The sequence below is a fragment of the Rhodobacteraceae bacterium Araon29 genome (genome assembly GCA_039640505.1).
Taxonomy (GTDB): domain Bacteria; phylum Pseudomonadota; class Alphaproteobacteria; order Rhodobacterales; family Rhodobacteraceae; genus CABZJG01.
The window spans coordinates 3,262,142-3,377,484 of the sequence record CP046865.1; the positions used below are offsets into that span (position 1 = coordinate 3,262,142).

Genomic DNA, 115,343 nt, shown 5'->3' on the forward strand with positions numbered 1-115,343 from the left:
AATAATTGGAATAGTTATATTTACAACTTTACAAACACCTGATCGCACAACCTTGTTTGCGTCCTTGAGCGAAAGTGAAAAGTCGCGTGTTTTTGATGCTTTGAAAAATAGTGGAATGGACGTTCAAATCGACCCTGCAACTGGGGAATTGACAGTTCCGGTCGATGATTATCACACCGCTAAGCTCAATCTGGCAGCCCAAGGAATTCCAATGCAAGCGGCAGATGGATATGGCTCTTTGGATAATATGCCAATGGGTACAAGTCGATCTGTAGAAAACCTTAAAATCAAGCAATCATTAGAGTATGAACTAGCCCGCTCTATTGGGGAAATCGAGACAGTTTCAAATGCCAGAGTACATTTAGCAATTCCGGAAAGATCTGCTTTTGCAAGAAATGCACAGGAGCCAAGCGCCTCAGTGTTTGTTGAATTGGGAGTGGGTCGTTCGTTAAACTCACAACAAGTTGAGGCTATAGTAAACCTTGTGTCTTCCTCTGTCCCAAATTTGGGGAAAAACAAAGTTTCTATAGTTGACCAGTCCGGCCGTTTATTATCAAATTCCATAGAGGATCCGGCTTCAACCGCATCGGAGCTTCAATTTCAATACCGCATGCGTATCGAAAACATTTATCGTTCCAGAGTAGAACGGCTTCTGACACCAATTGTCGGACCAGGGAATATTTCATCTCAGGTCAATATTGAAATTGATTTCACTACATTAGAAGTTACTGAAGACCGCGTTCTCCCAAATGATACTGTTTTGTTAAGCCAACAAACAAGCCGTGACGAAGAAGTAATGGGCAAATCTGGGGGCATTCCAGGAGCTATTAGTAACCAACCGCCCAGCGCAACTACTTTCAAAACGGTTGATCAAGTCGCAGAAAAAACTGACGTCAACGGCAATCAAACTACTATTACTGATCCCGCCGCATCGGAAGAAGCCAACATAGACAAAACAGTTGGCACATATGCACCGGGCAAGTCAGGTTCATCCCCACTACAGTCTCAAGAAATTAGCGAAACCAAACTTCGCTCAAGCAGTGAAGTTCAGAATTTTGAGGTGAGTAGACAGATATCAACCAAAAAAATGCCTTCAGCGACAATTCAAAAAATAACCGTTGCTGTATTGCTGCGCGAACAGACGACTGTTGACGCTAATGGAGAAGTTCAGACAATTAAAATCAGCCCAGCTGAGAAGTCCGAAATTCAAGATTTAGTTGCTAGCGCACTTGGGCTTACACCAGAGCGCGGTGATAAAGTGATCATCACCACCCGACCTTTTGTTACAAAAATAATCGATGGTATTGAAACCAAATGGTATCAAGAAACATGGCTTAAAGACTTAGCGAACAGGTCTTTGATGCTTTTGATTATTACGGTTGTGTCGCTGGCCGTTATTCGCCCGCTGCTATCGCGTCTGCTGACACCTTCGCAAGACTCTCTTAAAGCTTCTTTCGCAGAAGCAAGTTTAGAAGACTTGGAAAACATGGAACTCGAAGAAGGCCAATCCCTAGAGGATCTCAAAGCTAAGCTCAAACCCAAAAAAGCAACTATTTCAGCTGAGATGTTGGATACTGCAAACTCATACGATGATAAAGTGGCTTTGATACGGATGATGGTAACAGATGAAGCAGGCAGGGTTTCAAACGTCTTCAAAGCAATGATGCAAGACGACCTTGATGTGATATAGTAAAGGTAAGTACAGATGGCAGAAGCAGCAATGGAAGACGCAGAACCGATTGAACTGACAGGCACTCAGAAGTCTGCCATTCTAATGATGTTGCTTGGTGAGGAAGAAGCAGCAGAGGTTTTAAAAAACCTTTCCCCTCGTGAGGTTCAGCACCTCGGGACTGCGATGTATTCGGTGCAAACTGCCGATCAAGAAACCGTAAACTCCGTATTAGACGAGTTTTTGGAAATCATAAAAAAACAAACAAGCATTGGCATGGGTGCTGGAAATTATATTAGAAATGTACTCAATAAAGCCCTAGGAGATGACAAAGCACAATCAGTTCTCAGTCGTATCACGCCTGCAAGTAGTGAAAGACCCATTGAAATTCTGGATTGGATGGATGCACGTTCAATTGCCGAGTTGGTGCAAGATGAACATCCTCAAATCGTTGCATTGATAGTTTCATATCTTGATTATGGTTTGGCATCTGACGTGCTTGGCCTTTTGGATATTAATTTACAGTCCGAAGTAATTACGCGGATTGCGACATTGGAAATGGTTGATCCAGAAGCGCTAAAAGAACTTGAAAAGGTTATGCAGCGTAAATTCAAAGCCAACACGAGTTTACGATCTTCACAAGTCGGTGGTGTTAAGGCCGCCGCGAAAATAATGAACTTTACAAAAGAGGCTATGGAAAAACGTATCCTAAATGATGTGAAGAAAGTTGATAAAGACTTGATGCAGGCAATTCAGGACAATATGTTCACCTTTGAAAACCTTGGTATGTCAGATGATCGTTCGCTGCAAACCCTCTTGCGGAGCGTCGAAACAGAAGACCTCATTCTCTCGCTTAAGGGTGCGGACGAAGTATTGCGCGAAAAGCTGTTTGGATGCATGTCGACCCGCGCTGCTGCCAATATACAAGATGAAATGGAAGCATTGGGACCAATTCGCCTCACTGAAGTTCAAAATGCGCAAAAACGCATCATTGCAGTTGCACGCAAAATGTCTGACGAAGGAACAATCGTTCTGGCAGGTCGTGGCGGCGATGAAATGGTATAGTTATGAGCCAGGCGCACAGTGAATTTTCAACCTTAGATGCCGAAAAACACACCCGTGTGGCGGATGCAATAAAGTCTGCCATATCGGCAGGCTTTGTATCCGAAAAAAAGACAACTCCAGATAACGAAGCATTTGTTCGCAAGTCGATAACCCACTTTGTTAGGGAAAAAATTAGCCTAGAAGATTTAAGTGGTGAGAGATTTTCGGCCTCTGGTTCTGATCAAGAAGACGTTAGTAATACTCCCGAAAGCGACGCTGAACTCGTTGAAATTGAAGCGTCCCAAAACCAAGAAAGCAAGCTTGAAGACGATGCAGAGGAAATATCAAATTTACTAGAAGAAGCCGCAGAAAAAGACGAAGATCGACCCGAAACTGACGAACCCGACCAAAATACAGAAGCTTATGAAGAAGGCTTTGCTGCTGGCCGCGCAGCCGCGTTAAGTGAATTAGAGGAGCAGCGCTTAGAGCATCTTAATGTACTCAAATCAATTTCTGAACGGCTTCAAAATGAGTCCTGTTTCGATTTTGATGACATTTCCTCTAAAGTTCTGGATACAGTCTATGCTCTTGCAAGTGAGCGCTGCGGCTTGGCAATTGAAAGCAATGCCGAGAGTTTTTTAAGACATGTAGAAAAACACCTTGATCAAATTAAGTCTCTCTCAAACGAGAGAAGAGTATCTTTTAACCCTGAGGATTTAAAGACGCTGCAGTCCTTTGGCGAATTTGAAGAGCTTTTTCACGGAGTAGATATCAAAGGGGATGAAACTCTCAACCGAGGCGACGTCATTGTGAAAGTCGGTGGTGTTGAAATCCGTGACACCCCATTTTCTGATCATTAAAATAGGTGAGGAATGTCTGACTTTACCAGTGAAATTTTGCGTGATTTGGATCGAAAACTGGATCCTTCAAAACGCTCGACAATGTCGGGAAAAGTTCTGAAATTTGATGGCTTAACTGCCCATTGTGATGGTTTTCCAGCGCGTGTTGGCTCAATCTGCAAAATTGAAACTGGGGCAAATACAGAGACATTTGCGGAAGTCATCAGCTTTAGGGATGGCTTAAACCAACTCGTGGTTTTCGACTTGGCTGCGGGGATACGCGCAGGTGACCGGGTTACCTTGATTGAAGAAGGCCAGTCCATAGAGGTGGGTGACAACCTATTGGGACGTGTTTTTGATGCCATGGGATCGCCTTTAGATGGACGCCACCAACCGCATGCGCCGCATGAATGGCCTTTGCATGGAACACTAATTAATCCTTTAGAGCGGCGCCATATTTCTTCGGCTTTGGATGTAGGAGTCAAATCCATTAACGGGCTATTGTCGATTGCAAAAGGTCAACGCGTTGGAATTATTGCAGGGTCTGGAGTTGGCAAATCTGTATTGCTCAGTATGATAACCAAACATAGTGAGGCAGATGTCATTGTGGTTGGACTAATTGGTGAGCGATCACGAGAAGTGTTAGAATTTATCGACACGGTCTTTGATAAGAAAACGCGTGAAAAGCTCTGCGCTGTTGCAGTACCGGCCGACCGATCCCCACTTTTGCGGATAAGAGGCGCAAATCGCGCAACGGCAATAGCCGAATATTTTCGTGATCAAGGGAAAAATGTACTGCTAATTATGGATTCCTTAACACGAGTAGCACACGCGCGTCGGGAAATAGGCCTCGCTTTGGGGGAAATACCAACGTCAAAAGGATATCCAGCTTCAGTAAATGCGCTTATTTCTGGTCTCATAGAACGCGCCGGTATGGGAACCGAGAAATGCAAAGGATCGATAACTGGCATTTACACTGTTTTAGCGGATGGTGATGATACAAATGATCCAGTTGTTGACACGGCTAGAGCTATTCTAGATGGGCATGTGGTGTTGAATAGAGAATACGCCAATTTAGGTGTGTATCCCGCAATAGATATATCGCAATCCATCAGTCGTGTTATGGTAAATGTTGCAAGTGCAGAACAGATCGAGCTGGCAAATAAGCTTAAAAAGTTGATCAGCGTCTATAATGAAAATAAAGATTTGATTTTAATGGGAGGCTATGCACCTGGCCAAGATAAAGATCTTGATATTGCCTATAAAAAATGGCCTGAAATTGTAGAATTTCTCAAACAAAAACCAACTGAAATTGTTTCATTTGAAGCCGCTGTTTCAGCTATGAGAAGCCTTCTAAAGGAGGTTTAAGTGCACCCAGGGCGAAAAAAGTCAGTTCTTGAAAAAATTTCTCGTAAGAACATGGCTTCATCTATTAAGCTGAGAAACGAGCTAATTAGCCAAAAGGACCAACTCACTGAGTTGGAAGACATGGTTGAACGAGTTAGAGAATTGCAAGAAAATTCTGTTGAATGTTTATACGATACGCCTTCTCAATTGCGCGCGGACCGCTGGTATTCATCTAAACTTGCAGATCAAATGAAAATTCTGAAGGCTCGGGTCGAATTTATTCAAAAAGAAATTGAAAACTTATACTCAATCACTAGGCAAGATGAACTGAAACGAAAAAAAATCGAACGTTTGATTTCTGAAGCAAATACACTTTTGCAAAGAGACACTGACAGAGAGTTGGAAAAAAAAGGAAGCTTTCAAAAACCAAAGCAACCATGAAAGCAATTATTTGATCTGAATAATAAGGGTGCCAATACACCCTAATTATCTAAATCCCCTCAAAAGATGGCATATAACTTGCAGTCATTATTTGTGAGCTGTTGAAGGCAACATCAAAATGAGTCTGGCAAACATACCTTTGATTGAACTGAATAAATCAGTTTCTGCTTCATTGAGCGGAACTCATTCGCATGCAGATTCGGGGCTTGGTAACAATTTTTCAAGCCTCTTAAAGGGGCCCATTGGCTTAAAAAGTAAAACGTGGCAGGAGGCTGCTTCCCCTGATGCAGAAGATTCTCAAAAGACTGCAAAAATTACCAACCTCATCGCAAAATTAAATAGCGCTGATGTACTGGAACAGAGCGATTTACTTCTCGAAGGCTCAAAGGATTTTGGAGGCTTAGAGAACTTAATTTCTGAATTGGAGGCGCATGCTGGAGAAAATAAATATCTATTGGCAACTCATGAAAATTCCACCGTTGCCAATAACAAAGAGTTTTATGCCTTTTTGTCTCTTCTGGCAGATTTTAGGAAGCAAATTGAAAAAACTGATGATAATGAAGTCCATTTAGGCTCTACTTCAAGGAAAGGAGAATTTGATCTAAAGAATACAATTGAAGTAAATCCTCTTAATATGCCCGAACATTCGAGAACACCTGATGCAGCTTATCCAAATGAAAAATCGCAGCTGATTTCTTCAATAATCAACGTTCCAATAGAACTTCGAGCTGAACTTAAGGGTGCTGCAAATCTTGGAGCGCTGGCCCCTTCAGAACTTGGTGCGGACTTAGAATCTGGCTCTGATTTAACTACCAGCCCTACAAAATTTCAAACACCAACATTGTCACATTCTGGCCTGGACCTAGAAGCGAGTCCTAATTTATCCGCTAAGCCTATAAAATTTCAGACACCCATCTCTTCAGAACACGGTCATGGCTTAAAAGGCAACCCATCGGAAATAGTCAATGCCTTAGCTCCTGAGGAGGAACTTGGACAAAACGCTCATATTTCTGAAGCATTAAGAGCGAAGCAAGTTAAAGAAGGTTTGATACAGAAAAGCACAGCGCATGAAGGCGATCCTGATGAACTTGGACAAAACGCTCATATTTCTGAAACATTACGAGCGAAGCAAGTTAAAGAAGATTTGATACAAAAAAGCACAGCGCATGAAGGCAATCCTAAAGAGAAGATAGTTCCGCCTCAAACGATTACTAAGACTGAGACTAAATACCCTCTGGTTGATCGAAATGACCTTCAAGGTAAACAACAAGCTTCCTTTCCTAATCAGGAAAGCAAAACCCTGAAAACAGCAAAGCCAGGAAATGAGCCCGCCATACAAAAAGGTGAACGTCTGGGAAAGACCACAGAACAAGCCACTAAGAGAATATCTATTGGGAATGAAAATAAATCTAAAATTGAGATAGATATCAAAAATGGACCGGATATTAAGGGCTCGGTAATTGCAAATAAAGGTCCAAGTCCCGAAGATCGCCAACCCAGCCTAAACGCCACTCCTGATCAAAACAAGTATCAAGCCTTTTCCGACAACGCTTTTCGCCTGCGTTCCTCAGAAGTGAGCAATCAGAAGAACTCTCTTAAAAGTCGTAGTGGAACAAACTTTGCAGTCGACAAGGTGGCCACCTCATTTGCAAAGGCAATAGACGCTCTAAATAGACCACAAGCGTCAAAAAATACCCTAAGCAAAGATAAATTTGGAGAGGCTTTGGTCGAAACCTACGCGCCGCGTCCGCTGTCAGTGCAAGTAAGTAACTCAACATCGAACATATCAAATTCCCCTTCACTCGAAATGCTAGAGAAATGGGTAGATAGTCAGCTTGATTTAAACTCACGTGGTTGGGTTTCAAACTTATCAAAAAGCATGTTATCCGCACTGTCGCGGGGCCAGCAGAAATTAACGATAACATTATCCCCAGAGTCTTTGGGGAAGTTAAACGTTACGTTTGCGAATGGGGCGAAAGGTTTAGATATACGGATAAGCGCAGAGCGCCAGGCTACAGCCGCTCTTATTGGTGATGCAGAAGCTAAACTTGTCTCCAATATTGAAGCATCTGGTCAACGGGTTGCTTCTGTGACATGCAGTTCTTCAAATTCGTTCGAAAATGCCTATAACTCTAGTCAAAATTCAAGCTCGAACGGAAACAATGAAAATTCTGATGAAAATCGAAAATCTCAAACTAGAGAGCCAGAGCAAAATGTTGAAAAGGCAGATAGTGATGAGACAGTTGGAAAATCAAACGACGATGATACAATCGTCAACATAACGATATAGTTGAGGACAAAGCTATGGCAGATGAAGAAGAACCAAAGAAAAAATCTGGTTTAATTACCATTTTGATTTTTGTTGTAGCCGGTTTCGTTTTGGTCGCTGTCGGCTTAGGCGTTGGTTACCTTATTTTTGGCGGATCGAATGACACACCTCAAGACATAGCCAATGAAATCGTCACCAAGCAAAATGGTGAAGATGGTTCCGGTTCAGAAGATGAGGACTGTGAGAAAGATGAGGAAGGAAAGTGTATCGAAGAGACTGATCCCGAAAAGATCTCAAAAGAAACTCCAAAAGCTGAAGTCTTTCAAACTCTTTACTACGAAATACCTGGTAGTTTGACGACCAACCTCAAAGGTTCAAGACGTTTTTTGCAGATATCAGTGGGCGTCTCAACCAAATATGACCAGAAAATTCTGGACAATGTCGAGTCTCACCTACCCTCTTTAAAGGCTGTAATCCTTGCTGCACTTAGCGACTATACAGAGGAGCAAGTTACTGGTCGGGAAGCGCGTAAATTACTAGCGGACGATATAAGGGATGTGATGAACGTTAAACTAGAAGAACTCGAAGGTTTTGGTGGTGTCGAAGAGGTTCTACTCACTTCCTACGTAATGCAGTGAGATAAGTCTATGTCAACAACATCCAAGTTGTCGAAAACCGAAGTCGATGCTCTGATCGCTGGACTTGATGGGGCTGAAACGCTTGACGGCAACGTAGACGGTTTATCTTCTGACAAAAAAGTCCGAGACTTCAAGTTTGGCTCGGACGATTTGTCTCTTTTGGGTGACTATTATGCGCTTCGTGTAATCAACGAGCGTTTTGCACGATTTGCCAGAACGGTTTTTCAGCCCATGCTAAGAGTTCAACCACGCATAACCGCTATGAACCCAACTGTTAAAACTTTCGAGGAATATAGCTTTTCATCGGAAGCTTTCATGAGCTTAACGCTGGCACGTATAGAAATATTGCGTGGAAATCTAATGATGGTGATTTCGCCTGACTTAATTTCAAAACTTACAAATGCCTATTACGGCGGTAATCTAGCAATCTCAAAATCAGCAAGACGAACAGAATTCACTTCTACGGAAGATCGAATTATTGAAATTATAACGGATGGTTTGATTGAGGCATTGGATATAGCTTGGAGCGATCTGATAAAGCTTGAATTTTCCGACATTAGCCGTGAAGAGAATTTACAGTTTGCATCCTTTGTAGAAGATACAGAACAAGTGATTTGTTGTGCCTTTGAGATCCAGTTACCCGGATCAGAACCCGCTTCATTTGATGTCATCTACCCTTTACAAACCCTAAAACCAATTGCTGCACAATTGCGGTCAAGGATGCAGACAGACAGCGTTGATAGTCTATCCTGGACAGATCGCCTTCAACAGGCAGTGTTTAATATACCGCTGACATGCACGGCGCGTTTGACCACTGTCGATAGCAAAATGTCAGATGTATTACAGTACAAGAACAATGACATAGTACCAATTCAAATAACTGGACCGCTTGATCTGGTTGTTGAAAACCGTGAATTTTTCGAAGCAGAACTTGGTGATTTAGGTGGGACAATCGCAATCAGCTTGCTCCAACCAAATCGTGAAACAGAGAAAACCTAAGGGAAAAGCTATGAGCGAAACAGAGATAAATCCCGACGAAGTCAATGATCTTCATGAAGCGGCCAAACCCAGCAACGCAAAGGGCGGCACCAGCCAGATTAGCGGCGAAAAAATGAAAATTCTTGAAAATATTGAAGTTACACTTTCAATAGAAGTTGGCCGGACGGAAATGACTATACGCGACCTTTTAAGGTTAAATGAGGGGTCAGTGATCGAATTAGACCGACTAGCCGGAGAGCCATTGGACCTATTTGTGAATGGTGCGATAATTGCGAAGGGTGAAGTCGTAATGGTTGGGGAAAGATATGGAATCCGACTGACAGACATAGTAGATCCAGAAGAAAGAGCAGAGTCAGTTTAATCATGGCATGATTTTTGCCTTCCTCTAATTAGGAGGCAAGCCAATGAACGCTTTTGATGACATAAATCAAAAAATAATAATAGTCGTCGCGTTCACGGCAGTATTTTTGCTGCTTTGGTTATTTGTAAAGAATAGGTTTTCAGAAAAGATACAAACCGGCAATCAATCGAGAGTTACTCATATTGAGAGCCGCCGTTTGGCGCATTCAAATATTGTGTCACTTTTTGAAGTCAACCAAAAAACGATTTTAATCCTTCAAGGTAAACATGGTGCAACTGCTTTAGACATTACAAATAAAGTAACTGAAGAGGATGAAAATGATGCTATCCTCTAAAGTGTTTGACCAAGAAAAATGGTATAAAGTTGGAATTTGTCTCTTCTTGGCAGCGATACTTACATTTTTAAACGCTAACTTTGTTTCAGCTCAACAAGCCCCAGTAGTTGGCCTGCCAGCATTATCTGTCGCCGAAGATCAGGACGGAACCCAACAATATTCGCTGTCTTTGCAATTGCTTGCCTTAATGTCAGCAATAACACTGCTACCCAGCCTGCTTCTTGGCGCTACAGCATTTACCAGGATCATCATTGTTTTATCTATCTTAAGACAGGCTATGGGTACTCAGCAAACACCTCCTAACCAAGTTTTGGTTTCTATTGCCCTGTTTTTGACAATTTTCATAATGTACCCAACCTTGGATAATATCTATATTGTATCAGTATCGCCCTATCTGGACGGACAAGTTGGAATATTAACTGCAATCAACTCAGCGGCTGAGATTCTCAAAGAATTTCTGGTTCTCAATACGCGCGAAGCAGAATTGGCTATGTTTGCGGAACTTGCAGGTGACCAACCCTATGCTTCCAATCAAGACGTGCCATTTAGAGTTTTGATGCCTGCCTTTATCACATCAGAGCTTAAAACCGCATTCCAAATCGGGTTTTTATTATTTTTGCCCTTTTTGGTTATCGATATGGTCATTGCCTCAATCCTTATGTCTTTGGGCATGATGATGCTGAGCCCAATGCTGATCTCACTACCATTTAAATTATTGCTTTTCGTGCTTGTCGATGGCTGGGCAATGACAATTGGTTCAATTTCTTCAACGTATCTAAACTGAGGGTTTCAATGGAATTTGATGCAAATATTGAACACATAAGGCTCGCTTTTTGGAATGTCGTAATGGCGGCCGGACCTATTTTGGGAATTGCTTTAGCGATTGGTTTGGTGATTGGGATTATCCAAGCTGCAACCTCAATTAATGAAATGACGCTCAGTTTCGTACCAAAACTGGTATTTGTTCTAGGCGGTTTTGCCTTGCTATCTGGCTTCATGATGACACGTCTTGCTGATTACTTTTCATTTATTTTCGACACAATAAGTGGCATGGGGTGACATGGGTAACCTCCTGCTCGATCAAGCTAGCGGAATTCCGGGGCTCAGCCTGCAAAATCTGGTTGAGCAACTTTCGATTTTCTTTCTCAGCTCGATTAGAATTGGTGCATTTTTAATCTCCTCGCCATTTTTCGGGGCACAATCAATTCCTCTTCAAGTTAGGATTATCACAAGTATACTTTTGGGCTTTGCCTTCCATAGCCAGTTTGCATCCATACAAATTTCTAATTTCGACAATCTGGACTTAGTTCGGGTTATTTTTGCAGAAATCCTGATTGGATTAGTGGTAGGTTTGTTTGTTAGTATTCTATTTGCTTCTGTTGCTCTGGCTGGAGAGAAAATAGCAACCTCAGGTGGATTAGGATTTGCGGCTCAAATAGATCCAAATTCAGGTGGCCAGACACCCGTAATAAGCAATATTCTTACACTTTTTTTGATTGTAATCTTTTTGTCTATTGATGGTCACCTGGCACTCATCCGCGCAATTCACTTCAGTTATGAAATTTTGCCTATGGGGATTTCATTAGACTTGCGAAATGCAAGTAAATTTGGCGTAGACGCAGCCGGGGCAATGTTTGAAATCGCAACCGTAATTATGTTGCCAATCGTTATTTTACTGTTGATGACTAATTTTACAGTCGGGGTTGTGACGAGATCCGCCCCACAATTAAACTTATTTTCATTTGGCTTCCCAATTACACTTCTTGTTGTGTTTTTAGGGCTCTATGCATCTGCAACACCTCTTGGCTACGCTATGGAAGAACTGGTGGAGTTTTCACTTTCATTCGTCGATCAATTTTTTGAAAGCATCAGCAATGGCCAGTGAAAATAGCGCTCAGGAAAAAACAGAAGACCCCACACCAAAACGGCTGGAAAAGGCATTTGAAGACGGCCAGGTTTTAAGCTCTAAAGAACTCTTTGTCTTTTCAACTCTCTTTACAGGTCTAATATTATACTTTTTCTCAGTCGAATCTGCAGGCCAAATACTCGGAGAATGGGGCGGATTTTTTACCTTTAACATGAGTGAATTTGAAGGTGAATTAACCCGGCTCAGCTATCAGGCTGTAAGATATATTTTATTTTATGGCTTATTGTTTGGAGTTCCGCTCTTTGTCATAGTCCTGTTCACTCAAGGGGCGCTGGCAGGACGCATAAATTTTGCACCTAAAGCTTTAGAATTCAAAGGTTCTCGGATAGATCCGTTGAAGGGACTTAAGCGCATGTTTTCTCTTAAGTCGCTGGTGGAGCTTGTGAAAAGTATTCTAAAGGTCATCTTCTTGATCGGTTCAGCTGCATTTATTATTAACAGCCAAATATCAACACTTCTGACCGCATCCGATAGCAATATAATTCACGGGGTATCGCGAGCGCACAGTCTCTTTATTAGCTTGTTTATCGCATTGCTCATTGTTCTCGTATTGATTGCCCTCATCGATGTTATTTGGCAACGATATCAACATATTGAACAGTTAAAAATGAGCCTTCAGGATGTAAAAGACGAAAATAAACAAACCGAAGGCTCACCCGAAGTAAAAGCCAAAATACGCCGCTTACAAATGGCATCTGCCGCTCAAGCCGCGCGGCAAAGGTCTGCACTCGAAGATGTTCCACAAGCAACAGCAATCATTACCAACCCCACTCACTTTGCTGTGGCTTTAAAATATGATGTGGGTGAACGCGGCGCACCGGTAATCCTTGCAATGGGCCGGGGGAAATTAGCTGAAGACATAATTGAAATTGGATCAAGAGAGAATATCGCAATATTCCAAAGCCCGTTTCTTGCTCGTGCTTTGTTTTTTACTGGCGATATTGGTCAGGAAATTAGCGAAGAATTATTTAATGCTGTTGCGGCAGTTTTGGCCTTTATCTTTAGATTGGCCAATGGAGAAGACGTGGCTGCACCAGAAATTGAAATTCCGGAAAACCTAAAGTTCACTGAGACAGGAGCCCTTCACAATGCCTAGGATCACGTATAAAAAGTCAATCAGCATGGGAGAAGCCATAAGTTCTTTATGCTTCTTTTTTGTTGGAGTTATTTGGCTTTCCCACGGAGTAGACTTTTTTGAAACTGGAAATTTATGGCGAGCGTTTGGTTTATTTTTGTGTGCAATCATCAGTTTTGCTGCATGCCTGCGCTTTGTTATACAAAACTTCGTGTTCAACTTAATGGTTACGATTGATGCCAAAAGACAAAAAAATCAACGTAACGTGCAATGAGTGCAAATTTTTCTACATTACCCATGAAACACGAAATCCGTGGGGGTGTAGGCATTTTGGATTTAAATCTGCAATAATACCAGCTCAGGCCGTTTTCCGAACAAGTGGCACGAATTGTGCTTATAAAATACCAAAGAGTACGGCAAAAAACAAAAGAGGACTTTAGCTGATGACAGGTGATCGTTCTGCGACAACGGCTGATGTTGAAAAGAGCATTCAAATCGCTTTGGATGCAGCCGATGCGGCCATGGATGTTACGTCGGAATACGCTAAGGTTGCGCAACAAATTAAAAAATCCACACTTAAACTTTCAGGAATAGAAAAGCTTGGCAGAACCAGTATGATTATAGGGTTTGTCGCCAGTTTAGGTGCTGTCGCGCTTTCAATAGTAATATTCATGCAAGCTTCATCGCAATTGAAGCTTTTAACTGCGACAAACACAGAGCTTTTGACTGTCTTTGTGGAAAATGTGGATAATCTAAACGTTAGTATTAACAAGTTAGAGCCTGCATTGACAGAGCTTTCTCAATTAAGAAATTCTGTAGAAACCTCTAACGCGGCCCTGGTTTCTATAAGCGAAAAGTCCGATGTCCTATCTGTCGAAATCGCCACAGCAATTGCTGAAATGAACACTTTAAAACCAATGTTAGATGCAAGCATTTTGGACATGTATGAGAAGACATCCATCATGAACTCTGAATTGACCCTTTCATTTGCAGAGATGACAAATGAAGAATTCAAGGCGCAGAATATGATCATGGGGAACTTCACAAAGTCTGTTATTTCCGCGCTCCAAACCATTTCCGATACTTCTTCTGATATCAAAGATCAGCGCGAAGCACTTCAATCCCTTCAGGATGTCAATGCAGAACTTTCCGCTCGGATTTCTAATCTTGATAAGAGTTTAGCTGCAGCGAAGCGTAGCGCTGCTCAGGCAAAAGCCAGAGCGAATGCGAATGCAAAAGCTGCTCAAGATAAATCAGAAGATGTTATCAAGTTTCCATAGCCCTGAATTTCTAGAGAAGCGTGAAGTGTAATGGATGTACTAGACCAAGAACCCTCTAGCCCTAAAGCTCTTAGTTTAAAGAGTTTTAGAGGGGGATATGCTAAAAACCTAGGATTGCAACTCGGAGACCGCATCGTTGGATTGGATGGAGATGAATTTTTTGGTTCTGCATCGGATATAAATGAACGGTTTGATGTTGATGAAGAAGAATACGCCCGCGCTACGATCCAAGCGGTTTTAACGGTCAGCAGAGAAGGTCGTATTTTCAATGTGATCATCGATCAACCACTTTTGGTTACCTTTGAAGAAAAAGATGCGGTAGAAGTGATTAATCCAACTAGGTTTGAAGAGCTTTTGCAAAACGCCAAAAGTGATGGCCTGTATCAATATATGATCTTCTACGATATTAAGAAGAATGCTGAATTGGTTCTTAGAACTAAATCCCTACTCGCAATGATAATGCCGCCGTTTTGGTTTTTGAACCAACGGGTCTGGGAAGCCGCGATCGCAAGCCTTCTTGCCTTAGTAGCGACCCTCGCAGTCCATTGGCTATTAGCAATGATTTATTTTGTAGTTTTGTGCCTATATGTTGGTAGAGAGCATATGAACTTGGCAATCAGTTTTATGAGTTATCGTCGTTTTATATATCTACAGACAATTGCAGCTGAAACAGAATTGCAAGCGCAGAGAGTAGCTCTGAGCATAGATGAAGAGCTGTTTTTTCAAAGGCCTGTTCAAGGCTTAGAACAAATTAGACCTAAAAAAAGAAAGAAAAACCAATCAAAGGCGTGAGACTTTGCTGAGGTTTATAGTTAATAAACAAACTGGCTTAAATTCAACACAACCAACAACTGAACCACAGATTAATGTTCCATTAATTCGCTGAGTTTATGGGCTCGCTTGCGTTGCGACGTCGATTTTATGTTTTCTAATTCTCTGTATTTAGCTACTGTACGCCTTGCGACTTGGTAACCTTCATCGCTTAAGGCACTGGATATTTTTGCATCGCTGGTTGGCTTCAATGGGTTTTCGCGAGCAATTATATCTTTTATTTTGGTTCTAATCGCACGTGCAGAGACACCTTCATCGTTCTCTTTCGCTTGCAGCCCACTGCTAAAAAACATTTTAAGAGGAAATGTCCCACGCGGTGTTTGAATTAATACCGAAGCTGTAGAGCGGCTTACTGTGCTTTCATGTATTCCTAAAGCTTCTGCGACAATACGTAGTTGAAGTGGGCGCAAGCCCTCAACACCTTGATCAAAGAAATTTATTTGATGCTTTAGAATATAGGAAGCCACCGTTTGCAACGTTTGGTTTCTTTGCGCTATTGCTCTTTTCAACCAATGACCTGTTGCAACTGAATTCTTCACAAATTCTACGGATTTATTTTCGTTTGAAGGCTTTTTCCCAACCTCTTCTGCATAGTCCAAATTGATACGAACACTCGGCAAAGAAGCTCTGTTTAACGAGATTTCAATCTCGTTCGCTTTACGCTTCACAATTAAGTCAGGTTCTCGAGTGGTCCCGACTGTATCATGACTAAAACTCGCACCAGGCTTTGGGTTGTATTGGCGGATTCTGATGGCTCTTTGCTTCATGTCTTCAACAGAGCACTGTGCAGTTGTGCAAAGTTCTTTGAGCTCACCTTTTGCTAAAAGTTCAAGATTTTCTAACAAGATTTGCATAATGTCATCATATTCCCTGCGATCTTTGGCCTGAAGTGCCAAGCATTCAGAAAGTGAACGTGAAAAAATTCCAGTTGGCTCTAGGGATTGCAAACTCTCAATGACAGCCTCGATCGCGTCTATTGAGACTGATAATTGTTCGCTGACTTGATCGGTATCGCACTGTAGATATCCTGCAGGGGTAAGATCAACCAACAACCGATACGCGATAGATTGATCTGTCTCGCTGAGTTTTTTCAACCTAATTTGCTTGCAGATATGCTCAATGAGCGTTTCTGGCCTTTCGCCCAACAAAGTATCAAGGAAAGCTCCTGAGATCCCCGAGCTGTTTGAACTCTGAGGGAAATCTAAATCAATCTTGCGCTTGTTTTCCGAATTTGCCGATTTCACCTCTATAAATGGATTACTTTCTGCTAATTCTTCCAGATGCTTTTCCAGCTCTAAGTTGTTCATTTGAAGAATACTTATAGCATGCTGAAGCTGTGGCGTTATTACCAAGCTCTGCTTTTGAACCTGTTGGGTCCCGATATTCAGACTAAGCATCGACATATATATAAGAAAGCAATTTTCGTGCCACTTTTGAAGTTTAACGGGGGCTTTGATAACTATATATTAAAAAGTACTCTCAGACAAAAGAAAAAAGTTTACAACTTATTGATTATCATTAGTTAATTCGGAAATAATCAAGTGTTAGCTTTAGAATAGAAAAAAATCCAAATATGGCTATAAACGCGATCGCGATTGCTTCAATACTGAATTTACCCATAAAACTCAAAAGATCTTGATTAATTATAGCCATTAATGCAATTGCCAAAACAGCCATCAGAAATAATCTAAGTGACATGCAAACTCGGCATGGAGGTTTTTTTTCCTGATTTAGCATCGCGCCTTCCACTTCCCTTCAACTATTTAAATAATCATAAATTCCAGATTTATTGATTAGTATTCTAATTCAATTTCAATTCGGCGATTTTGCTCACGGCCTTGATTAGATGAATTGGACGCAATCGGCTTTGTTTCACCATAGCTCACAGCTTGCAAACGACCAGGGGCTACTCGCCCAGATTGCTCAACCGCTTGGACAACGCTCGCTGCCCGTGCAGCTGCAAGGTCCCAATTATCTCTATAAAGGGCACCAAATGTAATTGGAACATCATCCGTATGACCAGAAACGGTAATGGAATTATCTGCTCCATCACTCACTTGTGCAATTTTATCAATAATTCCTTGAGCTTGAGCTGTAAGGTTCGCAGACCCAGATGGAAATGCGCCCCCGGTCCCAACAGTTACAAACACTTTATTGTCGCGCGTCTCGACGTTTACAGCCCCCATGTCAATCTGTTCTTGAAGCTTAACTTTAAGCTCATCAGATGCGCTTTGTGCCTTTTGCTTAGCTTGTGCCGTTTCGGTAAAGCCAGTTTCTTTGTCTCGGCCGCCAAGTTTTTTCAATTCGTTTTCTAATTCAGAAACAAATTCAATGAGCTCATTCAATTGTTGGTCTAAACCTCCGTACAATATTTCTTGCTCTGACTTGCCCGTCGCTAAACCAGCTAACTGAACTGCTTGGCCTACCTTTTTGAACTTTTCTTTCATCTCTTGCGGAGATGCATTTTCTGCTTTTAGGTCAACAACGACTTTATCTTCCAAAGTAGAGACAGCTATGTCTACCGCGTTTGAGATCTGCTCAATTGCTTCAGCTAGTTTTTCCGCATCAGACTTAGCGTCACCGTCACCTTTACCATCTTTGTTTTCACCTCCAAGACCTTCTTGTAGCTTTTCGCCTTCTCCTAATTGGTCTGACCCCTCACTATCATCATTGTCACTTGGAATTTTGACATCAGGCTGCTCAAGCTCAGTTGTTTGTTGGGTCATATCCTCTGTGACTGAGGGGGCTGGTGATGGGCTAAAGTTCATCTCGAGAACAGTCGTCCCTTCTGGCTGCTCAACAACGGGGATTAGGCGTTGCACACCAAAAGAATCTTTTAAAGAGCCAGAAATTTGTTTGAATTTTGGAACATTCATTTCCGCAAATGACAAAATCATAACAAAGAACGCCATCAAAAGCGTTGCCATATCTGCAAATGTGGCCATCCATGCCGGCGCGCCAGCCGGCGGGCATTTCGGACACTCTTCTTCCTGTTCTTCTTCTTCGATGATGTCTTCTGCCATTAGATCAAGCCGCTGCTAGAGTTTCTTGTTGCTTAGCTGGCAAATTAGAGGCCAGGACGTCTTGGATATTGCGCGGTGATTCACCGCGAGCGATATTGCGCAGACCTTCTACAACCAAGTTACGATAGTTAATTTCATAGGATGTATAGCCTTCCAACTTGGTTTTGATTGGGCCAAAGAAAACATTCGCAAAAAATGCGCCGTATAAAGTGGTCAACAAGGCAACAGCCATTGCCGGACCAATGGCTTTAGGGTCGCTCATATTTCCAAGCATCACAACCAAACCAATAAGTGTACCAATCATTCCCATAGCGGGCGCAATATCTACCCAAGCGCCTAATACCCCATGGATTTGCTCGTGGCGAATTTTCATTGCTGCAATTTCCGCATTAAGTTGTTTCACTAGCTTCGGCTCATCAGCCCCATCAACAAGTAGTTGGAGGCCTTTTTCAAAGAACTTATCAGTGCATTCTTGACCCTCAAGCGCCATCATACCGTCTTTACGTGCGATTGCTGAAAGCTCGACCATCCGCATAATCATCACATCTAGTTTTTTAACGGGAGGAAGGAAACATTTTGCGATGGCGCCAAACTGGCTAAGAAAAACTGGAAGTGGTGCGGTCCACATAACAGCGAAAAATGTACCACCTATAACGATGAGAGTTGATGGAACATCAATAAAAGGTCCAAGACTTCCTGCTGAGGAAATCATTGTGCCTGCGATCATGCCCAACGCGCCGAGCATGCCAATCAAAGAAGCTAAATCCATTGTTTGCACTCTACTTGTTTTTCCAAAAGGGTTGCAAAAGTAGTGCCATATTGAAAAGATTGGCAAACAAGCGAACAAAAATAATGAGATTAGCTGAATAATGAAGTTAAATTTCTTGGTAATTCTAATATTTCTGGTGCTTCAATCTACAACTGTGAGCGCTGACGCTTTAAGGCTGCAACGTGATGGCCCTATTGCAAGAGATTACATGAATAAACTTGAATGGATGCGATGTAGCATTGGGCAAGTTTGGGAAGATGAAACATGCATCGGTGAAGTTAAGATGCTATCTGTGGCCGAAGCAGAAGAAGTCATAAAAAGAATTGAGGGTCAAATGGGTGGTGGCTGGAGATTACCCACGACCAAAGAACTTCGCAGTTTAATCGCAGATGTAGAGATTCCTCCCAAAATTGATAGCAAAACCTTTCCTTTAACCTACGCAGGATCATACTGGTCAGGTGAACAGAGCTTTTATTCTACACAATATCAATGGACTGTAAATTTTTATACAGGCTATTTGTACAACCGGTTTTTTCTTTACCAAAAGAACGCGGTGCGCTTGGTGCGGGAATATACAAAGAAGTAGAAAATTATTTTGCCGCAAACATAAAAGTTGGCTAAATACGTCAGCTGAGCCTGTAAAATTTGCAGACAGCCAATCCTAATGGGTATAGTTTTCCCAAATGGGGCCGCCACATACCCCACCGAACTACTGAACGAAACCTTTAAATCCGATACTTTGAAACGAATATCGAGGGTATCTTGTCGTTAGAACGAGAACTCCGAGGCTTAAAAAGGTGGGTTTACAGAGGTCTACGATGTCTTTTGTGGATAATTTATCACGCTTGATTGTTGGCGGTTCTGAGCCTATGGTCGCGCTAAAAAAGTCGGTAATTGATGTTGCCGAACATAATATTCCAGTGCTTATCACAGGGCCAAGCGGTTCAGGAAAAGAAGTAGTCGCGCAAGCTCTTGCGGAATTTTCCGGGCGTTCAGGACGGCTAATATCCGTCAATTGCGCTTCAATTCCACATAGCCTTTTGGAAGCCGAGTTATTTGGCTACGAAAAAGGAGCCTTTACCGGAGCGGTGAAATCTCACAAGGGCAAATTTGAACAAGCGCACAATGGCACTCTTTTTCTCGACGAAATAGGTGATATGCCTCTCGACTTACAGTCAAAGTTATTGCGAGCTTTGGAAACCAAATGCTTTACGCCGGTCGGCTCATCTAGGGAAGTTGCAGTAGATTTCCGTTTGGTATGCGCCACACACAAAAATCTTTACAGGCAGGTTGTTCTTAAAAATTTCCGATCTGATCTTTTCTTTCGCATAAGTGCCTTTCCAATACGGGTGCCAGCACTTAAAGATCGCTCTGAAGATATTGAAAAGCTAGCGCACCATCTTGCACAGCAATTAACTTCTATACATGTCGAGACGGCGGACTTTGAGATAGAAACGGAAGCGCTGTGGCTGTTAAAGACCTTTTCTTGGCCAGGCAATGTTAGACAATTGAGAAATGTCCTTGAGTGTTTGATTATCCGTTCCGCTGGCAAAAAAATAACTGCTCCGGAAGTTCATCAAGTTCTCAGAGAGCAAAACCGTCAAAACATGCACAATGGTGATGACGGCCTTCAAAAGGCAGAAGTTTTTTTAGAAGATAAATTGAATTCTCCGGTTGATACGATAAACGACTATAGAGCATTTTTTGTATCCAATGGAAAATTGATGATCGCAGAACACCTTAAGTCCGTTGAGCGTGAGGTGGTGACTGCTGCTCTTGTAGCAGCAGAAGATGATATTGATATCGCAGCTAGAATGTTGCACCTATCAGTTGCCGAGTTGGTTGAAAAAAAGCAAGACTTGGGTATTCGAACTAAGCCGTCTTGAATCCAAAAATTCTAATCAAACCATTCCTTGGCTCGGTCAAGTTTTATCAATTGAGGAAATAGAGTGTTGAACTTCATTTAGGGATTGCATAGTACGTCAGCTATTAGACACCCAACTAAAATTAGGTTTTTAGCTTTCTTCATCATTCAAAAATTCAAAAGAAAGAAGTCAAAGTGACAGAAAACAAATTGCGTTCTGATGATGAAATAGACCTGCTGGAACTTTTTATGGCTCTTTGGAGAGGCAAGTGGTTAATCTCTACCTTCGTCACAATCTGCTTTGTTATTGCACTTGGGTATACTCAACTATCACCGAGAGAGTATAGTATTAAGGCGCCTTACTCAGTACATTATGAATTTGACAAAGGAATGGTTGAGCGAATTCTATTTTCGTCTCTGGGTTCAGATTGGGTCAAAGAGAGCAACGTGGAACTCGGGGAGTATGTTACCTTTAAAACCGCAAGTAGAAACCCTTTGGATATAGAAGTGTATGAACAAATATTTGATACAATAGGGAAAAGTTTAAATGAGGTAATTCTGGCACAACATAAGTTAGATTTTGAAATAATTCAGGAGTTTGACGAACCTCTTCTAAATACCAATAGCTCTGCAGAGAAACTCTTGGAGGCCCGTCGAATAATTTTCCAAATTGAAAATGCCGGTACGCTTGCAGTTTCTTTTAAAAACCCGAACCTTTATTTGGTACGACCACAGACAAAACTTATCCTTGCCTTATCTATAGTTCTTGGCGGATTTCTTGGAGCGGCAACTGTTCTGGCACGTAACGCTGTTAAATCTCGTAAACCACTTGGAATATAATTGGAAAAAGAGCAAAAAGAGCTGCTGCAAGTAAGCACAGGCAGGAGTGGAAAGTTCTTCTATCAGCGCTTGAGTTGAATACTAACAGAAAAAGTCTGAACAGAGCTTGAGCTTCCTATAGATGAAAACCGGTTTTTCATACCAACCAAAAAGCGCGTACATTCATCTTCGTAAATTGCAGATGCCTCGAATGTATCTCGCTGACCATCCAAATAACCCTGTTTACCAGAAATTTTCCAATCCCCTATTGCAGTGGAAAGGCTAAATTCACTTGAGACTTGATGATCACTCAGGCGGTCATAATTTGTGCCGGCACTTGCCAACCAATTTTCCCCAAAAGAAAAATTAAATCCAAGGTTCGATTGCGCGTTCACCATTTCGCCTTTTGATGTAAATAGACCTTTCGAGCTAAAACTCATCAGTTCTGGTGTGGAAAACTCTCCACCTAAAACATACGCGATACTCGCATCTTGAAAACCACTATCGGACGCCAATCTTTCTACTGGATTCGTCACAATCGGCGCGCCAGCAGATAATTTTATGGTATAGCCGTTTTTCCAATATGCTGCATAATTTAGACCTAGGCTTGCTCCAAACCCCTCCCAGTCTTCGGAGAACCCACTTAAGGTTGAGGGCTTATGCAGTTCACCAATATTCACTGTGCTATTAGAGCGAAACGGTTCAAACGCTTCATCCGTTGTTTGATTGCCATAGCTCAATGCGAGTATCGGTTCGAAGGTTTGTGACAGATGGGCTCGTGAACTGGTAAAAGGCAATTTAGCAAATAGGCCCACCTTGTTCCTAATTTGAGATTGTGGATTGTCAGATCTTTCATTGTCAGGGTCAAGTGAAGCGCTGATTTTAGTTTCGGCTAGGGTTGAAATTTGCAACCTTTTACCGATCTGCTGAGCATAATTATGGCTCAATTTTGCCGTGACTTCAGTTGTGAAGGGCGTTACTTGCTCGTCCCTGCTTTTCGAAGAACCTGTCGTGAAACCTATGAACCCCAAAACTTGTCCGGGCAAAAGCTTTTGATCAATGGATCTAGAGTAATCAACAGATATAGTAACGTCTGTTTCCATAGTATTATCAAAAAAATCATTACGTACCAATTCGGCAGATTGTTTTAAATTTCCCTTACCATCAGATTCTTCTTTCTTCAGTTTGATGCGTGTTTCAAATTTGTCCTCCGAGAAATATCCATAGTCACCCAAGTAGCCATCATCCGAAACCTTACCCGACTGAAAATTGAAATGATATCCACTAGCCGAAACAAACGAACCAGCAGCTTTTATGAAATAGCGTAGCTTATTTGGCCGAATTGTATCTTTTGAAAAAGAGCCGCTTACCGTTAGGTTTCCATTTTCAAAAGCCTGCCGGTAACGATACTCCAGTGTATTCGTCTCAGTCGACAAAAGAGGCGTAAACAAAAGGTCTTTATCGTCTCCAATAGGAACAAAATATGGTATCCGCACACCTGTACCAAGTTTTGATGAAGCCTCAAGAGATGGCATTAAAAAACCTCTTGCTCGGCTTATTCTTGGGTCGGGCAATCGCAGATATGGGGTAAAGGCAACTGGCACGCCTTTCACCTTTAAAACGACATTTTTATACATTATTTCACTACGATCAGCGTTACGTTCTGCGCTACGTGCAGAAAAATGCCAAACAGGTTGCTTGCCCTCGCATTCTTTGCATGTTGTCACCCGCCAGATATTATTAGCTCGGTCTACTTCGCCGCCGTCCATAAATACTTCGTTTGCAGAGATTTTTAACTTTTCATCAACCAGAATATTTGCGGCCTGAATAAGTCCAGCACGCATTTCAAGACCAAGTTGCCCTTGGTCACCTAAAATCTTAGTGTTTTGACCCTCAAGGAAAATAGTTACATTTTCAACAAAGATTTCCTCTGTCTTATCATCAAAAATTAGTTTGCTGGCCTTTAATAGTTGGTTGCCCCGCTGGGCTTCGACATTGCCTTCGGCAATCAAGATACTATCCTCGGTCAAGGTTATCTTGTCAGCAAGCAAGGTCAATGAATTATCTATAGCCACCGATTGAGACGATGCAGCATTCGCTAGAACCACAAGAAATATAAAGAGATGATGTAGTTTAGGCATTAAGTTGGATGCCCTTGGTTGGACTTCGATTAGCCAGAAGACTATAGGCATCTAAAGCTCAGTTTTGCAATGAGTTAAGGCATGAATTCTTATCCAAAACGTCAAACGAATTATACTTTACTTTGAAACTTTTTAATTAGCGATAACTATATCTATAATTCGACTAGGTCTTTCAATCGCCTAGCTATTTCATTGTCCCCTTCAACCAGTAGGTGGCAGTCAACCTTATGGCCTGGTTTCAAAGTTCCAAGGCTCGGCTCTTTTTGTAGGCATCTGTTTTCGACCAATGGGCACCGGTTCGCGAATCGTCACCCAACCGACCTAGATGGAGGGTCTGGTGGATTTCCTGGGATCAAAATACAATGCGTTTTTTACGCCTTTTTTTTCAACCGTGGGAACGGCGGACAGAAAACCATGTAAGGATATTGCGGATTGGTAAATAAGCTATTTTGGTCAGCATATTCAACAATTTCCCCATGTACATTACGGCAATTCGATCGCACTTACGCTGGACCACACCAAGATCATGGCTGATAAACAAAAAGGTCAATCCAAACTCGGTTTGAAGACTGTGCAACAAGTGCAAAATTTGGGCTGGGACGGCGATGTCTAAGGCGGAAACAGGCTCGTCGCATATGATCGAGTTCGGTTGTGTCGATAGTGCACAGAATATCCAAAAGCTGTCTATGTCTGGCGCAAAACTAGGCCGGACATAGCCTTGAATTTTCTTTCACATGCCATATTGGTTGCTCTGTGAGCTATTCTTAGACTAATAACCACTGTCAGTCGTGAGAATGAAATGCCCTTCTGAGATTTCTTCATAGACCGAAGGTTCTGCCTCGTAGTCTAGGCCGTGTATAGGTGATGCCAAGGGCTTGAAATTTAGCTCTTTTTCTGATTTACGCTGTCGTGGATCAGCAATGGGGACGGCTTTTAGCAAAGCTTTAGTATAGGCATGTTGCGGGTTTTCAAATATCTTTGAACGTGGGCCAAATTCAACAATACGGCCTAAATACATTACGCCTACATCATGACTTACGCGCTCAACTACGGCCATATCATGACTTATAAACAAAAAAGACAACCCAAGTTCAGATTGCAGTTCTAGCATCAGATTAAGCACTTGAGCTTGAACAGAAACATCTAGGGCGCTAACCGCTTCATCTGCTATAATCAGCTTGGGGTTAAGTGCTAGAGCACGGGCAATAGCGACACGTTGTCTTTGCCCACCTGACAATTCATGTGGATACCGGCGTAGAAAACTGCGCGGCAATTCAACCCTATCAAACAGCATTTCAACACGCCTATCAAGTGCATCACCCGAATGCGTGTTATAATTGCGCATTGGGTCGGCCACTTGATCTTTTAACACCATTTGAGGATTAAGCGAGGCAAATGGATCTTGAAAAACCATTTGCATGTTTAATCTGGCTTCTCGCAATTGAGGTGGAGACATAGCGACAATATCTTGACCATCGATAGTCACATGGCCTGATAGCGGTTCGACCAGTCTTAGCAAAGAGCGTCCAACTGTAGATTTACCACAACCAGATTCACCAACCAAAGACAAAGTCTTGCCCTTCATTAATTTAAACGAAACATCTTCTACAGCATGTACATTTGCGACAGTGCGTCTAAGAAACCCACTCTTTACTGCAAATCGCGTCGTGAGATTTTTGACCAAAAGCAATGGTTCGTTACTGCCTGTAAGTGGCTTAAATTTGGTATTTTCATCACCCATCAAACGCATTGGCTCAGGCAAAAGTTTACCTTTCATTTCTCCAAGCTTGGGAACCGCCGCCAAAAGGGATTTCGTATAGTCATGCTTTGGGTTTTCAAATATCTCTTCGACTGTCCCTTCTTCGACCTTTTTACCCTGATGCATTACAACAACCCTATCGGCCATTTGTGCTACAACGGACATGTCATGGGTGATAAACATAACAGCAGTGCCTGTTTCTCGCTTTAGACGGTCAATCAATGCCAGAATTTCTGCCTGTATTGTGACATCCAAGGCTGTTGTGGGTTCATCGGCGATAAGCAACCTAGGTTCACAAGCCAAAGCCATTGCGATAACAACACGCTGTCTCATCCCACCTGAAAGTTCATGAGGGTATTGATTCAGTCTGCGTTCAGGTTCCGGAATGCGTACTAGATAAAGTAATTCAAGCGCCCGCTTAGTAGCTTCTGCTTTGCCAAGTGCTTTGTGGGTACGTAGGCCCTCAGTCAATTGTTGTGCGACGGTAAAAAGCGGGTTCAATGCTGTCATCGGCTCTTGAAAGATCATTCCGATTTCATTGCCTCGGATCGTGCGCATTAGGGATTGATCAGATTTGGTTATATCCAATGTTTCCCCTGATTTGCGTGTAAATTTTAAGGTGCCATCTGTTAATTTCCCACCTCCAAACTCCACAAGTCGCATCATTGATAAAGAAGAGACCGATTTACCAGATCCGGATTCTCCTACTATGCAAACGGTTTCTCTTGGCATTATCTCAAAAGAAACATCTTCAACCCCAACCACAGTGCCGGTTTTGGTTTGAAATTCGACACGCAGGTTTTCAAAGCTCGCAATAGGCTTAGTCATATCTTCTTGCAATTTTTGCATCCTCATTAACCACTCTCATATTAATTGAGATGCAGCGACCTTGCATGGTCATGGTCCGAGAAGAGTTTTCTAACATAGGCAATCTTAATCCCTCATCTCTGCCGCAATTTAGGGTTCAACGCATCGTTTAGTCCATCTCCTACCAGCGAGATACATAAAACAGTTACGAAGATTGCAATACCTGGAATTGTGACGGTGTAGCTGGCATCTAGGATATATTGTCGATTGGATCCTATCACTTGTCCCCAGCTTACAACATTCGGGTCTGTTAAGCCTAAAAAGCTAAGCCCTGCCTCGAAGAGGATAGCCGAACCTACCATTAATGCAGCTTGCACGATGATAGGCGGTAACGCGTTCGGCAGAATCACTTTGAAAATAAGCTTGGCGTCAGTTGATCCAGAGGCGCGGCTTGCCATGACATATTCTAATTCGCGTATGCGTAGATATTCCGAACGGGTTATTCTGGCAACTGCGGTCCAACTTACAACTCCGATTGAAAACGTTATCATCATGAGGGACGACCCAAAGAGGGCGACAATAACCATAGAAAAGAGTAATGTAGGGAGAACCTGAAAAAACTCGGTTATTCGCATCAAGACTTCTTCAACCCAGCCCCGATAAAATCCGGCAACTGCCCCGATAGAGACACCGATGAAGACCGAAACAAAAGCAGCCGAAAGGCCAATTAAAATTGATACACGGGCACCATGTATTATTGCTGCTAAAAGGTCTCGGCCCAAGTAATCCGTACCAAGAATAAAACCATCCACCCCCGGTGGAGAAAAAGGAGACCACACCATTTCGAAGGGATCTATAGGATATAACATTGGTCCGAAAATAGCGCCAAGAACAATTAAAGACAGAAGAACAAGCGCCGTCATTGCAGCATGATTTTGGCGAAACATCTGCCAAGCTTCGATGAATGGGTGCCTTGCTGCGATCATATCTTGTGTGATCTGTTGGTTTGCATCACTCATCACTTTGCTCCAATCCGAGGATCTATTAGGCGCAAAATCAAATCAGTGAGAAGGTTCCCCACGATAACAACAAGTGCTGAAAAGAAAAGAATACCCAAAATTGTTGGGGTATCTCTAGCGATAATAGATTGGAAAGCGAGGGTGCCGAGCCCTGGCCAGCTAAAAACAGCCTCTACTAGGACAGCGCCTGAAATAACGGCCGAAAACTGAAGTCCAGCCAGAGTTATCACGGGTGAAAGCGAGTTCTTGAGAGCATGTTTGTAAACGACATCGCGATCATACAGGCCCTTTGCTTTCGCCGTTCTAATGTAATCTGAACCAAGTACTTCGAGCATTGTTGCACGACACAATCGCGAGTAAAGGGCCAGAAAAATGGAACCCAGCGTGATTACTGGCAACACAAGATGGCGCGCCACATCAACGAAATGAACCCAAAAATTGCCTGATATGGTTACATCCCTCATTCCAGCAACTGGAAACCATTGCACATTTAAGGAAAACCCGATCAAGAGCAATATACCCGTCCAAAAAACGGGGGCCGAATAACCAAACAAGGCTAGTAGCGTCACAAAGTGACTGGTTAGTCCATTGGGACGTCTTGCAGAGATAACTCCAAGCAACACACCTACAATAAGAGCAAGAGCTTGAGCCGTAAAAACTAATAAAAGCGTTGCAGGTAGCCTTTGTAAAATAAGCTCTGTTACAGGCTTGTTGTAAAAATATGAAAATCCAAGATCAAAGGTTAAAACATTCCCGATGTAACTTCCAAGCTGGACTAAAAACGGTCGATCAAGTCCGTAGTCGGCTCGAATTTGATCCAGAATTTCTTTGTCCGCACCACCCATGGATTGGCTTATAGTGTCGGCGACATCCCCAGGTGCCATATGCATCATAGAAAAATTCAACACCAAAACAGCAGCTAGTAAGATGACCCCGTAAAAAACGCGCACCAACATATTTTGCAAAATCATCATGAATTGACTTCTTTAGGAATGGGTTGCGAGGCAGGTTCGCTGCCTCGCAAATTCGCATTAGTCTTTGAGATAGGTCATATCAATTGGTGTCGATGTGCCCCAAATTCCCAAAGGCGGGTTGCCGACTTTGTCATTATAGACAGTGTGATATGGCAAGGTATTGGTATGATAAACAGGTAGTTCTTCAGCAATGATTTGCTGGAACTCCGCATAGAGAGCTTTGCGTTTTGCTCCGTCTTTCTCCACTGCTGCCATGGCCAGAAGTTCATCTACCCTTGCATTGGAATACCCTTGAGTGTTCGACCACACGCCTTTGCCAATATTGTCAGAGACATAGGTGCGATGCACCCCAATGACAGGGTCCCCCCAGTTAAAGACTGTATCCCATGACAGGTCAAAGTCCATTTCACCCATCCGCTTGGCCCATGTTGGGAAATCAGCAGAGGCGCGAACCTGAACATCAATGCCAACCTTCTTCAAAGCGGCTTTGACGTATTCAACTTGCGGTTTGACACCGGGCCAGCCAAAATCAATGGTTAAGCTAAAGCGCGAAGCGCCATTCATTGGATATCCGGCTTCGTCTAAAAGCGCATTGGCTTTGTCGATATCTAGATCATAGTTCGCAACATCACCGTCGTAAAACGGGCTATCGGGGTGTATACCCGTCCGCGAATCGTTTGCTGTGCCCTGCATCAGCGCTTTGTGGATGAAGTTTTTGTCCACAGCATGGGCAATGGCTTTGCGCACACGCACGTCGGCCAAAGGTCCGCGCTGGGTGTTCATGGCCAACCAGTCAAGCGGTCCGATTGCACCATAGCCCTCTGGCGTTACCGTCAGACTATCAACGCCTTTCAACCGGTTGATGATCCTTGGCAGAGACTCAAATGCGCCCATATGCAATTCGCCGTTTTCATAGGCAATCGCCCGCGCCGCAGGATCTGTGATGATGCGCATAACAATCTTATCAAGGTAGGGCCGTCCCTCTATAAAGAAGTCGTCAAAACGCTCGAGGATCACATGCTCGCCGTTTTTGAACTCAGAAAGTTTAAATGGACCAGAACCAACCACATTTTCATTATTGCGGGCATGGGTTTTGACCGATGTGATTTCACCATCTCCGTAAATGTGTTTTGGGATGATCGACATCAACTGTCCTGACATGGCCAACATCAAGGCAGGGTGCGGTCTGCCAAGGTTCAAAACAGCAGTATGCGCATCTGGTGTGGACACGCTGTCCACCGGCGCAAACATGGACTTAAAGGGATGGTTTGCTTTGATCACTTCGACCGAAAATGCGACATCTTCTGACGTGATCGGCGTGCCATCGTGGAACTTGGCGTTTTTCACAAGGTTCAACGTCACCGTTAAACCATCATCCGAAACATTCCAGCTTTCTGCCAAGTAGGGCTGAGGGTCCCAATTTTCGTCATACCGCAATGGAGACGCAAAAAGCTGGGCACCGGGAAATCCGGTAACGATGCCTGATTGCACAGCTGAATTTAGGTTTCTGACATTGGAACCCAAAACAGTGATAAGTGTTCCGCCTTTTTTAGGCTCATCGGCCACTGCACCTGTTGCAAGCATTGAAGCTAGTGCCGTCGCCGTAACTAAGCCCTTGAATATGTAATTCACAGTATGTTCCCCCTAGTTGTTGTTTGAAGTTTTTAATACCTATGAAGAAGGCTAGACCACGAGATTTCCATTACAAAACAGTTTTAATATGATTGATTGAAACATTTTTTAGTGGAAACGCCTTAGTTCGAAATAACTAAGTCGGCAAAAATGCCATTATTTTGCAGTTCAAGGCATTTTTCTATAAAAGCTTTGACCATTCGTGGTTGCCGTACGCCAGACAATGTTGCAATGCCAAAATTAGGCACCGTCAAAGCATCGCGAATTGGCATCACGCGAAAAAGTGTATCATCTTTTTGATAGTCAGGCGGGCATATATTTAGGATAGAAAATCCATATCCCCCAGCCACCAAAGCTCGGATGATTTCGGCAGACCGGCTGGAATGAACTAGGTTTGGTTCAAGACCTCTTTGATAAAAAAGCTTGGTAAAATAATCTTTGGTATAGGGTAGATCAAGCATGATCATAGGGCGTGTGCTTAAATCCGCTAGACTAACAGAAGTCTCTGCTGCCAAAGGGTCGTCTGCTGGCAAGAGGGCGTAAGGTGGTGCGTCAAATAAACTTTCAAATTCATGCCGTCCTGAGACGACATATTGGCCATAGGTAAATGCCATATCTGCCTCACCTTCATCCAGAAAAGTCAACAAAGTTTGCATGTTGCCTTCAAGCAAATTAATCTTAAGGTGTGGATGAGATTGGGTGAAGCTTTTCAAAATTGGGGGCAAAAGGGATGGTGCTGCAGTGGCATAACAAGCGATCCTCACTGAGCCAAGGGTATCTCCTTCGGCAGTCTCATGTTGGATTTCAGTGGCAAAATGATTGCTCTGATCGATGAATCTCCGAATGGAGCGCATAGTTTCGCCACCCTCTGGAGTTATCCGTACGCCCTTGGCAGGAGTGCGAATAAAAAGATCATAGCCAATCTGCATTTCCAAAGCGTCAATCGCAGCAGTAATTGACGACTGCGAAATGTTTAAATCAGCGGCCGCGCGGGCAATCGATCCTAATCGACCCGTCGCCTCAACGTACCTCAATTGCTTCAAAGTAAAGTTCAGCATTTATCATCCTCACATTTTTTATAGTTTTATGGCCAGTAAAAACTATTTTTCCCGTGAAAGAAAGCGCGGTAGATTTTAGGTGAGGACAGATTAGGAGAGCACTTGATGAGCCCCATCACCATTTATGCTGCCAAGAAAATCATTACGATGAACCCTAATCAAACCGTAGCGAGCCATGTAGCCGTACAAGAGGGCCGTATTTTAGGCGTAGGATCGCTACAAGATTTGGCTGGATGGGGCGACTATAAATTAGATCAAACATTTGCAGAAAAAATTTTGTTGCCAGGATTTGTTGAAGGCCATGCCCATACCATGGAGGGCACATTGTGGCGCTATGTGTATTGCGGCTATTTCGATCGTATGGATCCAAACGGTAAGCTTTGGACGGGGGCAAATTCTATAGATGCTATGCTGACGCGCTTGAAACAGGCTGAAGCCAAAATGACCAGTGCTGAAACCCCATTATCAGGTTGGGCGCTAGACCCGATATACATGGATAACCTTCGTGTCTCTCGGCAGGATCTGGACAAAGTTTCAAAAACTCGGCCGATCGGTGTTCTGCATGCATCCGGACATATTCTGAATGTAAATACAAAAGCCTTGGAAATGGCCAAGCTTATGAAAAATGGCATAAATCATCCAAATATTCCGTTGGGTGAAGATGGCTATCCAACAGGCGAACTCTTCGGACCGGAAGGAATGGCCCCTGTGGGGCACCATGTAGGTTTTGATCGGGCTTTATCGGACAGTGATGAGCAAGGCCTGCGCGATTTCGCAAAGCTCTGTGTGCGCACCGGCGTCACTACAATCACAGATTTGGCGTCCCGCTTAGAAGAAGACTGCGTTGAGGCCATGCTTAAAGTGACCTCCGAAAATAATTATCCAGCCCGAATTGTTCCACTACAGGTGTTTTTGGGCGCCACCGCGAAAGATACCGTGGAAAAAGTTAAGCGGCTCAAAAAAATGGCAACTGACCGTTTGCGATTGGGGCGTATAAAAGCGATTGCAGATGGCTCTATCCAAGGGTTTTCAGCCCGCCTGCGCTGGCCAGGATATTACAATGGTGCCCCAAATGGGCTCTGGTACACAGCGCCTGAGCAATTGGCAGAACTTTACCGTCTGGCTCTGGCAGATGGGGTTCAAGTGCACACCCACACCAACGGCGATGAAGCAACTGAAATGGTTTTGGACGTGCTAGGCCCTGCACTGCAAGAGATTCCAAGCCCAGATCACCGCTTTACACTACAACACTGCCAATTGGCGGATACGGGCCAGTTTCGGCGGATGAAAAAGCTGGGAATGTGCGTCAACCTTTTTGCCAATCATCACTTTTTTTGGGGTGATGAACACTATCGTCTAACGGTGGGACCCGAACGGGCCATGCGCATGAATGCGTGTCGCACTGCGCTTGATCTTGGGGTGCCTATGGCGATCCACTCCGATGCTCCCGTCACACCTCTTGGCCCGCTTTTCACGGCCTGGTGCGCCATAAACCGAAAAACAGTATCAGGCCGCACGCAAGGAGAAAATGAAAAAATAACCATTGATGAAGCGCTGTATGCGATCACTCTAGGCGCAGCCTACACGCTGCACTTGGATACTGAAATTGGATCTATTGAAGTGGGCAAAAAGGCTGATTTCGCTGTTTTGGAGCAAGATCCCACAAAGGTTTCGGGCGAAGAATTCAATAGGATCAAGGTTTGGGGGACAGTTAGTGGCGGGCGGGTTTTCCCTGTTGCAGGTTTATGAGCGCTCTAGACTATCTTCCGGTCACGGTCATTGGAGGCTATTTGGGGGCAGGCAAAACCACTCTTGTTAATTATTTACTTCGGAATGCAAATGGATTGCGCTTGGCTGTTTTGGTGAATGAGTTTGGTGAGCTTGCAATAGATAGGGATCTAATAGAAGCGGAAGAAGAGGGCCTGATTTCAATATCAGGGGGCTGTGTGTGTTGTTCGTTTGGCGGCGATCTGATCGCCGCACTTCGGAATTTATCTCAAATGCAGCCAAGGCCACAGCATATATTGATTGAATCCTCAGGGGTTGCAAAACCAAGTGCAATTTTTGACAGTGTCGCACTTTTGGACGGTTTTTCAGCAGATGGAGTTGTGGTTCTCTCGGATGCTGAAACAGTCCAAGAAAATGCAAATGATAAATATATGGGTGACACCGTTTTAGCGCAAATCACCCAAGCCGATATTTTATTGCTAAATAAATGTGATCTGGTCGATCCTCAAAACATTGCCGAGACTGCCAATTGGCTGGCACGCCAAAACCCAAACGCCCGGCTTGTGAAAACCAAGCATTCGGTGGCCGCACCCGAGGTTGTTTTGGAAAGCTTTCTAGGGCGTCAAAAAATAACAGAACCGCACCATCATTTGGATCAGATGACCAGTATGAACCTGATCCCTACTACATCCTTAGATGCGATGAACCTCGCCAAAACACTGGCAGAGGGTGAATTTGGCTTGGTGAGGGCTAAAGGTTTCGTCACTGATATATCAGGTGACAAAATGTTGATTCAGATCGTTGGGCGACGTTGGGCTATCAAAGCAGCAGATCCCAAGCTTAAAGATGGTTTGGTTTGTTTGGGGATGAAAGAGCAAATGAGGCCCAGTCAGCTGAGGGCCTTGATTGCTTGAATTTTATTGGCCAAGCTAAATTTATCATCCACGTTTTAGCTGCGCATCTAGTTTGGGGATAATGTATCTTCGAAGCATGGCGAAGTTGAATGTGGTTGCACTGTTTCCGCTTACTATATTTTTAGTTAAACTAACCTGAAAATGCAGTTTTGATAAGTATGATACTGCCTCTGTGCAAGCAGCACTGCAAGCGTGCTCTTTTGTTGAAGATCTTTGGGGGCTAGTTGGCGCCCTAGGTCAAACCAGAAGTCTTCCATTGCTTAAACCCTTATATATATCCGGTAGACGCTGACGTCAGACAGGTACTCTTTTGGTCCACATTCTGATCGACACTCTAACCAAGCTACCCACGGTAGCATTATGATTAAGTTATTGTTTTCAGATGAATAACTTACAGGTACTCTACTGTATCTTACTGTAAGTGGTGCCCGGGGGCGGATTTGAACCACCGACACGAGGATTTTCAGTCCACTGCTCTACCCCTGAGCTACCCGGGCAAGGGAAAGCTATTATAAATTGGGTGATGGCCTTCTATGGCGTGCAGATCAGAGTGTCCAGAGGGATTCACCAATTTTTCTAGTTTTTGGCTTTAAGCTTAACTGTTTTGAAAAAGTTCAAGCAACCTTCCTCGTGCGGCCGGTGGGCTTTTCAAACCTAGATTCTCACACAAATGGTTTTCTATGAAGAAACCAGTCACTTGCAGGGCATCAACGATATCCAATTGTGTGGCTTCCCCATTTCCCAACATCACATCTGGCAGGGGCAATAAGCGGTCTACCCATTGCCCTGCCCCTTGCGTTGACACTGCACGCCCAGATTTTGGGGAAATATATCGTAAGTCGTTAGTTTTATTGGTGACCGCACAGCTTTGAAGGTCTAACCCATACCCCATAGTTTCAAGAAGCAAGATTTCCCACTTAAGATAAGCCAACGGCCATATATCCTGCCGATCAAGGAGATCTAAAAGTTGCTCTGTTGCAGTATAGAACTCTTCCATTATTTCTCGCTCAGGCAGCACAAATCGCAACATCGCTACCACTGCGTTAAGGCCGGATAAGGCCGCCCGATTTGCAATTGCAATTGCGCTTCTGCTCCTTAAAGGCTCAACGGTAAATGTACCTATATGATCGTGTAAACGTGCCCGCCAAGTCACTTCAAGCTGTGCTCCAGGTTGAAGAACAGGCGCAAGCTTTCTTGATGTACCGGCCCTTACCATACCAAGGTGCCGCCCGTGCAACGGCGTGAAAACTTCAATTATGGCAGAAGTTTCACCATGCTTTTTCGTCGAAAGTAATATACCATGATCGCGCCATTCCATAAAAACAAGCCTACTGTCAAAGTCCACCAATGTCAGCAGATTTGAAATCAAATAATACTCGCCTGAAAAACACTAGTCTTTCCCAAGCAAATGCTTTCCACTTGAGCTCTCTACCTCGATCACCCACAAGTCAGGGTCAAAGCTGCGCTGTTTCGCAATCAATGCATCTACATCGCTTTCAATTCCTGAAGACAGCTCGTTCCAAGAAAGATCCCCGTTTTGCAAATCATACGAGCGATGCATAAGGCGCGCTTGCCCGTCTAACGTTGCCACCTTAACCAAAACTGCTCCGGCTGTATTGTCGCCATGTGCGATCACATAAGCAGATATGTTTTGCAGCTCTAAACGTTTAATATACGCATGCACCCAAAACTCTGTGACCAGCCTCGTCATATATTTCCATCTTTGAAATTAAGGCCCATTTCTGAATAACGTTGCGCATCTTCAAGCCATTTTTCTCGGACTTTGACTTGGCAAAACAAATGCACTCTCCGTCCTAGAAACGTTTCTAATTCTTGACGTGCCGCTTTGGAAATTGCCTTAATTGTTTCGCCCTTATTCCCTAAAACAATACCTTTGTGCCCATCTCGAACAACATAGATCACCTGATCAATTCTTGCGCTACCATCCTTTCTTTCTTCCCAATTATCGGTTTCAACGGTCAGCTGATAAGGCAGTTCCTGATGTAATCTTAGCGTCAGTTTTTCGCGGGTCATTTCTGCGGCAATCATCCTAAGCGGCAAATCCGCAATTTGATCCTCAGGATAGAGCCACGGATGGACAGGAACTTTGGTTGCAAGCGATTTACGTAAATCTATAACCCCATGGCCATGTTCAGCGGAAATCATAAACGTATGCTCAAACTGGTATTGCGTATTCATTTCTTGAGTTAGGCTCAACAAAACCTCAGATTTCACTCTGTCAATTTTATTAATTGCCAAAATAACCTGCCGGTCCTGAGCAGTTTCCTTCAACTGCTGAATAATTGCCATAACGCCCTCGGTTAAACCGCGATGGGCCTCTACAAGCAAAACAACTATATCAGCATCTGCCGCCCCGCTCCAAGCAGCGGCAACCATTGCGCGATCCAGGCGGCGGCGGGGCTTAAACACACCAGGGGTATCGACAAAGACGAGTTGGGATTCCCCTTCGATGGCAACCCCTCTTATTCGGGCCCGTGTTGTTTGAACCTTATGAGTTACAATTGAGACCTTAGCCCCAACCATTTGATTCAATAGAGTCGATTTCCCGGCATTTGGTTCGCCAATGAGGGCTATAAAACCTGCTCTTTTCATTCAGTAGCACCTAAATCTTGCAGCAGCGCATTTGCGGCAGCTTGTTCAGCTTTCCGTTTGGTTCCAGCACTTGCTTGTTGCTTTTCGCCGGTTTCAAGGCACACTTCAATTTCAAAAACAGGGGCATGATCAGGGCCCTTACGAGACATAGTTTCGTAAATCGGTGGTTTTAAACCCCGAGCTTGAGCCCATTCTTGCAAAGCCGTCTTTGCATCACGGGCATCAGATTTAACAGCTTCAATATGCTGACCCCAAAGTGTGAGAATGATCTTCTCAGCTGTGCCAAGACCTCCGTCTATATAGATAGCTGCAATTATCGCTTCCATTGCATCGCCTAGCAGTGCCTCTTTACGGCGCCCACCTGAAACCATCTCAGAGCGGCCTAGTTTTAGAACCGAACCTAAATCTATTTGCTGGGCAACTTCAGCACATGTTTCTTTGCGCACAAGAGTATTAAATCTGGGTGCGAGGATTCCTTCTTTTGCCTCAATATATTTCTCGAAAAGTGCGTGCGCTATGATCAAACCAAGCACACGGTCTCCCAAAAACTCTAGCCGTTGATTATCACGACGCGTCTGTGAACTCATAGAAGAGTGGGTCACAGCTTCTGTAAGCAAACTGGGATCGTCGAACGTATAGCCCAGACGGTTTTGAAAACTGATTAGATCGGCAGAAAGCTTCACTCTATCCTCTTAAAAAACCGATCGCTGCGCCATGTCCAAAAGAAAAACATCGATCGTCCACTTGACGAAAACATGACCCGGTCTGCACGGCCAACCAGATCCTCAAACTTTACAAAGCCAACGCCTCCAGCTTTCTGACGTATGCGGCTGTCAGTTGAATTATCTCGGTTATCGCCCATGAAAAAATATTCGCCCTTTGGAACAGTAAAGACAGGCGTTGTGTCATTGGATCTTGATCCAATATTTAAAGTGTAATGCGCAACTCCATTCGGGAGAGTTTCAATGAAACGTTCCTTTTCGCATATACCACCAGTTCCAACTGCTCCATTTGCGCATCGCGGCCGATTACCAAATGATCCCTGTGGCTCCATTATTTCTTTGAAAATACCATCTGGTTTCATATCTACAGGTGTTCCATTGATATGAAGACGGCCCTCTTTCATTTGAACTTTATCACCCGAAAGTCCAATCAACCTTTTGATATAATCCCTGCCAGTAACTGGGTGACGAAAAACCACGACGTCACCCCTTTCCGGTTTACCCGCGAATAAGCGTTTATTGTCTTTCCTCAAAAATCCACAAATATCTTTCGCATCTACATTAATGCCAAATCTGGGAATAATAACACTTGGGCAGGAGGCATATGAGTATCCATAAGCCATTTTATTCACAAACAGAAAATCACCGATCAGCAGGGTTTCTTTCATTGAGCCTGATGGAATCCAGAACGGTTGAAAGAACAAGGATCTAAAAATACCTGCCAATAGCAATGCATACACAATGGTTTTAATTGTCTCTAAAATGGCATTTGGTTTTGTTTTGGCTTCAGTTGCCATCGGATTCTCCGGTATAAGATAATCGGTACATGATCATTTGACGCCCGTGTGTCAAGCCAGCGGTCTTGCCTCAATGACCACAAAAGCCTGTGCCCAAGGATGGTCATCCGTCAAAGTAACGTGAATGATAGCTTCATGGCCTTGGGGGGTCATATTCTGCAAACGCTCGGCTGCCCATCCCGAAACTTCCATTACTGGCTGCCCTGTTCTCAGGTTTTTAACAGCCATGTCTTTCCATGCGATACCCATTCGCAAGCCAGTGCCCAGGGCTTTTGAACAGGCCTCTTTTGCCGCCCAGCGCTTGGCATATGTCCCTGCTTTATCCTGTCTGCGTTCCGCTTTTTTCTGTTCAATTTCTGTAAATACTCGGTTCCGAAACCTATCTCCATGTCGGTCTAACACGCCAGCGATGCGCTCAATATTGGCAAGATCAGTTCCAACGCCAAGGATCATAGCAGATCACGTGCCTCATCCATTAAGCGGCGCATTTCAGAAATTGCTGGTTGCAACCCAAGAAAAATCGCTTCGCCAATCAAAAAATGTCCGATATTCAGCTCCATCACTTCAGGAAAAGCCGCCACTGGTTTTACAGTCTCATAGGTCAACCCATGCCCAACATGTACTTCAAGCCCCAAGGAATAAGCATATGCTGACATTTCCCGCAAGCGCTCTAACTCAGCATCACTTTCCTTAATTCTACCCTCTGCATGCAGGTCGCAATATGCGCCGGCATGAAGTTCGATGACCTGCGCACCAATTCGCTTGGCTGCATCAATTTGCCTTTTGTCCGCAGCTATAAAAATCGAAACGCGGCTACCAGCCTCACGTAAAGGTGCAATGAAATGAGCCAACCTATTGTCGTCTTGTACAACGTCTAGCCCACCTTCAGTCGTTCTTTCCTCTCGTTTTTCGGGCACAATACAGACTGCATGGGGTTTGTGGCGCAATGCAATTTCTTGCATTTCATCAGTTGCAGCCATCTCAAAATTCAAAGGGACGCTCAGTGTTTCCACTAAACGATTGATATCCTCATCAGAAATGTGCCTACGATCTTCTCGCAAATGTGCTGTAATTCCATCGGCACCTGCCTCTTGAGCTAGAACAGCTGCACGAACGGGATCTGGATAGGCCGATCCTCTTGCATTTCTTACCGTGGCGACATGATCTATATTCACACCGAGTCTGAGTTTTCCAATATACCGCATGCCGCTAATTCCCTTTTTCTTCCTTGGTTAATCTATCGCGCTTATACTCTTTCATCATTTGATTTAGGTTTCTTTTTTTTCAAGAGCAGAAGTTTCTCTTTCAACGCTCCTTTACGCCGTTTTTGGTAGGCGCGAATTATTGGAACAGTCAAAAAGTAAGCGATTATAGAAATGACCACGCCCGGCGCTATCCCGCCTATTAGAAAAGGAAAGAAAACCTCGTCATAAAAAAGGAATACGTTGGACCAATCTGTAGGCTTACCAGAAAATACAGAGCCAATATTGGTCTGAAAATCACGACCTGCATCAACAAACTTCCCGACGAACGAACGACCATTTTCTAGGTCGGCGGCTTGATTTCCTAATAAAAAATTTCCAGTTTTTATTGATATGACACCAATGGGAAAATAGGTCAGCGGATTTCCAAAAAATGTCCCCAGAAGTGAGGCCAGAATGTTCCCATTTGAGAGACGTGCAATAACCGCAGCAACAATAAAATGAAGTCCGTAAAGCGGTGTGAAGGTTGCAAAAACTCCCGCGGATATCCCTCGGGCGATGCGCTCAGGGGTGTCCGGCAACCGGCGAAGTCTATGCTGTACATATTGAAAAGCACGCGACCACCCGCCTTTTGGCCATAATGTGCCAAACAAGACTTTAAAAGCAGACCTTTTATCCCGACGCTTAAATACCACAAGAACCTCTAACTTCTCTAAGGTTCACTTACGCTAGCTTGACCTCGGCGTAAACGGGCAACTGCGGCCACTTGCCCTTCTGCTTCCAGAACTGTTGTCACGGCGTGAAGATGCTCAATGTCTCTCAGATCGACATTCATATTCAGACGGTAAAAATCTGGGTTGCGTTCAGCAAATTCCAAGTCGGAAATATTTGCTAACTGCTCCCCAATCAAGGTACAAATTCGCCCCAGTACGCCTGCATCATTGCTGATTGTTACATCCAAGGTCACGGGATAGACCGCTGCATGTTTTCCTGAATGCCAATGTAAATCAAGCCAAAGATCCGGTTTGCTTTCATAGTTGACCAAAACCTCACAATCAATCGTATGCACAGCAACACCCTGACCATGGGCCGCGATACCAATTATCCGTTCACCGGGAAGAGCTTGACAACACGGCGATCGATTAAAAGATTGCCCGGGTGCCAAACCAATCACAGCACGGCGGCTATCTACGACAGGCTGCTGGTCGGATGCTAATTCAGGATAAACTGACTGAACGACATCACGGGATCGAAGCTCCGCACTTCCCAATCTCGCCAGTAATTCTTCTTTGTTTGGAATGCGCATTTTCTTGGCAGCGGTAGAGAGCGCCTTATCCGTTGCCTTTTTTCCAACATGTTCAAAAGCGGCACGCGCTAATTCCTGCCCCATCACAATGTGCTTTTGTTTGTCAGCCTCACGCAAAGCGCGCCTAATGGCTGTCTTTGCCTTACCGGTTTCGGCCATTTCTAGCCAAGTTCCTTGAGGGTTTTGACCTTGCGCTGTAATCACTTCGATGGATTGCCCATTTCTTAATCTTGTCCACAAAGGAACTCTTAATCCATCAACTTTTGCCCCAACACATCGGTTGCCAATCCGTGTATGAATTGCATAGGCAAAATCTATTGGAGTAGCGCCTTTGGGCAATTTGATGACATCACCCTTTGGGGTAAAGCAGAATACCTTATCGGTATACATTTCAAGCTTAACAGCTTCGAGAAACGCATCATGATCTTCTTCTGCATCGAATTGTTCAATAAGTGACTTGATCCAGTCATAAGGGTCAACCGTGAACGGGTTCTCACTTCGTACACCATCTCGATATGACCAATGTGCAGCAACACCACTTTCGGCGACATCATGCATTTGTTGCGTGCGAATTTGCACTTCAACACGTTTTCCGTCACGGCCCGATACCGTTGTGTGAATGGATCGGTAACCATTTGATTTTGGCTGGCTAATGTAATCTTTAAAGCGCCCAGGAACCGCACGCCAACGCCGGTGTATTATCCCAAGTATTCGGTAGCAATCTGCTTCATTAATCGCAACTATTCGGAAACCGTAAATGTCGGATAGGCGGGAAAAGGCCAACCCCTTTTCCTGCATTTTTCGCCAAATTGAATAGGGTTTCTTTGCACGCCCAATAACCATTGCCTCGATACCCGCAGCATTTAGCTCGTCATTCATATCGCCTGTTATTCGGTCAACAACATCCCCAGTTTCTTTTTGCAAGGTAATGAACCTACGCATAATGGATGCCCGGCCCTCTGGGTTGAGAACTTTAAATGATAGGTCTTCAAGGTCCTCTCGTATTGATTGCATCCCCATCCGCCCGGCAAGCGGCGCAAAGATATCCATCGTTTCACGGGCCTTTTGCGCCTGTTTCCCTGAGGCCATGGATCGTATGGTTCGCATATTATGCAATCGGTCAGCCAACTTCACCAAAATAACACGCATGTCTTGGGCAATTGCCATTAGCAACTTGCGTATATTTTCAGCTTCTTTGGTTTCAGTTGAACTCAGTTGCATTTTGGTCAGCTTGGTGACACCGTCAACAAGCTTTGCAATCTCTGTTGAGAAGTTTTTAGATATTTCGTGCTTTGTTGACCCAGTATCTTCAATGGTATCATGCAATAAAGCTGTGATGATGCTTGCATCATCTAACTTTTGCTCACTCAATATGGTTGCAACAGCCAGCGGATGGGAAAAATAGGGCTCGCCCGACTTCCGTAATTGACCGTCATGTTTACTCTTTGAGTAGTCATAAGCCGCGATAATCATCGCGCTATTTGACTTAGGATTATACTTACTAACTTTGGCTGCAAGGTCTTCAGCGGTAATCATGTGCTAAAACCTTATGCTGAATTTATCCCTGGCCTTGCGCCGCCATCAATGCCCTCAAAAGCTTTTCTTCCGACATGTCGTCTTCAAGCGGCTTATCGGCTTCACCACTCATCAAAATCGCCATGGAGTCATCTTCTGGTTCATCAACTTCGATTTGAGTTTGGTTTGATTCGATCAAACGCTCTCGAAGTGTATCAGCCGACTGGGTTTCATCAGCAATTTCGCGTAAAGAAACTACAGGATTTTTGTCGTTGTCACGGTCCACCGTCAATGGCGAGCCTGACGATATCTCACGAGCACGGTGGGATGCAAGCATCACCAACTCAAAGCGGTTAGGCACTTTGTCAACACAGTCTTCAACCGTCACTCTTGCCATTGTCTTCTCCAAACTAAAAACACTTAGAAAAGGCGGTATTAAGCCCCGATAGAAATAATTACAAGTCTATAATCACAATACTTCTAATTCATTGCGCGCGGAAACCGGCAAAGCGAAAAACATCTCTTCGACAGTTTTTCCAAGAACTGGGTGGCACCAGTTGGGTGCGACATCCATCAATGGCCCTAGAACAAAGGCACGCTCTTGAAGCCTAGGATGCGGCAAAATTAGGTTTTCGGGCATAGACTTTTGTTGCAAATCAATATCTAAACTTTGCCATTTTTCAAAAGTACGCCTGTCTGGCAAAATCAAATCACCGTAGCTGAGCAGATCGATATCTAATGTGCGACTGCCCCATCTTTCTCTGCGAATACGTCCTTTTTGTGCTTCGATATCATGCAAAATCAATAGCAGCTTATCCGGGGTAATAGCAGTGTTTATCATCAGTGCTGCATTTATAAAGTCTGGCCCTGCTCCCTTTGGAAAACACGGTGTTCTGAACAACTGGCTCACCTTAGAGATAGTGAGATCATTTTTTGACAATTCTAAAATCGACCCTAAAATTAGGTCCGTCGGAGTATCGCCCTCCCATTCTTGGTTACTTCCTAATGCAACCAAGCAATTTGTACCCATATGGATCAAAATAACATCCTCTTGGTCCAAAAGCATTACTTGCGACAATCACAAAAATGCTTAGTTTACCGTAATCTGCCGACTCCGAATTTACTCACAGATGATAGGCAGGTGTGTATTTGAAAGGAATATAAATGTTTTACAAGGACGAACGGCTTGCGCTGTTCATCGATGGCTCTAACCTTTATGCAGCCGCAAAATCCTTAGGGTTTGACATCGACTACAAACTTCTTCGTACAGAATTTATGCGCCGTGGTAAAATGCTCAGAGCGTTTTATTACACAGCTTTGCTGGATAACGAAGAATACTCACCCATTAGGCCGCTGGTTGATTGGTTAAACTATAATGGTTTTACCATGGTCACCAAAACAGCCAAAGAATATACGGACAGCCAAGGCCGCCGAAAAGTCAAAGGCAATATGGACATTGAGCTGACCGTTAATGCTATGGAACTGGCACCCTATGTGGATCATATTGTGCTATTTTCAGGAGATGGCGATTTCCGGCCTCTTGTTGAAAGTCTCCAACGCAAGGGTGTTAGAGTATCAGTAGTCTCAACAATTCGCAGCCAACCACCGATGATCGCAGATGAGTTGCGCCGCCAAGCAGACAATTTCATAGAATTAGATGGTCTGCGTGATGTCATTGGTCGACCCCCTCGAGAAGATTCGGAATTAGAGCAAGAGTATGCTGTCTAATTTTATGACGCCTCCTCTGTGAATCAGAGGGGGCTTATTTAATTTACTCACATAATTTCCATTTTCAAAATTAGTTCCCAAACCTTTGTCTGGATAAGAAAACTCTGAGGCTGCGGATTTCCAAACTTTTGAGATTATGTTTGTAGAATGTTTAATTGCTACGTAAAATATGCTTCAAGTCCTCAATGGCCGAAGTTGAGAAACTGGAGAATGCATGACACGTCCAGCGTTACAATTATACTTGGCAGCTCCTCGTGGATTTTGCGCGGGCGTTGACCGCGCCATTCAAATAGTAGAAATGGCTTTAGAAAAATGGGGCGCACCGGTTTATGTGCGACATGAAATCGTGCACAATAAATTTGTTGTTGATGGTTTGCGGCGCAAGGGAGCCATATTTGTAGATGAATTAGAACAATGCCCTGATGATCGACCTGTGATTTTTTCAGCCCATGGAGTGCCAAAAGCTGTGCCTGCAGCAGCAGCCAAACGAGACATGGTGTATGTTGATGCCACTTGCCCCTTGGTCAGCAAAGTTCACATCGAGGCAGATCGACATTATCAAGCTGGCCTTCAAATAGTCATGATTGGCCATGACGGTCACCCAGAAACAATCGGTACGATGGGACAGCTTCCAGAAGGAGAAGTGCTTTTGGTTGAAACCGCAAAAGACGTATCAGCTTTAAACGTCCGGGATCCCCAAAAATTGGCCTATGTAACACAAACAACTTTGTCGATTGATGATACTGCAACGGTTGTTTCTGCTCTAAGCAAAAGGTTTCCTGCAATTGTTGGGCCGCATAAAGAAGACATATGTTATGCCACAACCAACCGGCAGCTTGCAGTGAAACAAATAGCACCCCAAGTCGACGCTTTAATTGTTGTCGGGGCTCCTAATTCGTCAAATTCAAAGAGGCTTGTTGAAGTGGCTTCAAAGGCTGGTTGTAAGTATGCACAACTTGTTCAACGGGCAACCGAAATAGACTGGCGCTCACTGGAAAATATTCGCTCTGTTGGTGTGACCGCTGGAGCTTCTGCTCCTGAAGTGCTTGTGAATGAGGTTGTAGAAGTATTTCAACAGCGCTTTTCGGTCACCATAGAAAAGATCGAAACAGCGCAAGAAAACATTAGCTTTAAAGTGCCCAAAATTTTAAGACAGGCATGATTATAGTTTGAAGATAAACCAATCGTTACTTTATTCAGTTTTTGAGGCGAGAGAAAAATTTATGAATGGAGTTCCCCGACCTGCATTACTTCTTGGCCTAGCAGGTGTTTTGCCGTTTTGTTGGGGTGTTCTGACCATGCAATTTGATGCGTTGTCGCACTTCACACTCGTATATGCAGGATCACGCTTTGTTGGACCCTTTGTGCAGCTATTTTACGGTGCCGTAATTTTATCTTTCATGTCTGGAGTTTTGTGGGGGTATTCCACAAATTTGAATGGTAAATCCGCAGTTGTGGGATATTCGCTCTCTGTTCTTCCTGCCCTCTGGGCTTTTTTTTCGGCAAGTGGCAGCCCGGAACAAACTGGTCAAAATCTAATTTTTGGCTTTTTTGGCCTTTTGGCAATTGATTGGTATTTCTGGTCTCGCGGCTTTGCCCCTAATTGGTGGATGAAGCTCAGGCTTCTTCTGACTTTTCTCGTAATATCTCTATTAGCTGTTGGAGTTTACCTATGAAGCCAGACGCCACGACAATTGATATCTATAATTCAAAGGCTGATGAATATACAAATCTTTCGAAGGATGTTGATCAAGACATCCGGTTAGAGAATTTCACTAACACATTGCCAGCCAAGGCACACGTCCTTGACTACGGATGTGGACCAGGCACCTCCGCTGCATATTTTGCGGACAAGGGCATGGTCACCCATGCATTTGACGCCTCACAAGAAATGGTAAAATTGGCCAGTCGCCATCCTTTGGTTAAAGTATGGCAAGCGGGATTTCATGAGTTTAATAAAATTGATGCCTATGAAGGTGTCTGGGCAAGCTTTTCTCTTTTGCATGCACCACGCAGCGATATGGAGGGCTTGCTGATTGCAATCCACAAAAGCCTTAAGGCAGGAGGCAAGTTTTGCCTCAGTTTGAAACTGGGAAAAGGCGAAGCGCGTGATGCGCTCGGGCGACTTTACACATACTATCAGCAAGAGGAGCTTGAAGCCTTATTGAGTGCAGCGGGTTTCACATGGGAAAACTATCTCACTGGCAGCAGCAAAGGTTTGGATGGAAGCACTGCAAAATGGATTTCGGTTTTTGCGCATGCCTGATTTGTTCGCATATACTGATGGTGCCTGTTCGGGCAACCCGGGCCCCGGTGGATGGGGTGTTTTGCTACAAGCCAAAAAGCAGAAGGACGTTTTAAAAGAGCGGACTTTGCAAGGTGGCGCGCCGCAAACCACAAATAATCAAATGGAATTATTGGCAGCAATTCATGCCCTAGAGACACTTGAAAAACCAAGCGAAATAACAATTGTAACAGATAGCAATTACGTCAAAAATGGCATCTCTCTTTGGCTAAAGAACTGGAAAAAAAATGGATGGCGAACGGCTGCAAAAAAGCCGGTTAAAAATGCTGAGCTTTGGAAAAGATTGGACACAGCCTGTGGGCCTCATCAGGTTGTGTGGCAATGGGTGAAAGGCCACGCCGGCCATCCTGAAAACGAGCGAGCAGATGCCTTAGCTCGCCAAGGCATGGCACCATTTAAAGATAACTCACCATAAACGGCAAAAATTTATATTCATCCGTAAGATCAGCTTTTCCTAATTTGCTTTTTCATATTCTTTGAATTCAAAAATTATTTAACTGTGAAATCAGCAAAATCACCTTCACCTTTATCAGAGGTAAAACGGATTTTTTTTCCGTTGCTTGAAACTTGCTGGCAATTATAGCCCAAGTTTCGTGACCCCCAGAATAAATCACGGCAAAAATAGTTGTTTTCCCATGTCCATTGCCCGGTTACGTTCAGCATTGCGGCCCGTCCGTTTATTTTGCCATCTTCGGTTACTTCAAGCCGAATAAGAGGCCGTTTTAACGTTTTGTCTTTGATCTCCGCGATAAATGCATTTTTGTCCTTAATAACTAGATACTCAGACCATGCGACTGAAGAGACAGCGCTGAAAAGAGCAAAATAAAAGAAACATGATACTATACGCATAGGCAAAGACCCCAAACCATCCTGCTATGCTTTTAAATATTCCTCTACCACATTAAGACAAGCCAAGAACATCGAACATTGTATATTCACCCGGCGGCTTTCCTTGACCCCATAAGGCTGCCTTGAGCGCCCCACGGGCAAAAACAGACCGGTCCGTGGCAATATGGCGAAGATGTATGCGTTCACCTGTTGCTGCAAACATCACATCATGTTCACCAACAATGTCGCCACCGCGCACAGATACAAATCCAATATCGCCGGTCTTTCTGCGTCCAACGATCCCGTTTCGATTAACATCTGTGACATCCTTCAGTGCGACACCGCGACCATCTGCTGCCGCCTCTCCCAGCATCAAGGCTGTGCCCGAAGGAGCATCAACTTTTTGATTATGGTGCGCTTCAATAATCTCGATATCAAAATCATCATCCAAGGCTTCTGAAACTAATTTTGTTAATTTTACCAACAAATTAACCCCAAGAGACATGTTTCCAGCTCTGATGATTGTTGCATGGCGTGCCGCGCTCGCAATCTTTTCAAAATGTTTGTCGTCCATGCCTGTTGTTCCAATAACGTGCACGATGCGGGCCTGCGCGGCAAGCGCAGCAAATTCCATGGTCGCATCTGGGGATGTAAAGTCGATCACGCAATTGGCTTTAGAAAACGAGGGGAGCGGGTCTTCCTCAACCGTTACACCAATTTCCGCCATCCCCATTGAAAGACCAATATCTTGTCCAAGCCAGGGATGCCCTGAGCGTTCAATAGCCCCAACCAAATTCATTCGGTCGGATTGGGCAACGGTATTGATCAGCATTTGGCCCATTCGGCCAGAAGCCCCTGTAACAACAACGCCAATTGGATCAGGCATAACGAAGAACTCCATTTTACAAGTCTTTTCTGTCTTTACGCGACTCGAGCGACTTGGCAAAGCCCAATCAAGCGCGTAGACAAAACTTATGGCAAAGAATAAGTTTTACAACGGTCCCGGTCCATCCCAACGCCAATTGCGCGTTGGGGAACTCATAAGACGTACGTTATCGGACGTTTTGGCTCGGGGTGATATACATGACCCAGACCTTAATCGGGTTTCAGTCACAGTAGGTGAAGTCAGCGCATCCCCAGATCTAAAGGTAGCCACGGCCTATGTATGCCCCTTGGGTGGGCAAGGCGGCGAGAATTTGATTGCATTGCTCGCCAAAAATAAATACGAAATCCGCCGGGCAATTTCCAAAGAATTAACTTTAAAGTTCACACCAGACCTGAGGTTTCGATTGGATGAAACCTTTGACCGAATGGATGAGACACGCCGACTTTTTTCACAAGACGCCGTGCGTCAAGATTTGGATGATAAATGATCCGTAGCCTTGCGCTATTACTTTTCTTGACGAGTCCGATATATGCGCTTGAGTGCAAAAATGACCAGTTTGAAGATATTCCTTTCTCGATATGCAGCGCCAATATCAAACAAGATGACCTTAGAATTTTTCTAAAAAATGATAACAATGATGTGTTTGGTCGCTTTCAAACACTAGATACATACCTTCAAAGCCAAAGCCTAACTTTAGATTTTGCAATGAATGGCGGTATGTTCCGGCTAGACCTTACCCCAGTGGGGCTTTATATTGAAGATGGTAAGGTGTTGCGCAGGGCCGTTTCTCAGGCAGGGCCGGGAAATTTTGGGATGTTGCCCAATGGAGTTTTTTGTATCTCAGAACACTCGGTGCAGGTTTTGGAAACCAGCGCTTACCTACAAGAAAACCCAAACTGCCTATTTGCCACTCAATCTGGGCCTATGTTGGTAATCGGTGGAAAATTACACCCAAGATTCCTAGAAAATAGCTCGTCTCAGTTTATCAGAAATGGTGTCGGGACATCACAGGAAGGCCAGTGGGCTCACTTTGTTATCACAAATAGGCCGATCATATTTCATAAATTTGCAAGATTATTCAAAGATCATCTGGGATTGAATTCGGCTTTGTACTTGGATGGGAATGTGTCCCAGATGTATGCACCCCTTATTAACCGGGTGGGCCATAGCCGGTCTTTAGGGCCAATTATTGGTGTTGTATCCCCGGCAGCCCACTGATTTTAGCCACCGGGAAAAGCGCAAAGCATCGGTCGTTTAGTTTATTGATGTTCCATCAATAATGGATGACCCCACAGATTCAATTTCGATCCGGCGGGGCTTTAACGCCTCGGGGACTTCTCGCTTAAGATCAATGTTTAACATGCCATCCGCATAACTTGCCGCAATAACCCTTACATGATCGGCCAAATCAAACTTGCGTTCAAAGCTTCTTGTGGCGATACCTCGATGTAAATAGCTCTTTGCATCTTTGGTCTCAGATTTTTTAGCCGCAACCACCAAAGCACTTTCTTTGACCTCGACGATTAGGTCTTTTTCAGAAAAGCCGGCCACTGCAATAGAAATACGATAGGCGTCATCATCTGTCTTTTCGATGTTATAGGGTGGATAAGTTGTGTTTGGGTTATCACCCGACGACACACGGTCTATCAAATCAGCGATTTGATCAAATCCAATGCTCGCACTGTATAGTGGTGTAAAGTCAAAATGTCTCATAGAGTCCTCCATTGAGCGACAAAAGTTAAACCTGTCTCGATAGACCAGGCGATCATTTACGAGCCCAATCGTGGCGCTCGCACAGAAGACATGGGTAAGCAAAAGTACTTTTACAAGATTAGGCGTATGATGATATTCCCAGAAATATCCATTTGGGTTGATCGTCTCTTAAATGCCCTATGACCCATCCCCATTGGCCAAGATATTTTGAAGCCGACTTAATGACCGTTCAAGCAATGGGCCAAAAACTAATTTTTCCTGAGCCGTTTGCACCACGGCAGATACGATTGATACAATCATTGGTCCCTGTTCGGAAAAATAGAAAACTGGAGCGCCCGAAGCCCCAAAATCAACATCGCAATTCAGTGAAAGTATATCTTCTGTCTGGTCAGAAATATCGCAGCTGCTTTGAATTGATGGCGCATTTATCCGGCCCAGCGCATAGGAAACAACGGCCACCGACTTTTGGTCATTAGGCAGTGCGGCAATTGCAAAGGGTTGAACTGAGTGTTTTTTGATAGGGTGTAAAAGCTTTAGCAAAGCAACATCATTTCTAACACTTTCAATTTTTGGCATTTCAGAAACGTGATTGGTCGGAAAAGTCACCGACTTTGCGATCATGCTATATGCCTCAGCTCGTCCGTTTCGCCAACCGGCTTGAAATTCCAAATGACCAAGGTCAAGCCCTTCGCCTGTAGTGAAGTCATAAACACAATGTGATGCGGTCAATATCAAATCTGGCGCAACGAGCGTTGCGGTGCAAAAGCTCTGACCATTTTTGTAAGAGAGCCTTCCAACAGCCATCCAGTCGCGGCCCTGATCCAAGGTTTCCAAACTGGTAAGGTCACTGGTGTCTGCCATAGACCCTGTAAGCGAAAATATTTGTAAAACAAATGCTAGAAAATACCGCACCAAACCGCCTCCGCAACTGACGCATTGCCACGTTTTAACCCATTGCTGTAATTCCTAAAGCTGTTTGCCGATTAAAGCAATTTAGGATTTCAAGGTGACGTTTCTAAAGCATTGGCCAATGCCGCCGGAACAGGGCCACCGCTTGCCCAATCCAAAAGCTCAATGGTATGGACAATCGGCACTGATGTACCATTGCCAATTTGCATCATACATCCAAGATTTCCAGTGGCAATGACATCGGGCTTTGTTGCTTCCAATGTTTGTACTTTTCGGGATTGTAAAAGCGTTGAGATTTCTGGTTGAAGAATATTATATGTGCCCGCTGAGCCACAGCATAAATGCGAATCTGCAGGCTCTACAACGTCAAAACCAGCTTGTTTTAAAAGCATTTTAGGTGGGTTTTTAACCTTTTGGCCGTGTTGTAGAGAACAGGCTGCATGGTAGGCGACTTTCAAGTCCTGAGTTTTGCATTCGGGCAGTTCTAGTTCAACCAAGAATTCAGTGACATCTTTTGTGATGGAAGCAATCGCTTCAGCGTCCTTTGCCAATTCGGTATTGCGAAACATATGGCCATAATCTTTGACCGTCGTGCCGCAACCGCTGGTATTAATGATAATCGCATCTAATCCTTGATTTTGCATTTCTGAACGCCATGCATTAATGTTTTTAGCCGCCGCCGCGTGGCTTTCATTGGTTTTCCCCATGTGGTGGGTCAATGCACCACAGCACCCCTGACCCTGTGCGATCACAATTTCGCAACCCAATCGCTGTAATAAACGAATGGTTGCGTCGTTGATATCCGTGTTCAATGCGCGTTGGGCACAGCCCGTCATAAGTGCCACTCTTTTTTTGGTTACCCCACTTGCCTTGAAAGATTGCGGATCATCATTTCGGCTCACTGGAGGTATGTTTTTTGGCGCCAGAGCAATCATGGCGCGCAAACGCTTGCTGGGGATCAATCGCGCAAAAGGGCGCGCCAATTTAGCGGCTGCAAGAGCCAGTCGAAATCGGATGGGATAGGGCAAAATTTTAGACAAAGCGAAACGCAACATACGATCAAAGAGAGGTCGTTTATAATTCTGATCAATGTAAGAGCGTGCGTGATCAACCAAATGCATATAATGCACACCGGAAGGGCATGTTGTCATGCAGGCCAAGCACGACAGACATCTATCGATGTGTTGAACTGTTTTTTCATCTGGCACCCGCTCGTTTTCAAGCATGTCCTTGATCAAATATATGCGGCCTCTCGGGCTGTCTAATTCATCCCCTAACACTTGGTAGGTTGGACAGGTCGCTGTGCAAAACCCGCAGTGCACGCAAGACCTTAAAATAGAATTAGACCGGCTCATGTCTGAATCATCTAGGCTTTTTGGTTCAAAAAATGTCTGCATATTTACCCCATAAGCCCCGCATTAAGTATGCCCCGCGGATCAAATTTACTGCGGATTTTTTCTGATAAATCTGCAACCAACGGCGATTGGGGCTGAAACTTGGGAATGCTCCCACTCTTACCTCGCACCCGGGTCGCATGACCTCCAAACTTGGATAATGGCTGCCGAGGGTTGCTACCTTTAGGTAAAGTCCCCCAAATTAAACCGCCTGACCAGTCATATAGATGCTGATTAAAGCCAATGGCTGAAACAATTTTGGGGGCAGCGGTTGGTTTGACCGATAACTTCCAAATATCTGCATCTTTATCTGCAAAAACATCTACATTGCGTATTTTGGACCAGAGGCTTTCGCTTTGAGTGGCGTTTGCCACCTGTGCTTCGCCAAATTTTTTCAAATAGGCTTGCAACTTTTCGGTGCGGTAAAGAACCGACTCGTTAAAACCTTCAATTCTTAAATAGGTTTGTTTTTCGCTTGGCGCATGTGCTGCTCCTGATACATCAAAGGGTGAATTCATAGCCGTGGTCAAAGCATCAATGGCAGTTTCATCATCCAAACCCTCCAGGATCAAAGTGGATTGGGTTTCCGCAATAGGCAGGACTTTGAATGCAACCTGCGTGATCACACCTAATGTGCCGTAGCTTCCTGCAAGTAATTTAACCAGATCGTATCCGGTAACATTCTTCATCACGCTGCCACCTGATTTAAGGATATTGCCGCTGCCATCCACAAATCTAACCCCAAGCAAAAAATCGCGGGCTGCCCCGACTTGAATGCGCCTTGGCCCGCTTATGTTTGCTGCAAATGCACCGCCAATTGTAGGCGATCCTCCTAAAGCCAGCATCGCTTGGGAATCCATCGGCTCAAACGGTAGTCTTTGGCCTTCTTGGTCCAATGCTGCTGCTATTTCCTTTAGCGGTGTTCCCGCTTGAGCGATCATTGTTAACGCCCCTGGTTGGTAGTCAATGATGCCGCTCAGTCCTTTTGTTTCAAGAGAGTTGCCGCCGCGTTCGCATACGCCGCGCGTACCGCCCCCAAAGATGCTTAATCCTCGATTTGTCTCGCGGATAACCTGTGCCACCTCAGCTTCGGTTTTTGGCTGGAAAATATTCATATATCTATTTGCTTAACTCAATGACCCATTGGAATTGCGACGCTCTGCTGAACTGTCCAAGGGGAAGACCTTGGCTGGGTTCAAAAGCCATTTGGGGTCAAATACATCTTTAATTTGCATTTGCGCCTCAAGATCAACAGCTTGAAATTGAACAGGCATTAAATCCCTTTTTTCAATGCCGACACCATGTTCACCGGTCAAGCAACCGCCAACTTCCACGCAGAGCTTTAAAATTTCTGCCCCAAATGCCTCACAGGTCTCAAGATCACCGGGCTTGTTGGCATCGTACAAAATCAAAGGGTGTAGGTTGCCATCCCCTGCATGAAAAACATTGCCGACCTTTAATCCAAATTCTTCACTTAATTCATTCATGCGCCGCAAAACATAAGGCAATTGAGTTACAGGAATAGTTCCATCAAGGCACATGTAGTCGTTCAATTGGCCCATGGCGCCAAACGCCGATTTTCGGCCGAGCCAAATTCTATTGGCTTGATCTTCATCTTTTGCCTCTCGCAATTCGACCGGATCATGCTTGCGCGCAATTGCGGTGATTTTTTCCAATTGCTCTTCAATTTCCGCTTGGCTACCTTCGACTTCAACGATCAGCAAGGCTTCACAAAGCGGATATCCAGCGCCTGCAAAAGCATCGGTTGCTTGGATACATGGCCTATCCATAAACTCGATCGCAACAGGAAGAACACCAGCCTTTACAATATCGGCCACACAAACGCCCGCAGTTTCATTGTTATCAAATCCGATCAACACCGGGCGCGCGCCTTCTGGTTTTGGCAAAATACGCAGCGTGGCTTCGGTTACCATGCCCAATTGACCCTCTGAGCCACAAATCAACCCCAATAGATCAAGCCCTTCTGCATCCAGATGCGGGCCACCAATTTCTATAATGTCCCCTTGCATGGTCACAAATTTGACCCCCAAAAGGTTGTTTGATGTCACGCCATATTTCAAACAATGCGCGCCGCCGGAATTCATTGCAATATTGCCCGCTATGGCACAGGCCAACTGGCTTGAGGGGTCAGGTGCATAAAAGAAGCCATCGGCCTCAACCGCACCCGTGACGCTCAAATTCGTTCGGCCGGACTGTACCTTGATATATCGGTCTGGATAATTGGTCTCTAAGACAGCGTTCATACGTGCAACACCGATTATTACACTATCAGCTGTGGGCAAAGCACCACCAGATAATGAAGTGCCTGAACCCCGAGGTACAACCGGGACCCGCATTTCGTTGCAGATTTTCAAAACTGCCGAGATTTCTTCTGTTGTTCTGGGTAAAACAGCGACCATCGGAGGACAGCGATATGCCGAAAGTGCATCACATTCATAGGCTTTGGTCTCAGCTTCATGATCGATCACTGCATCTCGCGGCAAAACGCTCAGCAACCTTTTAACCAGTTCCGGTTTCCGATTTAACACGTTTTGGTCGGGGGTGGGCATTTCCATGGCAACTTCCTTATTGGTAATAAATTATAACCAATTTAGCCGAAACGCAAGGGTTTTTTAAAATCCAACAACCTTATTCGTGAAAAATCTCGCTTGAAAAATATATCCTTTGCTAAGAGGGTAATATCACCAATTGGAGTGGCAATATCAATGAGCGCAAAACCGTTAGATCCTGCCTCGGCTGACTCAATAGCAACAACGGTAATGGCCGCGACCAAGACCCGTGGACTTCCACCAGTTGAAAAATGGAACCCACCGTTTTGCGGCGATCTCGATATGCGCATTGCGCGCGATGGAACGTGGTTTTACCTTGGCACCCCCATCGGACGGTTTGAGCTGGTTAAGCTTTTTTCTTCAGTGCTTCGCAAGGATGGAGATAAATATTTTTTGGTTACGCCTGTTGAAAAAGTTGGGATAACTGTGGACGATGCTCCATTTGTGGCCATTGACTTCAATGCCTTGGAACAGGGCAAAGAGCAAACTCTACAGTTTGAAACACAGGTTGGTGATTTTTCAATTGCCAATGGAGCCAACCCAATACGGATCGTGCGCGACCCAAAAACTGGGGAGCCGTCACCATATGTCCACATAAGAGCTGGACTTGAAGCTTTGATTGACCGCAAGAGTTTTTATAGGCTCATTGACCTTGGCATCCATGAAACACATAATCAGGAGCAATGGTTTGGGGTCTATTCTTCAGGTACATTTTTTCCCATCATTCCTTCGCAGGAATTGAATGAAGACGGTTCATAAATAGTATTACTATCTCAAATCGTGCTGCCGAGGCATTAATCTAGAAAGCCTGAAACAACATTTACATGGGCACAAAATTCTCTTTGTAAAACCGGCGCCAGTTTTCCCCCATAATCCCGCTTACTTCGGATTTTGAAAGACCGGTCTGAGCAAGGCCTTCGGTAATGTTCCCAAAATCCCGGTTGTCTTGAAACCAGCTTGGCATCGGCGGAAATCCGGGCGCACTGGCCGATCCTTCCCCATAATCTATTTCTTTGCTCCAGCGCCCGACCCGCATCCATTCAACAACACTGTCTGGCTGATCCTGACACAAATCCGAGCCTATTCCCAAACTGTAAACACCATATGAATCTGCCGCGCGGGCAATCATTTCGCAAAAGCTTTGTAATGTGCAATCTGATTTATCTTTGAGGTGATGCGGATACAGTGAAACCCCCAACATACCTCCCGCATCTGTGACAGCTTTTAAAACATCATGCCGCTTGTTGCGCAGAGCAGGGTGCCAAGCGTGAGGGTTGGCATGGGTGATTGCAATAGGCCGTTCGGAAAGCTCTGCCGCTTCGATGGTCGAGCGATCTGCCGAATGGCTCATGTCCACAACAAGGCCCACGCGGTTCATTTCTTTGATCACCTGACGACCCATTCGGGTGATACCTGTGTCCTCTTTTTCATAACAGCCAGTGGCCAGAAGCGACTGGTTGTTATAGGTAAGCTGCATGAAACGTGCCCCTAAGCTATGCACGATTTCCACCAGGCCAATATCATCCTCGATCGGGCTAGGGTTCTGAAAGCCAAAGAATATCGCTGTTCTGTTGCTGTCTCTGGCCCGATCTATATCTTCGGCCCATAGGCCTTTCATAATCAGGTCGGGATACTGTTCAAACCAACGGTTCCATTGTTCAAAGTTCAAAACTGTTTCGCGAAAATTTTCGTGATAGGAAATCGTAACGTGAACTGCATCCACACCACCTTCACGCATCTGGCGGAAGATCTTTTCCGACCAATTTGCATATTGAAGGTTGTCGACGATCATCATGAAGGCTGCCCCGAAAAGATATAAGAGGTTTTCACGGTTGTATAGAACTCGGCCGCATAGCTGCCTTGTTCGCGCGGTCCATACGAGCTGTCGCCGCGCCCGCCAAATGGTACGTGATAGTCCGTACCAGCAGTGGGCAGGTTAACCATGACACAGCCGGTTTTCGCGTGCTGTCTAAAATGCGTTGCCCGGGCAAGGTCTTTGGTCACAATCCCGGACGTCAGTCCAAAATTTGTATCATTTACAACGTGTAAGGCCTCATCATAGCTGCCCACCTTGATCACGGCTGCCAAAGGCGCAAACATTTCTTCGCGGTTTATACGCATGCTATTTGAGCTGCCAATGAACAGCCCGGGTGACATATAAAAACCCTCTGTCGGCATTTCCAAACGTGCCCCACCGCAGGCTAGTTCCGCGCCTTCTGATTGCCCAAGAGCAACGTAATCAAGGTTTTCTTGCAGCTGCTGGGCGCTTACAATGGGGCCGATTTGAGTGCCTTCTTGCAAAGCATGGCCAACCTTCATCGCTTGCGCCCCAGCGATCATTTTTTCCACAAATGCATCATGGATGGCTTGATGCACAACCAAGCGCGATGAGGCGGTGCATTTTTGACCCGAGCCGCCAAATGCCCCGCCCAAAGCCACAGAAACAGCTAGGTCAAGGTCAGCATCATCCATCACCGCAAGGGCGTTTTTTGACCCCATTTCCATCTGCACCTTGGTAAGGTTTTGTGCGGCTGATTGCGCAATTCCTTTGCCAACGGGCACTGAGCCGGTAAAAGAAATCGCATCCACTTTAGGACTTTCCACCAAACGCTGTCCGATGCTGCTTCCTGCCCCCATTACTAGACTAAAGAGGCCCTTGGGAATATCCTGACGGGCTATGATTTCGGTCAGCGCAACGGCAGATGCCGGGGTAAGATTGGCCGGTTTCCACACCACCGCATTGCCGTAAGCCAAGGCGGGGGCAATTTTCCATGACGCAGTGGCGGTCGGAAAGTTCCAAGGCGAAATTATGGCAACGATACCAACAGGTTCGCGGCGAATATCAACATCAATTCCCGGTCGCACAGATTCAGCATTTTCGCCCATTTGCCGCAGGGTTTGCGCTGCATAATAGGTAAAGAACTGACCGGCGCGATAAACTTCGCCCTTGCCTTCCGCAAATGGTTTTCCTTCTTCGCGTGACAGCAAAGTGCCAAGCTCTTCTGCGCGCTCCATCATCTCAGTGCCGATGGCGTTTAAAACGGCATATTTGCGTTCGATCCCATAGGCTGCCCATTCGATTTGGGCCACGGCAGCTTGGTCCAAGGTGGCCTCAAGTTGATCGGACGAGGCCTGCGCGTAAAGCCCGACCAGATCGGATAAATCCGACGGGTTTCGGTTTTCAATTTCGCTTTCCCCAGCAGCCCATTCCCCAGAGATATAATTTTTGTGCAGCGTTCCCATCGGGCGTCCTTTTGTTAAATTTTCCTTGCCACCATGCACTGGTGACCCTAGGCCGTCAAACCCATATCTTTGGGAATTCTGACCCTATAAACCAGCCAAAAACAGGTGACTGTATCGCGTCGGTATCACGTCAGTTTTGCGCAGGTGTGCCAAAAACCGCCGAAATAGACAACAATTGCGCAATTTTAGCTATTTACGGCTATGGTTTTTGCGATTAATGCGCAGCGGCCCAATGGGCGCCTTGACCGGCATCAACCACCAGCGGCACATCTAAATGCACCACCGGATCAGCGGCCTCTTGCATCACCTCTTTGGCGGCCGCAACCAACGGATCAACCTGATCCTCATCCACCTCAAACAACAGCTCGTCATGCACCTGTAGCAACATCTTTGCGGGCAGCCCGGCAATTGCCTGAGGCATACGGATCATCGCGCGGCGAATAATATCGGCCGCCGTGCCCTGGATAGGCGCGTTAATCGCGGCACGTTTGGCAAATCCGGCAGCCGGCCCTTTGGCATTAATTTCAGGCGTATGAATCACGCGGCCAAACAAGGTTTCAACCCGGCTGTTGTCTTTGGCAAATTTAACCGTGGCATCCATATATTCGCGAATGCCCGGAAAGCGTTCGAAATAGCGGTCGATAAAGCCCTGTGCCTGGCTGCGCGGAATGCGCAGATTGCGCGCCAGCCCAAAACCGGAAATGCCGTAGATGACACCAAAGTTGATCGCTTTGGCCTGCCGGCGAACATCCGGCGTCATTTGATCCAGCGGCACATCAAACATTTCCGATGCCGTCATCGCATGAATATCCTGACCCTCGCGAAAGGCGGCCTTGAGACTGTCGATACCAGCCACATGGGCCAATATGCGCAGCTCGATCTGGCTATAGTCAAGACTGACCAGAACTTTCCCCTGCTCGGCAATAAACGCCTCACGGATGCGCCGACCATCTTCGGTGCGCACGGGGATGTTTTGCAAATTGGGATCAGTTGACGCCAAGCGGCCAGTGTTAGCACCCGCAATCACGTAAGACGTATGCACACGGCCGGTTTCAGCGTTGATGTGGTCCTGTAGCGCATCGGTATAGGTGGATTTAAGCTTGCTCAGCTGACGCCAATCCAACACCCGCTTGGGCAAATCATGGATCGTGGCGAGATCCTCTAAAACATCCGCCCCTGTGGCATAAGCCCCTGTTTTCCCTTTTTTGCCGCCCTCATAACTCAGCTTGTCGAACATGATCTCGCCCAGTTGCTTGGGGCTGCCCACATTGAAACTTTCGCCAGCAAGCTCATGTATATCGGCCTCAAGCCCCGCCATTTTCTGGGCAAAGGCATTGGACATGCGCGATAGCGTATCGCGGTCAACTTTAATGCCGGCCATTTCCATGTCGGCCAAGACCGGCACCAAGGGCCGCTCAAGGGTTTCATAGACCCGCGTGACGCGGCTTTGATGCAGGCGCGGCTTAAGGGTTTGCCACAGCCGCAGGGTGATATCGGCATCCTCGGCCGCATAGGGAACGGCCTCTTCAATGCTGACCCGATCAAAGGTAATTGCAGATTTGCCTGATCCAAGCAGTGGTTTAATCGGGATCGGGCTGTGGTCCAGATAGCGCTCAGACAGCGCGTCCATGCCATGGCCGTGCAGCCCGCCATGCAATGCATAAGACAGCAGCATGGTGTCATCTATGGGATCAACGCAAATACCGTGGCGGGCAAATATTTTCGCATCATATTTCATATTCTGGCCGATTTTCAGGATCGATGGGCTTTCAAGCAAAGGCTTAAGCGCATCCAGAACCACATCCATGGGCAATTGCCCTTCGGCCATTTTTAAGGACCCGAATAAATCATCCGCAGCGCCTTCTTTATGAGTTAGCGGGATATAGCAGGCGCTGCCCGCTTCGACGCAGAGCGATATGCCCACCAGTTCGGCGCGCATTTCATTCAGCGAAGTGGTTTCCGTGTCCACTGCCACAGTGCCGCGCTCTTGAATTTTATCGATCCAAAGCTGCAAAGCGCCCAAATCGCGGATGCACTCGTAAGCGCTGGGATCAAAGGCGACCTTTTCAGGTTGGCTCACCCCGTCATCCACCACAGCTGTCTGCTCGGCAACAACCGGCGCTTCGACGCCCAGCTTATCAGCAATCCTTTTGGTCAGGGTGCGAAATTCCATATCCCCTAGAAAGCCAAGCAAAACCTCTGGATCAGGATCGCGCACTTCCAGATCATCAATCGAAAAGGCAAGCGGCGTTGCACAGTCAAGCTGTACCAGCTGTTTGGACAGCCGTATTTGATCGGCATTGGTCATGAGGCTTTCGCGGCGCTTGGGCTGTTTGATTTCACCGGCCCGCTCCAGAAGGCTATCAAGATCACCATATTCATTAATCAAAAGGGCGGCAGTTTTCACCCCGATGCCCGGCGCGCCGGGGACATTGTCGACGCTGTCTCCTGCCAGCGCTTGCACATCCACAACGCTTTCCGGAAAGACACCAAATTTTTCATGGACCCCGTCACGGTCAATGCGGCGGTTTTTCATCGCGTCATACATTTCAACGCCGCCGCCCACCAATTGCATCAGGTCCTTGTCAGAACTTAGAATAGTGACCCTGCCGCCTGCATCACGGGCCTGCACCGCAAGCGTGGCGATGATGTCATCGGCCTCATAGCCTTCCATTTCTTCGCAAGCGATATTAAACGCGCGGGTGGCATCGCGGGTCAGCGGCATCTGCGGACGCAAGTCCTCGGGCATTTCATCACGGTTGGCTTTGTACTGATCATAAAGATCGTTGCGAAACGTGTGACTGCCCTTGTCAAAAATAACGGCGACATGGGTGGGCGCATCGGGTCCGGTATTGGTTTCCACATAGCGCTGCAGCATATTGCAAAAACCGCTAACCGCCCCGATGGGAAGCCCGTCGGATTTGCGGGTCAGCGGCGGCAATGCATGATAGGCACGAAAGATAAATGCCGAGCCGTCGATCAAGTGCAGGTGGTGACCTTTGCCAAAATTCATTTCGCGGTGTCCTTGATCAAATTGCTACACCTGAATTTCTACATCAGCCTAAAGCGCTTGGCCATTGCCTTTATACAGCGAGCTGGCACAAAAACTCTGCTTGTTACGCCAGCATAATTTTTAGGAACTGGCCTCGACTTGTTCGGCAAAATCGCGGTGCACCATTCTGCAATCACAATAAGGGCATTCAACCCATCCTTGGTCACTGGCGATTTGCAGCCAAACACGCGGGTGCCCCAGCGCGCCTTCGCCGCCGTCACACGACACACGATAGCTATCAACAATTTTGGTTTGTGGTGCCGGAGTTGTCATCGACCCATTCCCTTTTGGCTGTCTGTGCATTACCTGTCTTATGAGCGATTAGCGAACAAGGGGCAAGAGCGTGTTACAGCAGACCGCTATCGAAATTCATGGCGTGCACAAGACCTATGCCCAGCGCCGCGGCAACCCAACACGCCCGGCGCTTGATGGCATTGATTTAACGATTCCAGGAGGTTCGGTGTTTGGACTTTTGGGCCCTAATGGCGCTGGCAAATCGACCTTGATCAATATTCTGGCTGGACTGGTCAACAAAAGTGCTGGATCAGTGCAAATTTGGGGCTTTGATCAGGATAGCAATCCGCGCCAAGCGCGCGCTTCTATCGGGGTGATGCCGCAAGAGCTTAACCTCGATCCGTTTTTTACGCCGCGCCGTGCGCTTGAAGTGCAAGCGGGGCTTTATGGAGTTCCTGCCAGTGAACGGCGCAGCGATGAAATCCTTGCAATGGTCGGGCTCAGCGAGCAGGCCGAAGCCTATGCGCGAACGCTGTCCGGGGGGATGCGCCGCCGCTTGCTGCTGGCCAAGGCTCTGGTGCACACTCCGCCGATCTTAGTGCTTGATGAGCCAACAGCCGGGGTGGACATCGAATTGCGCCAAATGCTGTGGCAAAACGTCCGCCGGCTGAACCGCGATCATGGGATGACGATAATCTTGACCACCCATTACCTCGAAGAAGCCGAGCAAATGTGTGATGAAATCGCAATCCTGAACAAAGGCCAGATCGTGGCGCAAGACAGCACAAAAAACCTGTTGGGCTATCTGGATGCAAAAACACTTGTGATCCAACCGGTTGAACCCGTCAGCGCACTGCCCCAGCATCGTGACACCTCGGCGAGCCTTCGGCCGGATGGCACCTTGGTGATCAACTACCGTTCAGCGCAAATAAGCGCCGAAGATGTGCTGAAATCCGTCCGTGATGCCGGAATTACGATCCGCGATGTCAGAACCCAACAATCCGATCTGGAAGATGTATTTTTGGCGTTGACCTCTGCCCAAGCAGAAACTGATCAATCAAGCGAAAAGATTACCAAGCCCTAGGTTGGCCGACATCAAAAATTAGGAGCTAGGATGTGACAGCATACGTCCCAAATTACGTCCGCCCAAAACATGCACATGTAAATGCGGCACATCCTGCAACCCGTCCGGCCCTGTGTTCGCTATAAGGCGAAAGCCGCCGCCACCCGCGTTGGGCTGCACGCCGGAAAGTTCACAAACCTTGCCAATAGCGTGAGTGAAATCCACAATTTCAGCGTCTGAAGCTTCTGAGGCAAAGTGATCATAGCTCACATAAGACCCTTTGGGTATCACCAGAACGTGCAGTGGTGCGCCAGGTTGAATATCTTCGAACGCCAGCGAATGCTCTGTTTCAAGAACAGTTTTATTCGGTATTTCGCCGCGTAGGATTTTGGCAAAAACATTATCGGTATCATATGTATAGCTCATGTCGGTCCTCAATCTGAAAAGATCCACTTCTGTTCTATAATGCGGGCTGCTTCCGATTGGTCAAGATCGCAAAATGCCATCAATTGCTTGATATTTTCGTCATCCTGCGCTGCTTGCGAAACCACAAATCTATTTTCAAAGTTAGATTGCCTTATTGCGTCGCTTTCCTGGTGAATTTGGTTTCGAATACTCGGAAGAACTCGTTCGGTTGATTTATTTTCGGCGATCTCTTTTACCAGCCCTATCCGCTGGGCATGGCCCAGAAGGTATTGATCATCAAGCAAGCAGTTGATTTCAACAATTCGGGTTTCAACTGGATCAGACTGAAAATCTTTTAAGGACTCTATGTCACTGGGATCAAGACAGATCATCATTCGATCGCTTTTAAAATGTCCAAAAAGCAAACGCATCAACAAACGGCGGTGGCGATTTTTCTTGCTCTGGTTGGACAGAATTCCCCCGAGGTAAGGAAGACTTTCAGGGTCTTCGCCAAAAAGATAACCCAAAGCTGGCACCTCTAACTGGGTTTGCAAAATATTCATAAGGCGCTTTGCAACATGCCATTTTTTGCACACGATAATAAAGAGTGTTCGGCCATGCCCTATCTGACTTTCCTTTTCCCAAATACGAGGCGCAAACCGTTGTCCTTTTCGCCCTGCCTGAGTTAGAAATAGATATAACTTTCTTCCATCATCAGAAATTTCAAAATTGGTTTTATCACTCGCATAAAGCTGTCCAAGCTGCTCTCTTAGGTCGGCGGCCCCTGGACTTATCTTACGGGCAAAAAGGAAATCTTGGGCCACCAAAAAGTCATAATGATCATTATAAAATGTGGCAGGCATACCGTAATCTGAAAACACCAAAAACGTCAGAGTGCGCGAGTCGATCTCAACCGCGGGAATCAGATGGCCAACAATAGTTTGAAAATAGGTTTCATCAGGGATCCATGTCGTGCGGAAAAAACGCAACACGTCTTTTCGGGTTTTGGTGAATTCCAAAATGGCCTCAATGGTGCGGCGGCGCAAACACCACCATTGGCTGCCAATTTGAATTTTCAAATCATGAGGTATCTGCCGTGATAACCCCAAGTGTTTTTGCCAGTTTAATGATTTATAAAATAACCACTTTCGCGCCCGTTCATTGAAAAAATGACGATAGATTAACCGATCCTTTTTCATGCCGGTTTTGATCCAGTCACTTTCAAAAAAGTCAAAACTCTCGATATAGTCAACATCCCGCTCGTCTAGGAACTGATGGGCATATCGGGCGGATTTAATCGCCATGCAATCACCGGACAACATATAAAAATGCGAGGCCAGCGGAAAAGCATCACTGGCTGCTTGTATTGCGTTGAGTGTGGCCTGAACAAGCGACCATTCTCCCCAACCGCATTTGATTCGCTTTTTCGCAAAAGTGACATTTTTGTTGTCTGCAAGGGAGCGCCGAATTTGCTGATAGTCAGCCAAACGGGCGCTAGCATCAAAGTGAATTGCTATGTAGTCACCCACAGCCGTCAATTGCTGTGCCTGATCAATAATGGCCTGTGGATTTTTGTGGCACAGTAATATAAAAGCTATTTTTGCCAATTATAGTTTACCTATCTTTAAGAAACATTATAAAGAGATGCAGTTATTTGGCACAGGTGCCGCATTAGTATTTTAATTTAATTTAAAGCGAGTTTCGATGACTTTTAACATAGTTAAGTTTATCGGTCGCAGCAAGGTAAGGTTGATATGGGTTTCCCAGGAACATGGATGACAGAAAGTGAAAGCGTTGTTTACCGCGTTGTTCCAAAATGTGCGTGCTCGACAATTGGGCAGATTATGTATTTTTCCGATCACAATGCCTTTTATGACGGAGATATACATGATGCGGAAGGAGGCATTCATAAATGGGCCATCGAGGCAAGTCAGGCAAGAATTACCGAAAATGTCGTGTCTCAAAAAACCTATACATTTACCTGTGTGCGCAACCCCTACACGCGCATTCTATCCTCGTTTTTTGACAAAATTTGCGGCATCCAGCGCAATGGAAACAGGTATCGCGGAAACTTGGTGCCTTTGGTTATTCAAAAATACGGCATCGAAGTCGGTGGTCCAGATGGTCAACAGGAATTTGATCAAATCAAATCCTTTCGCAGGTTTTTATTGTTTGTCCGCGATACCATCCGTTGGCGCAAACCGATGGATCCGGATATCCACTGGTCTGCAATGTCCGGACACGTAGCAACATTGGTAGCAAATGGTGGACGGTACGACAAAATTTTCTGGACCGAAAAGTTTAATGAGGGCATGAAGCAGGTGCTAGATGCCACCACAAGCGCCCATAAAGTTAACGTGTCCGATATCCCTCGGTTCAACGAGTCAGCAATCCACGGGCCTGAAAGGGCACATCCCGTCGAAGATTACTTTGATGATCTTTCAATGCATTTAATGTATGAAATTTACCATAAGGATTTTCGGTTGTTTAAATATGATTTTGAAAATCCAGGCAATAAAATGCCCATCGGCGAGATTGATCTCGACGAAGTGCATGCCAAACTTGGACCCAAATGATCAAATAGAGCTAAAGCAAGCCGCTTTGGATAAATAATTCCTTAACGTCCTGATCGGGCCTTGGGCCAATATGACTAATTACTTCGGCGGCGGCGACGCTGCCCATTTTGCAGCAGATTTCGGTATCGTATCCGCTCAAAAGACCATAAAGAAAACCTGCTGCAAACTGATCGCCCGCGCCGGTGGCATCAACAGGAACCACTGGCGTGACAGCCACATTAATGCGTTTCCCCCTATGGATGACGCTAACCCCATCACTTGCCCGAGTGCACACCACCAGATCACACATGGCAGCGGTTTTACCCAATGCCACTTCTAAATCATCTGTTTCAAACAGCGATTTGACCTCGGCCTCGTTGCCAATCACATAATCAAGCTCATTGGCAATGAGACTTAAGAAATCCGACCGGTGCCGCTCGACACAGAACGGATCAGAGATGGAAATCCCGGCCGTGCCGCCAGCGGCGCGGCAGCTTCTGGACAAATGGATAAAGGCATCCTTGCCCTTGTCTTTGTCAAAAAGATAGCCCTCCAAGAATACTGTTTCGGCCTCTGCGGCGGCTTGCGCCGGTATATCTTCGGGGCCCAGCTCGGCAGATATGCCCAAATAGGTATTCATCGAGCGTTCCCCATCTGCCGAGACAAAAATCATTGACCGTGAGGTGGGCAATTCGCCGTCAGTAATCGGATCGTTTAGAAAATCAGTACCGCCTTTAATCATCGTATCGGCATAAAAATGTCCCAAGGCATCATCATTCACACGGCCGACAAACCCCGTGCGCAGGCCCAGCGCACCCAAGCCAGCCAAGGTATTCGCCACAGCGCCGCCAGCGGCTTGGGTCCGGTTCTGCATCGCATCATACAGCAATTCCGCACGGTCCCGGTCGATCAGTTGCATAATGCCTTTTTCGATCCCCATACGCTGCAAGAACGCATCATCGGATTGCGAGATGACATCTACAACCGCATTGCCAATACCGATAATTTGATATTTTTTCATAAGTGCTTTTCCTCAAATTCACAAAGATCTCGAATAAAACATGTACCACATAGCGGCTTGCGCGCCTTGCAGTGATAACGGCCATGTAAAATAAGCCAGTGGTGGGCGTGGTGTTGAAAATCAGCCGGTATATGGTCTTCGATCGCCCGCTCCACGGCGTCGACATCTTTGCCCGGTGCAATGCCGGTGCGGTTGCCGACGCGAAAAATATGCGTGTCCACCGCCTGCGCCGGATGTTGCCACCACATATTCAGCACAACATTGGCCGTTTTTCGGCCAACACCGGGCAGCGATTGCAATGCAGCACGGGAATTGGGCACCTCGCCGCCGTAATCCTCAACCAGTATGCGGCTTAGCTTTATGACGTTTTTGGCCTTGTTACGATAAAGCCCGATACTTTTGATATGCTCGATCAAACTGGCTTCGCCCAGCTCAAGCATCTTTTGTGGGCTATCAACTTTGGCAAAGAGGTCTTTGGTGGCTTTATTCACCCCGGCATCCGTCGCTTGCGCACTAAGGGCAACCGCCACCACAAGAGTATAGACGTTCACGTGATCCAACTCGCCTTTTGGTGTTGGTTCTGCAGACTTGAACCGGCTAAAAATTTCCCGGATCGTATGATAATCGAGTTGCTTGGCCATGCTTGCCCTATGCCTTGAAATCCGCACAAGAACAACCCGTTTGCGCAAAATTCGGGTCGCCCATTCGCGCTAGCAAGGATATGCTTGGGCTTAAGCAAGCAAAAAGGCACTAAAATGAACTCTCACGATGGCAGTTATACCTATAGCGTTTTGCGGCGGGCGATAGAGGCCATTGATCACGCTGATGCCCCCCTATCGCTTGATCAACTCGCGCAAACGTTAAATATGAGCCCGGCTCATTTTCAAAGACTGTTTTCAAAATGGGTTGGGGTATCGCCAAAACGGTACCAGCAATATCTTACACTGGATCAGTGCAAAGCCCTACTCAACCAAAGGCATAGCACTTTGGAAACAGCCCATCAGGCAGGATTGTCAGGATCTGGACGGCTACATGATCTTTTCCTTAGATGGGAAGCAATGAGCCCTGGGGAATTTGCCCGTCAAGGCGATACAGTTACAATCAATTTTAGCTGGATGGACAGCCCGTTTGGCGAGGCCTTGATCATGGGAACCAACCGCGGTCTTTGCGGGATTGCCTTTACCGCTGAAACTGGCAGGTCTGCGGCCTTCAACGATATGGCTGCACGTTGGCCAAAAGCTCATTTTATGGAAAATGCAGCATCTCTAAAACAATGGGGCGAGGCGGCTTTTGGCTATTCGGGTGAAACGCCACTTCATTTGATCGGTGCACCGTTCCAGATCAAGGTTTGGGAAGCGCTGCTTAAAATTCCATCAGGCTATGTCACCACCTATTCAGACATCGCCCAGTGCATCGGGGCGCCCAAAGCCGTTCGTGCGGTTGGCACTGCTGTGGGGCGCAACCCGATCAGCTGGCTTATCCCCTGCCACCGGGCATTGCGCAAATCTGGCGCCTTAGGCGGCTATCACTGGGGCTTGCCGGTCAAGCGTACAATGCTGGCCTATGAAGCGGCACGAAGCGAGGCAAAATAGACCTAAATCATTGCTGCGCAACAATCCGCCCAGATTTGGCAAAATAATTTGGAATTTCCCGCTGATAACCCCTATAGTCGCCTCATTGGATGCAGTGTGAGGATTTTATGAAACACAATTACAGAACGATTTTCCCGCTTTCGGCGGTCGTAATTCTTTTGGCCGGATGTACCAATCCGGCTCAATTTGACGATATGAACTCTTATGAAAAAACCAAGCAGGGCGCCGTGATTGGCGGGGTGCTTGGGGCCATGGGTGGTTTGCTGACCGGTAATGGGGATAATAAAAATGAACGCGCCATCAAAGGGGCCATTTTGGGCAGTGGTGCCGGCGCCCTGATCGGCAACCAGCTAGACAAACAAGAAGCAGATTTGCGCCGCACGATGGGCAATGAAAACATTATGATCCAAAATACCGGCGACCGGTTGATCGTGACATTGCCGCAGGATATTTTGTTTGCCGTCGACAGCACAGATTTGCGCGGTGATCTTCTTCAAGATCTTCAAGCGCTGGCGCAAAACTTACTGGCGTATCCAAATACCAATGTGCGGGTGATTGGCCACACTGATAATACTGGTGCTGCAAGCTATAACCAATCGCTATCTGTGGCGCGCGCCAACAGTGTCGGCAGTGTTTTGGTCAGAAATGGTGTAAATCCTGGGCGCATTATTGCCATTGGCCGCGGTGAAGATGAGCCCGTTGCCTCGAACTTAACACCATCTGGGCGTACACAAAATCGCCGTGTAGAAATTGTAATTCTTCCCCTCGTAGGGAACTAATTTCTCGTCTCGCTCCGGATGACGACCTGCCCCGGCTTTATGCCGGGGTTTTTTGGGGGTCTGGTTATCTGATCCCAACGGGCGCGATCCAAAAATAACAGATGCTGACCTGCCAAGCCTACAGCCGTTCAAAGACCAGTTGTAATATCGCCGAAAGCGCAGAGGCATCCTGCGCATCAAATGCATTGGGTTGATCGCTGTCGATATCAAACACAGCAATCAGCGAACCTTGCCCATTGATGACCGGGATAACCAATTCGGATCTGGTGGAGCTGGAACAGGCAATATGGTCTTCAAAAGTCTCAACATCGGCTATGATCTGTATCTCTTGGCTGCGGGCCGCAGCGCCGCATACCCCGCGTGAAAAAGGAATGACCAAACACCCATGGCCCCCTTGATAGGGGCCGATTTTCAGCATCTGCGGCTCTGTCACCCGATAAAATCCGGTCCAGTCAAAGCGCTCATCGCTATGATGCACTTCACAGGCAATGGTGGCCATCAACGCAATTTCATCAGTTTCATGTTCGCACAGCGCCGCAATGCGCTGCGACAAAGCCGAATAATCAACCACTTTAAGGTCGCTCAATGGCAATAGCAGTGCCCTCGCCGCCGCCGATACACACGGCGGCCACACCACGCTTTAAATCATAGCGCTCAAGCGCATGCAGCAAGGTGACAATGATGCGCGCGCCAGAGGCCCCTATAGGGTGACCAAGCGCGCAGGCTCCACCGTGAATATTAAGCCGGTCGCGCGCCACACCCATGTCCCGCATAAAGGCCATCGGTACAACGGCAAAGGCTTCGTTGACTTCCCAAAGGTCTACATCCGCAACGCTCCAACCGATGCGTTCAAGCAGTTTTTGGGCGGCCGGAACCGGCGCAGTGGTAAACCAGCCCGGCGCTTGCGCATGGCTGGCATGTCCCAAGATACGGGCGCGCTGGGGAAGATGATGCGCCTCGGCATAGGTTTGCGAGGCAAGGATCAATGCCGCCGCCCCGTCGGATATGGATGAGGCATTGGCCGGCGTGACTGTGCCGTCCTTTCGAAAGGCAGGCTTCAGCTGGGGAATTTTTTCCGGTCTTGCCTTGCCCGGTTGTTCATCCGCCGCCACTATCTCTGTGGTGCGCCGTGATACGACTTCGAACGGCGAAATTTCAGCGTCAAATGCACCACTTTCCTGCGCCTTGAGCGCATTGGACAATGACGCAAGCGCGAACTCATCCTGCGCCTGACGGGTAAATTGATATTTTTCTGCGCAATCTTCTGCGAAGCTGCCCATCAAACGGCCAGGCTCATAAGCATCCTCAAGACCATCAAGAAACATATGATCGGTGACGCGGTCATGGCCTATGCGTGCGCCGCCACGCATTTTTGGCAGTATATAAGGCGCGTTTGACATGCTTTCCATCCCGCCAACTGCCATAATCTCTGAGCCACCAAGAGCGATTTGATCAAAGCCCATCATGGTGGTTTTCATCCCCGAACCGCACATTTTATTCACAGTTGTCGCGGGCACTTCTTCGCCCAATCCTGCGGCAAACCCCGCTTGCCGCGCAGGCGCTTGCCCTTGGCCTGCGGGCAAAACATTACCCATGATCAGCTCATCAACAGTACTGACCCCGGCGCCCTGCATCGCGGCGCGGATCGCCGAGCCACCAAGCTTTGCCGCAGAAACATCGTTAAAGTCGCCCTGAAAACCGCCCATGGGCGTTCTAGACGCTCCACTTATCACAACATTTTGCACCCGATTGCTCCTTGTCTTATTCCACCGCAAGCATACAGAAAAGTAACCTTTGCCGTCTAGTGTTTCTCTGACGCTATTCATCAAAGGACATACCATGCAGATAAGCCAAAAGAAATGTGGGGATATCTTGACGCTCTTGGTAGAAACCGAGCGCATTGATGCCGCCAGTGCGATCGCGTTTAAGGATTTGATCCGAGATGCTGCGCAAACGTCGCCGCCGCGGGTCATTTTGGATCTTAGCAAGGTCACATTTGTCGATTCAAGCGGGCTTGGCGCAATCGTCAATGCCAAAAAAGCCCTAGGTCCGGAAACACGCCTTGATCTTTGCACCCTTAGCGGCGCAGTGGACAAGGTTTTCAAACTGACCCGAATGGACAGTGTGTTTGATATTTATCCCGGTCTTGATCAGGCGCTCTCTGGGCCATCGGCCAGTTAGGAAAGATTGGCGGCGATGAGCAAAGGATGCTATTCTATGCACTTAAACCAGCCCAAAGATTTTCTTTCAGTGCGCGGCGCCTTAGCTAAGATTCGGAGTGATTTTTTGCATCAGGGTCATAGTGATGTGCAGTTTTTAAAAATTGAAATGGTTCTGGCAGAGGCTTTGAATAATATAGCAGAGCATGGCGGCCCCAATGTTCACAAAAGCCCAATTACCATCAAATGGCAGTATGAACAGGGTCTTTTCTGCGCAACACTAAAAGATAATGGGCGCCCCTATTCGACCGCAGTTATCCCCGACACAGGCAGTCCAAGACCAAATGTTGACGACAAGAATTTACCCGAGGGCGGGTTCGGATGGCATATCATTTCTCAGCTTTGTGATACTGTGCGCTATCAAAGAAGCGCTGGTCAAAATAATTTGGTTATTGGCATAAGGGCTTAAGTCGCCCCCCCGAACTAACGACAAGTTCATTTTTACTGCCACAAACTTACCTTTTTTCCCACCCATTGCAGCCGCAAAGGCCCGGTAGACCAGTTCATGAGCTTAACATGGCTTATCTCGGCGCCGCGTCTATTTTTGCCCCCACAGATGCGGTGCCGAGGTTTCACATTCCCCTTCTTTGAAAATCTGTTGCCTTACAATCACTTTGGCCTATGCTTCATTGGGCTATAGGGAATAAAGGGATGAGGCATGCGTGATTTTCATCGGCCAGGACGCTCGGCGGTGTTTGCCGGAAATGGCATGTGTGCCACATCCCATCCTCTGGCTGCAAAAACCGCTATTGATATTTTACAAAGCGGTGGAAACGCCATGGATGCGGCCATTGCCGGGGCAGTTTTGCTTGGGCTGTGCGAGCCGCAAATGACCGGCATCGGCGGGGATTGTTTTGTGCTTTTTTCCCCACCCGGTTCAGACGCCATCAAAGCCATGAACGGATCGGGTTGTGCGCCCAGCGCGCAATCTGCCACTGACATGCGTAGCAGAGGTTTAAACCATGTTCCCGAGCATAGCGCAGAGGCGGTCACCGTTCCGGGCGCAATAGATGCATTTTGCCAATTAAGTAACGATTGGGGCAAACTCGGACTTGAGGCCCTTTTGGCCCCCTCAATTAATTATGCCGAAAATGGCGTACCCGTGGCCCCACGGGTAGCACTGGACTGGGCCGGTCTAACCTCAAAACTGCATGTCTCTGCGCAAAAGGATTATCTTATAGATGGTAAAGCCCCCTTGCCCGGCGATATGTTTTTCGCCCCCAAACAAGCGAAAGTCCTACGCCGGATTGCCGCCAAAGGACGCGATGGGTTTTATTGCGGAGAAGTGGCTGATGATATGGTGCAATCGCTCACCGCGTTTGGCGGGGCACATCAGCTAAGCGATTTTGCTGACCAGAAAGCGTTTTATACCCACCCTATACGTGGAACCTACAACGGCGTTGATCTGGTAGAGCATCCACCAAATGGCCAAGGCGCAACGGCAATTTTACTGCTTAATATCCTATCTCACTTCGATCTCGCGGCGCTGCCTCCATTTGGGGCAGTGCGCACCCATATGGAAACCGAAGCAACAAAACTTGCCTATCAAGCGCGTAATGCAATTATTGCAGACCCTGCGAACACAGAGGGGCTTGAGCAAATGCTATCTGTAGAATTTGCGCAGAAGCTGGCAGGCGAGATTAGCCTTACCTCTGCCGGGCAAGCCCCAAACCCGATCATCGAAGCGGTTCACAAAGATACCATCTATATCACGGTTGTTGATCAAGACAGGTTGTCTGTTTCGCTTATCTATTCCATCTTTCACGGCTTTGGGTCAGGTTTGGCCAGTGACAAATATGGCATATTGTTCCAAAATCGCGGGGCAGGTTTTAACCTTATACCAAACCACCCTAATGAGCTCAAAGGCGGGGCACGACCAATGCATACCATTATACCGGGTATGCTCTGCAAAGCTGGAAAGCCAATAATGCCTTTTGGCGTTATGGGCGGCCAGTATCAGCCAACAGGACATGCCCGGCTCATCAGCAATATTTTTGATTTCGGGCTTTCGCCTCAGGATGCAATTGATGCGCCGCGCAGCTTTTATGATCGCGACACCTTAAAGTTAGAGCGGGGTTATGCGCAAAACGTAGTTCAGGAACTTGCTGATTTGGGCCATTCTGTGACCCAAGACATTGAACCGATTGGCGGCGCACAAGCCATTAGGATTTTGCAAAACGGTGTTTTAGAGGGCGCATCAGACCCGCGCAAAGATGGATGTGCCTTGGGGTATTGAACCCTCACATAGCTTAATTAAGCTGAAAGTGAAGCGGGTATTGACCGTTTTGAAACGGGCCAAACAAATCGGGAATGTCCGGATGATCCACAGGCTCGCCGGATACATCTTCTACCAAGTTTTGCTCTGACACATAGGCTACGTAAAAACTGTGATCATTTTCTGCAAGCAAATGATAATAGGGTTGCTCGCGGACCGGACGGTGGTCCTCGGGAATAGACTCATACCAATCGTCCGTATTGCTAAACTCGGGATCAACATCAAAAATAACGCCCCTAAAAGGGTGCTTTTTGTGACGCACGACCTGGCCCAGATGATATTTCGCGTTTTTGCTAAACATATGCCTATGCACTATAAGGGCTTTGGATCGCTTTCAAGAGGATTTTCTCGTATAAAAGCAACTAAATTTAACACAAACAAATTGTCTTTCTTGGTAAAACAAGGATTTATAGGGTCTGCGAGCGACAATTTTCTGTATCGGCAAATATTGTTCAAACCATTGTAGTTTGCTCTGAGAATCACTTTAAAAAAATGGCGAAATTTGCTATACTAATTTCTAAAGATCAAAAATAGATCGAGCAGCATATGTTAAAACTATTCTACGCCTTCCTTTTGGTGCTTTTTGTGGCATCCTGCGGAATTATGACGCCGGGCAGCGCGCCGAGAAACCTTGATAATGCCTGCTCGATCGTACAGCAGCGGCCACAGTATCTGCGGGCGTTCAAAGCCACTGAACGCAAATGGGGCGTTCCGGTAAATGTGCAAATGGCCATCATTCATCAGGAAAGCAAATTCAAAAAAGCCGCAAAAACACCACGAAAATATTTTCTTGGGGTGATTCCGAACGGCCGCCAAAGTTCAGCCTATGGCTTTGCCCAAGCTTTGGATGGAACCTGGTCTGAATACAAAGAGTCCACCGGACGTTTTGCAGCCCGGCGCAGCAGTATTCGCGATGCTGCCGATTTCATGGGCTGGTATATGACCGAAACCAAACGCCGCAGCGGGGTCGCACTGTCGGATGCGCGCAATCAATATCTGGCCTATCATGAGGGCCAGGGTGGATTTATGCGCGGCACTCATCTTAAAAAGTCATGGCTGCTAGCGGTTGCTGATAAAGTGGCTGACCGCTCGGCAACATACCGCCGGCAACTTAAAAGCTGTGGGAAAATCTAGCGATTTTTACGGCGTTCTGTGTTTAGCAGAATATTGAACAGGCTATCGCCCAATTCGTTTCCAGTGACAAAGTCATTAAGTACAACAACCGTTTGATCACCGTTTTGATCCTCGATCACCCATTGCCTTAATTGCGGCTCTGGTCCGGTAAAGATCAGCGCGATTTTGCCGCGCTCTGGATGCTTGGGGTCTTGCACACCCAAAATGGTCGAGGTGCCATCAAACCGATGAGCCGTCACCATTCTTTCGCGGGCCAAATCAAGATCATCTGCCAGAATGAGGCCGAGCGGTGTTTTGCTTAGGGGATAGGTTTCCGGACCGGCGTCACCTTTGGGATCAAAGATTGCCAACTCACCACCAGCAGCCAAAACCAGGGCGTCATTTGGCGGATCATATTCAAACCGAATGCGGCCCGGTCTTTTGATGTAAATCGCCCCTGTCGCCAAGCTGCCATCCATATTAATCTGGGTAAATTCGGCCTCAACCGTCCGCAAATCGTTCAAATAGTCCGATAATGTCGAAAGCGGCAAGATATCTGCCCGTAGTGGATGTGCTGAGAAGCTTATAAATCCGAGCACTAAAAAGATATTTTTTAAAACCATGACACCATCTTAAGCAAAACCGCTCCGGCGACCAGCCCAAATAGCTTCTTGTAACAACGCTGGGCAAGTTATTGCTGTTCAGGCACTAGAATTTCGCGTTTTCCAACATGGTTTGAGGCGCTGACAAGACCGGCATCTTCCATTTGCTCGACAAGCCGGGCAGCTTTGTTATAGCCGATGGCAAGCTTGCGCTGGATATAGCTTGTTGAGCACTTGCGATCGCGTAGAACAATTGCCACCGCCTCATCATAGAGCGCATTTTCACCGTCTGTATTACCGCCCAGACCGAGGACCATGTCAATGTTGTCGGCCTTTTCCTCATCCGGCCCTTCCACAACGCCACTTTTATAATCCGGCGGCCCATGGGATTTAAGGTGATTAACGATTTCTTCGACCTCTTCATCGCTGACAAAAGGCCCGTGGCAGCGGGTGATTTTTGAACCACCGGCCATGTATAGCATATCACCCATGCCCAAAAGCTGCTCTGCGCCCATTTCCCCTAGGATCGTCCGGCTGTCGATTTTACTGGTCACCTGAAAGGAAATTCGGGTGGGAAAATTGGCTTTGATCGTACCGGTGATCACATCCACCGAGGGCCGCTGGGTGGCCATAATAAGATGGATACCCGAGGCCCGCGCCATTTGCGCAAGGCGCTGGATACAGGCTTCAATTTCTTTGCCTGCAACCATCATCAAATCTGCCATTTCATCCACCACGACGACAATATATGGCATTTTTTCTGGTGCAAATTCTTCGGTTTCAAATATCGGCTCGCCGGTGGTATCTTCAAAACCTGTCTGCACCGTTCGGCTAAACATTTCACCTTTGCGCTGGGCATCTTCGACACGGCCGTTATAGCCGTCGATGTTACGCACCCCCATTTTGGACATTTTGCGGTAGCGCTCTTCCATTTCGCCGACCACCCATTTAAGCGCCACGACCGCCTTTTTGGGGTCCGTGACCACTGGGCTTAACAGATGCGGAATACCGTCATAAACACTGAGCTCAAGCATTTTGGGATCAATCATGATCATCCGGCACTCTTCCGGCGTCAGTTTGTAAAGCAGCGATAGGATCATTGTGTTGATGGCAACGGATTTACCTGAACCCGTTGTGCCGGCAATCAGCAAATGCGGCATCTTGGCCAAATTGGCCACCATCGGTTCACCGCCAATATCCTTACCCAAAGCAAGTGGTAATTTTTGGTTGCTATCGCCAAATGACTTGGCGGATAAAATTTCGCGCAAAACGACTTTTTCACGGTTTTCATTTGGCAACTCGATGCCGATTACCGAGCGTCCGGGTACAGTGGATACCCGCGCCGAAAGCGCCGACATTGAACGCGCGATATCATCGGCCAAACCGATCACCCGACTGGCTTTTAGGCCGGGGGCAGGTTCAAGTTCATACATGGTGACCACTGGGCCGGGGCGAACACTTACAATTTCGCCTTTAACCCCGTAATCATCCAGAACCGCTTCCAAAAGACGGGCATTTTCCTCAAGTGCTTCATCGGAAAGATGGTGGCGCATAACTGAAACTGGATTGGCCAAAAGTCCCAAAGGCGGCAATTCATAGTCACTTGCGCTCTCTTCAAACTGTAATCTTGGCTGGGCTTCTTCTTTGGCCCGCAAGGATTGGCTCATCGGCTTTCTAAGCGGTGGCTGCACAACCTTTTTTGCTTCAATCTTGGGCCGCTGGAGGCCCGTGGTCGTTCCAAAATCAAGCGGCTCAGGGTCAGCCATATCAACATCATCTGTTTCATAAATATCCATATGATCGCCGCTCAGTGCCGGCTCAACCCGCACACCTGAGGATGCAGGTTCTGTGTCCCTGCGCATACGGGATTTAACCACATCAGATATCCTTGCACTGATCCGTGCATCCCCCGGCATATTTTGGACATCCACATCCGATTGGTGTTCCACCAACTCAGGCTCGGGCATTTGTTCACCGCGTTTTGAAAAAGTCGGCATGCGCGACAGAAAGCTGGGCTTTTCAATCCGCGCAGGCCGATCATCATCGGCAAAACCCCGCGCTTCAGGAGCGCGTGGAATGGATAAAGACTGGCTTGCCGCTGTCTTGATCTGGGTCTGCATGGATTGGGGCGCTGTATCTGGGCTTTGCACTTTTCTAAGGGCCTCTTTTTGCTGCAGCGACGCGGCAGCTTTAAATGCACCGCGCGCGCCAACACCAAGTAAGCGCATAAGAGCAGCATAGGACACAACCAGACCAACCAGTAAAAATCTAAAAATTGCGGCCAGTTCTGGCCGTGAAAACCCAAGTGTATAAAGCCCACTGATTACAACCGAAATGCCTGAAACAAGCGATATAATCAAAAGACTTTGGGCAGTGGGCAACGGTATGGTGGCCAGCAGGTTGCGCAGCACGGTATCGCCAAAAAGCCCGCCCATGCCAAAACTATGGCTCCAACTGCCCACAGGAACCAAACTTGCAGCATATATCGATGCCAGAGCAATCATTATGGGTGCAAAAATCAACCGGCCAAAAGCACGTTCAGCGCCTTTGTGCAATAAACAGCGAATTCCCCACGCGGCCGCCAAAGTGGCGATCGCCCAACAGGACCAGCCCAAGATTAACATGCTTGGGGCGGCCATCGTGGCACCAGGAACACCAAGCATATTTTGGACCGGCGCATCCGAAGCCGACAGCCAGCTTGGATCTTCTGGTGAATAACTCATGATGACCATTGCCAACAGGGCGCTAGCGGCAACCAGTGCAAGGCCGAGCAATTCAACACCACGCTTTTCCAATGCCGCATGAACATGCGGGCCAAACAAAGTTTGCTGCTGGTGGGTTTGATTATATGCCATAGATGCCTCGCTACTTAAAAAGACAGTCGCGCAGGCGGATTAGCCCTTGCTCTGCTTCATTTTTTGGGGCCACCAAAGCGACCCGAATGTATTTCTTGCCGGGATTTTCGCCCTGAACATCTCTCGATAGATATGCGCCTGGCAGGACACGAACTCCGGTGTCTTGCCATAGTTTTAGTGCGGCTGCTTCCCCATCGCCTACATCAAGCCAAAGGAAAAATCCCGCTTCGGGGGAATTATACCCCGACACTCCGGCAAAAATTTCATCGGCCATTTCAAATTTTTCGGCATAAAGCGCGCGGTTTTCGATCACATGCGCTTCATCTGCCCAAACTTTTGTTGCCGCACGCTGGAGCGGCAGTGGCAGCGGCGCACCCGCATAGGCGCGCAATTGCTTTACCCGCGCAATACTTCGCGGGCCTGACGCTACAAAACCAGAGCGGAGTCCTGCAAGGTTTGAGCGCTTTGAAAGGGAATGAAATACCACCACCCGCTCAGGGTCGGCGCCAAACTCTGCCGCCATCTGCAACCCACCAACCGGTGGTGCATCACGGTAAATTTCGCTGTAACATTCATCCGCAAAAATCTGAAAATTATACTTTTCAGCCAGCCCAAGCAAATCGCGCCAATAGGCACGGCTTGCCACAGCGCCCTGCGGGTTTGAGGGCGAACACAGATAGGCAATGGCTGTACGGTTCAATATCTCAGGCGGCAAAGCGGTGTAATCCGGCAAGTATCCGCTTTTGGCGGTCGCAGACACGAACACCGGCTCGGCACCAATAGAGTGGGCTGCAACTGCGTAGACTTGATAAAACGGATTGGGGATTAAAATCGCCGGCGGATTGCCACCCAATTCTTCTGGGCACAGCGCCATCGCAGCATTATAAAGCCCTTCACGTGTGCCGTTGAGCGCCATGACCTGATCATCTGCGCTGATGGCTATATCGTAACGCTTTTGCAGCCATATTGCGATCGACTGCAGCAACTCGGGGCTGCCGTCATTGGGCGGATACTTATTGAACTCGGCCGAGTGCTCGGCAATCACATCGGCAACCCACGCCGGAAAGGCGTGCTTTGGCTCACCGATGGTCATATGCAAAACATCGCCACCCGGCGCATGCGGATCAAGCAAAGCGCGCAGACGTGGAAATGCATAAGCCGGTAGGTTCGAAAACCGCTCAGGAAACATTTTATAGCCTCAAAGTTCGGGATCATAACGCCCCGATTACTTGTAGAATAACCAAGCGAGGCTGCTACGTCTACAAAAACGCATCAAAAAAAGGGATTTCCACAGAAAATTGTCGCAAAATCCCATGAAATTCGATGATTTAGGGAGCTTTTAGCTTTTCAAAGCAGTCTCAGCCGCCACGCTCAGCCGCAAAAGTCGGTTTTCTTCACCCGGACCAGCCATCAACATTAGCCCGCAACTTGGCGTGCCGGTGGGCAATGTCACTGCGCATAGCCCCATCAAATTACCGATCCGTGTGTTGCGCAGGGCCAATAGATTTTCAGTAACATAATAGCTATCATCACTCAAAAGCCGCTGTGCATCCGGCGGCAAAATGGGCGCGCTGGGACATAAAACAGCATCATATCCAGCGCTTTTTTCAGCATAGCTTTGCCGCAACCCGCCCAGTTTACGCCATGCTGCCACATAATCAGATGCGGAGAATTCAGCGCCGCCACGAAACCGTTTGAGAATTTCATCAAACATCAGATCAGGCTCGGCTTCGATCACATCTTTCCAAGTTCCATAGGCCTCTGAAGTATACAAAATCGGGCTTAGCGGCAGCGCTTCGCTCACGGCTGGTATTTCAATATTTTCAATAACGGCGCCAGCTTCAGCCAACCGCTCAATGGCAGTTTCAAAGCCAACGCGCGGGGCGTTGCGTAGATCATCAAAGGCCGCGGTTTGCAGCACCGCCAGACGTTTTCCACGCAAATCGCAGCTTTGCATATCCAGTGCAGGGCGCCCCTGCAACGCAGCAAAGAGCAAAGCGGCATCTTCGACAGTTTTGCTCAACGGGCCGATGGTGTCAAAATGTTCACATAGCGGCACGACCCCGTCCATCGGCAAGACACCTGCTGTGGTTTTCAGCCCCACCAAATCATTCCAAGCGGCCGGTATCCTTACCGATCCACCAGTGTCCGATCCTATTGCCGCCGCCGCCAATCCAAATGCGACAGATGCAGCAGCGCCGGAGGATGATCCACCGGACACGGCGCTTGGATCATTGACACAGGGCGGGCTTTCGGTCACCGGATTGAGCCCCAAACCGGAAAAGGCCAGTTCCGACATATGGGTTTTGCCGATGCATACCAATCCCATTGCGCTGGCATTATGCAACACTTTCGCATCGCGCTCGGGGGTGCGACCACGCAGCAATGCGCTGCCCGCTTCGGTGGCATACCCAGCGGTGTCAAACAGGTCTTTCCAACTGATCGGCACCCCGTCCAAAGGCGATAACCGTTGGCCAGAGCGGGCACGGGCCTGAGCTGCGCGCGCTTCGGCCATTGCACGATCTGGCGTCAGCATGGTAAAAATGCGGTGGCTTTGCGGATGATCTTCGGCCGCATCCAAATAGGTTTGGGTTAGGGCAACCGGATCTAATTTTCCGCTCTGAATATCCTGTCCCAGCTGCGCGGCTGTCTGATCAAATATAGAATTCATTACCCAAGCTCCTTTTTATTACCACAGAAGGTAGCGGCATCAAAGCACATGGACAATCCTACAGTTTGACCCATAGTGGATTTATGAATTATGACACAGATATTGCAATTGTTGGCGGCGGTTTAAATGGCGCTATAATGAGCTTGGCCTTGGCAGAGGCAGGCTTTACCGTCACCTTAATTGATCCACAGACCTTAAAGTCAAAGCAAAACCCCCATTTTGATGGCCGCAGTTATTCTTTGGCCATAGCCTCTGTCCGCCTGATGCAAGCCTTAGGCCTTTGGGAGGAGCTTGCCCCAAATGCACAGCCTATTTTAGAGATAAAAGTTGCCGATGGTCGGGCCTATTCAAATCCCTCCCCCTATTTTTTGCATTTCGACCACCACGAAATAGAAGAAGGCCCCATGGGGCATATGGTCGAAGACCGTCATTTACGGCCTCTGTTGCAAAAGCGTTTGCAAAGCGTATCCCAAATCAACTACCGCGCCGGCCTGTCGGTTTCTGAGATGACAATAACCAATACTCACGCCGAGTTGAGGCTTAACACCGAAGAAACCATTACCACCCGCTTGGTGATCGGTGCAGACGGCCGACAAAGTCAAACGGCAGAGCGCGCCGGGATCAAACGTACCGGATGGCGTTATGGCCAAACCGCTTTGGTCTGCGCCCTGAGCCACAATATTCCCCACCAAGGTGTTGCCTGCCAGTATTTTATGCCCCCCGGCCCACTTGCGATTCTGCCGCTTACGGGCAACCGATCATCCATTGTATGGACCGAAAGTGATGCCAATGCTGCCACCATTATGGCGATGGATAACAATGATTATATGGCCGTTTTGCAACCGCGCATCGGTGACTATCTAGGCAAAGTCGAGTTGGCTGGCGCTCGCTATAGCTATCCGCTGGATTTAACCATAGCGCAGAATTATGTCATGCCGAGGCTGGCTTTGGTGGGCGATGCGGCGCATGGGGTACATCCCATTGCCGGACAGGGGCTCAATTTGGGTCTACGAGATATCGCTGCCCTGAGTGAGGTTCTAAGTGATGCCCGCCTGCGCGGCGAAGATTTTTCCTCTTTAGCAGTTCTGCTGCGCTATCAGGAATGGCGTAGGTTCGATACGACTGCGCTTGCCGTCGCCACAGATGCCGTTAACAAATTGTTTTCAAATGATAATTCATTTCTCCGAACATTAAGGGATTTAGGAATGGGGGCCATCAATAGCCTGCCTGCTCTGCGCCGCAGTTTCATTCGCGAGGCCGCCGGCCTAACCGGCGATCTACCACGTTTAATGCAATAAATGTCAGCTATTCAGCAAGCGTTCTAGCTTCGTCGATCAACATGATCGGGATACCATCGCGGATTGGAAAGGCCAGTCGGGCAGCTTTAGAAACCAACTCTTGGCGTTCTGCATCATAGGCAAGCGTGTTGTGCGTTTGCGGACAGACCAAAGCTTCAAGCATCCGGCGCTCTGCGCTATCAGGTGGCAGTTCACTCATTGCAATATTTCCTCGGAAGATCCGCCGCGCAAGCTGTATTCGATAAGTGTCACCAGTGTTTCGCGTCGGGTGACGAGCGAAGGTGCCTCAAGCAAAGCCTGCTTATCTTCAGTATTGAAATCAAGCAGCATTGAGAGCGAGTTGATCAGCAATTCATCATCAGCATCACGCAGGGTTTCCCAATCAGTGGAAAGTTCACGCTGCTCAAAATAGCGCGACAACAGTTTAAAAAACATATCCCGCTTAAAGTCAGGGTCCTTATCTGAGGGTGAGCGGTCTTGATCAAACCCAACCCAACTGGCTTCAAATTTTCGATAAGGGGTAAAACCTTTGATTTCATCACCCAGCCGATAACGGCTAATACCTGTTAGGGTCACCATATACCGGCCATCTTCGGTTTCGGAAAACTGGGTCAACCGGCCAGCGCACCCAATGGTTTGCATACGCTCTGTCCCGTTTTGTTCACTTGGCTGGATCATTCCAATAAGCCGCTCGGGGGTCTTTAGAACATCTTCGATCATCGCCAGATAGCGCGGCTCGAATATATGCAGTGGCAGGCGCGATCGCGGCAACAGCAATGCCCCCGGAAGGGGGAAGACTGGGATCACCTTTGGTAAATCGGAATATCTTGTCATAATCGAATGATAGCACCGCAAAGCCATCAGGCAAATATCATTGAACTTAATTTTCGTCTGCCGTTCAAAACAATCGGGTCATTTGGCTTTAAAGCATCAAAAATAGTGAACAATTGGGTTTTAGCTGCTCCATCGTTCCATTCGCGGTCGCGGCCGAACAAATCTAACAATTCGTCAACCGCTGCTTCGGCTTGACCACCCGCATAGAGTGCTTGAGCATAATCAAGTCGTACTTGATGGTCGTTTGGATCAGCAGCTAATGCCGCTTGTAAATCCCCCAAAGGACCTGCATTTTGCGCCTGTTTGGCAAGTTCAAGCTGGGCAAAGGCGGCCTCAAGTTCTGGGGTATCGGCAATTTCGGCCGGTGCCCCGTTTAAGGTGGCCTCAGCTTCGTCCAGATTATCAAGTGCTATAAGCGCACGCACCAACCCACCATAGGCGCCCGCATGGGCAGGATCTTCGCCAAGGATGGCCTGAAAGGTTTGCACTGCATCCTCGGCCTGACCTTCCGTCAGCATTTCCTCAGCCGCTTCCACAGCTTCGTCTAATCCGCCATCCGCAGCGCCGCCACCGGCGGCAACAACCCGATCAACAAAGGCCTTGATTTCGGATTCGGGCACAGCGCCCTGAAAGCCATCAATCGGCTGGCCCTGCCAAAAGGCATAAACCGTTGGAATGGACTGCACACGCAATTGACCTGCGATGCCCTGATTTTCGTCCACATTCACCTTGGCCATTTTTACCGCCCCCTTGGCAGCAATCACAGCATTTTCCAATTGCGGGCCCAAGGTCTTGCAGGGGCCGCACCATGGGGCCCAGAAATCAACAATGACAGGGATAGTTTGGCTCGCCTCAACCACATCGGCCATAAAGCTGGCTTCTGTTACATCGCTTACAAGACCCTCGGCAGAAGGTGCGGGGGTTTGGCCCAATTCGATCATAATACGTCCTCGCGTGTCATTAGCTATTGCCTATATGGCGTGTCTGCAGTGAAATTCAAAGGTCAAAACTGGCAAAAACCGGTGCGTGATCGCTTGGCTGTTCCCAACCGCGAACCGGGCGCAGAATACGCGAAGAATTCGCGGCGGCGGAAATATCGCTCGTCGCCCAGATATGATCAAGCCGCCGGCCTTTGTCGGCGCTGTCCCAGTCGCGCGCGCGGTACGACCACCAGCTATAAAGCCGCCCCTCTGGAATATCCTGCCGCGTGATATCGACCCATTTGCCCGCTGCTTGGGTTTCTGCCAGATGGTCTACTTCAATTGGCGTGTGGCTGACCACTTTTAATAGCTTTTTATGATCCCACACATCATCTTCGCGCGGCGCAATATTTAAATCGCCCACAAGAATGGATTTTTGGGGTGCTTCAGCATGAAACCAGTCGCGCATCTCGGTCAAGTAATCAAGTTTTTGACCAAATTTTTCATTGACTTCACGGTCGGCCACATCGCCGCCAGCGGGCACATAAAAATTGTGAATAGTCACACCGCTTTCCAGCTGTCCAGCGATATGGCGGGCATGGCCGAGCGTGGCAAAATCCTGTGATCCAGCTTCGGTAAGGGGTAGCCGCGACAGGATCGCAACGCCATTATATCCCTTTTGTCCGCGCGCCACCATGTAGGGATAGCCTGCGGCGGCAAACACCTCGGCCGGGATTTTATCGACCGGCGATTTACATTCTTGCAGGCATAAAATGTCTGGCCCTTCTTCGCGCAGCAGTTTTGTCACTAAAGCAGCGCGCAGCCGGACCGAGTTAATATTCCAAGTTGCAATGGTAAAGGGCAATTTCATTTTTCCTTATAACGGTGGATGCCTGCCCCTATCATATAAATATTTTAGAGTGTAGGGCGCTTAGCGCCCGCCACTATAACTAATCACTTCAAATTCGACCCCTGCGTCATCATAAAAATAAAACCGCCGCCCGGGTTCGTAATCGGCGTGTGATACGGGCGTAAAGCCGGCGCTTTTGACTTTTTCTTCGGTTTCATCGAGATTATTCACCAAAACGCCAATATGGTTCATCTGGCCAACCATTGCATAATCTTTCCGCCACGGTTGCAATTTTTTTGACGGGCAGTGCAACGCCAAATAGTGATGTTCTCCGCCCATATGGATGGTGCGCCCACCTTCTCCTCCATCACCCTGCCAGCGGATTTTCCAACCAAATACATCAGCCATCCATGCTGCTGTCTTCGAAGGATCAGGGGTACAATAATTTACATGTTCCAAAGTTGCGTGTGACATATCGATCTCTCCTCTTTAAATTGATCGACCTTTGTTGTAAAAGTTCAAGTTAACTTTAAGTCAACGATTTATTTGAGATTATGTATGAAAGAAATTTCTATAGGATATTTGTCCCGGCGTACTGGGGTGGCGACCTCCGCTCTGCGCTACTATGAAACCTTAGGGTTGATTACCCCAAATCGAAATACAGGTGGGCAGCGGCGGTATCCGCGTTCAGATATCCGCCGTATTTCATTTATTATGGCAGCTCAGAGGTTTGGCTTTACCCTGCCCCGAATTAACGAACTGCTGCGCAGATTGCCGAACGGGCGTACCCCTTCGAAAGCAGATTGGGAAACCATAGGCGATCTTTTTCGCGATGAGCTGACAGCAAAAATAAACGAAATGGAACGGTTGCGCGACACTCTGAGTGGCTGCATCGGCTGTGGGTGTCTGTCACTGACGGCTTGCGCGCTTTACAACCCCAAAGACGAAGCCCACCGTAAAGGCACCGGGCCGCGTTTTCTCATGGGAGATCGGCCAAAGACAACAACCCAATAAAAAAAGGGCCCGGAAAAGCCCGGGCCAGTTCAACAGGGAGGATCGCATATCATTACCCGGATATGCACGGGGTTCTAATCAAAAAACTATTCTTCTTAACTATATTTAAATTGCAGCAAAACTTTGACAAACAAGTGTTATTTTAAAGTTAACCCGCCTATGCGACCAATTTGTAACCTCCGCTTTCGGTAATAAGAAGCGAAGCCCTTGTCGGGTCTGGTTCAATTTTTTGGCGAAGCCTATAAATGTGGGTTTCAAGCGTATGCGTGGTGACATTAGCATTATATCCCCAGACTTCATGCAGCAAGGTATCACGGGCGACAATCACATCGGCTGACCGCAGAAGGAACTTCAAGATATTAGTCTCTTTTTCTGTCAGACGAATTTTCTGCCCATTCTGCATCAACAAAACCTTATGGGCGGGCTTGAACGTATAGGGCCCCACGACGAAATTAGCATCTTCTGACTGCTCATGCTGGCGCAACTGGGCGCGCATGCGGGCCAATAGAACCGGAAACTTAAACGGCTTTGTTACATAATCATTTGCCCCTGCATCCAGCCCGAGGATGGTATCGGCATCACTGTTTTGTCCTGTCAGCATGATAATGGGGCATTTCACGCCCTGCTTTCGCAGCAATTTACAAAGTTCACGACCATCCGCATCGGGCAAGCCAATATCCAAAATCAGCAAATCAAAGTCATTTTCTTTGGTCAGTTCAATTGCGCCTTGGGCAGTGCCCGCCTCAAGCACCTCAAATTCTTCAATGATCGACAATTGCTCAACCAATGCGTCACGCAAATCTTCATCATCATCAATCATCAGTATTTTTTTGCTTGGGTCATTTTATTTGTCCTTGGATAATGCACTACAGATGCGGATACTTTAGGCATATTTCAAGTCTTGTTGGGTAGGACTCACGCCGAAGTGTGGATAAATGGGCGATTTGAAACAATATTTATAAGAAATGAAACATTGACCCTAGAAGGGGTTTAGATCACAAACCGATAATCAAGGATCAAGCGGTAAGGATGCGTTGATGACGCTCAATCCGACAGTAACAGAACAGATAGCTCGCGCCCGTGCCGATTTGCGCATGGGGGTTCCTGTTTTGCTGGTGTCTGAAACGCCTGCTTTGGTAATCCCCGCAGAAACTCTTTCAGTTGAACGACTAAATGATCTGCACAGGCTGGCCGATACGGTGAGTTTGACACTAACTGAACGCCGAGCGACGACTTTGAAGCTTGCAGCATATGATGGAGACTTGGTACGGATTGAGCTTGCGCCTGAAAGGAATATTTCTTGGATTAAAGCCGTGGCTGACCCTGCCGATGATCTAAATGCGCCCTTGAAAGGCCCGTTTCGGGCCCAGCGCGGTGGCTCGGTCGAGCTTGAGCGATCAGCGCTGCAATTGATTAAAGCGTCATATCTGCTTCCCGCGGCTGTTGTTGCACGTTTGTCTGTCGCACAAAACCTTGGAGAGTTTGATAACCTTACGCGATTGGACACAAAAGCGGCTTTGCCCCTACTTTCGGCTCCAGCGGTACTGTCAGACATTGCCTCGGCCAGCCTGCCAATTTTTTCCGCCCCCAAAGGGCGGCTCCATGTGTTTCGACCCGAGAACGGAGGAGAAGAGCATTACGCTATGGAAATTGGCCGTCCATCGAGGTCTACGCCCGTTTTGGTGCGGTTGCATTCTGCCTGTTTTACCGGTGATGTGCTGGGCAGTTTGAAATGTGATTGCGGGCTTCAGTTGCGCGGCGCTTTGCAGCAGATGGGCGATCAAGGCGCGGGCCTACTTTTGTATTTGAACCAAGAAGGCCGCGGCATTGGGCTTGCCAATAAAATGCGCGCTTATGGTTTGCAGGACCAAGGTTTTGACACGGTAGAGGCCAATCACCGGTTGGGCTTTGATGATGATGAACGCGACTTTAGACTTGGCGCGTCGATTTTAAAAGAGATGGGCTTTACCAAGATTAGGCTTTTAACCAATAATCCGGCGAAAATCACCATGATGGAGCGCAACGGTATTCAGGTGGTTGAGAGGGTGCCATTAATTACCAAAAGCACCGATCAAAACCGCGCCTATCTGGCAACCAAGGCCGCAAAATCAGGCCATTTGCTGTGACTTGAAACCTCTATTTGGCCGGGCCGCGCGCACCGAAAATCGCCGAGCCAACGCGCACATGCGTGGCGCCAAAAGCAATCGCGATTTCAAAGTCGGCCGACATGCCCATGGACAGACCACTTAAACCGTTGCGCTGGGCGATTTTGGCCAAAAGCGCAAAATGCAGGGCTGGGGTTTCTTCGACAGGCGGTATGCACATCACACCCTGCACTGGTAAGTCCATAGCGCGGCAACTGGCGATGAAGTCATCCGCATCTTCGGGCATGATGCCTGCTTTTTGCGGTTCTTTGCCGGTATTAATCTGAACAAACAGATCTGGACAGCGCCCCGTTTCCTGCGCAAGCCGCGCTAATGTTGCCGCTAATTTTGGCCGGTCCAGCGAATGGATGGCATCAAAAAGCTCAACCGCTTGTCGGGCTTTGTTGGTTTGCAGCGGGCCGAGCAGATGAAGATCAATGGCATCAAAACTTGCGCGAAAATCCGGCCATTTTCCAGCCGCTTCCTGCACCCTGTTTTCGCCGAAAATTCTCTGGCCCTGCGTGAGTACCTTTTCAACCCGCGCATTGGGCTGCACTTTTGAAACAGCAATAAGCTTGACCTGCCCTTTGGGGCGGCCATGCGCTACCTCGGCAGCAGAAATACGGGTTTGAATTTCGGCAAGGGACATTTAAGGGCTCCTTAGGCTGTCCTCTACACATAACAGCCGCGGAGAAATTGCAAGACCTAAGCCTGCGATACTGTCACTTTTAAACAAAAAAGAGCGGCCCAAGGGCCGCTCTTTCGCATTTAACCAATGTAGTTAAATTAGAATGTGAACGCAGCAGAAACTTCTACTTCGTTTACGTTATTTGACTGACCTTTAAGAACAACACCGCCCAGATCATATGAAACTGAGAAGATTGTTTGTGCGTCATCGCCATCAGCAGTCGCGCCGGCACCTTCGTCATAGGCGTATGACATTGTGATGTCGCCCATTGTGTAACCAACAGATAGTTCGTTGTCGGTATCAAGTGCTTTTGCAGACAATGTGATGTCATTCAAAGATGTAGCAACTTTCACATATGTTGCAGACGCTTCATCTGTTCCAACAGTTACAGTTGAGGCACCCATTGTATACGCTGCAGATGCATCCCATGCGGCGCCTGAGTCAGCACCTTCAACAGTGATTGCCAAATCGCCCGCTGTGAATGACGCGCTCAGAGCGCTTGCAGATGAAGAGTTGTTAGTTGCATAACCAACAGTCAGATCGCCAGCTGTGTAACCCACTTTGATTTCGCTCAAGCCAGCGCTTGTGTCTTCTGTGTAAGACGCAGAAATACCGCCGCCTGAATAAGCAAACTGAAGATCGCCAAGCTCGTCGCTTGCGCCACCAGCATCCATTTCGCCATCGGCGTCATATGTCAAAGACAGGCCTGAACCGGACATAGTGATCGCACCGCCAATGTCTGCCGCAGTGGCAGAGTCAGTTTCGTCGATGCCGATGCTTGCGGTGTATGAAATGCCGCTTGCTTCGCCAGACATAGAAACACCAAGATCAGTGGTTGAGCCCCATGATTCTGCTGCTCCGCCATCCCAGTTGCCATATGTCAGTTTTGCTGAACCGCTGAATGTTACGTCTGCGGCTGCAACACCAGCTGTCATTACGAGAGCTGTTGTTGTGAGAAGAACTTTTTTCATGTTTTTTCCCTCGGGTTATTATAATGCATTCCCTAAGCACGTGAATCGTGACCAGGTATGTGAGATTAATCGCTTTTTTTCCCGATGGTTTGCAAGCAAATGAGCAAAATAGCTGACGCAGAATAGAAATATGATGCAGCTATGCCACACCTTGAACCCTAGCCAAAATACCTAAATCTCTGCCTTTTTGGATGAATGGACGCCATCTAGACAGTCTAAGATGGTAATTTCCTTAACTAGGCAGGGGTTTGACCGGTAATTTAGCCAATTTATCGACCCATTTTAGCTGCGCGGGTAAGCAGCGCGATTGCAGATCGTAATTTTTCACCACAACGGCCCGGGCTGCGGCACCAAGCTTTGTGCGGCGCGTTTCATCCTTAAGAAGGGAATCAATGCGGCGTACTAAGGCTTTGCCATCGAAAAAATCCACCAAAACGCCGGTTTTCCCGTTTTTGATCACTTCCTTTACCGGTGCAGTGTCGCTGGCTACGATGGCGCATTCGGCGCTCATCGCTTCAATAAGGCTCCAGCTGAGCACAAAAGGATAGGTCAGATAGACATGCACCCGGCTGACCTGCAGAACAGATAAGAATACCCCATACGGCACCCGACCAAGGAAATGGACCCGCTGCCAATCCGCATCTGAAATTTCAGAGCGCACTTCATCAATAAAAATCTGCTTCCATGTTTTGCCTTTTGGGGGGCGGCCCCCATAACTCACCCCGTCGTCACCAATCAACACAATTTGCGCATTGGGTCTTTTGCGCAGCAACTCTGGCAAGGCCCGCATAAACACATGATACCCCCTGTAAGGTTCCAGATTACGGTTGATGAATGTGATCACTTCGTCCTTACGCGTAAGTGAGCGGTCCTCGCTTACCTTCAGCACCGCATCAGGGTTTGGCCTCACATGTTTTGTATCAACACCGTCATGAGTGATCGTGATATCCTCGCGAAAGCTAGAGGGATATGTAGCGGCTTGATACTGGGTTGGACTTAGACCAGCCTCTGCGACATTAAAATGTAAATGATTGTTAAGATTTTCCATCCTGAGTTTCAGTGGGCGCAATTCGGGACTACCGGCGGCAAATTCGGAGTCAAAATTAATGCTGTCGCTTTCGCGGTTATAAAATAACTCACAATAAAGCCCGATCCGCGCATCCGGCCAAACATCCTTTAAAAACAAACTTTCCCCCCACCCAAAATGGGTTAGAATGACATCCGGTTGAAATCCCTTCTCGCGCAATTTAATGGCGGCTTGATAACAAGCCTCACCTCGGATGACTTTGGTTTCAAAACTGACCACCCAGGGGTGGATACCTTTGGTGCTGCTTCTTGACACCGAATAGGGGAGGACGCGCACACCGTTCCAATTGATAGGTTCTTTCACTTTTGGGGTCAAAGCCACCACCTCATCACCACGCGCGGCAAGAGCTGGTCCAAGATGTTTATATTGGCCTGGAAAATTTTGATGGATAAGTAAAATACGCATTTAAATCTCTAAGTTTAGGGATAACGGTAAAAACTGCAGGACTTCAATTGGTTATAAAAATGAACAACGCAAAGATCGCTCAATGCTTGCAATTACCGAGTAAATTCAACAAAATTATGGCCTTAATTGGGCTTTCTTAAAATTTCCTCCAAAGAATGCCATTGGCGATATATTTGGCAATATACTTATTGGAACGATGCATGAAATGGTGAATACTCACTGTAAATATTTGCAAGATAGGTCATTTCAAATGCCAATTCATTTCGGCAGTTTATGAAAACCCTGCGCCGCATTGCTTTTTCACTGCTTGCTGCTTTGGCGCTCTACAACCTGGCGGCAGTCATTGGCGCCATTGTTCCAGATGTGGCAAGAAAACAAACACAAGGCGCGGGCGACATTGAGGTTCTACTCTACACAGGTCCGATACATTATGATTTTCTAATTCCTGCCGTTCCAGAATCACGCGCCGCCTTTAGTTTTGCTGAGCAGCAAGGCCTGCCTGTAAATGACCCTAGGCTAGGCTGGTTCGTAGTGGGATGGGGTGCGCGCGCATTTTACACAACCATGGGCGGCTACGGCGATGTCACCGCCCAAGCCGTTTGGAAAGCCATCACCGGCGATACCGCCACTATCAGAATAGATAGTGTGGGCACTCTAAGGGCAGACTTGGATGTCCTCCGCCTAAAAATGACCGAGCAGGAATTTTCAAGATTTCTCTTGGCAATAAACGCCAGTTTCAAGCAATCGGATGATCAGACAAGATTGCCGATTGATGCGCAGTTGACCGGCACAGATATTTTTTATGAGGCCGAGGGAACATTCAACATGTTCATCACGTGCAACACATGGATTAGCCAAATATTGCGCGACGCGGGGTTTCAGTTCGGGTACTGGACCCCGATGCCCTATGCGGTCACATTATCGCATTGGCTTTGGCAAAAAGAGGATTGACCCAACAAACAAAAACCCACAGCACAAACGACGCTGGGAAAAGACGACCATATCTCAGCTTCTTTACACTAAGAGCATAACAATAAGCATGATTTGGCAAAAACCAGCTCTGGACGCTTGTGCAGCAAACCTCTATCACCCCCTTCAAGAACGTTAGATTAAAAGGGCTCTATCATGTCGCGCTATTCCGCTGCAGAAATCGAAGCAAAATGGCAAAAGGCTTGGGAACAGGCCGATGTTTTCAAAGCTGAGCGCGATGAAAGCCGGCCCAAATATTATGTGCTTGAAATGTTTCCCTATCCATCGGGCAAACTACACATGGGTCACGTGCGAAATTACACATTGGGCGATGTAGTCGCGCGCTATAAGATGAGCACCGGCCATAACGTTCTGCACCCCATGGGCTGGGATGCTTTTGGAATGCCAGCGGAAAATGCCGCTATGGAAATTGGCGGCCACCCCAAAGAGTGGACCTATAAAAATATTGACGATATGCGGGATTTGATGAAGCCGCTGGGCCTGTCGTTTGACTGGTCACGTGAATTCGCCACCTGCGATCCGGAATATTATGGTCAGCAACAGGCGCTGTTTTTGGATTTTCTAGAGGCCGGTCTGGTCTACCGCAAAAACGCCGTGGTCAACTGGGATCCGGTGGATATGACCGTTCTGGCCAATGAACAGGTCGAACAGGGCCGTGGGTGGCGATCAGGCGCTGTTGTCGAACGGCGTGAGCTGACGCAATGGTTTTTCAAAATCTCCGATCATGCAGAAGAGCTTTTAACGGCTTTGGACGGGCTTGATGACTGGCCCGCCAAGGTCAAACTGATGCAATCGAACTGGATCGGTAAATCGCGCGGGCTCGAATTTGCCTTTGACGTGATCGATGCTCCGGCAGAGCATGCTGACATCAAGGTCTACACCACGCGCCCGGATACGCTTTTGGGTGCCTCGTTCGTGGGGATTTCAGCTGATCATCCCCTCGCCCGCGCGCTTGAGGCAGACAATTCAGACATCGCTGCCTTTAATGCCGAATGCCGGCAAATGAGCACTTCAGAAGCGGATATGGAAAAGGCCGATAAAAAAGGCATCGACACAGGTCTTCGCGTACGCCATCCGCTCAATCCCAATTGGGAATTGCCGGTCTGGATCGCCAATTTCATCTTGATGGATTATGGCACCGGGGCGATTTTTGCCTGTCCTGCGCATGACCAACGCGATCTTGATTTTGCCCGCAAATATGAACTGCCGGTGATTGATACCTTTTATGCCATCGACAATGAAACTCCGGTCGCGAATGAGGCCTTCGTTCCACCAAAAACCGAAAAAGTAAAATGGGTCGATCATTTTGCCGGTCTTGATATTGCCACAGGACAAGAGGCGATAGATGCCACAATTGCCTTTGCTGAAAAGGAAGGCTGGGGCACAGGCGTGACCAACTTCCGCTTGCGCGATTGGGGGCTGAGCCGTCAGCGCTATTGGGGCTGCCCGATCCCGGTCATTCACTGCGAAAAATGCGGTGTAGTGCCAGAAAAGAAAGAAAACCTGCCTGTTCGTTTGCCCGATGACGTTAAATTTGACCGCCCGGGCAATCCGCTTGATCGCCATCCAACATGGCGTGATTGTGTGTGCAGCAAATGCGGTGGCCCAGCCAAACGCGAAACCGATACCATGGACACATTTGTGGACAGCTCTTGGTATTTTGCCCGCTTTACATCACCGCGTGCAGAGACTCCAACCGATCTGGGTGATCTGGATTACTGGATGAATGTGGACCAGTATATTGGCGGCATCGAACATGCGATTCTGCACCTGCTCTATTCACGCTTTTTCATGCGCGCGATGCAGATCACGGGTCACTTGCCTAAAAACAAAGAGGTAGAGCCGTTTAACGCGCTCTTTACCCAAGGCATGGTCACGCATGAGATCTATCAAACCCGCGATGCTAATGGCGGCCGTCCCATCTATCATCTGCCCGAAGATGTCAAAGATGGTAAACTGGCCGATGGCACCAAGGTTGAGGTGCTGCCGCCTGCCAAAATGTCCAAGTCGAAAAAGAACGTAGTTGATCCAGTGGATATTATTGCCGCTTACGGCGCCGATACCGCCCGCTGGTTTGTGCTGTCAGACAGCCCCCCCGAGCGCGATGTAGAATGGAGCGCGAGCGGCGCTGATGCGGCGCAAAAGCACCTTTCGCGGGTCTGGACGCTTTGCAATCGGATCAAGGATATGGCCGTGGATGCCGCCGGAGAAGGCGACGACACGCTGCTGCGCGAGATGCATAAAACCATTCGCGATGTCACCTTGGGCCTTGAAAGTTTTGGCTTTAATGCCGCGATTGCAAAGCTTTACAGCTTTACCAACACCCTGTCCAAATCCAAAGCCGGTGCTGCTGTGCAGCGCCAAGCGGTGATAACCTTGGCGCAGTTGATGTCACCTATGACACCGCATTTGGCCGAAGATATTTGGGCCCATCAGGGCGGAGAAGGGCTTTTGGTCAACGCACCTTGGCCAGTAGCGGATGAGAGCCTGCTAGTGGAAACCACTGTGACTGTGCCGGTTCAGGTCAACGGCAAACGGCGTGCGGAAATCGTGATCGCCAAGGATCTTGATAAATCCGAGGTTGAAAAGCTGGCGCTAAACGAAGAAGCTATCATTAGGGCGCTTGATGGGGCCGCGCCCAAAAAGGTGATTGTGGTGCCCGGACGGATTGTGAATGTGGTGGTATAAAGACAGTTTTTATCTGAACTTACCAGCCGATCGGAGGGGCATTTTCAGTTTGCCCAGCCACCTGAATTTAATGACCTGTGCCCGAAAAGATATTTTCTTTCATAGACTTAGACCTAAAGTAGGTTTCCAGTGAAGCTGGCGGGGCGGCAAGCAAACGGGTATTTTGCCAAGCCTGAAACGAACCGCAGTGGGCTTTTGATATATGGCGCTGACGCAATGCGGGTGGCGCTAAAGCGGCAACAGGTGATCGCAGCACTGATCGGCCCTGAAGGCGAAGCAGAAATGCGGCTGACACGGATTGCAGCAGGCGAGCTGCGCAAAGACCCTGCCATGCTGAACGATGCGATCAAAGCGCAAAGCTTTTTTCCCGGCCCGAGGGTCGCCTTTGTCGAAGACGCCGCAGATGGGCTGACCAAGATTATCACCGCGGCGCTTGAGGACTGGTCCGACGGGGATGCACAGATTATCGTGACCGCAAACCAGTTGCGCGCCAGCTCAAGCCTGCGAAAACTGTTTGAAAAGCACCCGAATGCCTATGCCGCTGGCATTTATGACGACCCGCCAACCCGTGATGAGATCGAGGCAGAATTGCGCACCGCCGGTCTGCGCGACCTGCCCCGTAACGCGCTCGAAGCGCTTGGCGCTTTGGCGCGGATGATCCCCCCCGGAGATTTTCGCCAAACCATTGAAAAGATTGCCCTCTATAAGTTTGGCGATGACAGCCCGCTGTCTCCGGACGAGATTGATTTATGCGCCCCACTTTCACAGGAAACCGGCATAGATGATGTGCTGAACTGTGTGGCCGAAGGACGCACAGAAGAGATCGGGCCGGTGATGCAAAGACTGCGCTCACAAGGTATTCAGCCAGTGAGCTTATGTATCAACGCAACGCGGCATTTCAAGCTGCTCTATACTGCGGCTTCTGATCCGGGCGGGGTTTCAGCTGGTATTGGCAAGTTGCGGCCACCGGTCTATGGGCCGCGGCGCGACCGGCTGCAACGGCAAGCCACGCGCTGGGGCGCACAGCGCGCAAAACGGGCGCTGAGCATGCTGACGGATGTTGACTTGCAGCTTCGCTCAGCCAATCAAAATTCTCCAGCGATGGCGGTGGTTGAGCGCGCAATGGTGCGACTTGCAATGGTCGCCCAGCGCTAGAAAAGGCGCGTATTATAGCATTATAAGCACCTATAAATTGCTCTATTTCAAGCATCTGTTTCGCGTCGGTATCGCGGCAGTATCGCGGTGGTGCAGTAAAAGGCGATTAAATCTTCTTTCGGGCGGCTTTATAAGGCGCTCAGATCAAGCGGGTGTAAGCCCAATGCACTTCGTTCTGCTTTTCGATAAAGTCGGTTGGTCCGCCATCTTTGGCAGCGGACCATTCACATCGGGGTATCAGTTAAATTTAGCCTCCAGAAAAGCCAGCATTTGTTCCGGATATTTGTTGAAATACTGATAGGCATCAAAACGCTGTTCATTGCCAAAAGGTTTGCCTTTTTCCTCGCCAATCCAGATCATTTCCTTTTCGGTCGGGGTGAGGTTGTAAATCAACTCAATATCATTTTTTCCGGTTTCGGTATCATAGGTGTATTGATCTTTGCGCACCTGAGCAAAAAGCACCGGAACCGTCATGCTTTGTGCATCTTTAAGCGTATCAGCAAAGCGGAAGCCGAATTGTTTTTCCTGTTCCGTCTCGACCGCCTCGGCCAGGTCCATACCGGTTTTGATTTTGATGAAGCGTGAAATCATGTTGAAGGACACAGTGGGCTGATTGGCAACCAAGGCCTTAATTTGCGGATCAGCGAATAATTCGGGCGCTTTGCGCCATGCTTTAAACGTGGCGTTTGCACCCATGCACTGGCTGAGAAACGCAATCTCGTCATCGCCAAAATCAGCGTGCGCTTTGACATAATTAAGCGAACCGATCACATCTTGCCATTCTGTTGTTCCCACGCCGACAGGGGCTTCTGTGCCTTGGGCATTCTTACCAATACCGCCGTCGCTATCGCCTTGGCCCCGGTGGTCATACATCACCACATTATAACCCGCGGTGTGCAGATGTTTCACCATGGGTAGAAACTCTGCTGTAACCCCGTCAAGGCCTTCGGTCGAGCCATAGCGGGTGGTGGTCAGAGGATGATTGACGATAATGGTTTTGTCAGAGGCCATTGGTGCAGGGATTTCCCAAGCGCTTAGACGAATATTATCCGGTGTCATAATGTCAACGTCCTGATAGCTCATGCCATAATCTGAGGGGTTTTTGACATTTTCCAAACGCTTGGGGGACACCCGTAGTTTTACAATTTGGCTAACGTAAATGCGCTCTTTCAGACCAGCAAAATTGGTGGTCCATACCAAAGCCAGCAACAGGCCAATCACGACCACTGAAGCAGCTAAAATTTTAATATAGAAATACATTTTTTTATCCTTTCTAAATGCAGGGTTTTCCAATTGCAAAAATGCCTAAAGACTTGCGCTAAACGCCATTGCGCGGTTAAAGGGCTGGACGATGCGGCACAATTGCGCTGCATTCGAACAGTGTGAAATGGTTAGGGTGACTGCAAACATTTCAATGTTTACAGTGTAAACTTTAAGTGCCACAATGGGGCAGTAGCGTCAAGTCAATATTTACAGTGTAAACTTTTAATTTGATGTAGGGTTGATGACAAACACAAAAAAATATCATCACGGCAATCTAAAAGCCGCACTCATTACGGCGGGTTTGGAAATTCTGGCAGAATCGGGATTATCGGGCCTGTCGTTGCGCAATTGTGCGGATCGCGCGGGGGTTAGCCATACAGCCCCTAAAAACCATTTTGGCAATATCACCGGATTGCTCACTGCGCTGGCGGCTTGCGGCTATGAAATGCTTTTCGGGTTCATGCAGCGCGATTTAAGCGCCGATGCAAAGCGTAGCGAGCGCCGCAATGCCGCGCTTATAGGATATGTTGAGTTCGCCGCAGGCCATCCTGCGCTTTTCGAGTTGATGTTTTCAAAACGCAAAATCAATGGGGATGATCCTGTTCTTAAGGCGCCGATTGGCACCTGTTTGATAATATTACAAGATATTTCCAAAGGACTTGTCTGGGATAAATCAGATCTGCAAGACGCCGATCAACGCGCCCAGACGATGCTGTGGAGCATGGTGCACGGCTATGCCCAACTGGTTGCATCGGGCACTTTGAAAGCGGAAACAATGAACGGGTTGGGCGTGCTTGATGTCTTGCCGCAGTTTCACGACAGCGACCCCGGTCAAACCCATTAAAAAAGCCTCCGGAATGATCCGAAGGCCTAATAATTTTCTGCTTTTAAAAGCCTCGATTACCGGCGGTTGCCCAACCCGATATCGTCTCCCAAAGCCACCATGTCCGACAACATCTTAGCCGCATCATCCACGGGTCCAGGTTGATTTTCAAAGGTTTCTTTAGCCTTGCCATAGAAATTCTCAGCTTCTTTGATCATCTCATCATAGGTTTCTTGGGTCATTTCAGACCGCAGAACCGCTTTTTCAGCCAATACGGAAAGCCCTTCGCCGATCTCGACAAATCCGCCGGTGACCACATAATCCTTATCGCCCTCTTCACTGCTAACACGCAGCACGCCGGGGCGCAGGGTTGTGATCATCGGCATATGGCCTGGCATCGCGGTTAGATCGCCTTCGACACCTGGAATTTGCACCGCGGTGACTTGACCGGATGCAAGGCGCCGCTCGGGGCTAACCAGATCGAATTGCATAGTCTGTGCCATCATGGCCTCCTTTAGGCCGCGTCTGCTGCCATTTTCTCGGCTTTAGCGATCACTTCTTCAATGCCGCCAACCATATAGAACGCACCTTCAGGAAGGTGGTCATATTCACCGGCAACAACAGCTTTGAACGAAGAAATTGTATCCTCAAGCGGCACCTGAACCCCGTCAGAGCCGGTGAACACTTTCGCCACGTCAAACGGCTGGCTGAGGAAACGCTGAATTTTACGTGCACGGGCAACGGCCAATTTGTCTTCTTCGCTCAGCTCGTCCATACCAAGGATCGCGATAATATCCTGCAAGGACTTATAGCGCTGTAAAATTCCCTGAACGTCACGGGCCACTTGATAATGCTCTTCACCCACAACCGATGGGTCCATCAGACGCGAGGTCGAGTCCAGCGGGTCAACCGCAGGATAAATACCAAGCTCGGAAATCGCACGGCTGAGAACAGTGGTCGCATCAAGGTGCGCAAACGAGGTGGCTGGCGCAGGGTCGGTCAAATCGTCCGCAGGTACGTAAATCGCCTGAACCGATGTGATCGATCCGGATTTGGTCGATGTAATACGCTCTTGCAGCGCGCCCATGTCGGTGGCCAGCGTTGGCTGGTAACCAACCGCCGAAGGAATACGGCCGAGAAGCGCAGAGACCTCGGAACCGGCTTGCGTAAAGCGGAAGATGTTATCCACAAAGAACAGAACGTCTGTTCCGGACTGGTCCCGGAACTGCTCGGCCAATGTCAGACCGGTCAGCGCCACACGGGCACGCGCTCCGGGAGGTTCGTTCATCTGGCCGTAAACCAGCGCCACTTGGGATTCCGACAGGTTATCAGGGTTGATAACGTTGCTCTCGATCATTTCGTGGTAAAGGTCATTACCTTCACGGGTCCGCTCGCCCACACCGGCAAACACCGAAAAGCCCGAGTGCACTTTGGCAATGTTGTTGATCAATTCCATGATAAGAACTGTTTTACCAACACCGGCACCACCGAACAGACCGATTTTACCGCCCTTTGCGTAGGGGGCCAGAAGGTCGATCACTTTAATCCCGGTGATCAACACTTCGGATTCGGTAGATTGTTCGGAAAATTCCGGAGCGGGTTGGTGGATGGCGCGGGTTTCAGTGGCCTCAACAGGGCCCTGCTCGTCCACGGGTTCGCCAACCACGTTCAAAATACGTCCCAAAGTCGCATTGCCGACCGGTACCGAAATTGGTCCGCCTGTGTCTGTCACTTCTTGACCGCGCACCAGACCCTCAGAGGCGTCCATCGCGATTGTGCGAACAGTGTTTTCACCAAGGTGCTGAGCCACTTCAAGAACCAATGTTCTACCATTGTTATCCGTGTTCAATGCGTTGAGGATTTCAGGCAGTTGATCATCAAACTGCACGTCGACAACGGCGCCGATCACCTGAGTGATTTTGCCTTTTGCGTTTGCCATAGTTCGTCTCCGGTTCTTTACAGCGCTTCTGCGCCCGAAATAATTTCAATAAGCTCGTTAGTAATCACAGCTTGACGCGAGCGGTTATATTCGATCGTCAGCCTGTCGATCATATCGCCCGCATTGCGCGTGGCGTTATCCATTGCGGACATCCGTGCACCTTGTTCAGAGGCAGCGTTTTCCAGCAGCGCCGCGAACATCTGTGTCGCCACTCCGCGCGGCAAAAGATCGGCAAGGATTGCCTCTTCGCCGGGTTCGTATTCGTAAAACGTTGATCCGCTTGGCTCATCACTGGCGTCAAACTTTGCCGGAATGATTTGCTGCGCGGTCGGGATTTGGCTGACCACATTTTCGAACTGCGCGTAAAACATTGTTGCCACATCAAATTCGCCATCTTCAAAGCGCGTTAAGATGCCTTTGGCGATATTTTGAGCGTTTTCATACCCGATCCGTTTGATTTCAGTCAGGTCAACATGGTCGATAAAATATTCGCCAAACTCGCGGCGCATACTGTCACGACCTTTTTTACCGACTGTGACGATTTTCACCGATTTACCAGCCGCCATCAGTTCCGTTGCCCGCTGTTTGGCCAGCTTGGCGATATTGGCATTAAAACCGCCACACAGTCCACGCTCTGCGGTCAAAACCACCAGCAGATGGTTTTGCTCACTTCCGGTGCCGCGCAGCAAAAGCGGCGCGCTTTCAGACGAACCGACCGATGCGGCCAAGGCGCCCATGACGGCGTTAAAGCGTTCTGAATATGGACGCGATGCCTCGGCAGCTTCTTGGGCACGGCGCAATTTTGCCGCCGCGACCATCTGCATCGCCTTGGTGATCTTGCGCGTATTCTTGACGCTTGCGATCCGGTTTTTTAAGTCCTTTAGACTTGGCATAGCCTCTTCCCCTTACGCGAAATCAGCAGCGTATTCGTCCAGAGCCGCACGGATTTTATCTTCCGCTTCCCCTTTGACTTTTGGATCTTCAGTAGTGATGTGATCCAAAAGATCGCTGTGGTTGCTGCGAAGATGTGCAACCAGACCGGTTTCGAACCGACCGACATCCTGAACACTGATTTTATCCAGATAGCCTTTGGTACCTGCGTAGATCACGCAGACAATCTCGGCGTTGGTCAGCGGCGAGTATTGTGGCTGTTTCATCAGTTCTGTCAGACGCGCGCCGCGGTTTAGCAAGGCTTGTGTGGAGGCATCCAGATCAGAGCCGAACTGCGCAAACGCCGCCATTTCGCGGTACTGAGCCAATTCCAGTTTCACCGGACCGGCGACAGACTTCATCGCAGATGTTTGCGCCGATGATCCAACACGAGACACCGACAGACCTGTGTTCACCGCAGGGCGAATACCCTGGTAAAAGAGTTCGGTTTCCAAAAAGATCTGACCGTCTGTGATCGAAATCACGTTGGTCGGAATAAAGGCCGACACGTCGCCGCCTTGGGTTTCGATGATCGGCAGCGCAGTAAGCGAGCCAGCGCCATGATCTTCGTTCAGTTTCGCTGAACGCTCAAGCAGGCGCGAGTGAAGATAGAAAACGTCGCCAGGATAGGCTTCACGTCCGGGTGGGCGGCGAAGCAGCAGGGACATCTGACGATACGATACCGCCTGTTTGGACAGATCATCATAAATGATCAGCGCGTGGCGGCCATTGTCGCGGAAATATTCCGCCATGGATGTCGCCGAATAGGGCGCAAGAAACTGCATTGGCGCCGGATCGGATGCGGTCGCCGCAACCACGATAGAATACGCCATCGCGCCGGTTTCTTCGAGCTTTTTCACCAGCTGCGCAACGGTCGAACGCTTTTGCCCGATCGCAACATAAACACAGTAAAGCTTTTTGCTTTCATCATCACCAGCGGCATCATTGTATGATTTCTGGTTCAGAATCGTATCCAGAGCCACGGCGGTTTTACCGGTTTGACGGTCGCCGATGATCAATTCGCGCTGGCCACGGCCAATCGGGATCATCGCGTCAACAGATTTTAGGCCTGTTGCCATCGGCTCGTGTACCGATTTACGCGGGATGATACCCGGCGCTTTGACGTCCGCAACGCGGCGTTCTTTGGTTTTGATCGGCCCTTTGCCATCCAAAGGATTGCCCAGACCATCAACCACACGGCCCAAAAGTGCATCGCCCGCAGGCACATCCACAATCGAATTGGTCCGCTTGACCACATCGCCTTCTTTAATGTCGCGGTCGGTACCGAAGATAACAACACCAACATTGTCTGTTTCAAGGTTCAAGGCCATGCCCTGAATACCACCAGGAAACTCGACCATCTCACCGGCTTGAACATTGTCCAAACCGTATACACGGGCAATCCCGTCACCAACAGACAGCACACGGCCAACTTCGGCAACTTCGGCCTCTTGACCAAAATTACTGATCTGTTCTTTTAGGATTGCGGAAATTTCGGCTGCTTGGATGCCCATTTACCCGACCTCTTTCATTACGTTCTGTAGGGAATTAAGTTTGGACCTAATCGACGTGTCGATCATTTTCGAGCCCACTTTAACAACAAGACCGCCTATCAACTCTTGATCGACGGTCGCATCAATTTTGACATTTTTGCCGATGCGCGATTTGATCGCCGCGGCCAATTTGTCAGATTGGGTTTTGGTCATGGCTTTGGCTGAAATAACCTCGGCTGTAACCTCGCCTTTGTCTTCTGCAATAAGATCATGCAAGCGATCCAACAGCTGCGGCAAAACAAACAACCGGCGCTTGGATGCCATTAATCCGAGTGCGCTCGCGAGCATCGGCATCAGCTTCATTTTAGCAGCAATGCCCGCAATGGCTGTGCTTTGATCTTCGCGGCTATAAAGCGGCGAGCTGATCAGCACTCTGAAATCTTCACTGTCTGCGAGCGCCGCGCGCACATCATCTATATTGCTTTCGAGTTTCTTTAAATCCGAAGCGTCTTTGGCGAGTTCAAAAACAGCCGTCGCGTAGCGCGCGGCAATTCCGGATGAGATCGAAGCTGGTTCGGACACGTCCACCCTTTCGATATCTGGCCCCATTGCCAAGACCACAAAAGGCGGCTCTGGGGGCGTTACAAGCGGCTGCCGAAGCAAACCATCAAAATCGGCGTGGGTGTAACAGAGCATGTGCGGCGTAGCAACCGCCCAATTAAGAATAATTCAATCTCAGAAACCCTTAAAAATATGAACTTAGAGAAACTGCGACCGAATGCATCAATCTAAGGCGCGAAAATCCTTCAAAAATCTATCGTCATGGCGATTCTTTTTGCAGTATGCTTTGGATGTTTTGCTGCACCGATAAGGCCGGTTTCGGCTTTGGTTCCGCCAGTCCTTCTAGCACACGCAAAGGCCGTTTGGCTGGTAACGGCGTTTTGCTTGAGTGCATGGGCTGAACGCGTTTGCTAGCCTCGACAATCAAAACCCCGCCCGCCAAAAACGGCAGTCCTTTGCCAATCCGCTCAAAAACTGGTGCTATTTTTTGCCACCAACGGCGCTGCGATGGCAACTGATACAGCGCCGCAGTGGATTTTTCCGGCAGAAACCCATGCACCCTAAGCAGCGTTTCAAGCTGCGATGCGCTATAGGGCCGGCCAAAGCCCATCGGGGTCTTTTCGCTGCGCGACCATAGTCCGGCTCTGTTCGGGACAATAAAAAGCGCGCGCCCCCCGGGCCCCAACACGCGACGCGCTTCTTCAAGCATCGTCGCCGCATCATCGCTGGCCTCTAGGCCGTGCAAGACCAAAAGCCGATCCACATGGCCGGTTTCCAGCGGCCAGAAACGTTCATCAATCAGAACCGCGTGATTGGCGGCTCCACTAGGCCAAGCAATCACGCCTTGCGGCCCCGGCATCAAGGCGACCACCCGCCGTGATTTGGCCAGAAACGGACGAAGAAGCGGCACAGCAAAGCCAAAGCCAACAACCGTCTGGCCAGTTGTGTCCGGCCAGATTTTTAGCACAGTTGCGCGCAAGCTGCGTTGGACCGCACGGCCCAAAGCCTGCCGATAGTAAAAATTTCGTAACTCTTGCACATCAAGATGCATTGCCACGCTCCTAATCATGGGCCACACTAACAATACCACTGCGGAAATCAACGGAATTGAAATGTCTTTTAAGCTTGTGACCATCCCCTGTCTGTCGGATAATTACGCATTCGTGCTGCATGATGACGCCTCTGACCAAACACTGCTGGTCGATGTGCCTGAGGCCGCGCCGATTATCGCCGAGTTGGCAAAGCGCAACTGGCATGTCAGCCACGTGCTGCTGACCCATCACCATCCAGACCATGTGCAGGGGTTGCAAGAGCTTCTGGATGTGCATCCTGCACAAGTGGTTGGCGCGGCCGCAGACGCCCACCGTCTGCCCGCTTTGGATTTGGCATTGAGCGAAGGCGATCCATTTACCTTCGCCGGAGAAGAGGCAACAGTTTACGATGTCTCTGGGCATACCTTGGGCCATATTGCTGTGTATTTCCCCAAGTCCGGCATCGCATTTACAGCCGATAGCTTGATGGCGCTTGGGTGCGGCCGGCTGTTCGAAGGCAGCGCCGCACAAATGTGGGATAGCCTGTCAAAACTGATGCGGCTGCCGCCGGCTACAATCATATGCTCTGGTCATGAATATACCGCCGCCAATGCCCGCTTTGCGCTTAGTATTGAGCCAGGCAATGAAAATCTAGTTGCGCGCGCGGCAAAGGTTGATGACACCCGGAAAAAAAATCACCCAACAGTTCCGTCAAAATTATCCGAAGAATTGGCCACCAATCCGTTTTTGCGGCCCCATAGCGCGGAAATTCGAAACCGCTTAGAAATGGAAAATAATAGCGATTCACAGGTCTTTGCAGAAATTCGACGTAGAAAAGACACATTTTGAGGTAAAAATATCCTGTGCAAAAGGACTATTTTCAAATATCTGGCATAGATTTCGCAGAAAGGACTTGAAGACCCGCTAAGATAAACCAAACTAAGTAGGGAAAACCAAAACGATTGAGGCCTCGCCTCAACCACAATCTAAATAGGAGCGCGCCACGTGCCTTCATTTTCGACCACGCTTGAACATTCCATCCACGCAGCACTGGCTTTGGCCAACGACAGGTCGCATGAATTTGCCACCCTAGAACACTTGCTGCTGTCCTTGTTGGACGAACCGGATGCGATTCGCGTGCTGCGGGCCTGTGATGTGGATTTGGATGAATTGCGCGGTAATCTGGTTGAATTTATCGAAGGTGATCTGGCTTCATTGGTCACCGATGTAGAAGGCTCTGAAGCCGTTCCAACAGCCGCCTTTCAGCGGGTGATCCAGCGCGCAGCGATCCATGTCCAATCCTCGGGCCGCACTGAAGTAACCGGCGCAAATGTGCTGGTTGCGATTTTTGCCGAACGCGAATCGAACGCCGCCTATTTCCTGCAGGATCAGGATATGACCCGTTATGACGCGGTGAATTTCATCGCCCATGGTGTTGCCAAAGATCCCAATTTTGGCGAAGCACGCTCGGTATCGGGCGCTGGCGATATGGATGATGACGAGGCCACAGACCGCGGCAAAAGCGATGAAAAGAACGAATCCGCACTTGGAAAATACTGCGTCGATTTAAACGCCAAGGCGCTAGAGGGCGATATTGATCCGCTAATCGGGCGCAGCCATGAAGTTGAGCGCTGTGTTCAGGTGCTCTGCCGTCGGCGTAAAAACAACCCACTTTTGGTGGGCGACCCCGGCGTTGGCAAAACTGCGATTGCAGAAGGGCTAGCGCGCAAGGTCGTGGCAGGGGATACCCCCGCTGTGCTGTCTGAAACCACTATTTTCTCACTGGATATGGGCGCGCTTTTGGCTGGCACCCGATATCGCGGTGATTTCGAAGAGCGGCTCAAGGCGGTGATTACAGAATTAGAGGCCCATCCGGATGGAATTCTGTTTATTGATGAAATTCACACCGTAATTGGGGCTGGTGCAACCTCTGGCGGGGCTATGGATGCCTCAAACCTGCTAAAGCCAGCGCTTCAGGGCGGCAAATTGCGCACCATGGGGTCAACCACATACAAAGAATACCGTCAGCATTTTGAAAAAGACCGCGCTCTCAGCCGCCGGTTTCAGAAAATTGACGTGAATGAGCCAAGCGTTGATGACACCATTAAAATCCTGCGCGGCATCAAAACCTATTTCGAAGAGCATCACAGCATCAAATACACCGCCGATGCGATCAAATCCGCAGTTGAGCTGTCGGCGCGCTATATCACCGACCGTAAACTACCCGATAAAGCCATTGACGTGATTGATGAAGCGGGCGCGGCCCAGCATCTGGTGGCCGAAAGCAAACGGCGCAAAACTATCGGTATCAAGGAAATTGAAGCTGTGGTGGCCAAAATCGCCCGCATTCCACCAAAGAATGTCAGCAAAGATGATGCTGCTGTGCTGAAAGACCTGGAAGTCAGTCTGAAACGGGTGGTGTTTGGTCAGGACCAAGCCATCGACGCGCTGTCTTCGGCGATCAAACTGGCCCGTGCGGGTCTGCGCGAGCCGGAAAAACCCATTGGAAGCTATCTTTTTGCAGGTCCAACAGGGGTTGGTAAAACCGAAGTTGCAAAACAGCTCGCAGATGTTCTTGGCGTGGAAATGCTGCGCTTTGATATGTCCGAGTACATGGAAAAACATGCGGTTAGCCGGCTGATCGGGGCGCCTCCGGGCTATGTCGGATTTGATCAGGGCGGTCAGTTGACCGACGGAGTGGATCAGCATCCGCATTGTGTTCTGCTGCTTGATGAGATCGAAAAAGCCCACCCGGATGTCTATAACATTCTATTGCAGGTGATGGATCACGGCACCCTGACCGACCATAACGGCCGGTCGGTTGATTTCCGCAATGTGGTCTTGATCATGACCTCAAATGCTGGTGCATCCGAAATGGCCAAATCAGCGATCGGCTTTGGCCGCGATCGGCGCGAAGGCGAAGACACTGCTGCCATCGAGCGCACGTTCACGCCCGAGTTTCGCAACCGTCTGGATGCGGTGGTGAGTTTTTCACCGCTGCCCAAGGATGTCATTTTGCAAGTGGTCGAGAAATTCGTATTGCAGCTCGAAGCGCAATTGATGGATCGCCACGTTTCAATTGAACTCAGCCGCGCAGCCGCCGAATGGCTGGCTGACAAAGGCTATGACGAGAAAATGGGTGCACGGCCACTTGGACGTGTCATTCAAGAGCATATCAAAAAGCCGCTGGCCGAAGAGTTGCTTTTTGGCAAACTTGCCAAAGGCGGACTGGTTAAAGTGGGTGTCAGCAAAGGCGAACTCAAGCTGACCCTCGAAGGTCCGCAAAATCCACGGCTGTCGGGCGATAAGCCGCCCTTGTTAACAGCAGACTGATCCGCCTAAGAGTGAGGGTTTAGATCCCCAAGCAAGGGGACTAAACCCGATGCGCAACCTTATCACCGCTCTGTCAGTTTAATCTCGATCCGGCGGTTTTGCGCCCGCGCTTGGGTGGTGTTCGCGGTATTTACTGGCTGAAATTCCCCAAAACCATTGGCGGCCAAACGGCCAGCCGGAATTTGCAATTGGGTGATCATAAATTTGACCACCGACAGAGCACGTGCTTGGCTTAGCTCCCAGTTATCGCGATAGCGCCCGGTGCCAGACAAAGGCAGATTATCCGTATGTCCGTCAACCCGGATAACCCAGTCAATCCCGTCAGGAATATCCGACATCACGCGCTGCAGGATGCGCCCCACTTTGGTAATCTCATCCTCACCTTTGCCTGATAGACGTGCCTGTGCCGGCCGAAACAAAACCTCTGAGGAAAATACAAAGCGGTCGCCGACAACGCGCACGCCTTCTTCGGCGGCCAAAACTTCGCGCAGACGGCCAAAAAACTCGGATTTATATTTGGCCAATTCTTCGGCCTGACTGGCCAGTGAATTGCGCTCTTCTTCAAGCTTTTTGCGCGCCGCTTCTTCAAGCTTTAAGCGTTTACGCTGCTCTGAAGCCGCCCGCGCCAGTGCCGCATTCAGCCGGTTACCTAGATTTTGCAACTGAACTTGGTTGTTTGCATCCAGCTCTTCTGACACCTCAAGCAAGGCCTGCAATTGGCCTAGCTGTTTGCGCAGTTCGCTGACCTGCTGATTAAGAAGGGCGGATTGCTTTTCGGCCTTCAGCAAATCTTGCGCGCGCTTATCAAGCGTTGCGGCTTTCTCGGCCAGTTGCTCTTTCGCGTTTTGCAGCAGAATTTGGCGCTCTACCGACTCGTTTAGGCGGGTTTGGGATAACTGATCCGCCGCCAGCTTCGCCGCAAGCGCCTGCTGCAACTGATCTTGAACTTTTTTGCGGTCGGTTTCGGCGTCTAGTTTAGCGGCCAGTGCAGCAGCAAGATCCGCCTCTAGGCTGCGCCGCGCCGCATCATCTGTCTGTTTTTGTGTTGCCAGTTGGGTTTCTAGACGAACAGCCTCATCTGCAGCGCTATCGCGGGCCTGCTCGGCTACGCTTAAGGCGTTCAGCGCTTGGGCCAATTGCGCCTGTGTATCGGACCGCTGTTTATCAATCGCCAGCTTGTCGGCCACGGCCGAGGCAAGATCAGCCTCAAGACTGCGCTGCGCATCACTGCTGGTTTGCTCAAGTTTGCGCAGCGCCTCTTGCAACTGTTCAATATCGGTTGCCGCGCGGTTGCGGTCCGCATCGGCAGCGGTCAAATTCACCAAAGCCTGCGCCAGTTTCTGGTTCAATGCCTCGGCTTCGCTCATGGCCTTGGCCCGCGCGGCCTGTTCATTGCGCAGCGCGGATTGTGTGTCGCTTAGGGTGCCTTGGGTGTCCCTCAATTGGTCTTTTGTTTCAGCAGATTGTGCCTCAGCTTGGTTAAGGCTGAGCAAAAGCGCAGCAATCTTTTGCTCTAAAGTGGCATTTTTCTCTTGCCCGTTGGCGGCTGCCTGTTCTGCTCGCTGCAACTCTTCGCGGGTCTGCGCAAGCCGGTCTTGCAGCGCCAGTGACCGGTCAGATTTCTCTAACCGATCTTGGTTGAGCCGCTCGATATCTTCCAGCGCGCTTGACAGCTGAAGCTGAAGCTTTTCAGCAAGCGATTGCGCCGATTGGCGCGCCTGATTTAGAGTCGCAACCTGATCTTGGGCCCGTGATAATTCGGTCTGCAATGCACTCAGCTGCGCCGCTTTATCCTCATCTGATCCCAAAGCGATCTTTAGCGCGGCCTGCAGTTCACTGATCTGCATTTCAAGCATCTGCTGACGCGCCAAGGCGGCGGCCAAAGCGACCTCGGATTGATCAAAGGCGGCTTTGACCTGCTGACCGGTGGTTTCAAGATCGGATATTGCCTGGCTTTGGCTATCAACTTTTAGATTGGCCGCTTCCAATGCCAAAAGTGTTTCTTGAAGCATCTGGTCAAGGTCGGCTTTTGCGGCCTCTGCTGCGGCAAGTATGATTAATGTTTCTTCTGCTTTGCGCCGCTGTTCTTCCAACACCAACGTCATGGCGGTCAGCTCGGCAGTGGCATTTTCAAGCTGTTTGCGCAGCTCTTGGGCGACCTGACTGGACACCAGACGCGCGGCTTCTTCTTCGGTCAGAATATCTTTGAGCTTTACAAGATCTTCACTTTGCTGCGCGATCTGGGTTTCATTTTCCGCCTTTGCCGCTTCGAGCGAAGCAATATAGGCAGTCAGCGCCTCACGCTCTGCGGCTTTGCGCCTTGCGTCTTCTGTGGCGCTGTCAATTTCACTTCGGGCACTGGCAAGGGCCAAATTCAATTGCTCTTGCTGGCTCAGTAATTCAACCTTTTCCGCCTCAAGCGTGGTGATTTGTTGATTTGATTTATTCTGCGCGGCCAACAGCGAGGCAACCTGTTCTTCAAAGCTTGCAATTCTTTGGCTGGCCTGTGCCAGTTGGTCTGCCGTATCGTCGCGCTGCTGAGTGAGCTGTGCGATCAACTGCGATTGCGCCGTAACCTCGGCCTGGGTGTCACCCAAGGTCGCGTTGAGCGTGCCAAGTTCGGTTTCAAGCGTTTTGACTTTGTCGCGCTCCATGCCCAGTGCTTCGGCAATTGCAGCAATTTCCGCACTAAGAGTGTTCAACTCGCTTTCCTGACCGGTGATGGTTTCACGCAGCACAAACTGCACCACCATAAAAATGGTCAGCACGAACATCAGCACAAGTAGCAAGCCGGTCATCGCATCCACGAACCCCGGCCAGATCGAGGCTTGGAAGCGCTGCCCTGTGCGTCGCGAGAGCGCCATTTTTAATCCTTTGTTTTCTTCGGCTTGGCGGGCTGCATTTCAGCCTTTTCAAAATCCTCAGTGGCTTTCAATATGGCATTGGTCAAAGCGGCAAAATCAGAGCGTAGGGCGCTGATGCTTTCCTGCCGCCCCGCGGAAATTTCTTCGGTAAGATGAAGCATTTGCACATCAATCGAGCGCAGACGCATCCGGCTTTCCGCATCCATGGCATCACTGCGTTCCTTTTTGCCCAGTACCTCGATCAGCTTTTCCTGACCTTCGGCAACTTGTGATAACGCCATCGCACCGGGGGTATTGGCCTCAAGCCTCTGACCAAGCCTGTCTATGGTATCTGCGAGCGTGCTCAGCTTTTCATCCACCAACGCCCGGGCACCATCACTTTGGGCGAACATGGCCTGCAGGGCATCCATTTGATCAGCCATCTGGTTAACCACACCAAGCGCCATATTTTGCTCGGGCGTTCCCTCGCCATCTCCGGATGAAAATCCAAGGCGGGTGATGCTTGATAGCCATTCTTCCAATTCACGGTAAAAGCGGTTTTGGCCGTGACCGGCAAAAAGCTCTAAAAGCCCGACCACCAGCGATCCTGCAAGTCCCAGCAAGGACGAAGCAAACGCGACACCCATACCGGCCAGCTGACTTTCAAGACCATTCATCAACCGGCTAAAGACGGCAAAGCCGGACTCGCCCTCTTGTGGGGCGAGCGAACGGATGGTTTCCACCAAAGCCGGTACCGTGGTGGCCAGACCATAAAACGTGCCAAGCAAACCAAGGAAAATTAGCAGATTCACAATATAGCGCGTGATCTCACGCACTTCTTCGATGCGGGTACCAACCGAATCCAAAATGGATCGTGTTGAGGCCGCTCCGATCTGCATCTGCGCACCGCGCGCGCGCAAAAGTGTTGCCAAAGGGGCCAAAAGCTGCGGTGCTTTAGACGAAACGCTGCCCTTTTCACGGGCAAAGTTTTCAATCCAGCGCACCGAAGAAATCAATTGCACAACCTGTACAAAACAGCTGATTACCCCGATTGCAAAAACAAATATAATAAAGCCGTTAAGCCATAGGTTTGATTGCACCACCGGCATCACGCTTGGCGCGGCAATCACCGCCCCAAAGGCTGTAAGCCCAACCACGATTAGCATCAGCATGACCTGACGCACGGGCTGTGAAAATTGTAATTTGTCTTCGAGGTTCGACTGATCCATGCGGTCAGGTCCTACTACCAATTGATTTATGGCCCACCCTAAAGTGCATCTGCGCCAGAGCCAAGGATTTCATCATGCCTTGCTCGAACTTGAGTAACAAGCCATTGCAAATCTGCATCTTCAAGACCCAATTTAGTGATCTGGGCGACCGTATTAAAGAGATACTCTGAATTTGGCCCCATCCCCCCTTTAGCCGCAGCAATAATCTGTGCCTGTTCGGTCAAAGGAATAGACCCGCAATATTGGACATGACCGGGATCAATGACATAGGTCAGCGCCGCAACCGACTGCCCCGAGCGCAAGGCGACCGGAACCGTTTTTTCGAGATAGGCCGAAGAAACCAATTCACGCTCGCGCAAATAGGCCAAGGTGGTGGCTTCGGCAGATTTCGCCACCCGAAAGGCAAGCCCGTCACAACTGCCACCGGCTGTTTGATCAAGCGCCAAGACCAATCCCGGATGCTCAACCGTGCCCCGATGATGGATCGAGCGCATGCAGAAACTACGTTGATAGCCCTCAAGCCGCGCGAGGGCTGTTTCCACATAGTCAAAGCCGGGATTCCACAGCAACGATCCGTAGCCGAACACCCACATATCCATTTCACTGGCCCTTCTGGTTTTGCGTCTGTAAACACGATTTTATCCGCAACCGAAAGGGCTGGCTGCATGTTTCGAATGTTACTGATCATCTTTTTGGCCGCGCTGCTTTGGTCTGCTGCCTGGTTTTGGGGCGGGGCCAGCAACAAAATGCGAATCACAACTTGGATTTCTGACCAGCAACAAGCCGGTTACGACATTGGGTTTTCCGACCTTTCACAGCTCGGGTTTCCGAATCGGTATGATATGACCATGCAAAACCCAAAGCTGTCAGCGGCCAACCCTGGACTTGATTGGCGCGCAGATTTTATTCAAATAATGCGGCTAAGTTATCAACCGGACCACCATATTTTGGTATGGCCAGACACCCAGAAGATAACTTTTAATAAGCGCAATTTTGATATGCGCCACCAAGGATTAAGAGCTTCGGTTGTGACCCGTGATCCGGGTCAGTTCCGGCTGTCGACCGAAGCCAGAGATATCGTGATTTCATCCTCAGGCCGCCAATGGCTCGCGGCGCAGGATTTGCAGTTTTCCATCGTGGAAACCGCAACAGGCGTAAAAGTCTATATTCGGCTCAAAGACGTTAAACTTGACGAGGGCGCGCAGGAGGGCGAAATGCGCTTATTGTTCGATATTAGCGGCCAAGCGCTTGGATTTAACGGCCTGTTGCCACAGCTTCGCCCGAATGAAACTTTCGAAGTTTCTAACATCAAGTTGGGCATAAATGATGTCGATGTTACGCTTGAGGGCTGGCTGTCTCTTGGCTTGGACACAGGACTGCGCGGCCGACTGCAAGCAGATCAGAAACACTGGCAAATCGTTAAATCGCTTCTTGGTTCCGCCCTTCCAGAAAACCAGCCAGATAAGGGATTTTCCCGCTCAGGTCTAACCATAGCCCCCTATGACGATGCGGCCGTGAATTAAATTCCGTAAACCACCTCGGCAGATCACTTGTCCGGTTCCGGATTCATATTTTGTTGGCAAGTGGATAAAAATTGTTACTATAGGGCATTGCACAGAGACCGCGCATCACAAATAGGCCGTGTAACGAAATGCCCGCCCGGTCACGATTTCACACAAAAAGGAGAAGTTCATGTCAAAACTAACTTCCAAGTTTTTAACCGCCACTGCTTTGGCGATTGCCTCGGTTACCGGCACCAGTTTGGCCGCTCAGAATGAACTGACGATCGCAATTCAGCTTGAGCCACCGCATCTTGATCCCACCAGCGCAGCCGCCGGTGCGATCGACAGTGTACTTTACTCCAATGTTTTTGAAGGCCTGACGCGGTTTGCCTCGGACGGGGCGATCATTTCCGGATTGGCAAAATCATGGGATATTTCCGCAGATGGGACCGAATACACCTTTCACCTGCATAGCGGTGTGACGTTCCACGACGGCACTGCGATGGATGCCGAAGATGTAAAGTTTTCGCTTGATCGCGCGCGCGGCGAAGACAGCACCAATGCCCAAAAAGCTCTGTTTTCCGGCATCACCGATGTGAGCGTTGTCGATAGCACAACCGTCAAAGTCAATTTGGATCAGGCCAACGGCAGCTTTTTGTTCAACATGGCATGGGGGGATGCTGTAATTGTGGCCCCTGAAAGTATTGAGGGCATTAAAAATAATCCGGTCGGCACCGGCGCGTTCAAATTCGTCAACTGGGTGCAGGGCGACCGCATCGAGCTGGCGCGTAACGGCGACTATTGGGGCGCAGCGCCCGCATTGGATGCGGCCACGTTCAAGTTCATCTCGGATCCAACGGCTGCCTTTGCAGCGGTGATGGCGCAGGATGTGGATGTCTTTGCTGGCTTCCCGGCGCCGGAAAACCTGCCACAGTTTGAAGCGGATGCACGCTTTCAGGTGCTGTCTGGTTCAACCGAGGGCGAAACCATTTTGTCGACCAACAACAAAATGCCGCCTCTGGATAATGTCAAAGTGCGCAAAGCCATTGCCCATGCGATTGATCGCCAAGCAATTATCGACGGTGCAATGTTTGGCTACGGGACCCCGATTGGCACCCATTTCGCACCGCACAACCCCGATTATGTCGATTTGACAGGAAACTCAGCCTATGACCCCGAGCTGTCCAAGCAGCTTCTGGCCGAGGCCGGCTTTCCAGACGGGTTTGAAACCACGCTCAAACTTCCACCCCCCTCATATGCACGGCGCGGCGGTGAAATTATCGCAGCGCAATTGCGCGAAGTTGGGATTGAAACCGAGATCAGCAATCTTGAGTGGGCGCAATGGCTTGAGCAGGTGTTCCGCGGCAAGGATTATGGCCTAACTATTGTCAGCCACACCGAACCGATGGACATCGGCATTTATGCGCGGCCTGAGTATTACTTCCAATACGACAACCCTGCATTCCAAGCCCTAATGACCGAACTGAATGCGGAAAGCGATCCGGCCAAACGCAGCGCAATGTTGCAAAAGGCACAGCGGATCATTTCCGACGATTACGTCAACGGCTATCTGTTCGAGCTGGCATATTCGACCGTTGCCGATGCCAAAATACGTGGGCTTTGGGTCAATGCGCCAACTCAAGCCAATGATCTAACAGGGGTCAGTTGGGCCAACTAAATCGGAACATGAAGACCTAAAATCTGTAAAAGGGGGCAAATCTGCCCCCTTTTTTTTGCCATTTTACTGGACCTATGTTTGATCCCTGACTACGGTTTTATCTATGCTGCGCTATACGCTTAAACGTGCTCTATCTCTGGCCCTGAGCCTCTGTTTGGCCTCGGTGATCATTTTCGCCGTGGTTGAGGTCGCGCCCGGTGATCCCGCCTCATTTATGCTCGGTATCAATGCGCAGCCCGACACCGTGGCCGCGCTGCGCGCCGAGCTGGGGCTGGACCAGGGCAAATTTGCCCGCTACATCGCGTGGATCGGCGGAATGCTGAGCGGGGATTTTGGCCTGTCCTACACTTATCGTAGCCCGATTTCGGATATGATCGGCGAGCGGCTTTGGATTTCACTGCCCTTGGCGATTTATGCCCTCGTGATATCAACCGCGATTGCCTTTCCCACAGGTCTTTATGCCGCCTCACGGCGCGGCAAAGCCGGTGATGTGGCGGTGATGGGGGCGACCCAGTTGGGTGTGGCCATTCCGAATTTCTGGTTTGCGATGATCTTGGTGGTGATCTTTGCAATTAAGCTGCGCTGGTTTTCGGCTGGCGGCTTTGCCGGTTGGGACGATGGGCTGTTCCTTGGGCTAAAGTCTCTGACCCTTCCGGCGATTGCCTTGGCTCTGCCGCAGGCCGCGATCCTGTCGCGCGTGATGCGCAGTGCGCTGATTGAAACCCTGTCAGAAGATTATATTCGCACCGCCCGCGCCAAAGGGCTTGGCAAACGGGCCACGCTTTGGCGGCACGCCCTGCGCAACGCGATGATCCCGGTGCTGACCATTATCGGGCTACAGTTTTCCTTTCTGATGGCTGGCGCAATTATCATCGAGCAAGTGTTTTTCCTGCCCGGTCTGGGCCGCTTGGTGTTTCAGGCGATCACCCAGCGCGATCTGATTGTGGTGGAAAGCGTGGTCATGCTGTTGGTGTTTGCGGTCATCTTGGTGAATTTCCTGGTCGATCTGGCCTATGCGGCGGTGGATCCGCGTCTGAGAGAGCGCACATGAGCCGCAGCCGTTCCCTGACCATCGGGGCTGTGCTCAGCCTGATGATCCTGCTGATCGCAGCGGTGTCGTTTATCTGGGTGCCGTATGATGTTACCCAATTGAGCATTCCCGATAAACTGCAGCGGCCCAACTGGACCCACTGGCTGGGCACCGATCACTTTGGCCGCGATCTGTTTTCCATGATCATGGTGGGCGCGCGCACCTCGATCGCCGTGGCGCTATTGGCGGTGGGTATCGGGATCGGGCTTGGCGTGCCCTTGGGGCTCGCGGCAGCGGCGCGTCAGGGATCGCTTCTGGATGAGGTGATCATGCGCACCAATGATCTTATCTTTGCCTTTCCCTCACTGGTGATTGCCATTTTGATCACCGCGCTTTTTGGCGCAGGGGCAATGAACGCCATCATTGCTATCGGAATTTTTAATATTCCGGTGTTTGCTCGTGTCACCCGCGGTGGTGCGCTCAGCCTGTGGCAGCGTGAATTTATCCTTGCCGCGCGGGTCAGCGGCAAATCCGCTCTGCGCATATCGGTTGAGCATATCCTGCCCAATGTCAGCAATCTTTTGATTGTGCAGGGCACCATTCAGTTTAGCCTTGGAATTCTGGCCGAAGCGGGCCTCAGCTATGTAGGTCTTGGGGCGCAGCCGCCGACACCAAGTTGGGGCAGAATGCTGGCCGATGCGCAAACCATGGTCAGCTTTGCGCCGCATCTGGCAATCATTCCGGGCAGCGCCATTATCCTTACCGTGCTGGGGCTTAACCTGCTGGGCGATGGGCTGCGCGATCATTTAGACCCCAAGGTCAGGAAGGGGCGCGGATGAGCTTGCTGAACGTGCAAAACCTTTCTGTGGATATTGGCGATCTAACCGTTCTGGACAGCATTAGCTTTGATCTTAAA

The 115,343-nt window shown here is 48.1% G+C and carries 114 protein-coding genes and 1 tRNA gene (2 of these 115 running past the window's edge); 52 read left to right on the forward strand and 63 right to left on the reverse strand.

What is annotated here, in order from left to right; translation table 11 throughout:
- The 17 genes from fliF to GN278_15900 form a co-directional block, all read left to right on the forward strand.
- Positions 1 to 1,690 carry the 3' portion of a flagellar M-ring protein FliF gene (fliF, locus tag GN278_15820; protein XAT62105.1) on the forward strand. It extends 152 nt beyond the left edge of the window, so only the last 1,690 of its 1,842 coding nucleotides appear in the window; its start codon lies off the left edge, out of view; it ends in the stop codon at positions 1,688 to 1,690.
- A gap of 30 nt (positions 1,691 to 1,720) precedes the next feature.
- Positions 1,721 to 2,734, forward strand: coding sequence for a flagellar motor switch protein FliG (fliG, locus tag GN278_15825; protein XAT62704.1), 1,014 nt, complete (start codon positions 1,721 to 1,723; stop codon positions 2,732 to 2,734).
- 2 nt (positions 2,735 to 2,736) lie between these two features.
- Positions 2,737 to 3,573 (forward strand): hypothetical protein, encoded by an 837-nt coding sequence (locus tag GN278_15830; protein ID XAT62106.1) that lies wholly within the window; start codon positions 2,737 to 2,739, stop codon positions 3,571 to 3,573.
- A gap of 12 nt (positions 3,574 to 3,585) precedes the next feature.
- Positions 3,586 to 4,920: a FliI/YscN family ATPase gene (locus GN278_15835; GenBank protein ID XAT62107.1), complete on the forward strand. Its 1,335-nt coding sequence runs from the start codon at positions 3,586 to 3,588 to the stop codon at positions 4,918 to 4,920.
- Positions 4,921 to 5,340: a hypothetical protein gene (locus GN278_15840; GenBank protein ID XAT62108.1), complete on the forward strand. Its 420-nt coding sequence runs from the start codon at positions 4,921 to 4,923 to the stop codon at positions 5,338 to 5,340.
- Between the two features lie 118 nt (positions 5,341 to 5,458).
- The gene (locus tag GN278_15845; protein ID XAT62109.1) at positions 5,459 to 7,630 is read left to right on the forward strand and encodes a hypothetical protein; all 2,172 of its coding nucleotides are present in this window, start codon (positions 5,459 to 5,461) and stop codon (positions 7,628 to 7,630) included.
- 14 nt (positions 7,631 to 7,644) lie between these two features.
- Entirely contained in the window at positions 7,645 to 8,247 is a 603-nt protein-coding gene (locus GN278_15850) for a flagellar biosynthesis protein FliL (protein ID XAT62110.1), read from the forward strand.
- A 9-nt stretch (positions 8,248 to 8,256) separates the two neighbouring features.
- Positions 8,257 to 9,246 (forward strand): flagellar motor switch protein FliM, encoded by a 990-nt coding sequence (gene fliM, locus GN278_15855; GenBank protein XAT62111.1) that lies wholly within the window; start codon positions 8,257 to 8,259, stop codon positions 9,244 to 9,246.
- A 10-nt stretch (positions 9,247 to 9,256) separates the two neighbouring features.
- Positions 9,257 to 9,607 (forward strand): flagellar motor switch protein FliN, encoded by a 351-nt coding sequence (gene fliN, locus GN278_15860; GenBank protein XAT62112.1) that lies wholly within the window; start codon positions 9,257 to 9,259, stop codon positions 9,605 to 9,607.
- Positions 9,608 to 9,650: 43 nt separating this feature from the next.
- The gene (locus GN278_15865; protein XAT62113.1) at positions 9,651 to 9,941 is read left to right on the forward strand and encodes a hypothetical protein; all 291 of its coding nucleotides are present in this window, start codon (positions 9,651 to 9,653) and stop codon (positions 9,939 to 9,941) included.
- Positions 9,928 to 10,725 (forward strand): flagellar type III secretion system pore protein FliP, encoded by a 798-nt coding sequence (gene fliP, locus GN278_15870; GenBank protein XAT62705.1) that lies wholly within the window; start codon positions 9,928 to 9,930, stop codon positions 10,723 to 10,725. The genes GN278_15865 and fliP overlap by 14 nt, the downstream gene beginning before the upstream one ends.
- Before the next feature lie 8 nt (positions 10,726 to 10,733).
- Positions 10,734 to 11,000, forward strand: coding sequence for a flagellar biosynthesis protein FliQ (gene fliQ, locus GN278_15875; GenBank protein XAT62114.1), 267 nt, complete (start codon positions 10,734 to 10,736; stop codon positions 10,998 to 11,000).
- 1 nt (position 11,001) lies between these two features.
- Positions 11,002 to 11,826: a flagellar biosynthetic protein FliR gene (gene fliR / locus GN278_15880; protein ID XAT62115.1), complete on the forward strand. Its 825-nt coding sequence runs from the start codon at positions 11,002 to 11,004 to the stop codon at positions 11,824 to 11,826.
- Positions 11,816 to 12,964 carry a flagellar biosynthesis protein FlhB gene (flhB, locus tag GN278_15885; GenBank protein ID XAT62116.1) on the forward strand — a complete coding sequence of 383 codons (1,149 nt, stop codon included), beginning with the start codon at positions 11,816 to 11,818 and terminating at the stop codon, positions 12,962 to 12,964. The genes fliR and flhB overlap by 11 nt, the downstream gene beginning before the upstream one ends.
- The gene (locus tag GN278_15890) at positions 12,957 to 13,217 is read left to right on the forward strand and encodes a hypothetical protein (protein XAT62117.1); all 261 of its coding nucleotides are present in this window, start codon (positions 12,957 to 12,959) and stop codon (positions 13,215 to 13,217) included. The genes flhB and GN278_15890 overlap by 8 nt, the downstream gene beginning before the upstream one ends.
- 169 nt (positions 13,218 to 13,386) lie before the next feature.
- Positions 13,387 to 14,223 (forward strand): hypothetical protein, encoded by an 837-nt coding sequence (locus GN278_15895; protein ID XAT62118.1) that lies wholly within the window; start codon positions 13,387 to 13,389, stop codon positions 14,221 to 14,223.
- 30 nt (positions 14,224 to 14,253) lie between these two features.
- Entirely contained in the window at positions 14,254 to 15,015 is a 762-nt protein-coding gene (locus GN278_15900) for a hypothetical protein (protein ID XAT62119.1), read from the forward strand.
- A gap of 71 nt (positions 15,016 to 15,086) precedes the next feature.
- Here GN278_15900 and rpoN read toward each other — a convergent pair whose 3' ends face one another.
- From rpoN to GN278_15920, 4 genes are all read right to left on the reverse strand, one after another.
- Positions 15,087 to 16,457, reverse strand: a complete 1,371-nt coding sequence (gene rpoN, locus GN278_15905) for an RNA polymerase factor sigma-54 (protein ID XAT62120.1) — start codon at positions 16,455 to 16,457, stop codon at positions 15,087 to 15,089.
- A gap of 115 nt (positions 16,458 to 16,572) precedes the next feature.
- Complete coding sequence (locus GN278_15910; protein XAT62121.1) at positions 16,573 to 16,791, reverse strand: disulfide bond formation protein B; 219 nt, start codon at positions 16,789 to 16,791, stop codon at positions 16,573 to 16,575.
- 56 nt (positions 16,792 to 16,847) lie between these two features.
- The gene (locus GN278_15915) at positions 16,848 to 18,077 is read right to left on the reverse strand and encodes an OmpA family protein (GenBank protein XAT62122.1); all 1,230 of its coding nucleotides are present in this window, start codon (positions 18,075 to 18,077) and stop codon (positions 16,848 to 16,850) included.
- A gap of 4 nt (positions 18,078 to 18,081) precedes the next feature.
- The gene (locus tag GN278_15920; protein XAT62123.1) at positions 18,082 to 18,846 is read right to left on the reverse strand and encodes a flagellar motor protein PomA; all 765 of its coding nucleotides are present in this window, start codon (positions 18,844 to 18,846) and stop codon (positions 18,082 to 18,084) included.
- A 100-nt stretch (positions 18,847 to 18,946) separates the two neighbouring features.
- On the opposite strand from GN278_15920, the gene GN278_15925 reads away from it, so the two are divergent.
- The 3 genes from GN278_15925 (at position 18,947) to GN278_15935 (ending at position 21,550) form a co-directional block, all read left to right on the forward strand.
- Positions 18,947 to 19,432 (forward strand): DUF1566 domain-containing protein, encoded by a 486-nt coding sequence (locus GN278_15925; protein ID XAT62124.1) that lies wholly within the window; start codon positions 18,947 to 18,949, stop codon positions 19,430 to 19,432.
- A gap of 232 nt (positions 19,433 to 19,664) precedes the next feature.
- Positions 19,665 to 20,732, forward strand: a complete 1,068-nt coding sequence (locus GN278_15930; protein XAT62125.1) for an AAA domain-containing protein — start codon at positions 19,665 to 19,667, stop codon at positions 20,730 to 20,732.
- Positions 20,733 to 20,959: 227 nt separating this feature from the next.
- On the forward strand, positions 20,960 to 21,550 hold the full coding sequence (locus tag GN278_15935; protein XAT62706.1) for a hypothetical protein: 591 nt from the start codon (positions 20,960 to 20,962) through the stop codon (positions 21,548 to 21,550).
- Positions 21,551 to 21,612: 62 nt separating this feature from the next.
- Here GN278_15935 and GN278_15940 read toward each other — a convergent pair whose 3' ends face one another.
- From GN278_15940 to GN278_15965, 6 genes are all read right to left on the reverse strand, one after another.
- Complete coding sequence (locus GN278_15940) at positions 21,613 to 23,670, reverse strand: hypothetical protein (GenBank protein ID XAT62126.1); 2,058 nt, start codon at positions 23,668 to 23,670, stop codon at positions 21,613 to 21,615.
- Positions 23,671 to 24,439: 769 nt separating this feature from the next.
- The gene (locus GN278_15945) at positions 24,440 to 26,257 is read right to left on the reverse strand and encodes a dipeptide ABC transporter ATP-binding protein (protein XAT62707.1); all 1,818 of its coding nucleotides are present in this window, start codon (positions 26,255 to 26,257) and stop codon (positions 24,440 to 24,442) included.
- Positions 26,258 to 26,370: 113 nt separating this feature from the next.
- Positions 26,371 to 27,222 carry an ABC transporter permease subunit gene (locus GN278_15950; GenBank protein ID XAT62708.1) on the reverse strand — a complete coding sequence of 284 codons (852 nt, stop codon included), beginning with the start codon at positions 27,220 to 27,222 and terminating at the stop codon, positions 26,371 to 26,373.
- 32 nt (positions 27,223 to 27,254) lie between these two features.
- Positions 27,255 to 28,229, reverse strand: a complete 975-nt coding sequence (locus GN278_15955) for an ABC transporter permease subunit (GenBank protein ID XAT62127.1) — start codon at positions 28,227 to 28,229, stop codon at positions 27,255 to 27,257.
- 57 nt (positions 28,230 to 28,286) lie between these two features.
- Positions 28,287 to 29,813, reverse strand: a complete 1,527-nt coding sequence (locus tag GN278_15960; GenBank protein ID XAT62709.1) for an ABC transporter substrate-binding protein — start codon at positions 29,811 to 29,813, stop codon at positions 28,287 to 28,289.
- Between the two features lie 170 nt (positions 29,814 to 29,983).
- Positions 29,984 to 30,919: a LysR family transcriptional regulator gene (locus tag GN278_15965; GenBank protein XAT62128.1), complete on the reverse strand. Its 936-nt coding sequence runs from the start codon at positions 30,917 to 30,919 to the stop codon at positions 29,984 to 29,986.
- 105 nt (positions 30,920 to 31,024) lie between these two features.
- Here GN278_15965 and GN278_15970 point away from each other — a divergent pair, with 105 nt between their 5' ends.
- Positions 31,025 to 32,668 carry an amidohydrolase family protein gene (locus GN278_15970; protein XAT62129.1) on the forward strand — a complete coding sequence of 548 codons (1,644 nt, stop codon included), beginning with the start codon at positions 31,025 to 31,027 and terminating at the stop codon, positions 32,666 to 32,668.
- Positions 32,665 to 33,561 (forward strand): hypothetical protein, encoded by an 897-nt coding sequence (locus tag GN278_15975; protein ID XAT62130.1) that lies wholly within the window; start codon positions 32,665 to 32,667, stop codon positions 33,559 to 33,561. Before GN278_15970 ends, GN278_15975 begins: the two co-directional genes overlap by 4 nt.
- Positions 33,562 to 33,983: 422 nt before the next feature.
- On the opposite strand, the gene GN278_15980 is transcribed toward GN278_15975, so the two are convergent.
- The 12 genes from GN278_15980 to folK all read right to left on the reverse strand — a co-directional run bounded on the left by GN278_15980 (position 33,984) and on the right by folK (position 42,746).
- Positions 33,984 to 34,058 (reverse strand) — tRNA-Phe (locus GN278_15980).
- 98 nt (positions 34,059 to 34,156) lie between these two features.
- Positions 34,157 to 34,879 (reverse strand): DNA repair protein RecO, encoded by a 723-nt coding sequence (gene recO, locus GN278_15985; GenBank protein ID XAT62710.1) that lies wholly within the window; start codon positions 34,877 to 34,879, stop codon positions 34,157 to 34,159.
- A gap of 72 nt (positions 34,880 to 34,951) precedes the next feature.
- Positions 34,952 to 35,272, reverse strand: a complete 321-nt coding sequence (locus GN278_15990; GenBank protein XAT62131.1) for a DUF1491 family protein — start codon at positions 35,270 to 35,272, stop codon at positions 34,952 to 34,954.
- Positions 35,269 to 36,174, reverse strand: a complete 906-nt coding sequence (locus GN278_15995; GenBank protein ID XAT62132.1) for a GTPase Era — start codon at positions 36,172 to 36,174, stop codon at positions 35,269 to 35,271. The genes GN278_15990 and GN278_15995 overlap by 4 nt, the downstream gene beginning before the upstream one ends.
- Entirely contained in the window at positions 36,171 to 36,857 is a 687-nt protein-coding gene (gene rnc / locus GN278_16000) for a ribonuclease III (protein ID XAT62133.1), read from the reverse strand. Before rnc ends, GN278_15995 begins: the two co-directional genes overlap by 4 nt.
- Positions 36,854 to 37,693: a signal peptidase I gene (gene lepB / locus GN278_16005; protein ID XAT62134.1), complete on the reverse strand. Its 840-nt coding sequence runs from the start codon at positions 37,691 to 37,693 to the stop codon at positions 36,854 to 36,856. The genes rnc and lepB overlap by 4 nt, the downstream gene beginning before the upstream one ends.
- A gap of 51 nt (positions 37,694 to 37,744) precedes the next feature.
- Positions 37,745 to 38,146, reverse strand: coding sequence for a holo-ACP synthase (locus tag GN278_16010; protein XAT62135.1), 402 nt, complete (start codon positions 38,144 to 38,146; stop codon positions 37,745 to 37,747).
- Positions 38,143 to 38,898: a pyridoxine 5'-phosphate synthase gene (locus tag GN278_16015; protein XAT62136.1), complete on the reverse strand. Its 756-nt coding sequence runs from the start codon at positions 38,896 to 38,898 to the stop codon at positions 38,143 to 38,145. The genes GN278_16010 and GN278_16015 overlap by 4 nt, the downstream gene beginning before the upstream one ends.
- Positions 38,899 to 38,939: 41 nt before the next feature.
- The gene (locus tag GN278_16020; protein ID XAT62137.1) at positions 38,940 to 39,590 is read right to left on the reverse strand and encodes a DUF2062 domain-containing protein; all 651 of its coding nucleotides are present in this window, start codon (positions 39,588 to 39,590) and stop codon (positions 38,940 to 38,942) included.
- Positions 39,591 to 39,607: 17 nt separating this feature from the next.
- Positions 39,608 to 41,737 (reverse strand): RelA/SpoT family protein, encoded by a 2,130-nt coding sequence (locus tag GN278_16025; GenBank protein ID XAT62138.1) that lies wholly within the window; start codon positions 41,735 to 41,737, stop codon positions 39,608 to 39,610.
- Between the two features lie 22 nt (positions 41,738 to 41,759).
- Positions 41,760 to 42,113, reverse strand: coding sequence for a DNA-directed RNA polymerase subunit omega (locus GN278_16030; protein ID XAT62139.1), 354 nt, complete (start codon positions 42,111 to 42,113; stop codon positions 41,760 to 41,762).
- Positions 42,114 to 42,185: 72 nt separating this feature from the next.
- On the reverse strand, positions 42,186 to 42,746 hold the full coding sequence (folK, locus tag GN278_16035; protein XAT62711.1) for a 2-amino-4-hydroxy-6-hydroxymethyldihydropteridine diphosphokinase: 561 nt from the start codon (positions 42,744 to 42,746) through the stop codon (positions 42,186 to 42,188).
- A gap of 134 nt (positions 42,747 to 42,880) precedes the next feature.
- Between folK and GN278_16040 the strand changes: the two genes are divergently transcribed.
- From GN278_16040 to rnhA, 5 genes are all read left to right on the forward strand, one after another.
- Positions 42,881 to 43,444, forward strand: coding sequence for an NYN domain-containing protein (locus GN278_16040; protein ID XAT62140.1), 564 nt, complete (start codon positions 42,881 to 42,883; stop codon positions 43,442 to 43,444).
- Between the two features lie 214 nt (positions 43,445 to 43,658).
- Positions 43,659 to 44,606: a 4-hydroxy-3-methylbut-2-enyl diphosphate reductase gene (gene ispH / locus GN278_16045; GenBank protein XAT62141.1), complete on the forward strand. Its 948-nt coding sequence runs from the start codon at positions 43,659 to 43,661 to the stop codon at positions 44,604 to 44,606.
- A gap of 61 nt (positions 44,607 to 44,667) precedes the next feature.
- Positions 44,668 to 45,120, forward strand: coding sequence for a DUF3429 family protein (locus GN278_16050; protein ID XAT62142.1), 453 nt, complete (start codon positions 44,668 to 44,670; stop codon positions 45,118 to 45,120).
- Positions 45,117 to 45,710 (forward strand): methyltransferase domain-containing protein, encoded by a 594-nt coding sequence (locus tag GN278_16055; GenBank protein ID XAT62143.1) that lies wholly within the window; start codon positions 45,117 to 45,119, stop codon positions 45,708 to 45,710. The genes GN278_16050 and GN278_16055 overlap by 4 nt, the downstream gene beginning before the upstream one ends.
- A complete protein-coding gene (gene rnhA, locus GN278_16060) occupies positions 45,703 to 46,164 on the forward strand; it encodes a ribonuclease HI (GenBank protein XAT62144.1) in 462 nt (153 codons plus the stop codon). Before GN278_16055 ends, rnhA begins: the two co-directional genes overlap by 8 nt.
- A 74-nt stretch (positions 46,165 to 46,238) precedes the next feature.
- Here rnhA and GN278_16065 read toward each other — a convergent pair whose 3' ends face one another.
- Positions 46,239 to 46,598 carry a dihydrodipicolinate reductase gene (locus GN278_16065; GenBank protein ID XAT62145.1) on the reverse strand — a complete coding sequence of 120 codons (360 nt, stop codon included), beginning with the start codon at positions 46,596 to 46,598 and terminating at the stop codon, positions 46,239 to 46,241.
- Between the two features lie 52 nt (positions 46,599 to 46,650).
- On the reverse strand, positions 46,651 to 47,463 hold the full coding sequence (locus GN278_16070) for a 4-hydroxy-tetrahydrodipicolinate reductase (protein ID XAT62146.1): 813 nt from the start codon (positions 47,461 to 47,463) through the stop codon (positions 46,651 to 46,653).
- Positions 47,464 to 47,551: 88 nt separating this feature from the next.
- On the opposite strand from GN278_16070, the gene rbfA reads away from it, so the two are divergent.
- Together rbfA and GN278_16080 are read left to right on the forward strand one after the other, a co-directional pair.
- Positions 47,552 to 47,950 carry a 30S ribosome-binding factor RbfA gene (gene rbfA / locus GN278_16075; GenBank protein ID XAT62147.1) on the forward strand — a complete coding sequence of 133 codons (399 nt, stop codon included), beginning with the start codon at positions 47,552 to 47,554 and terminating at the stop codon, positions 47,948 to 47,950.
- Positions 47,950 to 48,681, forward strand: a complete 732-nt coding sequence (locus GN278_16080) for a hypothetical protein (GenBank protein ID XAT62712.1) — start codon at positions 47,950 to 47,952, stop codon at positions 48,679 to 48,681. Before rbfA ends, GN278_16080 begins: the two co-directional genes overlap by 1 nt.
- A 36-nt stretch (positions 48,682 to 48,717) precedes the next feature.
- Here the strand turns inward: GN278_16080 and GN278_16085 are convergent, their stop codons facing one another.
- The 5 genes from GN278_16085 to GN278_16105 form a co-directional block, all read right to left on the reverse strand.
- Positions 48,718 to 49,176 carry an Hsp20 family protein gene (locus GN278_16085; protein XAT62148.1) on the reverse strand — a complete coding sequence of 153 codons (459 nt, stop codon included), beginning with the start codon at positions 49,174 to 49,176 and terminating at the stop codon, positions 48,718 to 48,720.
- Positions 49,177 to 49,353: 177 nt separating this feature from the next.
- Positions 49,354 to 50,088: a trypsin-like serine protease gene (locus GN278_16090; GenBank protein XAT62149.1), complete on the reverse strand. Its 735-nt coding sequence runs from the start codon at positions 50,086 to 50,088 to the stop codon at positions 49,354 to 49,356.
- Positions 50,089 to 50,177: 89 nt separating this feature from the next.
- A complete protein-coding gene (gene glcF, locus GN278_16095) occupies positions 50,178 to 51,482 on the reverse strand; it encodes a glycolate oxidase subunit GlcF (GenBank protein ID XAT62150.1) in 1,305 nt (434 codons plus the stop codon).
- Between the two features lie 2 nt (positions 51,483 to 51,484).
- Positions 51,485 to 52,594 (reverse strand): FAD-binding protein, encoded by a 1,110-nt coding sequence (locus GN278_16100; protein ID XAT62151.1) that lies wholly within the window; start codon positions 52,592 to 52,594, stop codon positions 51,485 to 51,487.
- A 12-nt stretch (positions 52,595 to 52,606) separates the two neighbouring features.
- A complete protein-coding gene (locus tag GN278_16105) occupies positions 52,607 to 54,055 on the reverse strand; it encodes an FAD-binding protein (protein ID XAT62152.1) in 1,449 nt (482 codons plus the stop codon).
- A gap of 150 nt (positions 54,056 to 54,205) precedes the next feature.
- On the opposite strand from GN278_16105, the gene GN278_16110 reads away from it, so the two are divergent.
- Entirely contained in the window at positions 54,206 to 54,808 is a 603-nt protein-coding gene (locus GN278_16110; protein ID XAT62153.1) for a DUF1285 domain-containing protein, read from the forward strand.
- Between the two features lie 61 nt (positions 54,809 to 54,869).
- Here the strand turns inward: GN278_16110 and GN278_16115 are convergent, their stop codons facing one another.
- The 4 genes from GN278_16115 to GN278_16130 all read right to left on the reverse strand — a co-directional run bounded on the left by GN278_16115 (position 54,870) and on the right by GN278_16130 (position 60,617).
- Positions 54,870 to 55,844 (reverse strand): membrane dipeptidase, encoded by a 975-nt coding sequence (locus GN278_16115; protein ID XAT62154.1) that lies wholly within the window; start codon positions 55,842 to 55,844, stop codon positions 54,870 to 54,872.
- Complete coding sequence (locus tag GN278_16120) at positions 55,841 to 57,292, reverse strand: aldehyde dehydrogenase family protein (protein XAT62155.1); 1,452 nt, start codon at positions 57,290 to 57,292, stop codon at positions 55,841 to 55,843. Before GN278_16120 ends, GN278_16115 begins: the two co-directional genes overlap by 4 nt.
- Before the next feature lie 214 nt (positions 57,293 to 57,506).
- Positions 57,507 to 60,305 carry a DNA polymerase I gene (gene polA, locus GN278_16125; GenBank protein XAT62156.1) on the reverse strand — a complete coding sequence of 933 codons (2,799 nt, stop codon included), beginning with the start codon at positions 60,303 to 60,305 and terminating at the stop codon, positions 57,507 to 57,509.
- A 120-nt stretch (positions 60,306 to 60,425) separates the two neighbouring features.
- A complete protein-coding gene (locus GN278_16130; GenBank protein XAT62157.1) occupies positions 60,426 to 60,617 on the reverse strand; it encodes a zinc-finger domain-containing protein in 192 nt (63 codons plus the stop codon).
- 70 nt (positions 60,618 to 60,687) lie between these two features.
- On the opposite strand from GN278_16130, the gene GN278_16135 reads away from it, so the two are divergent.
- On the forward strand, positions 60,688 to 61,662 hold the full coding sequence (locus tag GN278_16135) for an ATP-binding cassette domain-containing protein (GenBank protein ID XAT62158.1): 975 nt from the start codon (positions 60,688 to 60,690) through the stop codon (positions 61,660 to 61,662).
- Positions 61,663 to 61,680: 18 nt separating this feature from the next.
- Here the strand turns inward: GN278_16135 and GN278_16140 are convergent, their stop codons facing one another.
- Together GN278_16140 and GN278_16145 are read right to left on the reverse strand one after the other, a co-directional pair.
- Complete coding sequence (locus GN278_16140) at positions 61,681 to 62,067, reverse strand: HIT domain-containing protein (protein ID XAT62159.1); 387 nt, start codon at positions 62,065 to 62,067, stop codon at positions 61,681 to 61,683.
- Between the two features lie 8 nt (positions 62,068 to 62,075).
- Positions 62,076 to 63,653, reverse strand: coding sequence for a glycosyl transferase (locus GN278_16145; GenBank protein XAT62160.1), 1,578 nt, complete (start codon positions 63,651 to 63,653; stop codon positions 62,076 to 62,078).
- 147 nt (positions 63,654 to 63,800) lie between these two features.
- Here GN278_16145 and GN278_16150 point away from each other — a divergent pair, with 147 nt between their 5' ends.
- A complete protein-coding gene (locus GN278_16150; protein XAT62161.1) occupies positions 63,801 to 64,622 on the forward strand; it encodes a hypothetical protein in 822 nt (273 codons plus the stop codon).
- Between the two features lie 10 nt (positions 64,623 to 64,632).
- Here the strand turns inward: GN278_16150 and GN278_16155 are convergent, their stop codons facing one another.
- Together GN278_16155 and nth are read right to left on the reverse strand one after the other, a co-directional pair.
- Positions 64,633 to 65,622: an adenosine kinase gene (locus GN278_16155; protein XAT62162.1), complete on the reverse strand. Its 990-nt coding sequence runs from the start codon at positions 65,620 to 65,622 to the stop codon at positions 64,633 to 64,635.
- The gene (gene nth, locus GN278_16160) at positions 65,619 to 66,263 is read right to left on the reverse strand and encodes an endonuclease III (GenBank protein ID XAT62163.1); all 645 of its coding nucleotides are present in this window, start codon (positions 66,261 to 66,263) and stop codon (positions 65,619 to 65,621) included. Before nth ends, GN278_16155 begins: the two co-directional genes overlap by 4 nt.
- Before the next feature lie 114 nt (positions 66,264 to 66,377).
- On the opposite strand from nth, the gene GN278_16165 reads away from it, so the two are divergent.
- Positions 66,378 to 67,214 (forward strand): methylated-DNA--[protein]-cysteine S-methyltransferase, encoded by an 837-nt coding sequence (locus tag GN278_16165; GenBank protein ID XAT62164.1) that lies wholly within the window; start codon positions 66,378 to 66,380, stop codon positions 67,212 to 67,214.
- A 107-nt stretch (positions 67,215 to 67,321) separates the two neighbouring features.
- Positions 67,322 to 67,993, forward strand: coding sequence for an OmpA family protein (locus tag GN278_16170; protein ID XAT62165.1), 672 nt, complete (start codon positions 67,322 to 67,324; stop codon positions 67,991 to 67,993).
- A gap of 118 nt (positions 67,994 to 68,111) precedes the next feature.
- On the opposite strand, the gene GN278_16175 is transcribed toward GN278_16170, so the two are convergent.
- A complete protein-coding gene (locus GN278_16175; GenBank protein XAT62713.1) occupies positions 68,112 to 68,492 on the reverse strand; it encodes a GAF domain-containing protein in 381 nt (126 codons plus the stop codon).
- 73 nt (positions 68,493 to 68,565) lie between these two features.
- Positions 68,566 to 69,738 (reverse strand): acetyl-CoA C-acyltransferase, encoded by a 1,173-nt coding sequence (locus GN278_16180; GenBank protein XAT62166.1) that lies wholly within the window; start codon positions 69,736 to 69,738, stop codon positions 68,566 to 68,568.
- 94 nt (positions 69,739 to 69,832) lie between these two features.
- Here GN278_16180 and GN278_16185 point away from each other — a divergent pair, with 94 nt between their 5' ends.
- From GN278_16185 to GN278_16195, 3 genes are all read left to right on the forward strand, one after another.
- Positions 69,833 to 70,174, forward strand: a complete 342-nt coding sequence (locus tag GN278_16185) for an anti-sigma factor antagonist (GenBank protein ID XAT62167.1) — start codon at positions 69,833 to 69,835, stop codon at positions 70,172 to 70,174.
- Between the two features lie 15 nt (positions 70,175 to 70,189).
- Positions 70,190 to 70,621: an ATP-binding protein gene (locus GN278_16190; protein ID XAT62168.1), complete on the forward strand. Its 432-nt coding sequence runs from the start codon at positions 70,190 to 70,192 to the stop codon at positions 70,619 to 70,621.
- 249 nt (positions 70,622 to 70,870) lie between these two features.
- Positions 70,871 to 72,448 (forward strand): gamma-glutamyltransferase, encoded by a 1,578-nt coding sequence (locus tag GN278_16195; GenBank protein ID XAT62169.1) that lies wholly within the window; start codon positions 70,871 to 70,873, stop codon positions 72,446 to 72,448.
- Between the two features lie 13 nt (positions 72,449 to 72,461).
- Here GN278_16195 and hspQ read toward each other — a convergent pair whose 3' ends face one another.
- On the reverse strand, positions 72,462 to 72,788 hold the full coding sequence (hspQ, locus tag GN278_16200; GenBank protein ID XAT62170.1) for a heat shock protein HspQ: 327 nt from the start codon (positions 72,786 to 72,788) through the stop codon (positions 72,462 to 72,464).
- Positions 72,789 to 73,033: 245 nt separating this feature from the next.
- On the opposite strand from hspQ, the gene GN278_16205 reads away from it, so the two are divergent.
- On the forward strand, positions 73,034 to 73,621 hold the full coding sequence (locus tag GN278_16205; protein ID XAT62171.1) for a transglycosylase SLT domain-containing protein: 588 nt from the start codon (positions 73,034 to 73,036) through the stop codon (positions 73,619 to 73,621).
- Here GN278_16205 and GN278_16210 read toward each other — a convergent pair.
- From GN278_16210 to GN278_16225, 4 genes are all read right to left on the reverse strand, one after another.
- The gene (locus GN278_16210) at positions 73,618 to 74,223 is read right to left on the reverse strand and encodes an outer membrane lipoprotein carrier protein LolA (GenBank protein XAT62172.1); all 606 of its coding nucleotides are present in this window, start codon (positions 74,221 to 74,223) and stop codon (positions 73,618 to 73,620) included. The genes GN278_16205 and GN278_16210 overlap by 4 nt on opposite strands.
- A 68-nt stretch (positions 74,224 to 74,291) precedes the next feature.
- Positions 74,292 to 77,057: a DNA translocase FtsK gene (locus tag GN278_16215; GenBank protein XAT62173.1), complete on the reverse strand. Its 2,766-nt coding sequence runs from the start codon at positions 77,055 to 77,057 to the stop codon at positions 74,292 to 74,294.
- Positions 77,058 to 77,067: 10 nt separating this feature from the next.
- Positions 77,068 to 78,246: an aminotransferase class I/II-fold pyridoxal phosphate-dependent enzyme gene (locus GN278_16220; protein ID XAT62174.1), complete on the reverse strand. Its 1,179-nt coding sequence runs from the start codon at positions 78,244 to 78,246 to the stop codon at positions 77,068 to 77,070.
- A 150-nt stretch (positions 78,247 to 78,396) separates the two neighbouring features.
- Complete coding sequence (locus tag GN278_16225; GenBank protein ID XAT62175.1) at positions 78,397 to 79,728, reverse strand: amidase; 1,332 nt, start codon at positions 79,726 to 79,728, stop codon at positions 78,397 to 78,399.
- Positions 79,729 to 79,811: 83 nt separating this feature from the next.
- On the opposite strand from GN278_16225, the gene GN278_16230 reads away from it, so the two are divergent.
- Positions 79,812 to 81,026, forward strand: a complete 1,215-nt coding sequence (locus GN278_16230) for a 2-octaprenyl-6-methoxyphenyl hydroxylase (protein ID XAT62176.1) — start codon at positions 79,812 to 79,814, stop codon at positions 81,024 to 81,026.
- 7 nt (positions 81,027 to 81,033) lie between these two features.
- On the opposite strand, the gene GN278_16235 is transcribed toward GN278_16230, so the two are convergent.
- The 5 genes from GN278_16235 to GN278_16255 all read right to left on the reverse strand — a co-directional run bounded on the left by GN278_16235 (position 81,034) and on the right by GN278_16255 (position 84,104).
- Positions 81,034 to 81,225, reverse strand: a complete 192-nt coding sequence (locus GN278_16235; GenBank protein ID XAT62177.1) for a Trm112 family protein — start codon at positions 81,223 to 81,225, stop codon at positions 81,034 to 81,036.
- Positions 81,222 to 81,860, reverse strand: coding sequence for an ATP-dependent protease (locus GN278_16240; GenBank protein XAT62178.1), 639 nt, complete (start codon positions 81,858 to 81,860; stop codon positions 81,222 to 81,224). The genes GN278_16235 and GN278_16240 overlap by 4 nt, the downstream gene beginning before the upstream one ends.
- Before the next feature lie 26 nt (positions 81,861 to 81,886).
- Positions 81,887 to 82,801 (reverse strand): tetratricopeptide repeat protein, encoded by a 915-nt coding sequence (locus tag GN278_16245; protein ID XAT62179.1) that lies wholly within the window; start codon positions 82,799 to 82,801, stop codon positions 81,887 to 81,889.
- A 55-nt stretch (positions 82,802 to 82,856) separates the two neighbouring features.
- The gene (locus GN278_16250) at positions 82,857 to 83,645 is read right to left on the reverse strand and encodes an exodeoxyribonuclease III (GenBank protein ID XAT62714.1); all 789 of its coding nucleotides are present in this window, start codon (positions 83,643 to 83,645) and stop codon (positions 82,857 to 82,859) included.
- 66 nt (positions 83,646 to 83,711) lie between these two features.
- The gene (locus GN278_16255) at positions 83,712 to 84,104 is read right to left on the reverse strand and encodes a VOC family protein (GenBank protein XAT62180.1); all 393 of its coding nucleotides are present in this window, start codon (positions 84,102 to 84,104) and stop codon (positions 83,712 to 83,714) included.
- An 84-nt stretch (positions 84,105 to 84,188) separates the two neighbouring features.
- On the opposite strand from GN278_16255, the gene soxR reads away from it, so the two are divergent.
- Entirely contained in the window at positions 84,189 to 84,644 is a 456-nt protein-coding gene (soxR, locus tag GN278_16260; GenBank protein ID XAT62181.1) for a redox-sensitive transcriptional activator SoxR, read from the forward strand.
- Between the two features lie 157 nt (positions 84,645 to 84,801).
- On the opposite strand, the gene GN278_16265 is transcribed toward soxR, so the two are convergent.
- A complete protein-coding gene (locus GN278_16265; GenBank protein ID XAT62182.1) occupies positions 84,802 to 85,464 on the reverse strand; it encodes a response regulator in 663 nt (220 codons plus the stop codon).
- Between the two features lie 217 nt (positions 85,465 to 85,681).
- Here GN278_16265 and ribA point away from each other — a divergent pair, with 217 nt between their 5' ends.
- Complete coding sequence (gene ribA, locus GN278_16270; GenBank protein ID XAT62183.1) at positions 85,682 to 86,770, forward strand: GTP cyclohydrolase II; 1,089 nt, start codon at positions 85,682 to 85,684, stop codon at positions 86,768 to 86,770.
- Positions 86,771 to 86,780: 10 nt separating this feature from the next.
- On the opposite strand, the gene GN278_16275 is transcribed toward ribA, so the two are convergent.
- The 3 genes from GN278_16275 to GN278_16285 all read right to left on the reverse strand — a co-directional run bounded on the left by GN278_16275 (position 86,781) and on the right by GN278_16285 (position 89,939).
- On the reverse strand, positions 86,781 to 87,437 hold the full coding sequence (locus GN278_16275) for a YggS family pyridoxal phosphate-dependent enzyme (GenBank protein XAT62184.1): 657 nt from the start codon (positions 87,435 to 87,437) through the stop codon (positions 86,781 to 86,783).
- 137 nt (positions 87,438 to 87,574) lie between these two features.
- Positions 87,575 to 88,447 carry a hypothetical protein gene (locus GN278_16280; protein ID XAT62185.1) on the reverse strand — a complete coding sequence of 291 codons (873 nt, stop codon included), beginning with the start codon at positions 88,445 to 88,447 and terminating at the stop codon, positions 87,575 to 87,577.
- Positions 88,448 to 88,679: 232 nt separating this feature from the next.
- Positions 88,680 to 89,939, reverse strand: coding sequence for a glycosyltransferase (locus GN278_16285; GenBank protein ID XAT62186.1), 1,260 nt, complete (start codon positions 89,937 to 89,939; stop codon positions 88,680 to 88,682).
- 273 nt (positions 89,940 to 90,212) lie between these two features.
- Between GN278_16285 and GN278_16290 the strand changes: the two genes are divergently transcribed.
- The 3 genes from GN278_16290 to GN278_16300 all read left to right on the forward strand — a co-directional run bounded on the left by GN278_16290 (position 90,213) and on the right by GN278_16300 (position 94,772).
- Complete coding sequence (locus GN278_16290) at positions 90,213 to 90,890, forward strand: TIGR02117 family protein (GenBank protein XAT62187.1); 678 nt, start codon at positions 90,213 to 90,215, stop codon at positions 90,888 to 90,890.
- 174 nt (positions 90,891 to 91,064) lie between these two features.
- Positions 91,065 to 93,617: a leucine--tRNA ligase gene (locus GN278_16295; protein ID XAT62188.1), complete on the forward strand. Its 2,553-nt coding sequence runs from the start codon at positions 91,065 to 91,067 to the stop codon at positions 93,615 to 93,617.
- A 129-nt stretch (positions 93,618 to 93,746) separates the two neighbouring features.
- On the forward strand, positions 93,747 to 94,772 hold the full coding sequence (locus GN278_16300) for a DNA polymerase III subunit delta (GenBank protein XAT62189.1): 1,026 nt from the start codon (positions 93,747 to 93,749) through the stop codon (positions 94,770 to 94,772).
- Between the two features lie 237 nt (positions 94,773 to 95,009).
- On the opposite strand, the gene GN278_16305 is transcribed toward GN278_16300, so the two are convergent.
- Positions 95,010 to 96,032 carry a hypothetical protein gene (locus tag GN278_16305; protein XAT62190.1) on the reverse strand — a complete coding sequence of 341 codons (1,023 nt, stop codon included), beginning with the start codon at positions 96,030 to 96,032 and terminating at the stop codon, positions 95,010 to 95,012.
- Positions 96,033 to 96,276: 244 nt separating this feature from the next.
- On the opposite strand from GN278_16305, the gene GN278_16310 reads away from it, so the two are divergent.
- Positions 96,277 to 96,879, forward strand: a complete 603-nt coding sequence (locus GN278_16310; GenBank protein XAT62191.1) for a TetR family transcriptional regulator — start codon at positions 96,277 to 96,279, stop codon at positions 96,877 to 96,879.
- Positions 96,880 to 96,935: 56 nt separating this feature from the next.
- On the opposite strand, the gene GN278_16315 is transcribed toward GN278_16310, so the two are convergent.
- From GN278_16315 to GN278_16340, 6 genes are all read right to left on the reverse strand, one after another.
- Positions 96,936 to 97,361 carry a F0F1 ATP synthase subunit epsilon gene (locus tag GN278_16315; protein XAT62192.1) on the reverse strand — a complete coding sequence of 142 codons (426 nt, stop codon included), beginning with the start codon at positions 97,359 to 97,361 and terminating at the stop codon, positions 96,936 to 96,938.
- 11 nt (positions 97,362 to 97,372) lie between these two features.
- Entirely contained in the window at positions 97,373 to 98,797 is a 1,425-nt protein-coding gene (atpD, locus tag GN278_16320; GenBank protein XAT62193.1) for a F0F1 ATP synthase subunit beta, read from the reverse strand.
- 17 nt (positions 98,798 to 98,814) lie between these two features.
- Positions 98,815 to 99,690 (reverse strand): F0F1 ATP synthase subunit gamma, encoded by an 876-nt coding sequence (locus tag GN278_16325; protein XAT62194.1) that lies wholly within the window; start codon positions 99,688 to 99,690, stop codon positions 98,815 to 98,817.
- Between the two features lie 12 nt (positions 99,691 to 99,702).
- Positions 99,703 to 101,241 carry a F0F1 ATP synthase subunit alpha gene (locus GN278_16330; protein XAT62195.1) on the reverse strand — a complete coding sequence of 513 codons (1,539 nt, stop codon included), beginning with the start codon at positions 101,239 to 101,241 and terminating at the stop codon, positions 99,703 to 99,705.
- Positions 101,242 to 101,802, reverse strand: coding sequence for a F0F1 ATP synthase subunit delta (locus GN278_16335; GenBank protein XAT62715.1), 561 nt, complete (start codon positions 101,800 to 101,802; stop codon positions 101,242 to 101,244). It abuts the gene before it with no gap.
- A 238-nt stretch (positions 101,803 to 102,040) separates the two neighbouring features.
- Entirely contained in the window at positions 102,041 to 102,832 is a 792-nt protein-coding gene (locus GN278_16340) for a hypothetical protein (protein XAT62196.1), read from the reverse strand.
- A gap of 61 nt (positions 102,833 to 102,893) precedes the next feature.
- Between GN278_16340 and gloB the strand changes: the two genes are divergently transcribed.
- Positions 102,894 to 103,661, forward strand: a complete 768-nt coding sequence (gene gloB, locus GN278_16345; protein ID XAT62197.1) for a hydroxyacylglutathione hydrolase — start codon at positions 102,894 to 102,896, stop codon at positions 103,659 to 103,661.
- A 156-nt stretch (positions 103,662 to 103,817) separates the two neighbouring features.
- A complete protein-coding gene (gene clpA / locus GN278_16350) occupies positions 103,818 to 106,145 on the forward strand; it encodes an ATP-dependent Clp protease ATP-binding subunit ClpA (GenBank protein ID XAT62198.1) in 2,328 nt (775 codons plus the stop codon).
- 62 nt (positions 106,146 to 106,207) lie between these two features.
- Here the strand turns inward: clpA and GN278_16355 are convergent, their stop codons facing one another.
- The 3 genes from GN278_16355 to GN278_16365 are packed head-to-tail and all read right to left on the reverse strand — an operon-like array spanning position 106,208 to position 110,816.
- Positions 106,208 to 109,009, reverse strand: a complete 2,802-nt coding sequence (locus tag GN278_16355) for a peptidoglycan -binding protein (protein ID XAT62199.1) — start codon at positions 109,007 to 109,009, stop codon at positions 106,208 to 106,210.
- Between the two features lie 2 nt (positions 109,010 to 109,011).
- Positions 109,012 to 110,217 carry a biopolymer transporter ExbB gene (locus GN278_16360; protein ID XAT62200.1) on the reverse strand — a complete coding sequence of 402 codons (1,206 nt, stop codon included), beginning with the start codon at positions 110,215 to 110,217 and terminating at the stop codon, positions 109,012 to 109,014.
- A gap of 38 nt (positions 110,218 to 110,255) precedes the next feature.
- Complete coding sequence (locus GN278_16365) at positions 110,256 to 110,816, reverse strand: gamma-glutamylcyclotransferase (protein ID XAT62201.1); 561 nt, start codon at positions 110,814 to 110,816, stop codon at positions 110,256 to 110,258.
- 66 nt (positions 110,817 to 110,882) lie between these two features.
- On the opposite strand from GN278_16365, the gene GN278_16370 reads away from it, so the two are divergent.
- The 5 genes from GN278_16370 to GN278_16390 form a co-directional block, all read left to right on the forward strand.
- Complete coding sequence (locus tag GN278_16370) at positions 110,883 to 111,740, forward strand: DUF2125 domain-containing protein (GenBank protein XAT62202.1); 858 nt, start codon at positions 110,883 to 110,885, stop codon at positions 111,738 to 111,740.
- Positions 111,741 to 111,909: 169 nt separating this feature from the next.
- Entirely contained in the window at positions 111,910 to 113,397 is a 1,488-nt protein-coding gene (locus GN278_16375; protein XAT62203.1) for an ABC transporter substrate-binding protein, read from the forward strand.
- A gap of 103 nt (positions 113,398 to 113,500) precedes the next feature.
- Positions 113,501 to 114,448 carry an ABC transporter permease subunit gene (locus GN278_16380; GenBank protein ID XAT62204.1) on the forward strand — a complete coding sequence of 316 codons (948 nt, stop codon included), beginning with the start codon at positions 113,501 to 113,503 and terminating at the stop codon, positions 114,446 to 114,448.
- Positions 114,445 to 115,266: an ABC transporter permease subunit gene (locus GN278_16385; protein ID XAT62205.1), complete on the forward strand. Its 822-nt coding sequence runs from the start codon at positions 114,445 to 114,447 to the stop codon at positions 115,264 to 115,266. The genes GN278_16380 and GN278_16385 overlap by 4 nt, the downstream gene beginning before the upstream one ends.
- Positions 115,263 to 115,343 carry the 5' portion of a dipeptide ABC transporter ATP-binding protein gene (locus tag GN278_16390; GenBank protein XAT62206.1) on the forward strand. It continues 1,509 nt past the right edge of the window, so the window shows 81 of its 1,590 coding nt (coding positions 1-81); it begins with the start codon at positions 115,263 to 115,265; its stop codon lies off the right edge, out of view. Before GN278_16385 ends, GN278_16390 begins: the two co-directional genes overlap by 4 nt.

What these genes read in the sequence shown, in the direction of transcription:
- glcF (XAT62150.1), bottom strand. Translation starts at nt 51,482, where the DNA reads ATGCAGACATTTTTTGAACCAAAAAGCCTAGATGATTCAGACATGAGC.
- fliQ (XAT62114.1), top strand. Translation starts at nt 10,734, where the DNA reads ATGGAATTTGATGCAAATATTGAACACATAAGGCTCGCTTTTTGGAAT.
- GN278_16025 (XAT62138.1), bottom strand. Translation starts at nt 41,737, where the DNA reads ATGATTACCGCTGAAGACCTTGCAGCCAAAGTTAGTAAGTATAATCCT.
- GN278_16155 (XAT62162.1), bottom strand. Translation starts at nt 65,622, where the DNA reads ATGAAAAAATATCAAATTATCGGTATTGGCAATGCGGTTGTAGATGTC.
- GN278_16150 (XAT62161.1), top strand. Translation starts at nt 63,801, where the DNA reads ATGGGTTTCCCAGGAACATGGATGACAGAAAGTGAAAGCGTTGTTTAC.
- flhB (XAT62116.1), top strand. Translation starts at nt 11,816, where the DNA reads ATGGCCAGTGAAAATAGCGCTCAGGAAAAAACAGAAGACCCCACACCA.
- GN278_16380 (XAT62204.1), top strand. Translation starts at nt 113,501, where the DNA reads ATGCTGCGCTATACGCTTAAACGTGCTCTATCTCTGGCCCTGAGCCTC.
- nth (XAT62163.1), bottom strand. Translation starts at nt 66,263, where the DNA reads ATGGCCAAGCAACTCGATTATCATACGATCCGGGAAATTTTTAGCCGG.
- GN278_15895 (XAT62118.1), top strand. Translation starts at nt 13,387, where the DNA reads ATGACAGGTGATCGTTCTGCGACAACGGCTGATGTTGAAAAGAGCATT.
- GN278_16210 (XAT62172.1), bottom strand. Translation starts at nt 74,223, where the DNA reads ATGGTTTTAAAAAATATCTTTTTAGTGCTCGGATTTATAAGCTTCTCA.
- GN278_16355 (XAT62199.1), bottom strand. Translation starts at nt 109,009, where the DNA reads ATGGCGCTCTCGCGACGCACAGGGCAGCGCTTCCAAGCCTCGATCTGG.
- GN278_16085 (XAT62148.1), bottom strand. Translation starts at nt 49,176, where the DNA reads ATGAGACATTTTGACTTTACACCACTATACAGTGCGAGCATTGGATTT.
- rpoN (XAT62120.1), bottom strand. Translation starts at nt 16,457, where the DNA reads ATGTCGATGCTTAGTCTGAATATCGGGACCCAACAGGTTCAAAAGCAG.
- GN278_15995 (XAT62132.1), bottom strand. Translation starts at nt 36,174, where the DNA reads ATGAAAAGAGCAGGTTTTATAGCCCTCATTGGCGAACCAAATGCCGGG.
- GN278_15915 (XAT62122.1), bottom strand. Translation starts at nt 18,077, where the DNA reads ATGGCAGAAGACATCATCGAAGAAGAAGAACAGGAAGAAGAGTGTCCG.
- GN278_15975 (XAT62130.1), top strand. Translation starts at nt 32,665, where the DNA reads ATGAGCGCTCTAGACTATCTTCCGGTCACGGTCATTGGAGGCTATTTG.
- GN278_16110 (XAT62153.1), top strand. Translation starts at nt 54,206, where the DNA reads ATGAGCGCAAAACCGTTAGATCCTGCCTCGGCTGACTCAATAGCAACA.
- GN278_16385 (XAT62205.1), top strand. Translation starts at nt 114,445, where the DNA reads ATGAGCCGCAGCCGTTCCCTGACCATCGGGGCTGTGCTCAGCCTGATG.
- GN278_16295 (XAT62188.1), top strand. Translation starts at nt 91,065, where the DNA reads ATGTCGCGCTATTCCGCTGCAGAAATCGAAGCAAAATGGCAAAAGGCT.
- GN278_16290 (XAT62187.1), top strand. Translation starts at nt 90,213, where the DNA reads ATGAAAACCCTGCGCCGCATTGCTTTTTCACTGCTTGCTGCTTTGGCG.
- GN278_16280 (XAT62185.1), bottom strand. Translation starts at nt 88,447, where the DNA reads ATGAAAAAAGTTCTTCTCACAACAACAGCTCTCGTAATGACAGCTGGT.
- lepB (XAT62134.1), bottom strand. Translation starts at nt 37,693, where the DNA reads ATGGCAACTGAAGCCAAAACAAAACCAAATGCCATTTTAGAGACAATT.
- GN278_16055 (XAT62143.1), top strand. Translation starts at nt 45,117, where the DNA reads ATGAAGCCAGACGCCACGACAATTGATATCTATAATTCAAAGGCTGAT.
- GN278_15890 (XAT62117.1), top strand. Translation starts at nt 12,957, where the DNA reads ATGCCTAGGATCACGTATAAAAAGTCAATCAGCATGGGAGAAGCCATA.
- GN278_16170 (XAT62165.1), top strand. Translation starts at nt 67,322, where the DNA reads ATGAAACACAATTACAGAACGATTTTCCCGCTTTCGGCGGTCGTAATT.
- GN278_15845 (XAT62109.1), top strand. Translation starts at nt 5,459, where the DNA reads ATGAGTCTGGCAAACATACCTTTGATTGAACTGAATAAATCAGTTTCT.
- GN278_16305 (XAT62190.1), bottom strand. Translation starts at nt 96,032, where the DNA reads ATGTATTTCTATATTAAAATTTTAGCTGCTTCAGTGGTCGTGATTGGC.
- soxR (XAT62181.1), top strand. Translation starts at nt 84,189, where the DNA reads ATGAAAGAAATTTCTATAGGATATTTGTCCCGGCGTACTGGGGTGGCG.
- GN278_16330 (XAT62195.1), bottom strand. Translation starts at nt 101,241, where the DNA reads ATGGGCATCCAAGCAGCCGAAATTTCCGCAATCCTAAAAGAACAGATC.
- GN278_16340 (XAT62196.1), bottom strand. Translation starts at nt 102,832, where the DNA reads ATGCATCTTGATGTGCAAGAGTTACGAAATTTTTACTATCGGCAGGCT.
- GN278_15940 (XAT62126.1), bottom strand. Translation starts at nt 23,670, where the DNA reads ATGCCTAAACTACATCATCTCTTTATATTTCTTGTGGTTCTAGCGAAT.
- GN278_16065 (XAT62145.1), bottom strand. Translation starts at nt 46,598, where the DNA reads ATGCGTATAGTATCATGTTTCTTTTATTTTGCTCTTTTCAGCGCTGTC.
- GN278_16175 (XAT62713.1), bottom strand. Translation starts at nt 68,492, where the DNA reads ATGGCCACCATTGCCTGTGAAGTGCATCATAGCGATGAGCGCTTTGAC.
- GN278_16040 (XAT62140.1), top strand. Translation starts at nt 42,881, where the DNA reads ATGTTTTACAAGGACGAACGGCTTGCGCTGTTCATCGATGGCTCTAAC.
- ispH (XAT62141.1), top strand. Translation starts at nt 43,659, where the DNA reads ATGACACGTCCAGCGTTACAATTATACTTGGCAGCTCCTCGTGGATTT.
- GN278_15990 (XAT62131.1), bottom strand. Translation starts at nt 35,272, where the DNA reads ATGACGAGGCTGGTCACAGAGTTTTGGGTGCATGCGTATATTAAACGT.
- GN278_16205 (XAT62171.1), top strand. Translation starts at nt 73,034, where the DNA reads ATGTTAAAACTATTCTACGCCTTCCTTTTGGTGCTTTTTGTGGCATCC.
- GN278_16050 (XAT62142.1), top strand. Translation starts at nt 44,668, where the DNA reads ATGAATGGAGTTCCCCGACCTGCATTACTTCTTGGCCTAGCAGGTGTT.
- recO (XAT62710.1), bottom strand. Translation starts at nt 34,879, where the DNA reads ATGGAATGGCGCGATCATGGTATATTACTTTCGACGAAAAAGCATGGT.
- GN278_16375 (XAT62203.1), top strand. Translation starts at nt 111,910, where the DNA reads ATGTCAAAACTAACTTCCAAGTTTTTAACCGCCACTGCTTTGGCGATT.
- fliP (XAT62705.1), top strand. Translation starts at nt 9,928, where the DNA reads ATGCTATCCTCTAAAGTGTTTGACCAAGAAAAATGGTATAAAGTTGGA.
- GN278_16240 (XAT62178.1), bottom strand. Translation starts at nt 81,860, where the DNA reads ATGACAAGATATTCCGATTTACCAAAGGTGATCCCAGTCTTCCCCCTT.
- GN278_16365 (XAT62201.1), bottom strand. Translation starts at nt 110,816, where the DNA reads ATGGATATGTGGGTGTTCGGCTACGGATCGTTGCTGTGGAATCCCGGC.
- GN278_15955 (XAT62127.1), bottom strand. Translation starts at nt 28,229, where the DNA reads ATGATGATTTTGCAAAATATGTTGGTGCGCGTTTTTTACGGGGTCATC.
- GN278_15920 (XAT62123.1), bottom strand. Translation starts at nt 18,846, where the DNA reads ATGGATTTAGCTTCTTTGATTGGCATGCTCGGCGCGTTGGGCATGATC.
- GN278_16070 (XAT62146.1), bottom strand. Translation starts at nt 47,463, where the DNA reads ATGCCTGATCCAATTGGCGTTGTTGTTACAGGGGCTTCTGGCCGAATG.
- GN278_16220 (XAT62174.1), bottom strand. Translation starts at nt 78,246, where the DNA reads ATGTTTCCTGAGCGGTTTTCGAACCTACCGGCTTATGCATTTCCACGT.
- fliR (XAT62115.1), top strand. Translation starts at nt 11,002, where the DNA reads ATGGGTAACCTCCTGCTCGATCAAGCTAGCGGAATTCCGGGGCTCAGC.
- folK (XAT62711.1), bottom strand. Translation starts at nt 42,746, where the DNA reads ATGGGTACAAATTGCTTGGTTGCATTAGGAAGTAACCAAGAATGGGAG.
- rnhA (XAT62144.1), top strand. Translation starts at nt 45,703, where the DNA reads ATGCCTGATTTGTTCGCATATACTGATGGTGCCTGTTCGGGCAACCCG.
- fliN (XAT62112.1), top strand. Translation starts at nt 9,257, where the DNA reads ATGAGCGAAACAGAGATAAATCCCGACGAAGTCAATGATCTTCATGAA.
- GN278_16140 (XAT62159.1), bottom strand. Translation starts at nt 62,067, where the DNA reads ATGAGCTATACATATGATACCGATAATGTTTTTGCCAAAATCCTACGC.
- gloB (XAT62197.1), top strand. Translation starts at nt 102,894, where the DNA reads ATGTCTTTTAAGCTTGTGACCATCCCCTGTCTGTCGGATAATTACGCA.
- GN278_15930 (XAT62125.1), top strand. Translation starts at nt 19,665, where the DNA reads ATGTCTTTTGTGGATAATTTATCACGCTTGATTGTTGGCGGTTCTGAG.
- GN278_15970 (XAT62129.1), top strand. Translation starts at nt 31,025, where the DNA reads ATGAGCCCCATCACCATTTATGCTGCCAAGAAAATCATTACGATGAAC.
- GN278_16310 (XAT62191.1), top strand. Translation starts at nt 96,277, where the DNA reads ATGACAAACACAAAAAAATATCATCACGGCAATCTAAAAGCCGCACTC.
- rbfA (XAT62147.1), top strand. Translation starts at nt 47,552, where the DNA reads ATGGCAAAGAATAAGTTTTACAACGGTCCCGGTCCATCCCAACGCCAA.
- fliG (XAT62704.1), top strand. Translation starts at nt 1,721, where the DNA reads ATGGAAGACGCAGAACCGATTGAACTGACAGGCACTCAGAAGTCTGCC.
- GN278_15935 (XAT62706.1), top strand. Translation starts at nt 20,960, where the DNA reads ATGGCTCTTTGGAGAGGCAAGTGGTTAATCTCTACCTTCGTCACAATC.
- GN278_16015 (XAT62136.1), bottom strand. Translation starts at nt 38,898, where the DNA reads ATGCGGTATATTGGAAAACTCAGACTCGGTGTGAATATAGATCATGTC.
- GN278_16120 (XAT62155.1), bottom strand. Translation starts at nt 57,292, where the DNA reads ATGGGAACGCTGCACAAAAATTATATCTCTGGGGAATGGGCTGCTGGG.
- GN278_16195 (XAT62169.1), top strand. Translation starts at nt 70,871, where the DNA reads ATGCGTGATTTTCATCGGCCAGGACGCTCGGCGGTGTTTGCCGGAAAT.
- GN278_16285 (XAT62186.1), bottom strand. Translation starts at nt 89,939, where the DNA reads ATGCGTATTTTACTTATCCATCAAAATTTTCCAGGCCAATATAAACAT.
- GN278_15830 (XAT62106.1), top strand. Translation starts at nt 2,737, where the DNA reads ATGAGCCAGGCGCACAGTGAATTTTCAACCTTAGATGCCGAAAAACAC.
- GN278_15910 (XAT62121.1), bottom strand. Translation starts at nt 16,791, where the DNA reads ATGCTAAATCAGGAAAAAAAACCTCCATGCCGAGTTTGCATGTCACTT.
- atpD (XAT62193.1), bottom strand. Translation starts at nt 98,797, where the DNA reads ATGGCAAACGCAAAAGGCAAAATCACTCAGGTGATCGGCGCCGTTGTC.
- GN278_15835 (XAT62107.1), top strand. Translation starts at nt 3,586, where the DNA reads ATGTCTGACTTTACCAGTGAAATTTTGCGTGATTTGGATCGAAAACTG.
- GN278_16235 (XAT62177.1), bottom strand. Translation starts at nt 81,225, where the DNA reads ATGAGTGAACTGCCACCTGATAGCGCAGAGCGCCGGATGCTTGAAGCT.
- GN278_16315 (XAT62192.1), bottom strand. Translation starts at nt 97,361, where the DNA reads ATGGCACAGACTATGCAATTCGATCTGGTTAGCCCCGAGCGGCGCCTT.
- GN278_16130 (XAT62157.1), bottom strand. Translation starts at nt 60,617, where the DNA reads ATGACAACTCCGGCACCACAAACCAAAATTGTTGATAGCTATCGTGTG.
- GN278_16325 (XAT62194.1), bottom strand. Translation starts at nt 99,690, where the DNA reads ATGCCAAGTCTAAAGGACTTAAAAAACCGGATCGCAAGCGTCAAGAAT.
- GN278_16010 (XAT62135.1), bottom strand. Translation starts at nt 38,146, where the DNA reads ATGATCCTTGGCGTTGGAACTGATCTTGCCAATATTGAGCGCATCGCT.
- GN278_16275 (XAT62184.1), bottom strand. Translation starts at nt 87,437, where the DNA reads ATGTCCCTTGCCGAAATTCAAACCCGTATTTCTGCTGCCGAGGTAGCG.
- GN278_15865 (XAT62113.1), top strand. Translation starts at nt 9,651, where the DNA reads ATGAACGCTTTTGATGACATAAATCAAAAAATAATAATAGTCGTCGCG.
- GN278_15945 (XAT62707.1), bottom strand. Translation starts at nt 26,257, where the DNA reads ATGACTAAGCCTATTGCGAGCTTTGAAAACCTGCGTGTCGAATTTCAA.
- GN278_16185 (XAT62167.1), top strand. Translation starts at nt 69,833, where the DNA reads ATGCAGATAAGCCAAAAGAAATGTGGGGATATCTTGACGCTCTTGGTA.
- GN278_16030 (XAT62139.1), bottom strand. Translation starts at nt 42,113, where the DNA reads ATGGCAAGAGTGACGGTTGAAGACTGTGTTGACAAAGTGCCTAACCGC.
- GN278_15960 (XAT62709.1), bottom strand. Translation starts at nt 29,813, where the DNA reads ATGCTTGCAACAGGTGCAGTGGCCGATGAGCCTAAAAAAGGCGGAACA.
- GN278_16360 (XAT62200.1), bottom strand. Translation starts at nt 110,217, where the DNA reads ATGGATCAGTCGAACCTCGAAGACAAATTACAATTTTCACAGCCCGTG.
- GN278_16245 (XAT62179.1), bottom strand. Translation starts at nt 82,801, where the DNA reads ATGATCGAATTGGGCCAAACCCCCGCACCTTCTGCCGAGGGTCTTGTA.
- GN278_16255 (XAT62180.1), bottom strand. Translation starts at nt 84,104, where the DNA reads ATGTCACACGCAACTTTGGAACATGTAAATTATTGTACCCCTGATCCT.
- GN278_16230 (XAT62176.1), top strand. Translation starts at nt 79,812, where the DNA reads ATGAATTATGACACAGATATTGCAATTGTTGGCGGCGGTTTAAATGGC.
- GN278_16215 (XAT62173.1), bottom strand. Translation starts at nt 77,057, where the DNA reads ATGGCATATAATCAAACCCACCAGCAGCAAACTTTGTTTGGCCCGCAT.
- GN278_16100 (XAT62151.1), bottom strand. Translation starts at nt 52,594, where the DNA reads ATGAATATTTTCCAGCCAAAAACCGAAGCTGAGGTGGCACAGGTTATC.
- GN278_15850 (XAT62110.1), top strand. Translation starts at nt 7,645, where the DNA reads ATGGCAGATGAAGAAGAACCAAAGAAAAAATCTGGTTTAATTACCATT.
- hspQ (XAT62170.1), bottom strand. Translation starts at nt 72,788, where the DNA reads ATGTTTAGCAAAAACGCGAAATATCATCTGGGCCAGGTCGTGCGTCAC.
- GN278_16115 (XAT62154.1), bottom strand. Translation starts at nt 55,844, where the DNA reads ATGATGATCGTCGACAACCTTCAATATGCAAATTGGTCGGAAAAGATC.
- GN278_15925 (XAT62124.1), top strand. Translation starts at nt 18,947, where the DNA reads ATGAAGTTAAATTTCTTGGTAATTCTAATATTTCTGGTGCTTCAATCT.
- GN278_15950 (XAT62708.1), bottom strand. Translation starts at nt 27,222, where the DNA reads ATGATCGCAGCAAGGCACCCATTCATCGAAGCTTGGCAGATGTTTCGC.
- GN278_15965 (XAT62128.1), bottom strand. Translation starts at nt 30,919, where the DNA reads ATGCTGAACTTTACTTTGAAGCAATTGAGGTACGTTGAGGCGACGGGT.
- GN278_16190 (XAT62168.1), top strand. Translation starts at nt 70,190, where the DNA reads ATGAGCAAAGGATGCTATTCTATGCACTTAAACCAGCCCAAAGATTTT.
- GN278_16370 (XAT62202.1), top strand. Translation starts at nt 110,883, where the DNA reads ATGTTTCGAATGTTACTGATCATCTTTTTGGCCGCGCTGCTTTGGTCT.
- ribA (XAT62183.1), top strand. Translation starts at nt 85,682, where the DNA reads ATGACGCTCAATCCGACAGTAACAGAACAGATAGCTCGCGCCCGTGCC.
- GN278_16105 (XAT62152.1), bottom strand. Translation starts at nt 54,055, where the DNA reads ATGGAAATGCCCACCCCCGACCAAAACGTGTTAAATCGGAAACCGGAA.
- GN278_16165 (XAT62164.1), top strand. Translation starts at nt 66,378, where the DNA reads ATGAACTCTCACGATGGCAGTTATACCTATAGCGTTTTGCGGCGGGCG.
- polA (XAT62156.1), bottom strand. Translation starts at nt 60,305, where the DNA reads ATGAATTTTGGCAAAGGTCACCACCTGCACTTGATCGACGGCTCGGCA.
- GN278_16265 (XAT62182.1), bottom strand. Translation starts at nt 85,464, where the DNA reads ATGATTGATGATGATGAAGATTTGCGTGACGCATTGGTTGAGCAATTG.
- GN278_15900 (XAT62119.1), top strand. Translation starts at nt 14,254, where the DNA reads ATGGATGTACTAGACCAAGAACCCTCTAGCCCTAAAGCTCTTAGTTTA.
- fliM (XAT62111.1), top strand. Translation starts at nt 8,257, where the DNA reads ATGTCAACAACATCCAAGTTGTCGAAAACCGAAGTCGATGCTCTGATC.
- GN278_16225 (XAT62175.1), bottom strand. Translation starts at nt 79,728, where the DNA reads ATGAATTCTATATTTGATCAGACAGCCGCGCAGCTGGGACAGGATATT.